Here is a 114,105-nt window from a genome sequence, read left to right on the forward strand (position 1 = left end):
GCCCCGATCCTGTGGCACGACAACGCCTTCGCGATCGACACGGACGCGATCGGCCAGGGCCCGTCCGCCGCGCATTGGCTGGGCACCGACGATCTCGGCCGCGACATCCTCTTCCGTGTCCTGGTGGCGACCCGGCTTTCGGTACTGCTGGCGCTGCTGGCGACGGTGATCGGGGTGGTGACCGGACTCGTCCTCGGCACCCTGCCTTCGCTGCTGCCCCGGCCGGCCGCCCGGCTGGTCACCTCGGCGGTGAACATCGCGGTCGCGTTCCCCGGGCTGCTGCTGGTGCTGTTCTTCTCGGTCATCTTCGGGGTCGGGACCCACGGCGCCGTGCTGGCGGTCGGTTTCGCGCTGGCCCCGGCGTTCGCGCGGTTGGCGCAGACGTTGTCGGCTTCCGTGGCGGGCCAGGACTTCGTGTCCGCCGCGCGGATCTCCGGCGTCGGGCGGATCCGGTTGCTGGTGCGGCACATCCTGCCCAACATCGGTGAACCGCTGGTGGTGAACGCGACCATCGGCGCGGGTGCCTGCCTGCTGGCGTTCTCCGGGCTGTCGTTCCTCGGCATCGGCGTGCAGGCACCGGATTACGACTGGGGACGGCTGCTCGGCGAAGGGCTCAACGGGATCTACGTCAACCCGGCGGCCGCGCTCGCGCCCGGCGTCGCGGTGGTGCTGGCCGGGCTCGCCTTCAACCTGGTCGGCGAGACCGTGGCAGGCGTGATCGGCGTCCGGACCGGGCTGCGCAAACTCGCGCCACGGCCGGTCTCCCCGGCACGGGAGTCCTTCGAGCGCGACGAAGACGCCGTGCTGGTCGTGGAAAACCTCCAAGTGGCGTTCCCACGTCCCTCGGGCTGGACCGTTCCGGTGCGCGGGGTGAGCTTCACCGTCCGCGCGGGCGAGGCGATCGGCGTCGTCGGTGAGTCGGGTTCCGGGAAGAGCCTGACCGGCCTGGCGGTGTCACGGCTGGTCGAAGCACCGGCCGTGGTCACCGCGGACCGGCTCGAATTCGCCGGGAAACCCCTGCTGACGACGCCGGAACGGGAGTTGCGCGGTCTGCTCGGCACGTCGCTGGCGATGGTGTTCCAGGATCCGATGACCTCCTTCAACCCGACCAGGCGGATCGGCCGCCAGCTGGCCGAGGTCGCCGAACAGCATCAGGGACTCCCACGGGCCAAGGCCTTCGAACGAGCCGTGGACCGGTTGCGCGCGGTGCGGATCCCGGCGGCCGAACGGCGTGCGCGGCAGTATCCGCACGAGTTCTCCGGCGGGATGCGGCAGCGCGCGATGATCGGCATGGGCCTGATGGGCGACCCGAAGCTGATCATCGCCGACGAACCGACCACGGCGCTGGACGTCACGGTGCAGCGGCAGCTGCTGCGGCTGCTGGCGCGCACCAGGACCGAACGGGACACGGCGATCATCCTGATCAGCCACGACATCGCGGTCGTTTCGCAGACGTGCGAGCGGATGCTGGTCATGTACGCGGGCCGGGTGGTCGAGGACCTGCCGTCGGCCGGGACGCCGCGGCATCCGTACACGCGGGCTCTGCTGGCCTCGACGGTCGACCTCGAGACCGATCGTGACACGCCGCTCGCGGTGATCCCCGGCCGACCGCCGGAACCGGATCGCGTGCCCACCGGCTGCGCCTTCGCCGACCGGTGTCCCGCGGTGACCGACCGGTGCCGTCTCGAAGACCCGGTGCTGGAGCGCGTGGAACCCGGGCACCGCGTCGCGTGCTGGCACCCGGCGCCGCTTTCCCGGCCCGCCAAGGAAACCGTGACCGCCGGAGGTGCGGAATGAGTGATCTCGTCTTCGACACGGTGAGCGTGCGATACGGCGGACGGCGTGGACTCACCGCTGTCGACCGGGTGGGGCTGACCGTCCCTTCCGGACAGGTCGTCGGACTCGTCGGCGAATCGGGCTCGGGGAAATCGACGCTGGCCCGTGCCGCCGTCGGGCTCTCGCCGATCAGCGAGGGACGGGTCCTGCTGGGCGGTGTCGACGTCCGGAAGCTGCCCCGGCGTCCTCCGCTGCAGATGGTGTTCCAGGATCCGTATTCCTCTTTGGACCCTCGGATGAGCATCGGGGAGTCGATCACCGAAGCGATTCCGCGTGGCGTGCTCCCCGGTCGCGCCGCGCGCCGGGAAGAGGTGGCCCGGCTGCTGGAGCTGGTGAACCTCGATCCCGAACGCGCGGGCCATTTGCCAGGGCAGCTTTCCGGCGGTCAGCGTCAGCGGGTGGCGCTGGCCCGTGCGCTGGCCGGGCGGCCCGACGTGCTGATCGCCGACGAGATCACCTCCGCGCTCGACGTCTCGGTGCAGGGCGCGGTGCTCAACCTCGTCCGGTCCGTGCAACGGCGGCTGGGCCTGTCGATGCTGTTCATCTCGCACAACCTCGCGGTGATCCGCTATCTCAGCGACATCGTCGCCGTGATGTACCTCGGCCGGATCGTCGAGGTGGGCCCGGCCGAGCAGGTGCTCGGCGATCCGCAGCATCCGTACACGCGCGACCTGCTCGCGGCGGCGCCTTCCGCGCACACGTCGCTGTTCGACACCGGCGCGGACGAGGCGACCGCCGACACCGAGCCCGCCGACCCGCACCACCCGCCGTCCGGATGCCGCTACCACACCCGGTGCCCGGTCGGCCCGCTCGTCCGCGCCGACCGAGAACTCTGTCTCCAGGCGGACCCTGCCGACGACGCGGCACATCGACGTCATTCGGCGGCCTGCCACTTCAGCGAAAACGAGAGCCGCCGGCTCACGATCCCCCGAGGAGCGACCGCATCATGACCCGACGTCTCGGTTTCGACGACCTGTACGGAATCGCCGTCCCCAGCCAGCCCGCGCTCTCACCGGACGGCGACCGGATCGTCTACGTCCTGCGTACCGCGAACCGCGACGAGGACCGGAACGAGCACACGCTCTGGGAGGTCGGCGCGACCGGCGGCGAAGCGCGGCAGCTCACGCGCGGAACCGCCGACCTGGCGCCGATGTGGGCGCCGGACGGCACGCGGATCGCGTTCCTCCGTGCCGAGGACGGTGCGCCGCAGGTGTGGTTCCTGCCGTCGTCGGGCGGGGAGGCCGAACGGATCACCGAACTCCCGCTCGGGGCGGGTGCCCCGGTCTGGAGCCCCGACGGAGCAAAGATCGCGTTCTCGGCCGCGACCGACCTGGCGGGCGGCGTGCCCGCGCCGAACGCCCCGGTGGTGGCGGACCGGCTGGACTTCAAGGCCGACGGCGCCGGGCTGATCAAGACCATCCGCAAGCATCTGCACATCCTCGATGTCGCCACGCGTGAGGTCCGGCAGGTGACCTTCGGCGATTGGCACGCGGGCGACCCCGCCTGGTCACCTGACGGGACGCGGCTGGCCTTCTCGGCCGGACGGGACGCCGACGCGGACCTGACCTTCCGTTCCGGCGCCTATGTTCTCGACGTGACCACGAAGGCCGCCGAACCGCGGCTGATCGGCTCCGGCGAGGGCATGGTGGGAACGGTCACCTGGACCGCGGACGGGAGCGAGCTCCTGGTGGCGGGCCGGGTCGACACCGAAGTCGGCCACATCGGGTTGCTGCGGGTCCCGCTCGACGGCGGCGACCCCGTCGACCTGGCGTCCACTTTGGACCGGAACGTGATGGTCGGCGGCGCCGGCTATCCGGGCGCGCTGCCGAAGCTGACCGCGGACGGCGGGTCCGTGCTGTTCGGTCTCCGCGACCGAGGCTGCACCCATCTGTACCAAGTGGACACCGATGGCGGAAATCCGCGCGCGGTGTTGGCGGGCGCGGATCGCGTCGTGTCCGGAATGGACACCGCGAACGGGAGGATCGTGGTGGCCCTCGCCACGGCCACCTCGTACGGCGAGATCGCCGTCGTCGATCAGGCCACCGGCGCCGTCGACGTGCGGACGAAGCACGGTGCCTCGGTCGCCGAGGTGGAACTGTTCCGCCACGAGGAGCGGGAATTCACCATCGCGGACGGCACCGTCGTCCACGGCTGGCTGCTGCGTGACCCCGCCAGGTCGGAGGCGGCGCCGCTGTTGCTCGACATCCACGGCGGCCCGCACAACGCCTGGAACGGCGCGGCCGACTGGATCCACCTCTACCACCAGGCGCTCGTCGCGCGAGGCTGGGCGGTGCTGCTACTCAACCCTCGCGGCAGCGACGGCTACGGCGAGGATTTCTACACGGGCGCCGTCGGCGGCTGGGGAGTCGCCGACGCCGCCGACTTCCTCGAACCGCTGGACCACCTGGTCGCCGAAGGGATCGCCGACGCCGACCGGCTCGCCGTGGCGGGATACAGCTACGGCGGTTTCATGACCTGCTATCTGACCAGCCGCGACAACCGCTTCGCCGCAGCCGTCTCCGGGGGCGTGGTCAGCGACCTGACCAGCATGGAAGGCACCTCCGACGCCGGGCACTACCTGGCCGTCCGCGAGATCGGCGACCAGCCCGGGGGCTACGCGGAGTTCTCACCGTTCGCCAAGGTCGATCAGGTGCGGACGCCGACCCTGGTCATCCAGGGCGCGGAAGACGAGCGCTGCCCGGTCGGCCAGGCCGAGCAGTGGTTCGGGGCGCTGCGTGCGCGTGGCGTCCCGACCCGGCTGGTGCTGTACCCGGGCGCTTCGCATCTGTTCGTCCTCGACGGCCCGCCCTCGCACCGCGTCGACTTCAACCGGCGCGTCCTCGAATGGGTCGAGCAGTACGCGGCTCCGGCGGACGGGGTGTCGCGCGTGCCGATCGAGGCGGCACACTGGCAGCGGCGGCTGGCCGAACTCGCGCGCAAGTACCGCGTTCCCGGTGCGGCGCTGGGCATCACGCGGATCGGGGACGACGCGGAGACCCATGTTTCCCACGGTGTGCTGAACACGGCGACCGGCGTCGAAGTCACCGAAGACTCGGTGTTCCAGATCGGCTCGGTCTCCAAGGTGTGGACCGCGACCGTGGTGATGCAACTGGTCGACGAAGGACTCCTCGACCTGGACGCGCCGATCGCCGACGTCGTCCCCGAACTGCGGCTGGCCGATCCGGACGTCGCCAAGCAGGTGACCATGCGGCATCTGCTGACGCACACCAGCGGGATCGACGGAGACGTCTTCACCGACACCGGGCGCGGCGACGACACCCTCGAGCGCTACGTCGAGATCCTCGACCAGGCCGCGCAGAACCATCCGCTCGGCGAGACTTTCTCTTACTGCAACTCGGGTTTCGTGCTCATGGGCCGGGTGATCGAGAAGCTCACCGGGCAGACCTGGGACGCGGCGATGCGGGAGAAATTGTTCACCCCGCTCGGCCTCACCCACACCGTGACGCTGCCCGAGGAAGCGCTGATGTTCCGCGCCGCCGTCGGTCACGTCGCCGGTGAGGACGAGGAACCGCGGCCCGCACCGATTTGGGGTCTCCCGAGGAACATGGGCCCGGCGGGTCTGATCACCGCCACCACCAAGGACGTGCTCGGCTTCGCCCGCCTGCACCTGACAGGCGGCCTGACTCCGTCTGGAGAGCGGATCCTGACCACGGCATCCGTCGCCGCGATGGCCGAAAAGCAGGCCGACATCCCCGACAAGCACTCGCTCGGCGACTCGTGGGGTCTCGGCTGGATCCGCGACGACTGGAGCGGACGGCGGGTCATCGGCCACGACGGCAACACGATCGGGCAATCCGCGTTCCTGCGGCTGCTGCCCGATCAAGGGCTCGCCGTCACCCTGCTCACCAACGGCGGCAACACCCGCGACCTGTTCCAGGAGTTGTACCGCGAGATCTTCGCCGAACTCGCCGACGTGGCGATGCCGCGGCCGCTGGAGCCACCCGCGACACCGGTCACCGTCGACGGTTCGCGGCACGTCGGTGTCTACGAACGGGCCGGCGTGGCGATGGAGGTACTGTCCGAAGGGGACGGACTCCGGCTCCGGCAGACCGTCACCGGACCGCTGGCCGAACTCGTGCCGGAGAAGACACAGGAGTTCGACCTCGTCCCGGTGACCGACTCGCTCTACGTCTGCCGTGAGCCGGGCGCGCGGACCTGGATGCCGGTCACCTTCTACACGTTGCCGACCGGGGAGCCGTACCTGCACCACGGAGTGCGTGCGACACCGAAGGTCTAGCTGCGACGCCGTGCCACGTAACGGATGACCAGAAGCACGATGCAGACGACCGAGACGCCTCCCGCGATCATGCGGAGGGTCCAGTCCATCCCCGCGAACTGTCCGATCGAGTTGGCGGCGGCGCTGACGAGGAGGACGAGCCAGAGGGAAGCGGTGACCATCGTGCCGCCGGCGTTTTTGGTGTCGTTCATGGGAAAGACGTTATGGAACGGCGCGGCGGGGGAACAGGGGAGTGACCCCCGTCGCGGGGTGGTGCTGGCGCTACCCCGCGACGCGTTCTGGGTTCCCGATCGCCCCTTACGGCCCCGTGTGGCGGCCAGTCACCTCAAGCCCTCAACGGTCATGTCGCGAAAGCCACTTTGGTGGACCTGTATTTGCCTGCCCACTGGATGCTGATGTGGGTGAGCGGGGAAGATTCCGGACGTTCAACGTCCGGAATCTTCCCCGCTCGGCGAACTCCCTTCGACGATGTAGGAATTGGGACACTCAACGTCCCGATTCCTACATCGTCAACACCCGGCAGACGCTCAGTCGTCACCCTCGCACAGGCCAGGTGGTCGTGTGATCCGAGCGTGGAGATTCGGGACGTTCAACGTCCCGAATCCTCCACACTCGAACGCGCCGCCGCTGACGCTTCACCTTCGCCCTGGTCAAGTGTGGGCAAGCAAATACCAGTCCGCGTACGGGACGCTGGATGTCCCGAAAGTGGCTTTCGCGACATCTTGGCCGGGCGGTCGTGAGTCACCCGGGCCGTCAGGGCCAAGAGGGCGGGCCCGGAACGCCACCTTGAGCCTCAGTGGCACCACCCACCGCGACGACAGCGCGTGAAGGCCCTTTTCCTCGGCTGAGCCGAGGAAACTCGACCTTCACGGAACGACCACCTGACACGAGAGCCTGACGGGCGCTTAGCCCTTCCCGCTCAAGTAGGCCAACACCGCCAGAACCCGCCGATGCCCGCTGTCCTCCGGCAACCCGAGTTTCGCGAAGATGTTCCGGATGTGCTTGTGCACGGCGCCATCGCTCACCACCAGCAGTTCGGCGATGGTCGTGTTGTTGTAGCCCTCCGCCATCAGCCCGAGCACCTCACGCTCGCGCGCGGTCAGCCCTTCGAGGGGATCGGTCGCCCGGCGGTGCGCCATCAGCTGGGTGATCACCTCGGGATCCATCGCCGTCCCGCCCTTGACGATCCGGTCCAGCGCGTCGAGGAACTTCTCGACCTTCCCGACCCGCTCCTTGAGCAGGTACCCGACTGCGCCTTTGCCGTCGGCCAGGAGTTCCGCCGCGTAGCCGGTTTCGACGTGTGCGGACAGCACGAGTACGGGCAGTCCGGGATGCATCTTCCGCGCCTTGACGGCGGCACGGAGACCTTCGTCGGTGTGGGTCGGCGGCAGCCGGACGTCGGTGATCACCGCGTCGGGACGGTCGTTGGTGACCAGTTCGAGGAACTCGTCCACATCGTCCACCGCCGCGGCGACGTCGATGCCGGACGTGTTCAGCAGCAGTACCAGGCCTTCGCGCAGCAGCGCGTCGTCCTCGACGATCACGACCCGCATGGCAACTCCACTTTCAGTACGGTCGGCCCACCGGCGGGGCTGGACAACTGCAAGGTCCCGTCGAACGCCTCGGCGCGTTTGCGGATCCCGGACAGGCCGGAGCCGCCGGATTCGTCGGCGCCGCCGTGGCCGTCGTCGCGGATTTCGATGAACAGGGTGTCGGCGGTGCCGTTGAGGGTGATCCAGGCGTGTTCGGCGCCGGAGTGCTTGGTGATGTTGGTCAGCATCTCGGCGACGACGAAGTAGGCGGCCGCCTCCACCGCGGCGGGGCGGCGGCTGCTGCTCAGAACGTCCACTGTGCACGGAACGGGGCAGCGATCGGCCAGCGCCGTGACGGCGCCGTCGAGACCGCGGTCGGTCAGCAGCGGCGGGTAGATGCTTCGTACGACGCTGCGAAGTTCGGCCAGCGCGCCGGTCGCGGTGTCCTGGGCCTTACCGAGCAACTCCCGTGCCTTCCGGGGATCCTTCTCGAAGATCGAGTCGGCGATCCCGAGCTGCAGCACCACCGCGGCGATTCGCGCCTGCGTCCCGTCGTGCAGATCCCGTTCCAGCCGCCGGAGTTCGGCGCCGTGCGCCTCCAGCGCGGCGGCACGCGACGCGGCCAGTTCGACGACGCGGTCGGTCAGCACGACACCGGGTGCGGGCGCGAGCAGCTTGCGCGCGATGGACGCCTGCCACCGGGCCAAGCGGGGGTACAGGAAGACGAGCGCGATCATGCCGACACCGGTGATCAGGCTGAGGGCGGCCATCGGCCACGACGTCACCATGAAGCCGAGCGAACTCTGCACCCCACCGGGTATCGCCGGCCAGATGAACGCGGTGACCACCTGGCGGACCCCGCCGAGCGGGAAGGCGATGGCGAAGATGCCGATGATGAAACCGGTCGCGGCGTGGAAGGCGAGCCACGCGAGGTCCCGTCGCGAGGCCGGATCGGTCACCGGGTTCTCGGATCGGTACGGCTCGGGGATCGGTTCGTCGAGCAGGCGCGCGGCGCGACGGCGTTCGAAGTTGACCGGGTACCTGATCAGCTTGAGCGCGTGCGGCACCGCCGGGATCCCGACGCCGAACGGGCACATCAGCAGCACGAACAGCATGCCGACGAGAACGAACCAATCGACCATCGAAGAAGCCGCGCCGACCGCCAGGTACCGGATCGCGGACCAGCAGGACCGGAGCCGGGTGATCACCCGGACAGTCTCCCATCCGGGCCCGGGGTTCAGAACGCGGCGTGCCCCAGTGTCAGCACGCCACCGGCCGCCGAGAGGACGAGGACCGACCAGCGGACGGACCGATCGCCGACGCGGCGGCTGAGCGCTCTGCCCAGCAGATCGCCCGCGAGAGCCGAGCCAGCGACCGCGAGGAGCACGCTCACGGGCACCTCCACCCAGCCGAGGCTGGGCAGCGCGACCAGGCCGAGCAGGAAGAAGTAGATCGACAGCGTCCCGCGCGTCTCGTCCGCGCCCCAGCCCGCGCTCGCCCCGTACACCGCCACGGCGGGGCCGGAGAGCCCGGCGACGGAGTTCATCGCCGCGCTCAGCACGCCGGCGCCGATCGCACCCGTCCTCCCTGCCAGCCGTCTGCTGGTGACTCCGCTCGCAAGCACACCGACGGCGAGGACACAGCAACCGCCCGCGGCGAGCAGCAGTGGACGTTCGGGAGCGTTGCGCACCAGGAGCGCGACGACCGGCGTGCACACCACCGCGGGCACGATCAGCCAGGCGACCTGCGCCCATCTGATCGACCGCCGATGCGTGATCGCGACCGCGAGATAGACCGGGAAACCGAGCAGCAGGGTGAGCCGGACGGCATCGAGCGGGCCGAGTGTCAGCGCCAGGAACGGCACGCACATCAGGGAAAGCCCCATCCCGGAGAGGCGCTGGGCGACGACCCCGGCCGCCGCCGCCAGCGAAGTGATGGCCAGGGTTCCCACCCCTCCATGGTGCGGCCCTCGCGGCCGCGCCGGTAGCCGGGGCCTGAAGAGGACCTCATAGTCCGCGGCTATGACCGCGAACTGGACCCGTCGATCGCGCGGATTCTGGCTCTTCTTGCCGTTCCAGTCGTGCCGCACGCTCAGCGTCACTGCCTTTGGAACAGACGGGAGCGTGAGATGAAGATCGGTGTCCCTCGTGAAGTCAAGAACCACGAGTACCGGGTCGCGGTGACGCCTGCGGGCGTACACGAGTTCACTTCGGCCGGGCACGAGGTGTTCGTCGAACGCGGCGCAGGGGAAGGGTCGTCTCTCCGCGACGAGGACTACGCCGCGGCCGGGGCGAAGGTGCTCGACAGCGCCGACGACGTCTGGGCGACCGGTGAGCTGGTGCTCAAGGTCAAGGAGCCGATCGCCGAGGAATACCACCGGCTGCGGCGCGACCAGCTGCTGTTCACCTACCTGCACCTCGCCGCGAGCGAGCCGTGCACGCGGGCGCTGCTGGACGCGGGCACGACGTCGGTGGCGTATGAGACCGTGCAGCTGCCGAACGGTTCGCTGCCCCTGCTGTTCCCGATGAGCGAGGTCGCCGGGCGGCTGGCCCCGCAGGTCGGCGCGCAGACGCTGATGCGCGCCAACGGCGGACGCGGGGTGCTCATCGGCGGCGTCTCCGGGGTGGCCCCGGCGCGGGTGGTCGTCCTTGGGGCCGGTGTCGCGGGGATGAACGCGGTCGCCGGCGCGGCCGGGACCTGGGCCGACGTCGTCCTGTTCGACAAGAACGTCGACAAGCTCCGTGCCGCGGACCGCATGTACCAGGGCCGGATCCGTACCGCCGCGGCCAACGCGTACTCGATCGAAAAGGCCGTGCTCGAAGCGGACCTCGTGGTCGGCGCGGTACTCGTGCCCGGTGCCAAGGCGCCGAGCCTGGTGTCGAACGAGCTGGTGTCCCGGATGAAGCCGGGCAGCGTGCTCGTCGACATCTCCGTCGACCAGGGCGGCTGCTTCGAGGACACACGGCCGACGACGCACGCGGAACCGACGTTCCCGGTGCACAACTCGGTGTTCTACTGCGTGGCCAACATGCCCGGCGCCGTCCCGCACACCTCGACGTACGCGCTGACCAACGTCACGCTGCCCTACGCGCTGGAGCTGGCGAACAACGGCCTCGCCGGGGCCGTCGCGCGGTGCCCGGAGCTGCGTGGCGGGGTCAGCACGGTGGACGGGCGGCTGACGTCCGCACCGGTCGGCGAGGCGCTCGGGATCGGATCGGTCGCGCTCGACGACGTGCTCGGTTAGGTGGTGTCGGCCGGGATCTGGAGCTAGGTTCAGATCCCGGCCGAGTCGCCGTGAGGAGGTGCCGTTGCCGCGAACGTTGATCGAAATCGACCGGACGTCCGCCGAGCCGCTCTACCGGCAGGTGCGACGCGCGATCGAGCACGGCATCGCGATCGGCACGTTCGACCCGGCCCACCGGCTGCCGAGCTCGCGTGAGCTGGCCGCCGAACTGAGCGTTTCCCGCAACACCATCAACCTCGCGTACCAGGAGCTGGTCGCCGAAGGGTTCGTGGAGAGCCGCGAGCGCAGCGGGCTGTTCATCAACGCGGAGATGCGGCCGCACTGCGCGGTACAGGAACGGGGCACCAGCCCGGCCATCGACTGGAGCGCGCGGGTGCGCCGGTATCCGGACGCCGGCGTGCCGCACGTCGAGAAACGCGTGGACTGGCACACCTATCCGTATCCGTTCCTCGCCGGGCAGGTGGACGTCACCGCCTTCCCCGCGCGGTCGTGGACCCGCTGCCTGCGTGACGCGCTGTACCGGCCGCACGTGTTCCCGAGCCTGCAGGACAGCGTCGGCTCCGACGACCCGATGCTGGTCGACCTGATCTGCCGTCAGCTGCTCACCGCGCGGGGGATCGAGGCCGATCCGTCCGAGGTGCTGATCACCGTCGGCTCGCAGCAGGGGCTCGACCTGCTCGGCCGCGCGCTGCTCGGCTCGGACAGCGTCGTGGCGATGGAGAACCCGGGCTACCTCGACGCCCGGCACATCTTCCTGCGCACCGGCGCCGGATTACGCGGCCTCGACGTCGATCAGAGCGGCCTCCGCCCGCCGGAGACGCTCGACGGCGTCGATCTGCTCTACCTCACCCCGAGCCATCACCATCCGACGAACGCGACGTTGAGCATCGGCCGCCGCCGACGGCTGCTCGATCTCGCCGCGAGCGCGGGCACCGTGCTCGTCGAGGACGATTACGACAGCGAATTCCGGTACCACGGCAGCCCCACGCCCGCGCTCAAGGCGCTCGACGGCACCGGGGACGCGATCTACCTCGGCACCTTCTCCAAGTTCCTGTCACCGGGTCTTCGGCTGGGATACCTGGTCGGACCGCGCGAGCTGGTGAAGGAGCTGCGCGAGATCCGGCGGTACGTGCTGCGGCATCCGCCAGGACACCTTCAGCGAGCGCTCGCGTTGCTCATCGACAGCGGCGAGTACCACCGTTCCCTGCGGCGCTACCGCACGAAGCTGATGCGGAAATGGGAGGCGACCGGGGCCGCGGTCGCCGAGCATCTGCCGTGGGCGCAGACGGCGTATCCGCCGGGCGGGGTCAGCCTCTGGATGACCGGACCGTCCGAACTGGACTGCCGGGCGCTGATGGACCGCGCCGAGCGCGACGGCGTCCTGATCGAACGCGGGGACATCTTCTTCGTCGGAGAAAGCCCGCCGCGGAACCACTTCCGGATCGGCTTCGCGGCCGTGCCGTTGCGCGACATCGATCCTGGCATCCGCCTGCTCGGCGAGGCCTGCCGTGATCTCCTCGGCGGCTGAGCGGTAACTGGTACCACCGCACCGGCGCGTTCTGGACCTGTTCAGGCGGCCAGACGTGCCGCACTGTCTGGGGATCCTTCGTGAGCCAGGACACGTCGCCAGGAGGTCCGTGTGGTGGAGTTCGTTCGAGAAGATCCCCGGGGTGCCGCCGATTTCGTCGCGCTCGGTGGCACCGTGCTCACCCTCGACCCGGCGGGGAGACGGGTCCGCGCGCTGGCCGCGAGCGGCGGGCGCGTCATCGCACTGGGGTCCGAACGCGAAGTATCGAAGCTGATCGGGCCGGGAACCACCGTGCTCGATTTGGCCGAGCGCACGGTGATCCCCGGTTTCGTGGAGTCCCACAACCATCCGGCGTTCTTCGGGATGACGCTGGCCGCGCCGGTCGACGCCGGGAGCCCGCCGAACGACACCATCGCCGACATCGTCGGCCGGGTCGCCCAGGCGGCCAAGGACCTCGGACCGGGGGAGTGGATCCGCGGTTTCCGGTACGACGACACGCTGCTCGCGGACGGCCGTCACCCGACGCGCGCGGACCTCGACCGTGTCTCCGGCCGCAATCCCGTGGTCCTGACCCACGTTTCGGGGCACTTCTGCACCGCGAACTCGCTCGCCCTGCGCGAAGTCGGGATCACCGCCGAGACACCGGATCCGCCCGGCGGGCTCATCGTGCGCGATGCCAGGGGCGAGCCGACCGGGGTGCTCGTCGAGACGGCGGCCTTCCTGGTCACGTCCCGGCTGCCCGGCCAGGGCGCCGGCGAACTCGCCGAAGCTCTGCTCCTGGCGGACGAGGAATACCTCGCCAACGGCGTGACCTCCGTGCACGACACCGGCATCGGGCTCATCGGCGGCGCCGCAGAGCTCGAGGCGTACGCGCTGCTGCGGCGGGCCGGGAAACTGCGTGTCCGGGTGCGCGGATACCTGTTCGACGGGCTCCTTCCCGGCCTGGACGAAGGCAGGCCGGAAGCGCCGGACGTCAGGGGCGCGGACGACAAGTTCGCGATGACGGGCGTGAAGATCGTCGCGGACGGGTCGATCCAGGGCAAGACCGGCTGTCTCGCGGAGGGTTACACCTGCGACCCGGACGAGCACGGCATGATGCTGCTCGAACCCGCCGACCTCGGCCGCCGGATCGCCGCGCTAGACGCGGCGGGCTGGCAGGTCGCCGTGCACGGCAACGGCGACGCGGCGATCGACGCGATCATCGACGGCTACTCGCGGCTGGGCTCGCCGCACGGCAGCGGCAGGCGGCATCGGATCGAACACTGCCAGACGGTGCGAGAAGACCAGCTGGACCGGATGGCCGCCCACGACGTCCTCGCGTCGTTCTTCGTCAAACACGTCTACTACTGGGGCGACCGGCATCGTGACGTCTTCCTCGGGCCCGAACGGGCGCGCCGGATCAGCCCGCTGGTTTCGGCCCGCTCGCGGGGAATCCACTTCGGACTGCATTCGGACACGCCGGTGACCCCGGTGCCGCCGCTGGAAGGGATCTGGTGCGCCGTCCGCCGGATCACCAGGCAGGGCAAGGTGCTCGGCCCCGAGCAGGCCGTCGACGTCGACGCCGCGTTGCGCGGCTACACGATCGACGCCGCGTACCTGGCGGGCGAGGAGGACATCAAGGGCAGCCTGGAGATCGGGAAGCTCGCCGATCTCGCGGTGCTGTCCGGCGACCCCACCACGATCGACCCGGACCGGATCCGCGAGCTGACCGTGGACGCCACCGTCAGCGGTGGCGAGGTCGTCTGGCGGCGCGAGACGACGGGAGCACGCCCATGATCCGGAGCTGGCCGAGTGTCCTTATAGGACTTTTCGTCCCCGCTTTCGCCCTGCTGGCCGGAATTCTCCTGCTGTCCGGATCGACGGCATCGGTGTTCGGTATCCCGGTGCTGTTCTTCTGGGTGTTCTGCTGCTGCCCGCTGACCACGCTGTGCCTGTGGATCAGCTGGCGTTTCTTCGACCGTGCCCACTACCCGGAGGACGACTGATGCTGATCGCGATCGTGGCGGTGGTGATGGCGGGTTCGATCGGGCTCGCGGTATGGGCCGGGCGGTCCACCCGTGGCGGCGGGATCTCCGAGTTCCTCGTCGGCGGCCGGTCGTTCCCGGCGTGGCTGGTGTACTTCCTCGCGGTCGGCGAGGTGTACAGCATCGGGACGATGATCGGCTTCCCGAGCGGGATCTACGCGCACGGCGCGAGCTACGGGATCTGGTTCCTCGGCTACATCCTGCTCGCGTACTCGCTGGGCTACTTCCTGGCCCCGCTGGTGTGGCGGGCGGCGAAACGGTACGACGCGATGACCGTGCCGGACGTGTTCGGTCGGCATTTCGGCAGCAGGCGACTCGAGCTGATCACCTGCGTCACGATGCTGATCGCGCTGATCCCGTGGGGGCAGTACCAGTTCATCGGTCTTCAGGTGGTGCTCAGCAATCTGGGACTGCGGCTGGATCCCCTGCAGTGCGTGGTGCTGGCGGGCATCGTGGCGTTCGTCTACATCGCCGTCTCCGGGGTGCGGTCGCCCGCGTTCGTGTCGATCCTCAAGGACGTGTTCATGCTGGTCGGCGTGGTGCTCGTCGGGGTGGCGGTCGTGCTGGCCGCCGGCGGCACCGCCAAGGTCAGCGGACCCGAGGTGCTCAGCGCGGCCCAGACCACCATGGGCGGTTCGGATCTGACGTTCGCGATGACGACGATCCTCTTCCAGAGCGTCGTGTTCTACCTCGGATTCGGTGGCGCGTACGTGTTCCCGGCCCGTTCCGAACGCGCGGTGAAGAGCTCGACCGTGTGGATGCCGATGTACATGCTGATCTACCCGTTCCTGGTGCTGGCCGCCTACTACGGCGTGCGCGCGCATCCGGATCTGGACAACCCGAACACGGTGTTCATGGTTACCGCCAAGGGTTTGCTGCCCGACTGGCTGCTGGGCCTCGTCGCCGCCGGCGCCGCACTGTCGGGCGTCCTCGTGCTCGCCGCGACCGCGCTCACCATCGGCGGGATGGTCTGCCGCAACCTCGCGCCGAACATCCCCGCCGCGGCGCAGCGCCGGTGGACCGTCCTCGCGGTGGCGAGTTTCCTGGTGCTGGCGGCGGTACTGACGCTCGTCGCCTCGACGTTGATGCTCACCATCCTGAACCTGACCTACAACCTGCTGGCCCAGGTCGTCCCCGGCTGGCTCGCGATCCTGTTCGTGCGCCGGGTGCGGACGGCGGCGGTCGCGGCGGGGATGGTCATCGGGGTGATCACCGCGATCGTCCTGTACGTCACCGGCGCGACGTTCGGCGGTGTCAACGCGGGTCTGGTGTCGCTCGGGGTGAACCTGGCCGTGGTGCTGATCTGGAGCCTGATGGCGCCGGACCAGGCTCGGACCCCGGTGGCGCGGTCTTCCGAAAGCGCCCCGGCCGCCGAGGAGGTGCCCTCGCTCAGCCGGTGATGCGGTGGTCCGTGAAGGCCTCCTTCCCTACTTTCAGGGTAGGGAAGGAGGCCCTCACGGACTTTGCTGACTCGCGGCGCCGATGAACGTGCCTACGGGGGTGGCCGCGAGTGGCGATTCGGGTTCCATTGAGGGGTAAGGCGAACGTGTCGTGTCTCGGGTGAGACGGTGGGCTGGGTGACGCGACACCGTACTCGCGTGTTCAGACACACGAGTCACGCCTTACCGAAGTACATGAAGGCCCCCTTCCTTGCGCTAGACGCAGGGAAGGGGGCCTTCATGTACTTCGCGACCGGCCGCCGAAGTCACAGCCGTCCCATTGTCACCAGGGATCACATCCGAAAGTAGCGAAAGCCTCCTTCACTACCGTCAGAGTAGGCAAGGAGGCCCTCACTACCAGGAGAACGCCTACGCAGAAGCGACACCGGCCCCACGCCACGACACGTTCGACATTTCCCTCACTAGAACCACCCTTGCCACTCGCGACCCCGGCAAGTGTCCACCGAGACCAGCGACTAGCTCGACCGGGTCCGCCACGAGCGCAGGGTGAGGCGTCGCGGCGCGGGCTGAGCGGGCTCGGCTGCCTGGCGTCCGTACACCGCCTCCGCGACCGACCGTTTCAGGTCGCGGCACCGCCTGAGGACGTGGGGCGGGAACCCGGTTCCGGCCGGCCGGTCCGGTGCCCCGCCCGCCTCTGCGTCGAACGACGTCCACCCGGAGCCGAGGTCGATCAGGCTGCGGTGCTTGGTCGTGTAGTACCCGCGCGACACGCTGACCGCGAGACCGGTCGCTCCGGCGGCCTGGGCGGCGAGGTGCAGGTGGTAGCGGCTGGAGATCCAGGTCTGGCCGGGCGCCGATGGCAGCCCGTTGCGCCAGATGTCGCGGAACGGGTGGAACTCCGCACCGGCGATCTCGTGTTCCAGCAGTGCCGGAACGGCACGGTCGATCCGGGGGATCCCTTCGACGATCGCGAGTTGTTCGGGATGGACCTCCCACGCCCGCAGCAGACCCAGCACCTGGGCTGCAAGCATCGACGGCTCGAAAGCGCCGATGTCGGATTGGATGCACAGCACGAATTCGCGCGTCTGCGCGGAGGGTGTCGGCTCGGGCGGATCGAGGAAGACGTCGTCGCACGTCCGGACGACTCCGGGGAGTAGTTCGGCCGAAGGGTCGTCGCGCACGTCGACGACGTCGAAGCGGTCGGTGAGGGAGCGGAGAAGGTCCACGGCACCGGGCGGGAACGGGGTCAGCCCCTGTCCGGTCATGGCCGTCCGGGTCCCCGAGCGCCGGGCGGCGGCCGCGGCGCCCGCGATCAGCCCGATATGCCGGGGCCACAGCGCGTTGAGGTAACCGCCGCCGATCAGGTGGATCACGTCGGTCCGGCCGAGCAGGTCGATGCCCGCGTCCCATCGCGGTGCGAGGCCGGGGTCGTTGACCGCCGACTGCACCCAGCCCGCGACCTCCCACGGATCGTCCGACGGCGCTTCACCGCACAGCCGCCACAGGGTGTCCGTGCAACGCAGGCGCGGGTGCAGATCGTTCAGCAGTAGTTGCGCGGGGCCAGGCGAGTGGGTGTCGAGCCAGACGTCGGCCTCCGGATCGGTGCGCGCCAAGTAGCGCAGCCACGTCGCCGCGATCAGCTCGTCGCCGTAGTTGGGAAAACCGCTCGGGCCGATCAGATAGTGACAAGCGCGGACGGGCGGATCGTTCCGCCCGTCCGCGCTTCCGCCGTTGGTCACTGTGCGACGGTGATCTGCGTGTTCAACGCCTGATCGCCCTGCGCCTTCTCGTTGCCGGTCGCTTCGGTCTTGACGCGATCCTTGGCCACGCCCGCTCCTTCGAGCGCGGCGGTGATCGCTTCCGCGCGCTTCTCGGAGAGAGCCTTGGACTTTTCCGCGTCGGGGTAACCCGCGTGGGTGGCGACGGTGATCTTGACGTCGTTGCCCTGCATGGCCTTGGCGATCTCGCCGAGTGCCGTTTTGCTCTTCTCGGACAGTTCGGCGCTTTCGGTGGTGAAGGTGATCGGTGACTGCTGCTGCGCCTGTTGGATCGCCGCCGTCACTTTCTGGGCCGCTTCCCCGCCCGCTTGCCCCGCGTCCCCGGTGCCCGCGCCCGAGGAAGCCGGGGCTCCGGCGCCGGGCGACGACGCGGCGGCCGCGCTTGAAGCGGTTCCATTCGCGCCAGATGCGCCATTCGCACCGTTCTCGCCCTCAGAGCCGCAAGCGGTCACCAGGCCGGCCACGATCGCCACACCCGTTACCGTCCGGACAATTGTCCTGCGCATGAAGTTCAAACTCCCTTTGGCCGTCTCCGCTTTGGCTGACGCCACGGATACGAACACGAAAGGGCTAAAAGCGCCAACCGTGATCGAGTGTGACTGACCTCTATCGTGCCGTGGTCACAGTGTAGTGAAATGACGTCGACCAGGAGACCCCTCGTCGTGACGGACCCGAGTGTCGCATCCGTATGACTGTGAAGGGACGGCAAGTCCACCCAAGTGAGCGACAACGGGTGCACCTCCGTGCCCTGGCCGAGGCTGTTTTCCCTGACTGGGAAGGGGAACTCGCCGACTCACCCAACCGTCGCGTTCAAGTTGCCGCACTCCGCGAATGGACTTTGATGGAGGTACGCGCCGGTCATCGGCGCATTCGAACCAGGTGAGGAGTTCTCGTGGGTATCGACTTCGAAGGAATGAAGGACAAGGTGAGCGGGGAGCACGTCGACAAGGCCGCCGATTTCGCGAAATCGCGATTCGGCGAACACTCCGACAAGATCGACTCGGCCGCCGACAAGGCGAAAGGCTTCCTCGGCGATTCCGGCGGCGAGCAGCAGAACGAAGAGCAGCAGCAGGGCGGCGGCTTCGGTAACGACGCCCCTGGCGCCCAGGCGGGCAGTCAATACGGCGGCGATGAAGGACAGCGCGCCGAGTTCGGCGGGAACAGCGGTGAAGAGGGTGGCTACGGCCGCTGAACCCACCCACGGATCAGGGACGGGAACCGGCGGCGTTCACCCTTGGGAAAACAGCTCGAGAACGTCCCGGAACGGCGCGTACCCGGACGTCACCGAGGTGTCGAGAACCCGGGACCGGCGATAGAACGGGCTGAGGTCGAGCCCGACGCCGACCCCGCGGATCTCGACGGTGTTTTCCTGTAGTAGCACCGTTTCCCGTAGATGCTCGTCCAGATAGTGCGGATCGTTCGCCAGGCTCGTCGCGCTGTCCATGGGGCTGCCGTCGGAGAGGACGAGCAGGATCCGGCGCTCCTCCGTCCGCGCGCGCATCCGGTCGCAGGCCCAGGCCACGGCCTCGCCGTCGATCCCTTCCCGGAACAGATCGGCTTTCAGCAGTGCCGCGAGATCGGGGCGCGCCCGGCGCCACGGGGTTTCGGCGTCCTTGAACACGACGTGAAGTCGTTCGTTGAGCCTGCCGGGATGCCGTGGCCGTCCCGCCCGGATCCACTCCCGCCTCGGCCTGCCGCCGTTCCAGGCGCCGGTGGTGAAGCCGAGGACTTCGCAGGCGGCACCGGCGAGTTCGAGCGAGCGCGCGAAGAGGTCGACCAGTGCGGCGACGGGTTCCGCGTGCGCGGTCATCGAACCCGAGCAGTCGATCAGGAACGTCACGAGCGTGTCCGCCACGGGTTCGATCCGCTCGGTGCGGAAGATGCGGCGTTCGGTGGGCGAACTGATCAGCTGCGCCAGGGTGCGGCCGTCCAGGTGACCTTCCTCCTGCCCGCCGTCCCAGCCGTCACGGGTGGGTACGGCGAGCACCGCCTTGAGGTCGCGCGCCAGCCGCCCCGGGCCGACGCCCTGCCTGCCGACGCGCCGGTCGAGCCGTTCCCGGAGTTCGGTGAGCAGTCCGGGGCGCACCAGGTCCGACGCGCGCCGTTCGCTGTCGTACGCGGTGGTGAAAACCCGGTACGCCGCACCGGATTCACCCAGCGTACGACTGGTTCCGGCGGTCACGGACGAGATCTGATCGCCTTGGCTCGCGTCGAAGTCGATCAGGAGGTTGAAGCGCGGGTCGGTGGGGTCGCCGTCGTCTTCGGCTTCCCGCTCGGTCGCGGTGAGCAGCCCGCCGGCTGTCCGGGCGATCGCCAGCGCGTGTTCGGCGAACGCCTTCTGATCGGTCCGGTGCCGTCGCAGCCCGGCGAGGTCGTGACCCAGCTTCGGCGCCAGCGCGAATCGGGTCGCCTCGATCAGGTCCTCGGTCTCCTCGACCACGGGTTCTCCGGTGATCCGCGACCGGCAGATCTGCGCGACCGTGTACAGCAACAGCCCGCGGGCGGTCTCGGTCAGCCCGGAGCGGTGGAATTCGAGGGACCAGCGGAGGTGGCGAAGGCGAAGGTTCCGCCGCATGCCCGGCAGCTCCGGGGGCGGGAGCGACTCGACGCGGAACTGTTCCAGCAGCTCGAAAATCCCGCGTTCGGCTGGATCGGGAGGGCACAGGCTCCGATGCAGGGCGGCGTCCGAGGCCCTCAGGCGCAACGCCATCCCGTCCGCGATCCCGCGTGAGGACACCAGATCGTCGTCGGTGGAGTGACGCAGATGCGGCGCGTGCAGCGGCAGCGGTTCGCGTCCCCGATGCAGGCGCCGCGCCCGGAAGTGCAGCGTCGGATCGCCGCTGAGCGCCCGGACCGCGGCCGCGCACAGCTCCTCGACCTGGTGGCGGCGCCGGGTTTCCGTCTGCCCGGCCGTCATGCCGAGAGCAGCTGGAGCTCGTCGTCGAAGCAGCGCTGGAAGTACTCCGCCACGAGAGCGCGCTCAGCTTCGTCGCATTTGTTCACGAAGGACAGCCGGAACGCCGTCGCCGGATCGCCGAAGATCTCGATGTTCTCCGCCCAGGTGATCACCGTGCGCGGGGACATCAGCGTGGACAGGTCGCCGGCCTGGAAACCCTTGCGGGTCAAGGCGGCCACCGTGACCAGCGACGCTGCCAGCGGTTCCGGTATGCCGGGAACCCTGGACCGCACGATCGCGATCTCCTCGGCGGCGGGCAGGTAGTTCAGTGACGCGACGATGTTCCAGCGGTCGATCTGCGCGTGGTTCAGCCGCTGCGCGCCGTGGTAGAGCCCGTTGAGGTTGCCGAGCCCGACCGTGTTGGCGGTGGCGAACAACCGGAAGGACGGATGTGGCCGCAGCACCCGGTTCTGGTCGGTGAGGGTGAACTTGCCGTCGCGTTCGAGGACCCGCTGGAGCACGAACATGACGTCCGGGCGGCCCGCGTCGTACTCGTCGAGCACGAGCGCGACCGGCCGCTGCAAAGCCCACGGGAGGATGCCCTCCTGGAATTCGGTGACCTGCTTGCCCTCGCGCAGCACGACGGCGTCGCGGCCGACGAGGTCGAGGCGGTTGAGGTGGCCGTCCAGGTTGACCCGCACACATGGCCAGTTGAGCCGGGCCGCGACCTGCTCGATATGAGTCGACTTCCCGGTGCCGTGCAATCCCTGCACCAGCACGCGGCGGTCGCGGGTGAACCCGGCGAGCAGGGCCAGCGTCACGTCCGGGTTGAAGCGGTACGCCTCGTCGATCTCGGGGACGTGCTCGCCGCGTTCGCGGAACGCGCCGACAACGAGATCCGAATCGATGCCGAAGAGGTCGCGCACCGGGAGCCGAAGCTCGGGGACCATGGAAACTCCTTACGACGTAACACTTTCCGGTTCGGACGCGCCCTCGGCGTCGACGCGGCTGATCGCCTCGGCCGCACGCTGCAACGCCGGGAGCGTCTGGAGCGCTTTGTCCGGTGTCAGCCGCATGACCGGCGCCTGCACCGCGACGCAGAGGTTGGCGCGGCCGGGGACGAGCACCGCGACGCACACCAGGCCGGGGAGGAATTCCTCGTCGTCGAGCGCGAAGCCGTCGCGGCGGATGCGGGTGAACTCGGCCTCGAGCGTGTCGAGGTCGGTGATGGTCTTGTTCGTGTACTGCTTGAGCGGCGCGTGCGCGAGCAGTTTCCGCCGCTGCGACGGGCTCATCTGCGCGAGGATCATCTTGCCGCTGGCCGAACAGTGGATCGGCACGCGTGAGCCGGGCCGGAGGTAGAACCGCAGTGGTTCCGGCGTCTCCACCCGGTCGAGGTACACGATCTCGTTGCCCGACAACGTGGTCACGTTGCAGCTCTCGCCGAGTTCGTCGACGAGGTGGCGCAGGACGGCGTGCCGGGCGCCGTGGTGGGTCGCGTTGAGGAGCAGGTTCTCCGCGAGCCGTCGCAGCCGGTGGCCGGTGCCGTAATGGCGACCGTCGGCCTGGCGGACCAGCAGGCCCGCCCCTTCGAGTTGCTGCAGCATGCGGTGCAGGGTCGGTTTCGGCAGGCCGGTCTCCTCGACGAGGCCCTGCAGGGAGACCAGCTGATCCTTGGCGGCGATCAGCTCGAGCAGGGAGAACAGCCGCATGGTCGGCGTGTCCCCGTTGATCGGATCGGGTTCGCGAAGCAGCTCCATGTTTCGAAAAGTAGCACAGGGCGTCTCGGTTTTCAGAATCTGGCGTTGACGCTCGGCGATCCGCGTCCTATCGTCGGTCGCATCCTGATTTCAGGAACGCCACGTATCGTTTTTTTGTAAATCTGCCTGTCGAAGGAGCGGAACATGACGGAACGGAAGACGGGTGACGGCCGCGTGGTCGTCAGCGGCCGGAAGAAGATGACCCCGTCCGAGGCCTTCGTCGAGACGCTCGTGGCCAACGGCGTCACCGACATCTTCGGCATCATGGGGTCGGCGTTCATGGACGCGATGGACATCTTCGCGCCGGCGGGCATCCGGCTGGTACCGGTCGTGCACGAACAGGGCGCCGGGCATATGGCCGACGGCTACGCCAGGGTGAGCGGCAGGCACGGCGTCGTCATCGGGCAGAACGGCCCCGGCATCAGCAACTGCGTCACCGCGATCGCGGCCGCGTACTGGGCGCACAGCCCGGTCGTCATCGTGACGCCGGAGGCGGGCACCATGGGCACCGGCCTCGGTGGCTTCCAGGAGGCCAACCAGCTGCCGATGTTCCAGGAGTTCACCAAGTACCAGGGGCACGTCAACAACCCGAAGCGGATGGCGGAGTACACCGGCCGCTGCTTCGACCGGGCCCACTCCGAACTCGGCCCGACGCAGCTCAACATCCCGCGCGACTTCTTCTACGGCGAGATCGAGGCCGAGATCCCGGAGCCCGCCAGGCTCGACCGCGGTCCCGGCGGCGAGCGGAGCCTCGACGAGGCTGCCGCGCTGCTGGCCACGGCGGAGTTCCCGGTGATCATCTCCGGCGGCGGCGTCGTGATGGCCGACGGCGTCGAGGAGTGCAAGGCCCTCGCCGAACGCCTCGGCGCGCCGGTGGTGAACAGCTACCTGCACAACGATTCGTTCCCGGCGAGCCACCCGCAATGGTGCGGACCGCTGGGCTACCAGGGTTCGAAGGCCGCGATGAAGCTGATCTCGCAGGCGGACGTCGTGATCGCGCTCGGCTCGCGGCTCGGCCCGTTCGGCACCCTGCCGCAACATGGCATGGACTACTGGCCCAAGGACGCGAAGATCATCCAGATCGACGCGGACCACAAGATGCTCGGCCTGGTCAAGAAGATCACCGTCGGCATCTGCGGCGACGCCAAGGACGCGGCGGTCGCGCTGACCCGGCGTCTTGCGGACCGGACGCTGGCCTGCGACTCCACAAAGGACGCCCGCGCGGCGAAGATCAAGGCGGAGAAGGACGCGTGGGAGGCCGAACTCGACGCATGGACCCACGAGACCGACCCGTTCAGCCTCGACATGATCGCGGAGCAGGAGTCCGAGGAGGGCAACTGGCTGCACCCGCGGGAAGTGTTGCGGGAACTGGAGAAGGCCATGCCGCCGCGGGTGATGGTGTCGACCGACATCGGCAACATCAACTCGGTCGCGAACAGCTACCTGCGCTTCGAGGAGCCGCGCAGCTTCTTCGCCCCGATGAGCTTCGGCAACTGCGGATACGCGCTGCCGACCATCATCGGCGCCAAGGCCGCCGCCCCCGACCGGCCCGCGATCTCCTACGCCGGTGACGGTGCCTGGGGGATGAGCATGGGCGAGATCATGACCGCGGTCCGCCATGACATCCCGGTCACCGCGGTGGTGTTCCACAACCGGCAATGGGGCGCGGAGAAGAAGAACCAGGTCGACTTCTACAACCGCCGGTTCGTCGCGGGCGAGCTGGAAAGCGAGAGCTTCGCGGGCATCGCGAAGGCGATGGGCGCGGAAGGCATCGTCGTGGAGAAGCTCGACGAGGTCGGCCCCGCCCTGCAGCGCGCCGTCGACGCGCAGATGAACGAGGGCAAGACCACCGTCATCGAGATCATGTGCACCCGCGAGCTCGGTGACCCGTTCCGCCGGGACGCGCTGTCCAAGCCCGTGCGCTTCCTGGAGAAGTACAAGGACTACGTGTAGGCCGCGGTTCGCGCGTGAAGGCCCCCTTCCCTCGGCTCAGCCGAGGGAAGGGGGCCTTCACGCGCATACGCGTTTAGTCGGCTGGATGCACGTCGTGTGTGGCGTTTCGGGTTAAGGCAAAGGTGGCGCTGGGTGAGGGGTGTGTGGTTTTTGGGTCATCTGACGTCCCAAAATCCACACGGTGAGGGACAAGGTCGGGCACCGGGACCGCGCTCGAACAGGCTCTCGCCTTCAGCAGGGCCGGAAAGAAACTGGACCCATCGAACGCCGCCGCTCTGGTGCTGGGCCGGTGCCAGCCGGGTTGCGAAAGTCAAGGCACAGACTCGTGTCTCGAAGGAGGTCTCCGGTGGACGTCACCCAGCTGCGAGCGCAGGCCCGCAGGCATCTCGGCCCGCACTTCACCCGCAAGGACACCTGGGCCTCGGATTTCCCGGTGTTCGTACGCGGCGAGGGAAGCTACCTGATCGACACCGAGGGACGCCGCCACCTCGACGGTCTCGCCGGGCTCTTCTGCGTCAACATGGGCCACGGGCGGGCCGACATCGCCAAGGCCGCCGCCGACCAGGTCGGCACGCTCGCCTACGCGAGCAACTGGGGTTCGGCGCACACCCCCGCGATCGAGGCGGCCACGTTGCTGGCCGAACTCGCGCCGGGCGACCTCGGGACGACGTTCTTCGTCAACTCCGGTTCGGAGGCGGTCGAAACCGCGTTGAAGTTCGCCCGTCAGTATCACCGCAGCCAGGGCCGGCCCGAGCGGACGAAGATCATCAGCCGCGACATGGCCTACCACGGCACGACCATCGGCGCGCTCTCGGTGACCGGGCTCGCGAAGATCAAAGAGCCGTTCGGCCCGCTCATGCCCGGCGTCCGGCACGTGCCGAACACGTTGGGGCTGCTGGGTGACTGCGGTCCGGCGGCCGAATTGGACTGTGTCAGGGCGATCGAGCAGGTCATCCTGGAGGAAGGGCCGGAGACCATCGCGGCGCTGTTCGCCGAGCCGGTGCAGAACGGCCGCGGCGCGCTCGTCCCGCCGAAGGGGTACTGGCCCGCTTTGCGTGCGCTGTGCGACAAGTACGGCATCCTGCTCGTGTCGGACGAGGTCATCTGCTCGTTCGGCAGGTTGGGGCACTGGTTCGGGCACGGTCTCACGGGGGTCGTTCCGGACCTGATCACCTTCGCCAAGGGTTCGACGTCGGGGTATGCGCCGCTCGGTGGCGTGATCGTGCGCGAGAAGCTGGTCACCGAGCTGTACGACTCGCCGAAGGGCGGCGTCTTCACCCACGGCGCCACCTGGGGCGGGCATCCGGTCGCGACCGCCGTCGCCGTCGCGAACCTCAGCGCGATGCGGGACGAGAAGGTGCTCGACAACGTGCTCACCGAGGGCCCGGAACTGTTCGGCGCGCTGAACTCGCTGAAGTCGGCGCACCGGTGCGTCAAGGATGTCCGCGGGACCGGGTTCTTCTACGCCATCGAGCTGATGGCCGATCGCGACAGCGGTCGTGAGCTCACCGAGGCCGAATCGCTGAAGGTGCTCCGCGAGGTGCTCCCGGAGGCGTTCCGCCGCACGGGCGTCATTCTCCGCGGCGACGATCGCGGCGCGACCATGCTGATGATCTCGCCGCCGCTCGTCGCCGATCGCGAGGTGCTGACCGAGCTGCTCCACGGCGTCGACGCGATGCTCAACGACGTCGAGAAGGCCGTCCAGCCCTGAACCAGCCCTTTCACCCGGTGGGGGTCGCCGTCTTCCGGCGGCCCCCGCTTCGTATGTGGAGGTACTTCGATGAGCCTGACCACCGAGGCCACGCCGGACGCGACGCTCGGCAGATGGCGGAAGGCGTTGCGTGGCAAGGATCTCCGTGTCGCCCTGCCGGACGGCGATGACGACCGCGCCGTCCGTGCCGCGTTGGCTCTCCGCGCGGAGGGAGTCGTGCGGCCTTTGCTGTTCGGCGACGGGCCGCGTCTCCGTGCCGCCGGCGTCCCGGACGACGTGATCATGGACGTCGCGGATGCCCTTGCCGACGGCCGGACCGCGGATGCGTTGACGTCGGGATTCGCCAGTCGCCCGGAAAAGCTCGTCGCAGCCCGGCGTGATCCGGTGTTCGTGGCGGCCGCCGCCTTGCGGGCGGGCCGGGTGGACGCCTGTGTCGCCGGGGCGACCCGGCCGACCGCCGACGTGTTGCGGGCGGGATTGCGGGTCGTGGGCCTGGCGCCGGGAGTGTCCACTTTGAGCAGTTGCTTCCTGTTGCTGCTGCCGGATGGGCGGCGGCTGACCTTTTCGGACTGTGCGGTGGTGCCTGAGCCGGGGGCGGCGCAGCTGGCGGACATCGCCCTCGCCGCCGCGGCCACCCACCGTGGTCTGACGGGCGAGGATCCCGCGGTCGCGATGCTGTCGTTCAGCACGCAGGGGAGTGCCGACCATCAGCGTGTCGAGGTTGTCCGCGAGGCGACTTCCCTGGTGCGGCAACGGGAACCCAGCCTCCCCGTGGACGGCGAGTTGCAGTTCGACGCCGCGCTGGTGGCCTCCATCGCGGCGGCGAAGGCGCCCGGATCCGCGGTCGCCGGTCGCGCGAACGTCCTGGTGTTCCCGAATCTGGACGCCGGCAACATCGGCTACAAGATCGCCGAACGGCTCGGGGGCGCCGTCGCGCTCGGCCCGATCCTCCAGGGTCTCGCGGCCCCGCTCAACGACCTTTCCCGCGGCTGCTCGGCGTCCGACATCGAGACGCTCGCGCTCCTGACCGCCGCTCAGGCCCTGGGCGTTCCGTGCTAGCCGAGCAGGGCCAGTGCGACGTAGGCGATGGTGCCGACCAGCAGCGTGGAGAGCAGGCCGAGCAGCAGCGCCCGGCCACCGGTGCGGACCAGGGTGCCGATCCGGACCGCGCAGCCCAGCCCGAACAGCGCTCCCGCGAGCAGCAGCGTGCAGATCACCTTGGCGACGTCGAGTGCCACGCCGGGCAGGATCCCGGTGCTCCGCACCACGACCATCGTCAGGAAACCGAGGACGAACAGCGGGACCAGCGGGGTGCGCTTCCCGGCCGCGGACGGGCGGCGGCGGCGTTCGTGCACGCTGACCGCGGCGACCATCGGTGCCAGCAGGACGACGCGGCTGAGCTTCACCACCACGGCGACCGCGACGGCGGCGGTCCCGGCGGGGGTGGCGGCCGCGACCACCTGGGCGACCTCGTGCACGCTCAGCCCGGCCCAGCCGCCGATGCGCAGCGCGTCCATTCCGAGCCAGCCGCCGAGGAGCGGGACGGCCGCGATCGCCAGTCCACCGTAGAAGGTGACCAGGGCGACGGCGGTGGCGACGTCGGAGTCCTCGCGTTCGACGACGCCTTCCATCGCGGCGATGGCCGACGCGCCGCAGATGGAGAACCCGGTCGCGACCAGCATCGCGAGCCCACGCGGAACACCGAGGAGCCTGCCGAGACCGATCGTGCCGAGGAAGGTGAGGCCGACCGTCAGCACGACCGCGAGCAGCGTGCCGGGGCCGAGGGAGAGCACCGCCGGGAGCGCGAGTTGAAGGCCGAGCAGGACGACACCGGCGCGCAGCAGCTTCTTGGTCACCTTCGCGATCGCCTGCCGCGTGCCGTCCGAGAGCACCGGAAGCGAGCCGGCGAGCACCCCGAGCACGACCGCGAGGGTGAGCGCGCTGAGCACGGGAACGGCGGTGCTCAGCAGATACGCGACAGCCACCCCGAGGGCGGTGACGGCCAGACCGGTCAGGTGCGGCTTCGTTCGCCGCGCAGACGTGGTGCTCATGGTGATGAGCGTCGTCCGGCGACGGCGACGCCGGTAGCCGGGAGAACACCGGGTAGGTCATGCAGTTTGGCTATGACAGCACCGGAACTGGACGCCTTGCGCCTGCTCGTACTCGTCGACGAACTGGGCAGCATCGGGCAGGCAGCCGCCACCCTCGGGATCGCGCAGCCGTCGGCGAGCAACCGACTGTCCTCAGTGGAACGACGGCTCGGGCTGGTGCTGGTCGACCGGACCCGCCGCGGTTCCGCGCTCACTCCGGACGGACGTGTGATCGCCGGCTGGGCGTACCGCGTGCTCGCCGAACTCGGCGGACTGCTCGACGGCGCCGAGGCCCTGCGGACCCGGCACGCGGGCGAACTCCGCGTCGCGGCCGGCATGACTCTGGCCGAGCACTTGGTCCCTGGCTGGATCGGCGAGCTCAACCGCGCGAATCCTCGCCTTCACCTCGGCCTCGAGGTCACGAATTCGGATCAGGTCGCCGAACTGGCGCGTGCGGGCAAGGTCGACATCGGCTTCGTCGAGTCACCAGGGACACCGGCCGGGCTCGCGTCACGGAAGGTCGCCGTGGACCACCTCGTGGTAGTCGTCCCCGGCGCGCATCCGTGGGCACGGAAAAGTCGCCCGCTGACCCCTGCGGAGCTGGCGATCACGCCGCTCGTGGTGCGGGAACACGGCTCCGGAACCAGGGAGACCGTCGACGCCGCGTTGCGCAAGGCCGGGGTGGGCCCGGTGAAACCGTTGCTGGAGCTGGGTTCCGCGTCCGCCGTCCGCAACGCCGTTGTCGCGGGCGCCGGGCCCGCGGTGATCAGCGCGCTGGACGTGACGGACCGCGAGCTGGTGCCCGTCGCGGTCGAGGGCGTCGACTTCTCCCGGGTGCTGCACGCGGTGTGGCCCGAAGGACGGCGCCTCACCGGACCGGCAGCGGAACTGCTGGCCTTGGCGGTGCGGCGACCGTCCTGAGTGGTATCTGGACCCCTTTCCCACATCGTAACTGGCACTCGCAAAGGGCCGGACTTGTTCCTACGGTGACCGGAACCACAATGGAGCTCCCAGCGCGACCGCTCCGGCGGTGCGTGCGAGAAGGAGGAGACGTGACTTCAGCGTCGGACCCGGCACAGACCAGCGGCCTGAAACCAGGGCTCAAGCAGCGACATATGAACTTGATCGCCCTCGGCGGCGTCATCGGAGCGGGGCTGTTCGTCGGCAGCGGCGTGGTCATCCAGTCGGCGGGACCGGCCGCGGTGGTCTCGTTCCTCATCGCGGGCCTGATCACCGTGCTCATCATGCGCATGCTCGCGGAGATGACGATCGCCAAACCCGCGCTCGGCTCGTTCTACGTCTACGCCAGAGAAGCGCTCGGCAACCGTGCCGGTTTCGCCGTCGGCTGGATGTACTGGTACTTCTTCGTCATCGTCGTGGCGGTCGAAGCCGTCGCGGGCGGCCGGATCCTGCAGCTGTGGGTACCGGATGTGCCACTGTGGGTGCTCAGTCTCGGCCTGCTCCTGATCCTGACCGGTACCAACATGGTCTCGGCGCGGTCCTACGGCGAGTTCGAGTACTGGTTCTCCTCGATCAAGGTCGTCGCGATCGTCGTGTTCCTGGTCGTCGGCGGCCTGTACCTGTTCGGCTTCTGGCCGGGCGCCCAAGGTGGCGTGACGAACCTGGTCTCCCATGGCGGATTCGCACCACTCGGTATCGGCGCCGTGCTCGCGGCGGTGGTCCCGTGCATCGGTTTCTACACCGGCGCGGAGATCGTCACCATCGCCGCCGCCGAATCCGCGGAGCCGAAGCGGGCGGTCGCGAAGGCCATGCGGTCGATCATCCTGCGGGTGGTGCTGTTCTACGTCGGTTCCGTGTTCATCGTCGTCGCGATCAAGTCCTGGGACGATCCGGCGACCGCGGTCAGCCCGTACGCGGCCGTACTGGAGGTGCTCGGGATCCCGGCGGTGGCGACGATCATGAACGCGATCGTCCTGACGGCGGTGCTGTCCTGCCTGAACTCGGCGCTGTACACCTCGTCGCGGATGCTGTTCGCGCTCACCAGCAAAGGCGACGCCCCGAAGGCGTTCACGCGGCTGTCCCGCAGCGGTGTGCCGAGGCGCGCGATCCTCGCCGGGACGGCCATCGGGTACGTGTCCGTCATCGCCGCCTACACGTCACCGGACCTGATCTTCCAGTTCCTGGTCAACTCCTACGGCGCCGTCGCGCTGTTCGTGTACCTCTCGATCGCGCTCGCGCAGGTGCGGCTCCGCCGGCGCCTGGAACGCGAGGATCCGGAGAAGCTCACGCTCAAGATGTGGCTGTTCCCTTGGCTGAGCTACGCGACCATCGCGCTGATGGGCGGGGTGATCCTGGCGATGGCGCTGCTGCCGTCGACCCGGTCGCAGTTCTGGCTCAGCGCGGTGACGCTCGTGCTGATCCTCCTCGGGTTCGAGATCCGCAGGCGGCGCGGCAAGCCGGTCGCCCAGGTTCCGGCGGCCCCTGTCGATCCGTTGCCCGATGAGTCCAAACGGGACGCTGCCTCGGCCGCCGTCCGGGATTGACAAGCCCCGCAACGGCTGAGTCGCGAAAGCCACTTTCGGGGGACGTCTGATGTCCCCAAAGTGGCTTTCGCGACACGGCGTGGTGGTGCCAGCGCTACCACGAGTCTTCCCTCACGCGGGATCGTTTCCACCCCTTGACGGCCGTAGGTTCAGCCGGGAGAGATCACCACGGTTAAGGGGAAACAATGATTGCAGGGGGCGCGTGCGCCTTGAAGCTGGAATCCGTGAGCAAGGTCTACGGATCCGGTGACGGCGCGGTCACGGCGTTGAACGGGGTGACCGTCGAGGTGCGCAGAGGCACGTTCACCGCGGTGATGGGGCCGTCGGGTTCGGGCAAGAGCACCTTCCTGCACTGCGCGGCAGGGCTGGACAAGCCGAGCTCGGGCCGGGTGCTGCTGGGGGACACGGAGCTGAGCCGGATGCGCGAGAAAGCGCTCACCGAGCTGCGGAGGACCCGCGTCGGGTTCATCTTCCAGGCCTACAACCTGTTGCCGTCGCTGAACGTGCTGCAGAACATCACCCTGCCGACCAGGCTGGCCGGGCAGAAGCCCGACCCGCAATGGCTGCGTCAGATCGTCGAGAGTGTCGGCATCGCGAAGAAGCTCGAACACCGCCCGTCGGAACTGTCCGGCGGCCAGCAGCAGCGGGTGGCGATCGCCCGCGCGCTGATCACCCGGCCCGAGGTCGTCCTCGCCGACGAACCGACCGGAGCGCTGGACACGCGTACCGCGCGCCAGGTGCTCGACCTGCTCCGGTCCATTGTGGACGAAATGGGGCAGACCGTGCTGATGGTCACCCACGACCCGGTGGCGGCGTCGGCCGCGCACGGTGTGCTGTTCCTCGCCGACGGCAAGCTGGCGGGCCACCTCTCGCAGCCGACGCCGGAGCGGGTCGCCGAGCGTATGACCCACCTCGGGGAGTGGTGACGTCATGTGGGATTTGGCATGGCAGACGACGAAGACCCGCCTGAGCGGTTTCATCGGCGCGTTCATCGCGATCCTCTGCGGGACGGCGCTGGTCGCCGGCTGCGGCATCCTGATGGAATCCGGTCTGCGGGCCGGTGTCCCGACCCAGCGGTACGCCGACGCGGCGGTCGTCGTCGGCGGTCAGCAGACGGTCGACCCGCCCGGGGCGGGCCCGCTCGAAAGGAACCAGGTCGCCGAGCAGGCTTCGGTGCCGGTGACGCTCACCGGGGCGATCACCGCGGTGCCAGGGGTCCGCGGTGTGGTGGCGGAGCAGAGCTTCCCGGCCAATGTGGTGACGGCCGACGGCCGGGCGCTGAACGGGCCCGAGGGTGGCCAGTCCTTGGGTCACAACTGGGACGCCGCCGCGCTGGCCCCGTTCTCGCTGCGTGACGGCCACGCGCCCGCCGGCGCCGGCGAAGTGGTCCTGGACGCGGAACTGGCGTCACGGAGCGGCGCGGCGGTCGGCCAGCGGGTGAAGATCGCCATCCGCTCGACCCCGGTGGAGTTCCGGGTCTCCGGTATCGCCGCCCCGAAGTCGGGCGACGGCCTCACCCGGCAGTCCGCGGTGTTCTTCTCGCCGGAGAAGGCCGCCGAACTCGCCGGGACACCCGGTCAGGCGCACGCGATCGGTGTGCTGGCGGATCCGGGCGTCACGCCGGGCGACCTCGCCGACCGGATCCGCGGCGGGGTCGGCACCGACAAGGTGACGGTGACGACCGGGGTCGAGCGCAGCACGGTCGAGTTCCTCGACGTCAGCCAGACCCGGATGCTGCTGATGGCGCTCGCGGGCTCCTTCGGCGGCTTCGCGCTCCTCATCGCGGTGTTCGTCGTGGCCAGCACCCTGGCGCTGGTCATCAACCAGCGGCGCAGGGAGTTCGCGTTGCTGCGGGCGATCGCGGCGACACCACAGCAGATCCGCAAGCTCATCGGCGCCGAGACGATGATCGTCGCGGTGGTCGCCGGGGTGCTGGGCAGCGGCCTCGGCGTGGCGGTCGGGTTCGGGCTGCGGAACGCGTTCGGGGCCGTCGGGGTGATCCCGCAGGACTTCGAGCTGGCGATCAGCCCGATCCCGCTCGTCGCCGCGCTGGCGCTCGGTCTCGGCACGGCGCGCCTGGCCGCATGGTCGGCCTCGCGGCGGCCGTCGTCGATCCGCCCGGTGGAGGCGCTCGGCGAGGCCGCGGTGGAGCGGCGTGAACTCGGGCGCGTGCGCGTCATCATCGGCTGCGCGCTGGTGGTGGCCGGTCTCGGCGGATCGATGGTCCCGATCTTCCTCCGCGGTGACGCGGGGCTCGCGGCTTCCGGGGGTTCGTCGCTGATCATCGTGATCGGGCTGGCCGTGGTCAGCCCGAAGGTGGTCGCCGTCATGACGCGGCTGATCGCGCCGGTGCTCAACCGGATGTCGCGGATCAGCGGCTACCTGGCCGCCGCGAACAGCCAGGCCAACTCGCGCCGCCTCGCCGCCGCGGTGACGCCGGTGATGCTGGCGGTCTCGTTCGCGCTGACGATGTTCTACAGCCAGACCTCCGCGGCCGCCGCGCGGCAGGAGGAGACCGTCGAGTCGACCACCGCGGACCACGTGCTCGCCAGTGGCACGGGCGGGCTCTCGCCGGAGGTCGCCGAGGCAGCGCAGCGGATCCCCGGTGTCGCCGCCGCGACCTCGGTCGTCCGCACCGAGGTGATCAACACGGTGCAGGAACAGGAAAGCGTGCGTGTCGAGCGGTACGCGGCGCAAGGACTGGACGGCGCGCAGATCCGCGGGAACCTCGAACTGGGCGTCGTGTCGGGCAAGATCACCGACCTGACCGGGAACACCGTGGCGATGAGCGAAGCGGAAGCCGGCTGGTACGAGAAGAAGATCGGCGACGAGGTCGAGTTCTACTTCGGTGACGGCGCTCCGGCGAAGCTGCGGCTGGTCGCCACCTACACCCGCGACCAGGCTTTCGGCCGCTACGTGCTGCCCGCGGAGCTGGCAAGGGCGCACACCGGCGACCGGATGGACGATTCGGTGCTGGTGCGGGAGCAGCCCGACGCGGATTCCGCGACCGTGACGGCCGCCCTGAACGACCTCGCGAGCCGCTATCCGGGGCTGGTCGTGACGCCGGGATCGGCGGTGGCCGCGCCCGCCGGCGGGCAGCAGCAGGCCCAGTTCTACGTGAACCTGGTCGCGGTCGGCGTGATCCTCGGCTACGTCGTGATCTCGGTGGCCAACACGCTGGTGATGAGCACGGCGCAGCGCTCGCGGGAGTTCGCGCTCCTGCGGCTGATCGGCACCACGAAGCGGCAGGTCATCCGGATGATGCGGTTCGAAGCACTGGCGACGGTGGGGGTCGCGACACTGCTGGGAACCGTGGTGGCGGGGATTCCCTTGGTCCTGTTGAACCTCGGCCTGCGCGGGACACCGCTGCCGTCCGGAACGGCGACCGTCTTCGGCGGGGTCGTCGCCGGGGCGATCCTGCTCGGCCTGGTCTCGCTCGGCCTCGCCACCCGCGTGACGCTGCGGTCGAAGCCGATCGAGGCGATCGGCCTCCGCGAATAACGGGCCCTCGTCGTCCGGTCAGCCCTCCGCGGCGGGCCGGACGGCGGGGATCTTCCCGCCGCGGAAGGCGTCCACGAACAACCGGTGGTCCTCCCGCGACTGCTCGGCGTAGGCCATCCCGAATTCGGTCAGCGCGCGGACGAACTCGTCCTCGCGGTCGCCGATGACCCCGGCGATGGCCTCTTCGCTCTGGAAGCCGACCAGTGTCTGCTCCGAGTCCGAATCGGACACACAGTGCATCTTCGCGGTGGCCCTGCCGAGATAGTCGAGCACCGGTCCCATCTCCGACGGCTCGGTCAGATCCGACCAGTCCAGGTCGTCGACGTAGGGCGACAATTCCGAGACGACGAATCCGAGCCCGTCGATCTCCGTGTACCCGAGCCAAGGATCGGCGTGCGCCTGCAACGCGCGCTGGGACACGGCGGTGCGGTGCCCCTCGTTGGAGAAGTAGCCGCGGATGCTCTCCTCGGCCACGATCCGGCTCGGCGCCGCCACGTTCCCTTGTTTCATCGACAGGACGACGTCGTTCTCGAGTGCCTGTGTCCGGCCCTCGACGAGGATGTTGTACGCGGGCAGCCCGGCCGAGCCGATGCCGAAACCGGTCCGGCCGACGATGTCCTTGACCCGGTAGGTGATGCTGCCGAACCGCTTGTTCTCCGGGATCGTGTCCAAGTAGGACTCGAAGGCCTTGGTCGCGATCTCGTGTTCGGCCTTCTCCAGCACCCGGACCCCGGGCCCGTGCCGGAACCTGCGGTCGAAGTCCTCCACCATGGTCAGCTCGTCGAGCAGGTCGATCCGCGTCTTGAGGCGCGCCCGGAGCAGGATGTCGTGGAGGACGCCCTCGGTGCTGTCCAGTTCGAGCCGGACGAGTTCGTCACCGGGACGCTCGGCGTACTCCCGGACCTGCTTGACGTAGGCGCGCAGATAGGTGCCGATCAGCATCTCGATGTCGTCGTCGGAGATCGCCTTGCTCCACGCCAGCAGCGCGACACTGGCGGCCAGCCGTTTGAGGTCCCAGGTGAAGCATCCGAGGTACGCCTCGTCGAAATCGTTGACGTCGAACACCAGCGTCCCGGACGAATCCATGTAGCTGCCGAAGTTCTCGGCGTGCAGGTCGCCCTGGATCCACACCCGGCTGGTCTTCTCGTTCGCCCACGGATCGTTCTCGTGCGCCATGTCCGCGTAGAACAGGCACGCCGAACCCCGGTAGAAGGCGAACGGAGCGGCCGCCATCTTGCGGAACTTGCGGCGGAACGCGTCGGCGTCCGCGCGCATGAGGTCTTCGAAGGCCTCCACCAGCACTTCGACGATCCGCGCCTGCCGATCGTCCTCGCCGCGCTCGCGGATCCACTCGACCACACCTGTCATCACGACCTCCAGACGTTTGTCACGGTGCCACAGGTCGGTTCGCCGGGCAGATCAGATCTTGCGGAAACGCGCGTCCAGCAGCGCGAAGGCGCCGAACGCGGCAATCCCGGCAGCGAGCACGAGGAGCATCGGGCCGCCGTACGGCTGGGCGGAGAGGGTCTTCAGCGCGGCGTCGAGGCCGCTCGCCTTGGCCGGGTCGAAGGTGACCGCGGCGACGACCGTCAGCACGCCGATGGTGCCGTACGCGGCGGAGAGCGCGATCCAGCCGATCTGCCCGAGCCGGATCGTCGTGGTCCGGGCGGGCCCGGAGGCGCCGCCGAAGTCGAGCTCCCGAACGAACGTCTTCCGGAATCCGCGCTGGGCGAGGAAAACCGCCACCGCGACGACGGCGACCCCGGCGCAGGCGATCAGAACCTGTCCGTACGACTCCGCGAGGATCCCGGCGACGAAAGACCCTTGCCCGTCGTCGGCGCCCGCGATGGCGATCTTCACCGCGCTGTAGGACACGAGCCCGTACAGCACGACTTCGATCCCGCTGACGATCCGGCGCACCGTCCGCCGCCGCGTCTTCACCTGCCGATGGCCCGTGATCGCCTCGCTGAGCTGCCACAACGCCAGTACGGCCAGCCCGGCCGCGATCAGCCAGAGCAGCCACGCGCCGCCCTCGGCGACCACCATCTGCAGAGCGCCCGCCTTGTCCGCCTTCGCCTTGTCGCCGAGCGCGACCTGTGCCGCGAGCCACGCGACGAGCAGGTGCACGACCGCGTAACAGACGAGCCCGCCTCGGGCGAGCAGGCCGAACGTCTTGCTGTCGCGCATCGGGCGATCCTTGCCGAGCCGTCCGCTTTCCACCAGGTCCGGCCGGAGCAATGTGTCGGGCAGGTCACTCTTGATCTCCACCGAGGTCGAGGGTGAATCCTGGGTTCCACCGACAGTTTCGAGGAGCGAACATGAACGAGGACAAGGGTTTCTACTCGATCATCGAGTACGCCGTGGACGGACCGGAGACCCAGGCGGCGCTGGTGGAGGCCTTCGCCGAGATCCAGGACCGCTGGGTCCGGTTCTACCCGGGTTACGTCTCGGCGCGGTTCCACGCGAGCGTGGACGGGACCCGGGTCGTCAACGTCGTCAGCTGGGCGAGCGAGGCGGACTACCGGCATTTCGAGGAGACCTCGGACACCGCGGGCAGACTCGCGGCCATCCAAGCGGCACTCGACGGCCTGCCCGGCGAGGTCGAGTCACTGGTGACCGCGAATCCGCGCTACCGCGTCGTCCGGGAGACCGGCCCCGGCCCGCGGCGGTAGAGGGCGCGGATCCCGAAGGCGGCGAGCAGCCCGAGGACGGCCAGCCCGATCGGCCGGAACGCGACCGTCCACGGCCAGGCCGGGCCACCGAGCGCGAGGTGTTCGGTCCGGTACTCCAGCGTCCTGGCCGTCCACCGCGTGGTGGCGGTGTCCGTGGTGCGCACCAGGTCTTCGAGCACGGCGTCGAACGGGAACCCGGGCCCGGCGTGCAGATACACCGGTGAGAGCCCGGCGTACCGATCGGCCGCGTGCGTCGCCGCCGCGTCGGCGCCGGGCACGATCAACCGGTCGAAGTCGCCCGCCACCGGCGTGTCGCGCGGGGCGAAGGTCAGTCCGTGCCGGGACCGGATCGGCGCGCCGTCGAGACCGACCGCCGTCGTCTCGACCGCAAGGGACTGGCCGTAGGTGTCGAACACGGCGGCGAGCTCCAGTTCCCGGATCCCGCTGGTCAGCAGGACACCCAGCGTCGGCTTGTCCCAGCGGAAGGCGGTGTTGAACCCGACGACGGTGTCCGCCGCTTCGAAGGTGTTCTGCGTCATCGGCGGGCTGGAGCCGGGGGAGTAATGGGACCAGCCGACGGCTTGGGCTGTCTGCCGCGCGGTTTCGGTGCCGGCGAAGCGCTCGGCGATCCGCAGCGCCCCGTCGATCCCGGAGAGGATCCCGGCCGTGGTCACGATGTTCCCGTCGTCGACGTAGCGGGTGCCGCGAATCCAGTCCACGGCGGGGAATTCGTCGTCGAAGCCGCCGATGCGGAGCCAATGCGCGGTGGCCTTCCGCCCGTCGAGCAGCCCGGCCGAGGCGAGGACGCCCGAACCGTTGCAGACGCTCATGAGCAGCGCGCCCCGCGACGACTGCCGCTTCAGCCAGTCGGTCACCGGTCGCGTGGTCGGCTCGCCGAGGTCCGGCAACGCGGGCACCACCACGACGTCCGGGGCGGCGGGGAGCAGCTTGTCGAGCTCGGCGAAACCGAGGTCGGGGATCAGGTCGAGGCCGCCGGTCAGGGTGACCGGCCTGGCCACCGGCGCGACGGTGTAGACGTTGAACGCGCCGGTCGCAGCCAGGATTTCGTACGGGACGAGCGTGTCGGAGACGACGGCGCCTTCGTTCCCCACGACGACCACCGCGGTGGGTTTGGCGGGATCGTGCGCCCGGCGTACCGGCTGCGGCGAGATCCCGTCGGTTCTCTGTGCGTAGCGGTTTTCGAAACTGGCGCTGAGTGTGACGGCGCCGAGGGTGAGCGGCAGGGCCAACGCGGCGACGGTGAACGCCAGCACGGTCAGCGTGACACGGACGACGGTGCGCATGGTCAGAATCCGTACTCGGCGCGACGGCGGACCATGGCGGCGAGCATCGCGGGCACCATCAGCACGTGCCCGGCCGTCATCAACGTCGACCCGGACACCAGGCCGGTCCAGTAGAACGGCATGAACAGCAGGTACGGCACGTACATCGCGGCCGACATCTCCGCGATCGACGCCCAGCCGTGGCGCCGGATCCGCATCCACAGCGCCATGCCGAGCGACATGTTCGTCGCCATCACCAGCGCACTCGCGGTCACGTTCCCGGCGAGGCCGGGCCACAGGAACGACCAGACCGGTTCGAGGACGATCATCCCCGCCACCATCGCGAGAAGCATCTCCACGGCGTGGCGGGTGAAGTGCAGGATGGCCTGCTTGCGGGTCTTGGGTTCTGTCGTGTGGTTCATTCCGGCTCCCTCGATCGGTGCGACGGGAGCAATGTTCGGCCGCGGCGGGGCACGAGGGCAGGTGCCGGAAGTCATGCGTGAGGTCATGTGACCGGGGTTCAGAACAGGCCGAGTTCCCTCGCGCGCAGGGCGGCCTGGGTCCGGTCCCGCACCTGGAGCTTGGACAGGACACTCGTCACGAGGTTCTTCACCGTTCCCTCGGCGAGGAACAGCGCCTTGGCGATCTCCCGGTTGCTGCGGCCGTCGGCGAGGAGCCGGACCACCTCCAGCTCCCGCTCGGAAAGCGGCGTCATCAATGGCTGGGCCCGCGGTGTCTCGGCGGGTAGCCGCGCCACCCTGGCGACGAGCTTCGCCGCGACCGACGGCTGCAGCACCGACTCGCCCCGTTCGGCCGCGACCAGCGCTTCGACCAGCTGCGTCGACGAGACGTCTTTGAGCAGATAGCCGACGGCGCCCGCTCGGAGCGCGGCGAACACGTCCTCGTCGTCGTCGAAGGTGGTCAGAGCGAGGACACGTACGCCGGGCTGCTCGGCCCGAAGCCGAGCGGTGGCCGCGATCCCGTCCAGCACCGGCATCCGCAGATCCATCAGCGCGACGTCGGGACGGAGTTCGGCGCACAGCCGGACAGCCTGCTCGCCGTCGGCCGCCTCGCCGACGACTTCGATCCCCGGCTGGACTTCCAGCAGGGTCGCCAACGCTTCGCGGAACAACGCCTGGTCGTCGACGATCAGCACGCGGACGCTCATCCCGGCACCTCCACGGTGAGCGTCAGGCCGTGGCCTTCCGCGGAGTCGATCGAAACCCGGCCGCCGAGCCCGGCGACCCGCTCGCGGAGCCCTACGAGCCCGAAACCCTTGTCCGGCGGGGGTTCCCCGGCGATTCCGAGACCGTCGTCGCGGATCTCGAGCCGGACTCGATCGGCCTCGGCGTAGTCGAGCACCACGGTCGCGGCCTTGGCACGCGCGTGCTTGTGCACGTTGGTCAATCCCTCCTGGGCCGCCCGGAACAGCGATTCCTCAACCTCGGCACGGGTTTCCCGCGCCGCGCCCTTGACCTCGAACCCAGTCGGCACGCCGGCCGCGGAAGCCTCGTCCGTCAGTGCCCGCAACACTTCCGCGAGCGGTTCGGAGCGCGGTTCCCGCAGTGCGGAGACCGACCGGCGGACCTCCGCCAGCGCCTCCCGCGACTGGTCCTGTGCTTTGGCGAGCATCCCGTCGACCCGTTCGGTGTCGCCGGTGCCGATCACCGCGCGGGCGGCCTGCAGCATCATCTGCACGACCGTGAGGTGATGACCGAGCCCGTCGTGGATATCGCGCGCGAGCCGGTTGCGTTCCTGGATCGTGGCGAGCTGTTCGGCCTGCGCGGCTTGGTCGCGAAGACGTTCGTGCACCTCGGCCAGCTCCTCCCGCGCCCGCTTCTCCCGAACGACGAGTTCGGTGACCACGGCCGCGAAGATCATGACCGCCAGCGTCCCGAGCCCTTCACGGAGCCCGTCCATCGGCGCCATCGGCAGATGGATCAGCGGGATCAGCACCGCCACCCCGAAAGCCACGGGCAGCGGCAGCAGCAACACGGTGTGGCTGACAAGGACCACGAGAAGCAGGACGGACCCGACGGCGGCGCCCGAAAGCGAGAACAGGGTGAAGCCGAGCGGTAACTGAACGCAGACATACGCGATCGCCCACGCACGTCCGTGCTTCTGGACCCAAGGGAAGCCGATGACCGCGATCGCCGCGTAGACCAGCCCGGCGACGAGCGTCGGGAGCACGAGCGTCTCGTACTTGGCCGAGCCGAGGGGCAACGTCACGTACGCGACGAGGGTCAGCACAGCCAAGGCCCGGTTCACGGACACACAATGCTCGACTGCGCGTAGTCGTCGCAAGCGACTCCCGCAATTAGTCCTCTGGATGCGGTGGTTGCGCGTGCAAGGACCGCATCCAGAGGACCCATTGCGGCAGGGCGGGGGCTGGCGACCTGGCGTGAGCGCCTGGTGAAGTACATGAAGGGGTCCTTCACGGAGCTAGACACCTCCTTGACTGTCCATTCGGGACATTTTCGAGATGGCAATGCCCGATTTAAGGCATTTGCACTGACCCCCACGTGGAACCGCCCACCTTGGCGCAAATCGGGCATTCAGCTGGAGGATAAAGTCCTCTGTGGACACTCGGGCCCCGTCGACCCAAAGCGCCGCGTGCTCAGGCGCCCCGCAATCAGTCACCTGCTTGCGGGGTCAGGTGATCGTGCTGTTCCGGATCTCCAGCGAGAACGGCGTCTGGACGTCTTCCGGTTCGAGGTCGCTCCCGCCCGCGATACGCCGCCGCAGCAGATCGACCGCCGCCCGCGCGATCGCCGCCTTGTCCGGCGCGATCGTCGTGAGCGAGGGCAGGCTGTACGCGCTTTCCTCGTTGTTGTCGAAGCCGACGATCGCCATGTCCGACGGCACCTGGACGCCGCGTTCGGCCGCGGCGCGAAGGGCGCCGATGGCGAGAAGGTCGTTGAAGCAGAAGACGGCGTCGGGCGGTTCCGGCAGCGCGAGGAGATGTGCCATCGCCTCGGCGCCGTTGGCGCGGTGGTAGCGCAGAGCGGGCAGGACGAGTTCCGGAATGGGCGTGAGCCCGGCCTCTTCGAGCGCGGAGTGGTAGCCCTCCAGCCGTTGCGCGGCCGTGTGGCGCTGCGGATGCGCGCCGATCGCGGCGATCCGGCGGCGGCCGAGTGAGATCAGGTGCCGCACGGCGATCCGGGCGGCCTGGACGTTGTCGATGCCGACGTGGTCTATCGGGACGTCGACGACGTGCTCGCCGAGCATCACCAGCGGGACGCCTGGCGCCAGGTCTTCGAAGTCGTTGGTGTGCAAAGCTTCCGGGCTGATGATCGCGCCGTCGATCAGATGCGGTCCCAGCGCGGACAGGGCGTTGCGCTCCCGCTCCCTGGTGCCGAGGGTCTGTTCGATGAGGACGTTCCACTCGTGTTCTTGCGCCGCCTGCAGCACCAGCCCCGCCAGTTCGCCGAAGTACGGGATGCTCAACTCGGGCAGCATCAGCCCGAGGAACCCGGTGCGGCCGCGACGGAGGTTGCGGGCACCGAGGTTGGGCCGGTAGCCGGTCGACGCCAGTGCCTCCTCGACCCGCTTGCGGTTCTCCGGTTTGACGAAGTCGTAGCCGTTGACCACGTTCGACACGGTCTTGACCGAGACGCCCGCCAGCTTGGCGACGTCCTTGAGCGTGGCCACCCTCGCTCCCCTCTGCAGTGCTCCGGCACAGATCCGGCACAGCCTAGCCGCGCGAACGGCGGATTTACAACGTTGTACCAACGATGTAAATCTGGCATCGTCCTAATGAGTGACATGGGTCACCGCAGACCCCTGTGCTCGACTTCCCCGAGGAGCGATCGATGTCCCTGCCCATCCGCCGCACCCTGCTCCTGGTGACCGGCCTCGCGCTCGCGCTGACGGCCTGCACCAGTCGCGAGACCCAGCAATCCGCCCCGTCGGGGGCGGGACCGGCCGCTTCGGCGGCGCCGAACCAGGCCGCGGGGCCGGGATGCGCCCGCGAGAAGGTCGGCTATCCGCAGGTGGACGTGAAGAACGCGGTCATCGGCTTCTCCCAGTCGGAGAAGGAGGCGAATCCGTTCCGCATCGCCGAAACGCAGTCCATCAAGGACGAAGCGACGAAACTCGGTGTCCCGGCCGACAAACTCCTGGTCACCAACGCGCAGAGCGATCTCAACAAACAGGTCAGCGACATCAAGTCGTTGCTGGACCGGGGCGCGCAGCTGCTCATCGTGGCCCCGCTGAACTCCGACGGCCTTCAGCCCGCCCTCGACGCGGCGAAGGCCAAGAAGGTCCCGGTCATCACGATCGACCGCAAGGTGACCTCGCAGCCGTGCTCCGACTACCTGACCTTCATCGGCTCCAACTTCGTCGAGCAGGGCAAGCGCGCGGCGCAGGAGATGGTGAAGGCGACCGGCGGCACCGGCAAGGTCGCGATCCTGCTCGGCGCGTCCGGCAACAACGTGACCACCGACCGCACCAAGGGTTTCAAGGACGAGATCGCCTCGACCACGGGCATCCAGATCGTCGCCGAGCAGACCGGTGAGTTCGACCGGTCCAAGGGGCAGGCCGTCATGGAGCAGCTGATCCAGAGCAACCCCGAGATCACCGCCGTCTACGCCGAGAACGACGAGATGGGCATCGGCGCGGTCACCGCGCTCAAAGCCGCCGGCAAGACGCCGGGCAAGGACGTCAAGATCGTCTCGATCGACGGCACCCGCAACGCGGTCCAGCTCCTCGCCGACGGCAGCTACAACGCGGTGATCGAGTCCAACCCGCGCTTCGGCCCGCTCGCCTTCTCGACGCTGCAGGATTTCGCCGCCGGCAAGGAGATCCCGCCGACCGTGGTGATCTCCGACGACCAGTACGACTCGGCGAACGCGGCGCAGAAGCTCGGGAACGCGTACTGACGATGGAACCGGTTCTCGAGGTCGAAGGCGTGACGAAGACGTTCGCCGGGGTGCGCGCGCTCGACGACGTGTCGTTCGCGCTGCGGCCGGGCGAGGTGCACGCGCTGGTGGGCGAGAACGGCGCCGGCAAATCGACGCTGATCAAGGTGCTCACCGGCGTGCACCGGCCGGACTCCGGCACGATCCACGCGCGGGGCGCGATCTCCACGATCTACCAGGAGGTCAACCTCATCCCGCTGATGAGCGTGGCGAGCAACGTGTTCCTCGGCCGCGAGCCGAGGAAGCGGTTCGGACTGGTGGACTGGGCGCGGATGAACGCCGGCGCGGCGGCGCTGCTGAAGGACTACGGCATCGACGCCGACGTCCGCCGTCCACTCGGGACACTCGGCGTCGGTGCCCAGCAGATGGTCGCGCTGGCCCGTGCGGTGTCGGTCGAGGCCGACGTCGTGATCATGGACGAGCCGACATCTTCGCTGGAACCGCGCGAGGTCGAGACGCTGTTCGAGGTCATCGGCAGACTGCACGAACGCGGGATCGCGATCGTGTACGTCAGTCACCGGATGGACGAGCTTTACCGGATCTGCGACCGCGTCACGGTGCTGCGGGACGGCAAGCGAGTCCACACCGGACCGCTCGCGGACCTGCCGCGGCTGGAATTGGTGTCGATGATGCTCGGCCGCAGTGCCGGTGACATCCGCTCGCACGGCGCGACGGCCTTCGAGGGCGACCACGAGGCGGGCCGGGAACCGGTGCTGCGGGCGGAGAACCTCACCAGCGGCAACCGTCTCGGCGGGGTCTCGGTGGAGATCAAACCCGGCGAGATCGTCGGCCTCGCCGGACTGCTCGGCTCCGGAAGGACCGAGACCGCGCGGGCGATCGTCGGCGATCTGCCGTTGTCCGGCGGCACCGTCCTCGTCGGGGGAAAGCAGGTGCCGCAAGGGAGTGTGGCCGCCGCGATGCGCGCGGGCGTCAGCATGCTCGCCGAGGACCGCAAGACCGAGGGGATCATCCCGCATCTTTCGGTGCGGGAGAACATCGTGCTCGCCGCGTTGCCGAAGCTGTCCCGCTTCGGCATGGTCAGCCGTGCCCGGCAGGACAGGATCGTCGACACGTTCGTGAAACGCCTGCGGATCAAGGTGTCCAGCCCCGAGCAGAAGGTCGCCGAACTCTCCGGCGGCAATCAGCAGAAGGTGCTGCTGGCCCGCTGGCTGTGCACCGAACCGAAAGTGCTGCTGCTCGACGAGCCGACCCGGGGCATCGACGTCGGCGCGAAGGCGGAGGTGCAGGCGCTGATCGACGAACTCGCGAAGGACGGGCTCGCCGTCCTGCTGATCTCGTCGGAGATGGAGGAGCTCCTCGACGGCGCCGACCGGCTGATCGTGCTGAAGGACGGCGCGGTGGTCGGGGAACTGGCGGGGGAGCAGCTGACCCAGGACCACGTGCTGGCCGCGATCGCTTCGGGCGGGGACGCGAATGACTAGTACCCAGCGAAGAACGGAGGAACCGGGGCCCACCATGACGGATACGGCGAAACCGGTGGACCGGACCCGGTTGGCGCGGTGGCTGCAGGAGTACGGCGTGTACGTCGCCGTCGTCGCGCTGGTGCTGTTCAACGTCGCGTTCACGGCGAACTTCCTGACCGTCGGAAACTTCCGCACCCAGCTCATCCAGGCCGCACCGGTGCTGGTGGTCGCGCTCGGGATGGCGCTGGTGATCGGCACCGAGGGCGTCGACCTGTCGGTGGGCGCGGTGATGGCGCTGTCGGCCGCGCTCGTCCCGCTGTACCTCGGCTACGGGACGCTGCCCGCGGTCGCCATCGCCCTTGCGGCCGGGTTGGCGGCGGGAGCGTTCAACGGTGTTCTCGTGGCCAGAGTCGGGATCCAGCCGATCGTGGCGACACTCGCCTTACTGGTCGGGGGACGCGGCCTCGCGCTGGTGCTCGCCGACGGTCAGCTCATCCAGTTGCACGACGAGACGTTCCTCGCGCTCGGCAACGGCGAGGTGCTAGGGATCCCGGTGAGCGTGCTCATCGCGGCTGTCCTGGCGGTGCTGGTGGCGGCGCTGGTCGGGAAGACGGCGTTCGGCAGGCGGCTGGTCGCGATCGGCGGCAACCGGCGGGCCAGTGTGCTCGCCGGGCTGCCGGTCAACCGCGTCCTCATCGGCGTGTACGCGATCTGCGGGCTGCTCGCGGCGCTGGCCGGGGTGCTTTCGACGGCGCGGCTCGGCGCCGGCGATCCCGCGGACGCCGGGTTGCTGATGGAACTGTCCGCGATCACCGCGGTCGTGGTCGGCGGTACCCCGCTGACCGGCGGCCGTGTCCGCATCCTCGGCACGGTGATGGGGGTGCTGCTCATGCAGCTCGTCCGCGCCACGCTCATCAAGCACAACCTGCCGGATTCGACCGCGCAGATGATCCAGGCCGCGATCATCGTCGTCGCGGTGTACGTCGCACGGGAACGGAGCAGCCGATGACCGCGGCGCCCACGATGGCCGCTCAGGACTCCACCCGGCGCGAGCTGATGACCGGAGTGCTGCAGAAACAAGGCGCGGCGATCGCGCTGGTGCTCATGGTCGCCGTCGCGTGGCTGCTGTTCCCGCGCTTCGGCAGCTTGGACAACCTGCGTGACATCGCGTTGCAGAGTTCGTTCCTCGCGATCATCGCGCTCGGCATGACTTTCGTGATCATCACCGGCGGGATCGACCTGTCGGTGGGCTCGGTCTACGCGCTCGGCGGGGTCCTCGCCGCCTACGGGTCGCAATGGGGTTTCCTCGTGGCACTGTTGCTGCCGCTGGCGGTGTGCGGGCTGATCGGGTTGATCAACGGGCTGCTCGTCGCGAAGACCGGGATGGCTCCGTTCATCGTCACACTGGCGTCACTGCTGTTCGCCCGCGGCCTGCTGCTCGCGATCACCAGCGAGGGCGCGACGACGTACAAGATCCCGGAGGGCGAGGCGTTCGTCGAGCTCGGCCGCGGCACGATGTTCGGCTTCGGCTACCCGGTGTTCATCGCGGCCGCGTTGTGCCTGATCGGCGGGCTCGTGCTGCGGCGGACCCGGTTCGGGCAGTCGGTGTTCGCCACCGGCGGCTCGGAGCAGTCCGCGAAGCTGATGGGACTGCCGGTGGCGCGCACCAAGGTCACCGTCTACGTGATGAGCGGCGTCCTTTCCGGGCTCGCGGGCGCGCTCACCGCGGCTTACCTGCAGTCCGGCGTCACGGTGATCGGGGTCGGCCTCGAACTGGACGCGATCTCCGTCGTCGTCATCGGGGGCACCCTCCTGACCGGCGGAATGGGCTCGATTCTCGGAACTGTCATCGGGGTAGGCATCCGAACGGTCATCCAGAACGTAATCAACCAGATAGGAACTCTCGACAGCAACTACCAGTCGGTGGTCAGCGGTGCGTTCCTGCTGGTGGTCGTTGTTCTGCAGCGGTCGCTCGCCCGCACGACCGCCCGGAGATAGGGAGATCGCATGCACCGAAGAACCGCGCGCGTCCTGAGCGTCGTGGCCGGTCTGCTGGCCGCCGCGACGACACTCGTGCCCGTCGCCCAAGCCGCCCCCGTCCCACTTCCCACCCCGTGGACGGATCAGGTCTCGCCGTCGAACGCGCTGCCCGAGTACCCGCGTCCGCAACTGGTGCGCTCCGAATGGCTCAACCTCAACGGGACCTGGGGCTTCACCGGCGCGCCGAATCTGAACTCGCCACCGATCGGCAGGCCGCTGAGCGAGAACGTCCTGGTGCCGTACCCGATCGAGTCGATGCTTTCGGGGATCAAACGGCATGAGGACAACATGTTCTACCGCCGTACGTTCTCCGTTCCGTCCACTTGGGACGGTCGACGGGTGAAGCTCAACTTCGGCGCGGTCACCTGGGAGACCAGGGTCTGGGTCAACGGGACTTCGATCGGAGGCCACACCGGCGGTTTCGACGCGTTCTCGTTCGACATCACCCCGGCGCTCAAGGCGGGGGAGAACGAGATCGTCGTCGGCGTCGCGTCGCCGGTCGACGGCAGCCGGTACCCGGTCGGGAAGCAGCGGAAGACCCCCGGCGGCATCTTCTACACGGCGGCGTCGGGCATCTGGCAGACCGTCTGGCTGGAACCGGTCCGAGCCGAGCACATCACCCGGCTCGACACCACTCCCGACGTGCCCGGTGGTGCGCTCGACCTCGTCGTCCAGGGCACTGCCGGGCAGCAGGCGACCGCGGAAGTCCTTTCGGGCGGTCAAGTGGTCGGTACCGCGAGCGGGGTGGTGGGCTCGCACATCCGGGTCCCCGTGCCGAACGCGCGGTTGTGGTCACCGGACGACCCGTTCCTCTACGACCTGCGCGTGCGGCTGCCGGGAGGCGACGCCGTCACCGGGTACTTCGGGATGCGGTCGCTGGGCAAGGCGATGGTCGGCGGCGTGATGCGGCCGCTGTTGAACGGCAAGTTCGTCTTCCAGCTCGGCACGCTCGACCAGGGATACTGGCCGGACGGCATCTACACCGCGCCGACCGACGAAGCACTGCGGTTCGACCTCGAACGCCAGAAGGCGCTGGGCTTCAACATGGTCCGCAAGCACATCAAGGTCGAACCCGCGCGGTGGTTCTACCACGCCGACCGGCTCGGGCTGATGGTCTGGCAGGACATGCCGTCGCTCGACTCGATCGACGAAGTCCCGAACGGGCACACGAACTTCGAGTCCGAACTACGGCGCATGATCGAGCAGCACAAGAGCATCACCTCGATCGTGCAGTGGGTCCCGTTCAACGAAGGCTGGGGAGAATACGACGCCGGTCGCATCGTGGACCTGGTCCGCTCGATCGACGACACCCGGCTGATCAACCACAACTCCGGATCGAACTGCTGCGTGTCCGATCCGGATCCGGGCAACGGTGACGTGATCGACGACCACGCGTACCAGATGTCGACCGGGACGAGACAGCCGGACGCGCGGCGGATCGCGGTGCTGGGGGAGTACGGCGGCCTCGGCAGACAGGTGGCAGGCCACGAATGGGAGCCGGGCAAGGGTTTCGCGTACGGTGCGCTGTACCCGGACGAGACGTCGCTGACGAACCGGTACGTGGAAATCACCAAGCAGGTCGGGCGGTTCGTGCACGGCCGCGGGCTTTCCGCGTCGGTCTACACCGAGCCGTACGACGTCGAGAACGAGGTCAACGGCTTCTACACCTACGACCGCCGCGTGCTGAAGATGACCGAGGCGCGGGTGCGCGAGATCAACCAGAAGGTGCTCGCCATCGCCAAGGGCACGGAGGTGGGCCGGGGCGAACTCGTGTCGTTGCGGGTCACCACGGCCGGGTACACGGATCGCTATCTGCGGCACCAGGACGATTTCGTCCGGACAGATGTCCTCGGTGAGGGCAGCGCGGACCTGGCCAAGAAGGACGCGACGTTCTGGACCCGGCAAGGGCTGGCCGACGCGTCATGCCTGTCGTTCGAGTCGCGGAACTACCCCGGGCACTTCCTGCGGCATTCGGCTTCGCGGATCCGCAAGGACGCGAACGACGGCTCGGCCCTGTTCGCCGGGGACGCGACCTTCTGCGCGCGGGAAGGCGTCGGCGGCACGGCATTGGAGTCGTTCAACCAGCGTGGCGCGTACCTCCGTCACTATGCCGCGACCGTCTATCTCGCGCGCAGCGGCGGGACGAACCCTTGGGACACGCCGTCGAGCTTCGCGGCGGACACGACGTGGGCCGCTTCGGTCCCACTCTGGCGCAGCGGTGCCGATCTGCCGCTGGACCAGGCGCGATCATTCAAGGTGACCACACCCGGCTACACCGACCGCTTCCTGCGGCACCGTGACGGTCTCGCGCGGACGGACGTGGTGAACGCGTCGAGTCCGGCACTGCTGAAGGCGGACGCGACGTTCGTCGTGCGGCGCGGGCTCGCCGATCCGTCGTGCTACTCGCTGGAGGCGCGCAACTATCCGGGCCAGTTCCTGCGGCACGCGGACTTCCGGGTGCGGCTGGCCGGAAACGACAACACCGACCTGTTCCGGAAGGACGCGACGTTCTGCGCCCAGCCCGGGACCGGTGGCGTCCGGCTGGCGTCGGTCAACGAACTCGGCACGAACATGCGGCACTACGCCGAGTACGTCTACGTCGCGGCCAGCGGCGGTGGGCACCCGTTCGACAACCCGGTGTCGTACGACCAGGACGTGACCTGGGCGGTCTCGGCGGCCTGGGCTCCGTAGCGGGTCTCGTGAGTACATGAAGGACCCCTTCCTTGCGCCTGGCGCAAGGAAGGGGTCCTTCATGTACCTCGGCAAGGTGTGAAGGTCGAGTTTCCTCGGCTGAGCCGAGGGAAGGGGGCCTTCACGCGCAGCCGCTGTGACTGCTGGTACTCGTGGGGCGAAGGTGGCGGTTATCGAGTCCGTGAAGGCCTCCTTGAGGGACCCAGGGTCCCTCAAGGAGGCCTTCACGGACCGAGCCTGGCACCGACCCGCAGCCGGAACCCGCGCAGATACCTAAGACACCCTTGGCTCTGACCGTCCTTGCCACTCACGAGCGCGATGACCACTCCCGGTAACCTTGCTTCCATGACCGGCCCGGAAACACCCGCCTCCTTCAAGCTCGCGTACGTCCCCGGCGTGACGCCCTCGAAGTGGGTCCGGATCTGGAACGAGCGGTCGCCCGGCGTCCCCCTCAAGCTCGTCCAGACGACCGCGGCCGAGGCCGCCGGGCTGGTCCGGGAGCGTGAGGTGGACGCCGTCCTGCTGAGGCTCCCGATCGATCGCGAGGGTCTGCACGCGATCCCGCTCTACACCGAGACGACCGTCGTGGTCGTCCCCAAGGACCACCTGATCGCCGCCGCGGACGAGGTCTCCGTCGACGACATCGCCGACGACGTCGTGCTGCACCCGCTCGACGACACGCTGGACTGGGAGCGGCCGCCGGGGAAACCCGCGCTGGAGCGCCCCGCCACCACGGCGGACGCGATCGAGCTGGTCGCCGCCGGTGTCGGGCTCCTGGTCGTCCCGCAGTCGCTCGCGCGGCTGCACCACCGGCGTGACCTGACCTATCGTCCGATCTCCGGCACGCCCGAATCCGGGATCGCGTTGTCCTGGCCGGACGAAGAGACCTCCGACCTGATGGAACAGTTCATCGGGATCGTGCGCGGCCGGACCGTCAACAGCACTCGGGGGCGGCAGCAGGCCCCGGAAAAGCAGACACCCGAGAAGAAGGCGCCGGCGAAGAGCAAGCGCCCCCAGACCGCCGGCCGGAAGCCGCAGCCTGGGCAGCGCGGGGCTCCCAAGGGCGGGAAGCGCCGCCGCCGGGGCTAGCTCTCGCTGCGGGCGGCCTTGACCCGCGCCTCTTCCTTGCGGACCTCGGCGTGGGTCTCGCGCTCCCGCGTCAGCCAATCCGGGGCGGCGTTCTTGATCTCATCGATCTGCTCGGTGGTGAGGGCCTCGGTGATCCCGCCGCGTGCCAGGCCACTGATGGAGATGCCCAGCTTCGCCGCGATGACCGGACGCGGGTGCGGCCCGTTGCGGCGAAGCTCCCGCAGCCACTCGGGCGGGTCGGCCTGCAGCGCGTTCAGCTCGTCGCGGGAGACGACACCCTCCTGGAACTCCGCCGGGGTGGCCTCCAGGTACACACCCAGCTTCTTCGCCGCTGTCGCGGGCTTCATCGTTTGAGGGGTTTTCTGCGACGTCATTGCCTCAGGGTAACGCCCTGTGATCAGGCGCCCTTCTCGGGCAGCGCGACGATGCCGAGCCCGGCGAGCACTCCGAGCACGGCGACCACGGCGAGGACGATCCAGGCGATCGGATGCCCGAGGTTGAGCGTCCAGTAGGTCCCGACCCGCCGATGCACCAACAGCGCGGGGTCGTTCCGGTTCAGGTAGACCATCCCGGCGGCGTGCCAGTAGCGGTCGTCGTCGCGTTGTTCGTACCGGGTCTCCGGTTCGTCGCCGGTGGGTGACAACCGGTGCCCGGCGTCGCCTGCCCGGACGGAGAAGACGACCCAGGCGATGAAGGCGGCGGCGAGCGGCAGGTAGCCCACGATCGTCGTCGGCACCGTCGTCTCGACGATCCCCCAGAGCTGGAGCGAGACAACGAGCATCGTCGCGTTGACACAGCCCGCGGAGATCAGCAGCAGGCTGAGCACCCCGTGCAGGTACTCCCGGTAGCGCGCCGCCGACGCCGACGGCTGTGCGGCGTCGATTTCGGGCCGGGCCCGTGAGATCGCGATGGTCAGGGGCGGGACCAGCACCACGACCAGGATCTGCGTGAGGACCGTCGAGAAGTTCGTCGTGCCCTCGAACAGGCCGATGACCGCCGTGACGACGGCCAGCACCAGCGCCGGCGCCAGCAGGATCCACTGTGGACGGACGGGATCAGAACGCAGCGAGGTGTCGGCGGTGACCGCCTGCCGTGTCCCGGCGTACCAGCCCTCCTCGCGTTTCGCGGCGACGATCGCACGACTGGCCAGGCCGCCGAGCAGCGAATAGGCCACGACGAGACCGACAAGGACGACCTCGGGTGCGAGCTCGTCGATGAGGACGACGGCGCAGGCGACGACCGCACCCGCGGCGATTCCCCGGTTGTAGCGGCGGCGCGCGAGGAGGATGACGGCCTCTCCGGTGCGCCGGGCCGGGACCCGGACGCCGAAGGGGAGGGTCGGCCGCGCCAGCGCGGGTGCCGAGGCGAAGGCGGCCGCGGTGAACGCGACGAGGGCCAGGTTCAGCCAGAGCGGTCCGGTCATCGCCGGGCGCCAACGGCGAACGAGTCCAGCACGGACCCGCACCGGCTGGTCACTTCGCGCGGGGCCAGGCCCAGAGCGACGGCTTCGGCGAGCAAGGTGCGCAAGCGTTCCTGCCATTCGTCCGCGTAGCCGTCGTCCGCCGGTCCGGAGGACGCGTCCCGCCGGACCACCGCGCCGGTCTTGCGGTTGATGCGGATGAAGCCCTGAGTCCGCAGCAGGTCATAGGCCTTGTTGACGGTGTGGAAGTTGATCCCGAGATCGGCGCCGAGCTGCCGGGTGGAGGGCAGGGCGCTGCCTTCGGCCAGCACGCCGCCGGCGACGGCTTCGACGATCCGGTCGCGGATCTGCTGGTAGATCGGAACCTCGCTGTCGAGGTCGAGAGTCAGCAACACCCCGCAAGGATATCTGCTATACACTTGCTATAACAACTACATCAGATGGCTATGGAGGGAAGGCGGTCACGATGGCGACGATGGACATCACCGAGGGTGGAGTACGGGTGAGGTTCTCGGGCTGGGAGCGGCTGGCCGTATGGCGCGACGAAGTGGTCGTTCCGCGGGCGGCGATCAAGGTCGTCGAGCACGTCGACGCGCCCCTGCGACGGACGCGCGGGGGACGGGTCGGGGCGCTGATCAGCGGCGTACTGAAGGTGGGTTACTGGGGGCTGGGCACAGGGATTCGTCAGCTGGTGTCGGTCCGCAGGGGTGTGCCGGGGCTGCGGATCGAGATCGATCGCGGGGTTGCCGGGCTCTCGTTCGACGAGGTGCTCGTCAGTGTGCCGAACGCGGCGGAGCTCGCCGACGCGCTCGCGCCGAGCAACGCCTAGAGGTAGTCGAAGAACCGGTCCCACCACGACGGCGGCCGGTCCGGGGGATAGAGGGCGTCGAATCCGCTGATCCCGGTGTACTTGGTCCATAACGGGTGTTCGGAGACGGGCAGGTAGCCGAGCGCTTCCAGCTCGTCTTCGACCCGTCTTCGGACCGGTGCCGGGAAGAACTCCCGTTCCTCGTCTTCGTCGTAACTGCCCGGATTCCCCAGTGTCACCGCGACGAGGCCGCCGAAATTGCTGACCGTGACGGTCACCTGGTCCCGCGCGGAGGTCGCGCTCGCCGGGATCGCGATCCTGCCGAGGTGGCTGGCGTCCTGGACGTGGCGATCGACATCGCAGGCGCAGCCGAAACGGTGGTCGAGCCGTTCGGCCAGTCGCTCGAATCGAGCCCGTTCGGCCGGTCCGTCGAAGTCGTGCGGCACCTCCCAGTGGCCGGGTTCGTCCAGCTCTCGCAGCATTGCCCAGGTCTGCTGTTCGTCGAGGGGCATCGTCGCCTCCCGGCCTCGGGTGGTCTAGTCCACTTACCGAACTGACCTTAGCCAGCTACATCACGCGCCGACAATGGTGGGACGAATTCTGGTCCGAAAAATATTCGCGGGAGACGATGGGTAGCGCCAGCGCTACCCGTGATTCGGCAGCCTGCACTCCTGATCTTCGCGTCCGATTCGACCAGGGTCGTAGGCAACGATCCGTTCGAGCAAGGAGTGCGAATGACAGTACGCAAGGGTGTCGTCGTCCTGACGGTGGCGGGGCTGATGGGCGCCGCGTGGACCACGACGGCGGACGCGGCCCCGGCCAAGGGGTCTGAGCTGCAGAAGGGCCTCGACTCGTTGGTGCGCCAGGAGAAATTCCCGGCCGCGCTCGCCTACGTGGCCGACGGAAGGCGTACGGCGTCGCTGGTCGCGGGGTCCTCGCGCATCGATCGCCAGGTCCCGGTGCCCCGCGACGGCATGGTCCGGGCGGGCAGCAACACCAAGACGTTCACGGCGGTCGTGGTCCTGCAACTGGTGGCCGAGGGCAAGGTGGAACTGGACGCGCCGATCGAGCAGTACCTTCCCGGGATCGTGCGCGGTGAGGGCATCGACGCCACCAAGATCACCATCCGGCACCTTCTGCAGCACACCAGCGGGCTACCGAACTACACCGAACACCTCGGGGTGCGGGACTTCGAGAAGATCCAGCACCGGTACTTCCCGAACCACGAACTGCTCGCCGCGGCCTTGAGCCATCCGGCGAAGTTCGCACCCGGCACCAAGTGGGAGTACAGCAACACCGGCTACCTGCTGGCGGGCATGGTGATCGAGAAGGTGACCGGACGTCCGATCCACGAGCAGATCACCGAACGGGTGATCAAGAAGGCGGGTTTGAAGCACACCTACTGGCCGCAGGTCGGCGACCAGACCATTCAGGGACGGCATCCGCAGGGTTACGCGATCGGCAACGCCGCCACCGGCAAGGTGATCGACGCGACCGAAATGGACCCGTCTTGGGGCGGTGCCGCCGGCCAGCTGATCTCGACGCCCAGTGACCTCGGCAAGTTTTTCCGGGTGCTGCTCGAAGGCAGGCTGCTGCCCGCCGCGCAGCTGGCCGAAATGCGGAAGACGGTCGACGCGCCCCTGTCCCCTGGAACGAAATACGGCCTCGGCCTGATGAGCAACCCGCTCAGCTGCGGCGGCGTGTACTGGGGACACGGCGGGGACATCCACGGATTCGAAACCCGCGGTGGGGCCACGGAAGACGGCCGCACCGTCGGGCTCGCGGTGACCGCGATGCCGGGCACCTTCGGCGACGCGGAGAAGGGCGGAAATGCGGTCATGGCCACTGTGGACACCGCGTTCTGCAAGTGACGGGTGCAGGTGGTCGTGAGTGGCGATTCGGGTTCTATTGAGGGGTAAGGCAAACGTGTCGTGTCTCGGGCGAGACGGCAGGCTGGGTGACGCGACACCGCACTCGCGTGCTCAGACCCGGATCTCGCGTGTTTACAGGCGTAACTCGCGTGTTTAGAGACGGAACTCGCGAGTGCGGCATCCAGACACGCGAGTCACGTCCCCAAGCACGCGAGTTACGCCTTGCCGAAGGACATGAAGGCCCCCTTCCTTGCGCCTAGCGCAAGGAAGGGGGCCTTCATGTCCTTCACGACCGGCCGCCGAGGTCACAACCGCCCCACTGTCACCAGGGACCACATCCGACGGTAGCGAAAGCCTCCTTCCCTACTGTCAGAGTAGGAAAGGAGGCCCTCGCTACCAGGAGAACGCCTACGCAGAAGCGACACCGGCCCCACGCCACGCCACCTTTGCCTTTCCCCTCAATAACCCGAATCGTCACTCACGACCATGGACGCGCGTTCCTCGTACGTGTCGATCCGCGCCACTCGGCCGGTAACGTCTCCTGCAGCTCACTGCGATACGGCGCGACGAGGTCTCGGAACGCCTCGCCGTCACCAGTCTTCGCCAAGCTCAGCAGCTCGTCCGCCCCCATGCCCGGTTCCTTTCTCCTGTGGTGTCCCTCGAAAGGATCGGCGGAAAACCGGTTCCCTGCCCGCGTCTCCGGTGGCTACACTCGCCGCGAATCATCCCGGCGAGGAAGGACAGGACCGTGCGTCATCATCACGCCGTCGTCGTCCCCTCGGCCCGCTACGAGGTGATCCTCGTGTCTCCGCGCACCCGGTGCCTGCCGCGCGGCTAGCACCGGCCCGTTGACGAACGCCTGACTTTTTCGCGCGCTCTTCCCGTCGCCCCGCGACGGCGAGGGCGCCAGCCCGCGTTCGCCCGAATCGCGCAGTCCGAGCTCCGGAGATCATTTCGAAAGGCCCGCGCCATGCGCACCGTCCCCCTGTCCGCCGTCCGCAATCTGGGCATCCTCGCCCATGTCGACGCGGGCAAGACCACCCTGACCGAACGGATCCTGTACGTCACCGGCACCACCTACAAACGCGGTGAGGTCCATGACGGCACGACCGTGACCGACTTCGATTCCCAGGAGCGAGACCGTGGCATCACCATTTTCGCCGCCGCCGTCAGCTGCTCGTGGGACGGCCATCTCGTCAACCTGATCGACACCCCCGGTCACGTCGACTTCTCCGACGAGGTCGAACGGTCGCTCCGGGTCCTCGACGGCGCCATCGCGGTGTTCGACGGCGTCGCGGGGGTCGAACCACAGAGCGAATCGGTGTGGCGCCAAGCGGACCGGCACGGCGTACCGCGGATCGCGTTCGTCAACAAACTCGACCGCGCGGGCGCCGACCTGGACGCGGCCGTGGAATCCATCCGGGAGCGGCTGCATCCGCGTCCGCTGGTGGTCCAGCTGCCGATCGGGGCGGAAGACGGTTTCGCGGGCGTCGTCGACCTGCTGCGGATGCGGTCGCTCATTTGGGCCGACGGCGGCGAGACGGCCGAGGAGGGACCGGTTCCGGAGTCCCTTGTGGACGAAGCGAACCGGCGTCGACGGCTGCTCGAAGAGGCCGTGGCGGAACTCCATCCGGCCGCGTTGGACGAGTTCTGCGAGTCGTCCGCGGTTTCGACGGAGACGCTGGTCTCGGCGCTGCGCGAGCTGACCCGCACCGGGGACGGCGTCGTGGTGCTGTGCGGCTCGGCGTACCGCAACCGCGGTGTCGAGCCGTTGCTGGAAGCCGTCGTGGCGTATCTGCCCTCGCCGTCGGATGTCCCGCCGGTCCGGGGTGAGTACGAAGGCACAGCCCACGAACGGCCCGCCGATCCGTCGGCGCCGTTCGCGGCACTGGTGTTCAAGGTGACGTCGACCGCCACCGGGCGGTTGACGTACCTGCGGGTGTATTCGGGCACGATCCGGACTTCGGAGGCGGTGATGGACGTGGGCAGCGGCCGGATCGAGCGTGTCGGCCGCATCCTGCGGGTCCAGGCGGACCGGCACACCAGGGTGGACAGTGCCGTCGCGGGCGACATCGTCGCGGTGGTCGGGCTGAAGACGGCGCGTGCCGGCGCGACATTGTGCACGACGTCGGCACCGCTCCTGCTCGAGCCGCCCGTCGTGGCCGATCCGGTCGTGTCGGTCGCCGTCGAGGCACGCACGGGAACGGACACGGAACGGCTGATGTCGGCGCTGGCGCGACTGGTCGAGGAGGACCCGTCGCTGGTCATCCGGACCGATCGCGAGACCGGCCAGACGCTGCTCTCGGGAATGGGCGAACTGCATTTGGAGGTGGCGGTGGAGAAAATCCGGCGCGACCACGGGCTCGACGTCGGCGTCGGGCGGCCTCGCGTCGCCTACCGCGAGACCGTCGCGCGCGGCGTGTCCGGTTTCGTCTACCGGCACGTCAAACAGGACGGTGGCGCCGGGCAGTTCGCCCACGTCGTCATCGACACGGAACCGTTGGCGGAAGGGGAATTCGAGTTCGAGTCCACTGTGGTCGGTGGCCGGGTGCCGCGGGAATACGTCCGCGCCGTCGAAGCGGGTTGCCGTGACGCGCTGGCGGAAGGCCCGCTCGGCGGGCATCCGGTGACGGGTGTCCGGGTCACGCTGACCGACGGGGCCACCCACTCGAAGGACTCGTCGGAGATGGCGTTCCGGACGGCCGGACGGTTCGCGCTCAGGGAAGCGTTGCGCGCCGGTGCGATGACGTTGCTGGAGCCGGTCGCCGAAGTGACGGTCACCGTGCCCGAAAGCGCCGTTGGTGTGGTGCTCGGCGACCTCGCCGCGCGGCGAGGCCGGGTGCTGGGGTCGGCGGTGCGCGCGGGAACGACCGTGGTCACCGCGACCGTGCCGCTGGCCGAACTGTTCGGCTACGCGACGCGGCTGCGCAGCCGGACCCAGGGCCGGGGCACGTTCACCGCCCGGCCGACCGGCCACGCCCCGGCACCGGAGGGGCAGCCGGTCCGGTAGATCGACGATGGCCCGCCCACGGCACTGTGGGCGGGCCATCGCCCGGACCGCTGTCACCCGGCGATCGGGCGCCGGGCGGCAGCCGTTTTCAGCCGGTCACGCCACCGGCCACGGCGGACGGCAGTTCTGCCGCGGCAACGCGTGCGAACCGTTGATGTACACGCCGTCCGCGATCGTGTCCTCCATGATCGACCGGTGATCGGCCGGCCGGGCCCACTGGTAACACAGGTGCTGGGCGAAATACCCGCCCGGCGCTTCGACGGTGTCGAAGTGGCAGACGCCGTCGGTCTCGATGCAGTAGCGGATGAACGGGATACCGCCGAAGTCGGTGCGGCCGGGCCCGAACGACACGTAGCCGCCGAACGGCGACGGGGCCCCGGTGCCCGGCGGGAGCACCGCGCTGATCCCGCGTCCCGGCGGACCGACGGGCTGCATCGGGTCGGCGAAGATCTTCGCCCTGAACCGCGACTTGTCCACGGCCAGTTTCCCGTCGGCGATGTCGTTCAGCACCAGGTTCGCGACCAGCGCGCCCTGCGAGTAGCCGACGACGGTGAATTCCGCGCCGGGGTTCTCGTCGAAGGAGCTCTGGACGACACGGCGGGCTTCTTCGTGCCCTCGCGCGACGCTCTGGTCCATCGGCGTCTGGTCGCAGTTCGGTGCTCCGGCGGCCCCTGCCGGGTAGTGGACCACCTTCCGGATCCCGCCTCGCAACCAGGCGTCGTTGTAGACGGTCGCGGCTCCATCGCAGGTGCCGCCGATGAGGATGTAGTACCGCGCCTGGTCGGCCTGAGCAACCGGCGCGGTGACGCCGATCAGCCCGGCGGCCAGCGCGGCCGCCGCCAGGACCCCCCTGAGTTTCTTCACATTCATCGTCCCTTCCGTTCGATTACGGTGCGTGTTCGAACGCTAGGGATGCGTCATGAAATTCTGATGAAACGGCCTTCAGCGATGCGACAGCACGTTGACCACGTGACCGCCGGGGTCACGCACGAAGAACCGCCGGACGCCCCACGGTTCGTCGGTCAGTTCGTGCACGATCTCGGCGCCGGACGCCTTCGCCTCCTCGTACGCCGCGTCGACGTCGTCCACCTGGATCGAGACGGCAGGGACGACGGGCGCCGTTTCGTCGTGGGTCATGAGACTCAGCTGCACCTCCGGACGATCCGGATCGGCCAGGGTCACGATCCAGCCGTGATCCATCACCACTTCGAAGCCGAGCACCCGCTCGTAGAAGGCTTTCGCCTGCTCAAGTGACTTGGTCTCGAGGTCGGCCACCACTCTCTTGATCGGCATGCGCCGATAGTGGCACAGCCCTCCGACGGTTTCGGGGGAGCAGGAGCGGCGTCGCGAGCATGAGCGCCCCGGCGATGCCGACCGCGGCACGCGGACCGGTGAACGCGGCGAGCAGCCCCCACAGCGCGGTCAGGGCCGCGGTGGTGAGTTTTCCGGCGATCGACCAGGCGGAAAGCGTGCGCGCCGCGCGGTCGAGGGGCACCATTTCGAGCCTGCTGGTGGCGAGCACGGGATTGAACACGCCGATACAGGTGATCAGGCAGAGTTCGACGACGATGACCAGGATCAACCCCGGAACACCGGGCTGGATGAAGACGAGCCCGACGGGCCAGCAGATCCGCAGCCAACCGGCGACGAAGAGAACCCTGTCCCGGCCATACCGGGTGACCATGGTCCGGGAGAGTCTCGAACCGATCAGCCCGCCGAGGCAGGGCACGGCGAAGGCCACCGCGTACTCCCAAGGCGCGAAACCGAGCTGCCCGAGCATCAGGACGGCCATCAGCGGCGCGGTCGCCATGATCAGGCCGTTGACCACGATCGTGTTGACGAACAAAGGTCGCAGCAACGGATGGGTGAGGATGAACCGCCATCCTTCCCACAGGTCGCGGCCGGTCAGCCGAGGACCCTCCGGGCGCGCTGGTGGCGGTTCCGAACCGCCGACCGCACGGATACCGAGTGCTGAGAGCAGATAGCTGACCGCGTCGGCGGCGATCGTGATCACCGGTCCGAACAGGCCGACGGCGAACCCGCCGAGCGGCGGGCCGAGCACGGTCGCCGTCCAGGTCGTCGATTCGAACCGGGCGTTCGCGACCAGCAGATCTTCCGGCGGCAGCAGGGTTTTCAGGAAAGCCCCACTGGCCGCCAGGAAGGTGATGTCCGCCGCGGCGACGACGACCGACACGGCGAGAAGCTGCCCGAAGCCGAGCAGCCCGAACGCGTACGCCACCGGGACGGTCAGCAACGCCGCGCAGCGGACGAGGTCCATCGCGATCATCACCGGCCGTTTCCGGCGGAACTCGACCCAAGGGCCAAGCGGCAGCGCGACCACGGCGCCGGCGACGAGCCCGGCCGCCGCGAGGAGCGAGACCTCGGTGGTGCCGGCGCCCAGCGCCACGATGGCGATCAGGCTGAACGCGTCGAACGCGAACCTGGTGCCGAAAGCGCTCGCCGCGTACGCCGCCCAAAGCCAGCCGAACCGTCGCCCCAGCGATCTCCCACCCACCGCGAGATCAAAGCAAGCCGGGGTCCCGAAGTCGAACAACGGGTCGTTGGCGGGTCACAACCGGCGGTTGTGCGACCCGCTCAGAGCTCCCCGAGCGCGGTGACCGGCGATTCGACGCAGTCGGCGACGAACCGGAGGAATCCGCCGGCGGTCCCGCCGTCGCACACCCGGTGGTCGAACGCCAGGGTCAGTTCGCAGATCTTCCTCGCCACCAGCGCGCCGTCGACGACCCAGGCACGGTCGATGATCCGGCCGATGCCGAGGATCGCCGCCTCCGGATGGTTGATGATCGCGGCGGAGCCGTCGACGCCGAACACGCCGTAGTTGTTCACTGTGAACGTGCCGCCCGCCGGGCCGGGTTTGCCTTCCCGGGCCTGTGTGGTCCGTTCGCGAATCGCCGCCGAAAGCTCCCTTGTGGACAGTGAACCCGCGTCGCGGACCACCGGGACGACGAGCCCGCGGTCGGTCTGCGCGGCGAAACCGAGGTTGATGTCCCGCAGCTGGACGATCTCGTCGCCTTCGACCCGCGAGTTCAACTCGGGATACTTCCGCAGGCCCGCGACGGCGAACCGGGCGACGAGACCGAGGAGGCTCACCGGGCGGTCCGGTGCCGAAGCGTTGAGCGACTTCCGCGCGGCGACGAGTTCGGTCGCGTCGACGTCGACCCAGACCGTCGCCTCGGGGATCTGGCGTCGCGAGGTCGTCAGCTTGTCGGCGACCGCCTTGCGGACCCCGGTCAGCGGAATCCGCTTCTCGCCGTCCTTCGATTCGGGGACGGTGAGCGCCGCTTCGACGTCGGCGCGCCGGATGATGCCGCCGGGGCCGCTGCCGGTCAGTTTCGTCAGGTCGATCTTGTTGTCGGCGGCCATCTTGCGGACGAACGGCGAGATCACGCCCGGCGTCTTTGAGGGCTTCGCGGGAGTGGTGACGACGGTGCGCGCCCGGCGGCGCCTCGTCGTGGTGGTCGTGCCGTAGCCGATGAGGACGTTGCCGCTGCCTTCGCTCGCCGTCGTCACGCCGGGTTCGGTGAAGCCGGAGCCGATGGTGAGCAGGGGAGCGCCGACCGGCAGCGACTGGCCGGGTTCGCCGTGGAGGCGGGTGACGACACCGGCGAACGGCACCGGCACCTCGACCGCGGCCTTCGCGGTCTCCACTTCGACGACGGGCTGGTCGACGCCGACGGTGTCGCCTTCCGCGACGAGCCAGTTCACGATCGACGCCTCGGTCAGCCCCTCGCCGAGGTCCGGGAGCAGGAAGTCAGGCACCGGCCACCACCGGTTCGTCGTGCCACTGCAACCGGGCGACGGTGTCCAGGATCCGGTCGACGTCCGGAAGCTGATGGCGCTCCAGCTTCGGTGGCGGATAAGGGATGTCGAGTCCGGTTACGCGCAGGACGGGAGCGTGCAGTTGATGGAAACACTGCTCGGTGACCCGGGCGACCACCTCGGCGCCGTAGCCGCCGAAGCCGGCCGCCTCGTGGACGACGACCGCGCGCCCGGTGCGGCGCACCGAAGCGGTGACGGTCTCGTCGTCGAACGGGCTCAGCGACCGGAGGTCGACCACCTCGACGTCCCAGCCCTCGGCGGTCGCCGCCTCCGCGGTCTCCAGTGCGGTGGCGACCATCGGGCCGTACGCGATCAGCGTGACGTCCTTGCCCTCGCGGCGGACGACCGCGCGGTCCATGGCCGCGCCGTCACGGGTGAAGGACACGGGCTCCTTCGACCAGTAGCGGCATTTGGGCTCGAGGAAGATCACCGGGTCCGGTGAGTCGATCGAATCGCGCAGGAGGTCGTAGGCGTCCTGGGGAGTGCCCGGCGTGACGACGCGCAGGCCCGGCGTGTGCGTGTAATAGGCCTCGCTCGAGTCGCAGTGGTGCTCGACGCCGCCGATCCCGCCCGCGTAAGGGATCCGGATGACCATCGGCAGCGACAGCGCGCCGCGGGTCCGGTTGCGCAGTTTCGCGACATGCGAGGTGATCTGCTCGAACGCGGGGTACGCGAAGGCGTCGAACTGCATTTCGACCACCGGACGGAACCCGCCCATCGCCATCCCGACCGCGAAGCCGACGATGCCGGATTCGGCCAGCGGCGTGTCGAAACAGCGTTCCTCGCCGAAGTCGGCGGTGATGCCGTCGGTCACCCTGAACACCCCGCCGAGCGGGCCGACGTCCTCGCCGAAGATCAGCACGCGGTCGTCGTCCTTGATCGCGTCACGCAAGGCGGCGTTGAGGGCTTGTGCCATCGAGATCTCGGTCATCAGGCCTCCAATTCGGCCGCGACCAGCGCGCGCTGGGCGGCCAGTTGGCGGGTCGGAACGGCGTACACGTGCTCGAACAGCGACATCGGATCCGGCTCGACGTCGGCGTTGAGGGTGTCGCGCACCCCGGCGGCGAACGTCTCCGCTTCGGCACGGAATCGGTTGATGTCGTTGTCGGACAACAGGTTCTCGTTGGTCAGATAGGTTTCGAGACGGCGGACCGGGTCGGCCGCACGCCACTTCTCGACCTCGGCCTGGTCGCGATAGCGGGTCGCGTCGTCGGCGTTGGTGTGCGCGTCGATCCGGTAGGTGTGTGCCTCGACCAGGACCGGCCCGAGACCGGACCGCGCGTGCGCGACGGCGTCGGGCAGCACCGAGAGGACCGCGACGGCGTCGTTGCCGTCGACCTGCTCGGAACGCACGCCGTAGCCGACACCCTTGTAGGCCAGCGCGGGGGCGGCGCTCTGCTTCTCGAACGGCACCGAAATCGCGAACCCGTTGTTCTGCACGAAGAACACCACGGGCGCCTTGAACACGGCAGCGAAGTTGAGCGCCTCGTGGAAGTCGCCTTCGCTGGTGGCGCCGTCCCCGATGAGCGCGAACGCGACGCTGTCCTCCCCTCGGCGCTGCATCGCGTGGGCGAGCCCGGCCGCGTGGAGGGTCTGGGTGGCCAGCGGGGTGCACTGCGGAGCGACACGGGTCTTGGCGGGGTCGTAGCCACAATGCGCATCGCCGCGAAGGAGCGTCAGGATCTCGCCCGGTTCGAGCCCGCGGGCGACGAGCGCGACGGAGTCGCGGTAGGTGGGGAAGAGCCAATCCGCGTCGGTGAGGGCCAGCGCGCTCGCGACCTGGCAGGCCTCCTGGCCGGCACTCGACGGGTAGACCGCGAGGCGGCCCTGTTTGGTCAGCGCGGTCGCCTGCGCGTCGAACCGGCGACCGAGCACCATCAGCCGATAGGCCTCGACGAGCCGCTCGGACGGCGGCTCGGAGTAGTGACCGTGCTCGTCGACGCGGGTGCCATCCTCGGCGAGGAACCGCACCGGGACTCCGGACGGCAGCAACGCGGCGGCGGGGGTCTCCCTCGACATGGCGCAGCACCACCTTTCACAGACATATGATGCTGAGATGGTGGATTCCGGAGTCCCAGTGTTCAAGGCCCAGGCGAAATGAGCGACAAACTGTCCTCAGAATCGGTTCAGCCGAGCCAACCGTCCGGTAGTGGCGTGGCTCACGGCCAGGATCCAGGACGTACGGTCCTTGCCCTCGACGACATCGATCGCGCGATCCTGGCCGAGCTGTCCGCCGATGGCAGACTCGCCGTCCGCGCGCTCGCGGAACGACTGCACATCTCGCGCACCAACGCCTACGCGAGGCTGGACCGCCTGATGTCCGAAGGCGTCATCACCGGCTTCGGCGCCCGGATCGACCCGCGGCGCGCCGGACTCGGAACGAGCGCGTACATCCTGATCACCGTCGAGCAGACCTCGTGGCGCACGATGTCGGCCGAAGTGCGGCAGATCCCGTTCGTCGAACATGTTTCGCTCGTCGGCGGCGACTTCGACATCCTGCTGCTGGTTCGGACGCCGGACAACGCGTCGCTGCGGGACGTCGTCCTGGAACGGCTGCAAGCACTGGACGGCGTGCGGTCCACGCGGACCTGGCTGATCTTCGAGGAGCAGTCGGGCGTCGCCCCTCGCGAGTGGTGATCGGCTGCTGTAACGCTCTCCGCCCGCCCGCCGAATACAGGCGGGTTCGACGGCGGAGGGTGGTGCCCCGCGGGCGAGACCGGAGCCGTTGCACCCTGTTGATCGAGGCGCACCGCCGGACAGGCCATTCGGGTGATAACGGTTCGGCATTCGATGTATCTGGTGTGCTCCCCATTGACACCTTCGTGCGATCGCGGCGACTGGGTGGAGGAATGCGGTGACGGTGGAGGACGCGGGTCAGGATTATCTGACGCGGCAGATCGGGGCTCTGCTCGAGGCGATTCGCGAGGAGGGCCCGGTCGGCGAGGGCAGACGCAGTTTCCGGCTCGCCGGACATCTCGCCGCGGAGGGCGGGTTCCACCTCGGCGACATCCTCGCGGCGACGGCGCACTTGCTGGCGGTCCACGCTTGGAACAACGGCTACCTCGGCGCGGCGGAACTGCTGACGCGCCGCATGCGGGACTTCGGTGCCGAGTCCGTGGAGCTGGTGCGGTACCTCGTGAGGCTGGAGACCGGGAGCGAGCAGGGCTGGCTTCCGCGAGACGACCGCGAAGCCCTCATCGACTACGCGCGGCGCGCCCAGCGGCCCGATATCGAGCGGCGGGCGCAGGCGATCGAGCCGTTGCTACCCGGGGTCAGCGGCCCCGAGCATCCTGATCGGATGGCCAGTGAGTCGTGAGATAGTGCTCCGGATCCGCGAGAACGCCTCGGATCACCGAGCCGGCGGCGCCGCGTACGGCGGCTCCCGTTCCGAGTGTCGATCGGATGACGCGCACCGGCGACCAGGCCGTGCTGGGCACGCGGCGCTCCAGTTCGGCGAGGAGTGGCTCACGCAGCCACGGTTCGAGCCGCGCGTAGGTCCCGCCTAGCACCACCGCCGGGACGTCCATCAGGTTGACCACAGTGGACAGTCCGATGCCGAGGTGGCCGGCGGCGGTGGTGACCGCGGAAAGGGCCGCACTGTCGCCGGATTCCAGCGCGGAGACCAGATCGTCGACCGTCTCCGCACCCGCGAGCCGCAGGATTTCCTCCTGGCCTGCCATCCGTTCCAGGCAGCCGTTCGCGCCGCAGGAACACGGCGGGCCGTCGGGTGCCACGGGCAGATGGCCGATCTCGCCGCCCGCGCCGCGCACGCCTTCGAACAGGGCGCGGTCCAGCACGATTCCCGCACCGATCCCGATCTCGCCGGACACGTGGACGAAATCCGGCAGCGCCGAGCCGTGCCAGAGTTCGGCGAGCGCCGCGAAGTTGGCTTCGTTGGCGACGGTGAACGTCTCCCCGAGCCGGTCCGCGAGGTCGACGTCGCGCCATCCCAGGTTGGGGGCCAGCCGCACGAGGCCGGATTCGACCAGGCCGGGAACCGCGATACCGACGCCGCCGATGGGCACCCCCAGCGCGTCCGCCTGCTTCCGTGCCTTGCGCAGGAACGCCGACACGCGCTGGAAAACGCGAGGGGTCCGGTTGTCCGCGTATCGGACCTCCTCCGCCCGGACGGTGCCGTTCAGGTCGACGAGGCAGGACGCCAGGTAGTCGACGCCGATCTCGATGCCGAGCCCGTGCGGGCCGGTGGGGGAGAGTGACACGACGGTGCCGCGCCTGCCGGGGCCCGCCCGGCGCTCCGGCTCGCCTTCGGCCACGAGATCCGCCGCGATCAAGCGGTCGACCACGATCGACACGGTGGCCTTCGTGAGCCCGGTGGCGGCGGCGAGGCCTGCCCGTGAGGTGCCGGGGCCGTCCGCGATCGCGCCGAGGACGAGGGCAGCGTTGTGCTGCCGCACGGTGTGCTGTCCTGCCGGACGCGTGCCGATCATCGCGCGAGTGTATTCGTTCGATGCCTGAACGAAAGCCTTGACCCGCCGGATCACCGTCGATAAGTTCAGGCATCAAACTAATTGGTGGAGGCGAAATGGCTCAGGCACCGACGCGTGAGGACAAGTTCAGCTTCGGGTTGTGGACCGTGGGCTGGCAGGCGAACGACATGTTCGGCCCGGCGAGCCGGGCCCCGCTCGACCCGGTCGAAGCCGTGCACCGTCTTTCGGACCTCGGCGCCTGGGGAATCACCTTCCACGACGACGACCTCATCCCGTTCGGCTCTGCCGACGCGGAGCGCGCGCGGCATCTGAAGCGCTTCCAGGGCGCGCTCGACGAGACCGGTCTCGTCGTCCCGATGGTGACCACGAACCTGTTCAGCCACCCGGTCTTCAAGGACGGCGGCCTGACCAGCAACGATCGCGACGTCCGTCGCTACGCCCTGCGCAAGGTGCTGCGGAACCTCGACCTCGCCGCCGAATTGGGCGCGTCGACGTTCGTGCTCTGGGGTGGTCGTGAAGGCAGCGAGACCGACGCGTCGAAGGACGTCCACGCGGCGTTGGACCGCTACCGCGAGGGCATCGACTTCCTCGCCCAGTACGTCATCGACCAGGGTTACGGCCTCCGGCTCGCGCTCGAACCGAAGCCGAACGAACCTCGCGGCGACATCCTGCTGCCGACCATCGGGCACGCGCTCGCGTTCATCTCCACGCTCGACAACCACGAGATCGTCGGCGTGAACCCCGAGGTCGGGCACGAGCAGATGGCCGGGCTCAACATCGTCCACGGCATCGGGCAGGCCCTGTGGCAGGGCAAGCTGTTCCACATCGACCTCAACGGCCAGCGTGGCCCGCGGTTCGACCAGGACCTCGTGTTCGGCCACGGCGACGTGTTGTCGTCGTTCTTCCTGGTCGACCTGCTGGAGCACGGCGGCTACGACGGGCCGCGCCACTTCGACTACAAGCCGCTGCGCACGGAGAACATGGACGGCGTCTGGGCCAGCGCCGAGGCCAACATGGCCAGCTACCTGCTGTTCGCCGAACGTGCCCGAGCGTTCCGTGCCGATCCCGAGGTGCAGGCCGCGCTCGACGCCGCGCTTGTCCCGGAGCTGGCGACGCCGACCCTCAACGAGGGCGAGACGGCGGCGGATCTGCTGGCGGACCGATCGGCGTTCGAGGATTTCGACCCGGACAAGGCGGCCGAGCGCGGTTACGGTTTTATCCGACTCTCCCAGCTGGCCCTCGAACATCTCACCGGGGCGCGCTAGAACCGGTCGACGTCACCTGGCTAAGCGACTTCCGGTTCGACGCCGAGGAAGGCGGCTCGCAGTCTGCGGATCCGGGCCCAGAACTCGGCCTCCCGGCCGGTCTCGAGAACACCGAGATACCCGCCCGGGACGACGCGGCCGACGAACGGACCGGAAGTCCATACCCGCCAGCCGCCCGTCGCGTCGTCACCCGAGGCGGACGCGGGATCGTCGGTCCCGCGTATCGCCGCGATCGGGCACGACAGCCGTGTCCTGGCCGGCCCGCGGTAGGTGTTCAGCAATTGGAGGTCGCCCAGCAGCAGATCCAGGGCGTACTCCCAGCTTTCGGGCGAATCGCGATAGCCCGCGACAGGGGTGAGCCCGGTGCGGCCGAACACCCGGCCGATGGCGGACGCGCCCGCCTTGGCGGTCTTCTCCGGCGAGCGCCGCTGCGGCGCACACGCGTCCACGACGATCAGCGCGCCCGGGGAGACGCCCAGCCGTTGAGCCGTTTCCAAGGCGACGAAGGCGCCCATTCCGAAACCGATGATCACAGAGCGGGAAAACCAGGCCTTCGGTGTCGCGCCTGCCACGAGAGTGGCGAGTTCGTCGAGGGAGGACGCAGGCGTGTCCGCGAGCCGATCCCCGTGGCCGGGATACTCGACGCCCCAGACGTCCGCGTCCGCCGCCCCGGCAAGCGGACCGAAGGTCTGAAGCGTGCCGCCGGCGGGCGGAAACAGCAGGTGGCCGGGACCGCGACTGTCTGATGTGGACAGTGGAATGAATGCGGCCTTCATGATCCGAAAGATACGCGCCGTTAACCCGAATGGGGTAACGGTTCGGCTTCGACCAAGATCAATTCACCCACCAGGGGGAGCTTTCTTCGAGAAGGCCGCCCGGCTGTGTCGTATCTGGCGCTCCCCGTTCGACGTCTTGTTAAGAGCCGGAAGGAGAAAGCGATGAACACCACGACACTGGCCTCGACCACGCGGCTGAACCCGGTGGGCCGCACCCTGCCGGTTCTGCTGGCGATGGAGGACGACGCGGAGGACGTCGGCCGCCTGGCCCCGGACGACCGCCTGACCTGTCACGTGCACGGCCGCTGGATCCACCAGTGCGTCGCTTCGCCGCTGCACGTCAACCCGATCACCCGGCACCGCTGGTGTCGTTCGTGCGCGACCGCGTTGACCGTTTCCGTCGACGAACTGTCCGGCGACGTCACGATGTCCTGTCCTCGCTGCGGCCACGGCGAAAGCGCCGCCTCGGCCAAGCTGATCGCCGCGTGCCGGGCCAGCCTGGCGGCCGCTCGCCGTCACTCCGGCGCACGGGCCGCCTGACCGGCCCAGTCGAGGACGCGCTCGATGATCCGGTCGCGGTCTTCGGGGCGGAGATAGAGGTAGTGCCCGGCGTCCGGCAGGATTTCGACGTCGGCATGGGGGAGCAGGCTTTCGAGTCTCGCGGCGGCAGCGGCCGAATCGTGTACGGCGCTGCGGCCGCCGAACAGGGCGAGGGTGGGAATTTCGATGGACCGCAGCGCCTCCGCACTGGGGAGGACTTGGAACGGCACCCGCGCGCGGTAGCATCTGATTCCCGCCAGTACCAGTTGGGCGGCGGGCTGGTCGAGGATGTCCTCTCCGGCGGACCACGTCACGAAACGCCGCCACAGGCGGTCGCTGTCGAGTAATGCCGCAGGCAAGCCGTAGCGGAACACTTTCCGGGCGAACGGTGCCGACACGGTGGTCGCGTCCAGCAACGCGATGGACGCGAGCCTGCCGGGTGCGTGGATCGCCTGGTTGGCCGCGTGCCAGCCGCCGGTCGAACCGCCGACGAGATGCACCGAGGACAGCTCCAGGCTCTCGAAAACGTCGTCGAGAGCGCTCGCGCGGTCACGGATGTCCTTGAACGGCGCCTTGTGCACGCTTCGGCCCGCCTCGCCGAGAGTGTCGATCGCGTAGACCGCGTGCCGGTCCGCCAAAGCGGGAAGCAGCTCCGCGAAACAGGCGGAAGTCGCCATTAACCCTGGCAGGAGGGCGATCGGCGAGCCCTCACCGCCGTAGCGGTAGACCCGCGTGCTGCCATGTCGTGTCTCGACGTCGAAGACGCGGGCCGGCTCCGGGCACTCGGCCATGGCACGGTCGTAGGCGGCGAAATAGCGCTGCTCGGCCGCCGGATTTCTGAAACCTCCGATTTTCGTCATGCTCCGGACGTTAGGCAGAGCCGCGTTCCCGGTCTTGAACGAAAGTAAGCTGGCGGAATGGGCGGATGGGGTCTCGTGATACCGCGGCAGGACCTCCTTCGCGCGCCCGGCGAGCGGATCCTCCGGTGGCCGCATCCCAGCCTCGGCGCTCACGTGTCGAGCTACGTCGCGCACGACCTTCCCGACGCGGGCGCGAACTCCTGGCAGGTCACCCCGCTGTCCGTGCTCACCTGGATGATCGACTTCGAAGCCCCGGATCGCGGCCCGGGGATCCCGGATTCGCCCGTACTGGGGCTGCGGGACCGGCCGCTGCGTCTGGAGCAGTCCGGCTCTTCGCGCGGGATCCTCGTCACGCTGACCCCGCTCGGTTCGTACGCGTTGTTCGGGATCCCGTTGCGAGAGTTGACGAACGCGGCGATCGCGGCGTCCGACCTGCTGCCGGCCGAGCTGTTGACCGAACAGCTGGCCGAGGCCCCGGACTGGCCGGAACGCTTCCGGCTGCTGGACGAGTACCTGGCGGCGAGGCTCGCCCACGGTCCCGGACTGGCGGCCCCGGTCCGGTACGCGTGGGACCGGCTGTCCGCCGGGCCGGTCCGCGTCGACGCCCTCGCCGGCGAGATCGGCTGGAGCAGACAGCATCTCAACGCCCGGTTCCGCGAACAGATCGGGCTGAATCCCCGCACCGTCGGGCGGATCGCCCGGCTCAATCGCGTGCTGGCGCTGATGAACCGGGAGTCATCTCTTTCCTGGGCGGAGGTCGCGTATTCGGGCGGCTACAGTGATCAGGCGCATCTCATCCGCGAGTTCCGGGCACTGACCGGATGCAGCCCGACGGAGGCCGGGAAACCAGGGCTGTTCGTGTCGTCAGGACCGCTCTTCCCTCGAAAAGAATGAAAGCACGTGGATTTCCCCGAAACGGCAATCCATACAACGAGCGTTCACCCGATCGGCGGAGGTAGGTTGCGGGCATGACCCTGGTTTCGACGCCCGCCGAGGCTGCCACGCGGATCACCGGACGAGCCGTCGCCGAGCAGAGGAGTCTCTCCAGTGGAGTGACCGAAGTGGTGCTGGACAGCGGCGACACGGTGGTCGTCAAACGGGGTCATGCCCGGACCGCGACGGCCGCGGAGGCGGCGGGGCTGCGTTGGCTGGGTGCGCCCGGCGCCGTGCGCGTGCCCGAGGTCCGCGGTCACGACGGCGAATGGCTGGTCACGGAACTGGTCGGCGGTGGACGGCCGACACATCACGCGGCGGAGCGCCTGGGAAGGGGGCTCGCGGCGTTGCACGCGGCCGGAGCGCCCGCGTTCGGTGCCGCGCCGCCGGACGGGCCGGTCGACGCGTGGATCGGCTTGGCCCCGATGGTGAACACGCCGGGGGAGGACTGGCCGCGGTGGTACGCCGAGCACCGGGTCCTGCCCTATGTCCGCCGTGCGGTCGACGAAGGCACTTTGAACGCTGACGAAACCGCTGTCATCGAGCAAGCCTGCGCCCGGCTCCCGGAGGTCGCCGGTCCGGCCGAACCCCCGGCCCGCCTGCACGGCGATCTGTGGAACGGCAACGTGCTGTGGGGACCCGTCGAGGCCTCGCTCATCGACCCGGCCGCGCACGGCGGCCATCGCGAGACCGATCTGGCCATGCTGCAGTTGTTCGGCTGCCCACTGCTCGACCGGGTGCTGGCCGCCTACCAGGAAATCGCCCCGCTCGCCGACGGCTGGACCGACCGGATCGGCGCGCACCAGCTGTTCCCGCTCCTCGTCCACACCGTCCTTTTCGGACGGTCTTATGCCGGGCAGGCGGTCGCGGCGGCGAAGGCTGTCGGCCGGTAGTGACAGCCGGTCGGCACGTCTCACCTCATTTGTTCGATCGCGCGAGCCGGTCGAGCCATTCGGCGAGCATCGCGTGTTCGGCCGGGGTCAGGACGTCTCCATTTTCCTTCTCCAGCGCGGCTTTGAGCGCGATCGCACGGCTCGGGATGGCTGAATCCTCTTTCGCGCTGTCGGTGGTGATCGCCGCGATCACGTGTTCGCGCGCGGCGATGATCAGGTCCGGATCGCGGTGTCCCGGAGGGCTCGCGAGGAAGGAGAGGATCACGCCCATCCCGGTCGCGTGCACCAGTTGCGCGGCTTGTTCGACCGGGACGCGCAGCCTGCCCGCCTCGGCGATGCGTTCGACGATGCGGCGGAGCATCGCGTCCGCCTCATGGCGTGCTTCGCGGACACGGGGCTCGCCGTACATGAGCAGGTAGAAAGCGGGCTGGTGCAGGCCGAACTCGACGTGCAGGTCCCAGCCTCGCCGGAGGTCGCGGACCGGGTCGTCGGTTTCGCCGAGGGCGTGTTTCCCCTCCAGGTAGCTCTTGAAGCCATACGTCGCGACCGCGTCGAGAAGGCCGTCCTTGTCGCCGAAGGTCCGGTAGAGCGTCGGCGCCTGAACTCCGGCGGCGGCGCTGACCGCACGCGTCGACAACGCGTCCCGCCCGCCTTCCTGCAGGAGTTCCGCCGCCGCGCGGACCAACCGGTCTTTCGTCGTCAACGTCATGTATCGACGATAACACTCATCGAGTAGCAGTGGTTCGGTATCGATGATACGGTGATCTGGTTAGCAACGGAAACACTTGATGGGAGCACGTCATGACACGGGTAGCGATCGTCACCGGCGGGTCGCGGGGCATCGGCAGGCAGAGCGCCGAGCGGCTGGCGTCCGACGGATTCGCGGTCGTCGTCGTATACGGCGGCAACAAGGACGAAGCGCAGGCCGCGGTTGAGGCGATCACCGACCGTGGAGGCCAGGCGATCGCGGCACAGGCCGACGTCGCCGACGAGAAGGCCGTCGCGGCCGTGTTCGACACCGCAGAGAAGGCCTTCGGCGGTGTCGACGTCGTGGTCCACGCCGCGGGCACCATGTACCTCGCGCCGGTGGCGGAACTGGATCTCGACCGCCTGGACAGCTTGCACCGCACCAACATCCGCGGCACCTTCGTGGTCGACCAGCAGGCAGCCCGCCGCGTTCGCGACGGCGGCGCGATCATCAACTTCTCCACGTCGGTGCTCGGTCTCGCCCTCCCGGGGTACGCCGCCTACGCCGCCACGAAGGGCGCGGTCGAGGCGATCACCCTCGTCCTCGCCCGTGAACTGCGCGGCCGCGACATCACCGTGAACGCGGTCGCCCCCGGCCCGACCGCCACGGCACTGTTCCTCGACGGCAAGGACGAGGAGACCATCGCGAGGATGGCGGCGCAGCCCCCACTCGAACGCCTCGGCACCCCTTCCGACATCGCCGAGGTCGTCTCGTTCCTCGCCGGCCCGGCCCGCTGGGTCAACGGCCAGGTGCTCCGTGCCAACGGCGGCATCGTGTGAGCTTCGTGGTTCAGACTACGTCCAGGCGAGGCGCGGCGGCAGCAGACTGAGCCGCGTAGGCGATGGAGTTGGCGTCGTTGAGGTTGTTGACCCGCACGGTTAACGCCGGAACGGCCCGCTTCGTGTACTTGGTGGTGTAGACCGAGAACGTCTTCGTGGCCCGGGAGTAGAAGATGTGCTTGGTCTGGTTCCAGTCGACTTCGAGGAACTGACGACGCACGACTCCGACGAACAGGAAGAGCAATCGGCGGTTCGTGCAGGCGAGCACACCCTGGCCTTCGCCTTGCGCCGCGGTGAGCGCGAGTACCTGTTCTTCGGGCCGGAGGTAACCGGGGAGGAGATTGACCTCCTTCATCGAGCCCACCAGGACTCCGCGAACATTCTGCAACGCGGCCACGATGTCGGGGCGCATCGCCGGGACGGGAGAGGGCTGAACGGCCTGCCGCGGCGGTTCCGCCACTGAAGGTGCTGGAGCGTGGCGCACGGCGGTGTGGAAGGTCCAGCGATATCCGTCCCAGTACCGCAGCAGCGAGTCGTCCAAGGGGTCGGGAAACCATGACGGAGGACGAGGAGGTGCTTGCGGGGGAGCGGGCGGCAGAGGGGGATGACTCATGTGAGGTCGCCGTCCGAGGACAGATCGCCGTCGTCACCTGCGTCGGTGTTCGACGAGACGGCCGACAGAGCGAGCGAGCGTTCGGCGTGCGAAGGGTCGGCTTCGCGGCGGGATGCCCGCCATTCGACGGCGTCCGCGGTGTCCTTGTATTCGAGGATGTGGTCGTCGCCGAGCCCGGTGAGAAGCTCCTTCACCCGCGCCGGCGTGGCGTAGAAGAACTCCCGGCGTGGATTCACCATGTTGACGCGGTCGGTGGCCAGCCGCTGATGCAGGGCGGTTTCGAGGGCGACGGCGTCTTCGGAGAAGAAGAGCCCGTGGACGTCGAACCGGAACGGGACGGAAGCGTCGCCGAGCTCACGGACCCGGTCCATCGGTTCGAGCCGGCGCGTCATGCCGATCTTCACCACGTCGGGCCCGAACGCCCCCACGTTCGAGATGACGTAGACGTAGCCCGCGCGGACGTTGGCGGCCCGCTGCTCGACGCCGGCGATGGCGTCGTCGACGGCGGCCAGCTGCTCCTTCGCACGAGCCCAGCCTTCGGTGTCCCCCTTCGCCTCAAGCCGGGCGAGCACGGTGGCGTAGTGAGTCCGCTCCTTTGCGAGACGCGCTCGCTCCCGCTCGACCTCCTTCATGACCTTGGCCTCTTCGCGGAGCCTGGCACGTTCTTCCCGCGCCGCCTCGCGTTCGACCTCGACCTTCATCAGGTGGTCGGCGGTCAGATCGATCTCCTTGAGCCTGAGCCGGTGGTAGTCGCTGGAGATGGCGATGCGCATCAGGATGCCGAGCTTGCCGATCGTGTCCCGCGTGGTCGTCAGCCGGTTCTTGACGGACTCCACTGTATGCGGCTTGACCACTCGGACCGCGTTGTCGGCTTCGGCGTTGTACGCGCGGAGCATCAACTTGGCCATGTCGCGGCCCAGTTTCTGCCCCTCCTTGACCGATCCGTTGACCGCCCAGTCGACCTGGCAGGTCACGGCGTCGGTCTTCGCGGCGGTTTTGATCTGTGCCCGCAGTTCGGTGAGCGCGTCCTTGTAGGCCAGCGCGTCCTCGAGCGGATGCGCGTACTCGTAGATACCCACCTGCTGCAGCAGCGCCAGTTCACGAGTCTCGACCAGCTGAGCGCGCGAAGAATGCAGCTCGGCCATCACTTGGTGCCGGGTGGCGGACTGCGCGGCGTGCTCCGCCTTGGCTTGCTCGACCGCAGCTTTCAACCGGCGGAGGTCACCCTCCAGTACGGCGGTCTCGGCTCCGCGAAGATGCCCGACCCAACCCCTCAACTCCGCGATCGTCGCGTTGGCCGCCGCGAGCTGCTGGTGAAGAGCGGCGACCTCCGCGCTCTGATTGCTGCCGAACAACGCCACGCTGTTTCCTCCTCGTGTGGCACTGGGCGAACCGCCGGTCAAGATCGCCGGTTCCAGTGCTACTTCCGAATCTTGGCGAGGGCACGCAGCGTTACGTGGTTCGGCGCGAAAGCCGCCGGTTCACTGAACCGGACTAACAGCTTCGAGATACGGCCGACGACCGCTCACGACTCCCGTGGTTCCGTGTCGTCCACCCCGATCCCGCGAAGGTCGTCCGAGGTGAACACCGCGTCCGACCGCTCTCCGAGCAGGATGCCGAGCACCAGGTCCATCGTGTCGACGTAGGACTCCCACAGCTTGTCGCGCAGGTCGAGGCTCCGGCCCATCGACGCGAGTACAGGGCCGTCCTGCCCGGCTCGCTCCAGGACTTTGATGAGCAATCCGCCTTCGAGGAAGCCTGACGACTTGATCTCGAGGTGGTTCCGGGCCGCGCTTGAGAACAGCATGAACAGGGCGGAGCCGTCGGTCCTGCCGGAGATGCCGTCCCAGGTCAGTTCGAGACCGAAGAGCGATTCCAGCCCTTTGAGCAGCCGTTTCCGGTAGGTACCGAGGGCGTCGTTGTAGTCGGATTCGTCATCGCTGAACCCATGCGAGTACTCGGCCTGAGCCGCGAGGTAGGCGAGGACGAACGCGCGGCGGTCGTAGCGTTTGGTCACCGGCGAACCGTAGTGACGAAGCGGGCGGGCCCGCCAACGAAATACGGGCCCGCCCGGTCCTTTATGGACAGAAGGTCAGACGACGGTGCCTTCGGAGTCGTCGTCGGAGTCGGTTTCTTCGATCTTCCACTTCAGCTGGAACTCGACCTCTTCCTCGCCGTCACCGCGTTCGTGCTCGATCGAGAACTGCGCGCGGGCGGGGACGCGGAACCGTTCCCCGGCGATCTGGATGCGGAACGAGGTTTCGGACTCGAGAGCGTCGGCGAGGCGGCGCAGTTTCGCGACGACGTCGGCGGTGGAGTAGACGCGTTCGACGTCTCGGGGAGCGGTTCCGGTCACGGTTTCCTCCAGGGTCCGACACCCTGGCCGGGTGTCCGTGGCGTCATTCAATCGTGTGATCATCGCGTCCGGTCGGCGGGGTCACAGTGACCGGGCGAGGCGGAAGCCGACGTCGTCGACACGGAAGCTCGGGTGACTACGGCGCCGCACCGAAGCCCGGCAGCTCCAGTGCTCGTCGAACCAGCCGCCGCCCCGCAGGACCCGGTATTCGCCGTACACCTCGGCGTCGTAGACGTCCCAGCACCATTCCCAGACATTGCCCAGCATGTCGTGCAGTCCCCACGCGTTGGGTGCCTTCCCGCCGACCTCGTGCACGGACTCCGCCGAATTCTCGCGGTACCAGGCGATCTCGTCGAGTGTTCCGTAGCGAGGGCCGGTCGTGCCCGCGCGGCAGGCGTGTTCCCATTCCGCTTCGGTGGGCAGGCGGTAGCCGTTCGCGGATCGATCCCAGGTCGACGAGTCCAGCTCATAAGCGGGAGTGAGGCCTTCGCGTTCGGACAGGGTGTTGCAGAAACGGAGGGTGTCCGGCCACGAGACCTCGACGAGGGGAAGCCGGCCGGGCTCGCGGGTGACCGGAACCGGCGCGAGCAGGAACGACGCGACATCGACAGCCCAGCTCCGCTGCGTGCGCCGGTCCGAAAGGGTTACCTCGCCTGCCGGCACAGTGATCATCTCCATGGTCCGGCCGATGCTACCCAGGCCGAGGCCGCCGGTACGCCATGATGGGCGGGTGCCCCTGCTCATCGAGCCCGCCCTGCCCGCCGGAACGTTCCGATCGATGCGGCAACCGTGCCTGATCGTCGACGACAGGCTGGTGCTGCGACCTTGGTGCGCTGACGACACGGAGGACGTCGAAGCCGCCTTCGCATGTCCGGCCATCCAGCGCTGGCACGTCCGCCGTGTCGACGGAGCGGACGAGGCCCGCGAGTGGATCGCGGGCTGGGAACAGCGCTGGACGGCCGAGACGGACGCGAGCTGGGCGGTGGTCGACGCGCGCGAAGACCGGCCGGTCGGGCAGGTCGGTCTCCGCGCGCTCTCGCTTTTCGAGGCCTCCGCACAGTTGTCCTACTGGGTTCTCCCTGCCGCCCGCGGCGCGGGGATCGCGGGCCGCGCGGTCGCGGCGTTGACGCGGTGGGCGTTCGAAACCGTCCGGCTGCACCGGTTGTTCCTTCTGCATTCCACCGCGAACGCCGCCTCCTGCCGCGTCGCGGACAAGGCCGGATACCGCCTCGAAGGCACCTTGCGTTCTTCGATGCTGCACGCGGACGGGTGGCACGACGTCCACCTGCACGCGCGGCTCAGGAGCGGATCAGCACCTTCCTTCGCAGGACGAGCGGAAGCGGAACAAGGGCGATCGCCGCGCTGATCCAGATGGCGTGCCGATAGTCCCCGGTCGACTCCGTGACGAGGCCGGCGAGCACCGGTCCCAGGAAAGCGCCGGCGTTGAGCGCGACCGTCGCGAACGAACCACCGAGCGTCGGAGCCTCGGGAGCCACGTGCATCACCCGCGCCACGAGCGCGGAACCACAACCGAACGACAGTCCACCTTGGACGATCGTCACGACGAACAAGGCGACGGGCTGCGCGCCGGTCAGCGCCAGCACCGCCCAGCCCACCGGCAGGACGCACAACGCGAGTACCAGGCCGCGCCGGAGTTCACCGTCGCCCGTGCGGCCCGCCACCGTGACGCCGAGGAACGCGCCGACACCGAAGGCCGCCAGCAACCCGGAAACCGCCCCGGCCGGAAGGCGGGCGACATCCGTCGCGATGACCGCGAGGAACGCGAACGTCGCGAAGGTCGCGCCGTTGACCAGGGCGGCAAGGATCATCGCCTGGCGGACCGGAGGCGTTTTCAGCTCGCGCGCTTCGCGCTTGATCGAGATTTCCCGCGGGCCTGCCGCGTCGGCGGGTGCGGAACGGAACACCAGAACCAGCGCGGGAAGGCATAACGCGGCGACCGCCCAGAACGCGGAACGCCAGCCTGCGAGCTCACCCAGCACGGCTCCGGCAGGTACCCCGGCGACGCACGACAGCGTGATCCCCGCCAACAGGACCGCGGTCGCCCGCGTCTGCTTTCCCTTTGGTGCCAAAGCGATCGCGACAGGCATCGCCACGGCGAGGAATCCCGCGTTGACGACCGCCGCGACGACCCGGGTGCCGAACAGCAGCGGGAAACTCGTCGTCACGGCGCCGACGACGTGCACCACGACGAAGGCGGACAGAAACCCGGCCAAGGCCCGGCGGCGAGGCCAGCGCGCGCTGAGCACGGCCATGGCCGGGGCGCCGACGATCATTCCGACGGCGTAGGCCGAGGTCAGCGCGGCGGCCGCGCCCACCGGGACGGACAGTTCAGCGGCGATTCCCGGCACGAGACCGGAAGCCATGAATTCGGAGGTGCCTTGCGCGAAGACGGCAAGGCCGAGGACATAGACGAACAGGGGCAACGGACGACTCCCAGGAGAAAGTGAGCAGGAGGAAGCCGTGCGCGAGACAGGGAGAAACCCGGCCGGACGCACGGAACAGCGCTCCGGTCACCGGGAAGCGAGAAGGCCGACGCCTAACGGCCGGACACGACGACTCGCCGCCGGTTGACCGGCGGCGAGGTTCTGTCCGACTCAGGGCTCGTCACGGAAGCGCACATTACACACGGTCGCCGGCGGGTCTCAACCCCGTTTACCGGTCACCGCAGAAAACGAGGCCCGTTCCGCGCACCGGAACGCTTTCGTTGCCCACTCGAATGAACCCGAGTAATGCGTTCTGACCTGCGGTTTTCGTGATTGTTTCGGTACTGGGAACCGACCTTCGATTCGGTTAACCTCGACTTCATGATTCCCACAGTTGTCTGGGGTACAGGCAACATCGGCCGCGCCTCCATCCGGGCCGTCGACGCGCATCCGGCGCTGGAACTCACCGGTGTGCTCGTGCACGATCCCGCGAAGGTCGGTCGCGACGCGGCCGCGCTCGCGGGAGTCGACGGCGATTTGGGTGTGGCGGCGACTGATGACGTCGAAGCGGTTCTGGCGGCCGGGCCGCGCGCGGTGGTGTACGCGGCGTCCGGCGACATCCGGCCCGCCGACGCGCTGGCCGACATCGTCCGCGCGATCCGGGCGGGCGCGGTGGTGGTGACTCCCGCGCTCTACGCGCTGTACGACCAGCGCAACGCGCCGGAGGAGCTGCGAGAGCCGATCCTCGCGGCGATCGCGGAAGGCGGCGGTTCGCTGTTCGTCTCCGGCGTGGATCCGGGATGGGGCAACGACATCCTGCCGTTGCTGATCAGCGGGCTCGGCACCACCGTGGACGCGGTCCGCTGCCAGGAGATCTTCGACTACTCCACCTACGACCAGCCGGATTCCGTCCGCTACCTGGTCGGGATGGGGCAGCCGATGGACTATCAGCCGCCGATGCTGGCCCCTTCGGTGCCCACGATGGTGTGGGGCGGGCAGGTGCGGCTGATCGCCCGCGGTCTCGGGGTCGACCTGGACGAGATCCGCGAGACGCTCGACCGCCGTCCGCTCGAGGAAACCGTGACCACGCGGGCGATGGGCGAGTTCGAAGCGGGCACGCAAGGCGCGGTCCGGTTCGAGGTACAGGGGATCGTGGACGGTGAACCCCGCATCGTCATCGAGCACGTCACCCGCATCCACGCGTCATGCGCGCCGGACTGGCCGATGCCGCCCAGCGGCGACGGGGCGCACCGGGTGATCATCGAAGGCCGCCCCAGGATCGAAGTCTCGGTCGAGGCCACCGACGAGGGCGAGAACCGGTCCGCCGGCGGCAACGCGACCGCGGTCGGCAGGCTGGTCGGCGCCATCGACTGGCTCGTGGACGCCAAACCGGGCCTTTACGACGCATTGGACGTCCCCTTGCGACCGGCGACCGGCAAGCTCGGAAGGAGCGCGCGATGATCATCGACATTCCCGAGGGCAAGGACCCGATCGGCTACGTATGGGGCGAGATGGTGCCCGGTATCGGCGTCGCGGCCTCGAATCTGTCCCTGGCGGTCTATTCGCACACCACGCTGGGGCTCCGCGAGTTCGAGGCGGCTCGGCTGCGGATCGCGCAGATCAACGGCTGCGTCTTCTGCCTGGACTGGCGGACCGAACGCGACGGTGTGAAGGTCGAGGAGGAGTTCGCCGACGCGGTGACCGAGTGGCGCACCACCGACGCGTTCGACGAGCGGACCCGGCTGGCCGCCGAATACGCCGAACGCTACGCGCTCGATCATCACGGCATCGACGACGAATTCTGGAAGCGAATGGGCGAGCACTACAGCCAGCAGGAAATCGTCGAACTGAGCATGAGCATCGGTTCCTGGCTCGCATTCGGACGGCTGAATCGCGTTTTGGGAATCGACACCGTCTGCGTTCTGCCGAAGTTCTAGGTCGTTAGTGATTCGGGTCGTTCTTGGGCCGCGTGAAGTATTTGAGGGACCCTTTCCTGTACCTAGGCGCAAGGATGGGGTCCTTCATGTACTGGGGAAGGCCTCGGCGCGGGACTGTGGTGCGGATGGTCGTGAGTGGCGATTCGGGTTAGAGCCAAGGGTGTCTTAGGTACCTACGTGGTTGAGGCTGCGGTTGATGCCAGGTCGCGGTCGTGGGGATGTCGTGAAGGGCCCCTTTGAGACGTTGATCGTCTCAAAGGGGCCCTTCACGACATGAGAGTTCGACGCCGGGGCGTTGGAAGCACTGAAGGAGCCGCCCGCTCATCCTCGCGTCTCGTGAGTGGCGATTCGGGTTAGGCCGACCGTGTTCTAGGTGCCTACGGCGGGTCGATCGGGATCGCAGGTCCGTGAAGGACCCCTTCATGTACTTCAAACCTGGCATCAGGCAAGAAGCGCCACAGGTCACGCAGTAGGTACCTAAGGGGAAGCTCGCCAGAACCCGAATCGCCACTCACGACCGGCCGGGGGTCACAGATCGGTGGCCACGATCTTTTCGATGTTCCGTTCCGCCAGCGCGGTGATGGTGACGAACGGGTTCACCGAGGTGTTGCCTGGGATCAACGCGCCGTCGATCACGTACAGGCCCGGATATCCGTGGAGCCTGCCGTAGTTGTCGGTCGCCTTGCCGAGCACCGCGCCGCCGAGCGGGTGGTAGGTGAGGTGGTCGCCCCAGATCTTGTACAGGCCGAAGAGGTCGGTCCGGTAGATCGTGCCTTCCTTGGAATTGATCTTGTCGAAGATCGTCTTCGCCATGTCGATCGACGGTTGTTTCCAGGCGGTCTGCCAGTTGAGATCGACCTTGTTCGCGCTCGGGTTCCACGAGAACGTGGCCCGGTTGGGGTTCTTCGTGATCGACAGATAGAAAGACGCGTAGGTCTCGATGCCGGTCGGCAGGGGAGCGACCTCGGCGAAGGCGCCGCCCGCGGCCCAGTTGTCGATACCGGCGGTGGGGATGGACGACTGCAGTGCCCCGGTGGCGTCCCACATGTGGTTGGCCCGGCCGCACATGACGTTCCCGTTGTCGCCCCAGCCCTTTCCGACCTCGTTGTGGAGGTTGGGCAGTGCGCCGGTGGCCTTGAGTTTGACCAGGAGTTTGCTCGTGCCGACACTGCCGGCGGCGAAGAACACCTTGTCCGTTGTCACGGACTTGGTCGCGGTCACCGTGCCGCCGGTGTTCAGCTGCTCCATCACCACGGTGTATCCGCCGCCGGACGCGGGCATGACCGAGGTGACGCGGTGCAGTGCCGAGATCGTCACCCGCCCGGTGGCCTTGATCCGCGGGAGATAGGTCTGCTGCAACGATTTCTTGCCCGCGTTGTTGCCGTAGAGGATCTCCCCGGCCAACGCGGATCTCGGAACCGTGCCCGCCTGCTCCTTCTTCATGTAGTCCCAGTCGTAGACGTCCGGGACGAACAGGAACGGGAACCCGGAACGCTGCGCGTGTTTCCGGCCGACCCGCGCGTACTGGTAGCACTCGGCCGTCTCGAACCAATTCGGGTCGATGGTGGCGACGCCGAGGCCCGCGTTGGCGCGTGGGTAGTAGACGCCGTACATCTCGTCGGCGTTGACCGTGGGCAGGACCGCGCCGAAGTTCTCGCGTTTCGGCGTGACGGCCATCCCGCCGTTGACCAGCGAGCCCCCGCCGACGCCGCGGCCCTGGTAGACGGTGATACCGCTGAACTCCTCGGCGTCGAGAATGCCGGTGTGGCGCGGGACGTCCTTGTCCAGCGGGAAGCCGAGGAAGTTGCTCAGCGGCTGCTTCGTCCGCGTGCGCAGCCAGAAGGACCGGTAGTCCGGGGTGGTGGTGTTGGCGAAGATCTTGCCGTCCGTGCCCGGGGTGTCCCATGCCATGCCGAGTTCGACGAGGTGGACGTCGACGCCGGCTTCGGCCAGCCGGAGCGCGGCGACGCAGCCGCCGTAGCCGGACCCGATGACGAGCGCCGGGATGCGAGCGGCGTCGGCGATCGAACTTTTCGCGTAAGCGGTCCCGCCGAGGGCCGCGGCTCCTAAGATAGAACCAGTTCCAGTAATAAAGAGGCGGCGGGATAACTGTCCGGAAGCGCTTCTCCACATGGTTTCGTCGCTCACGTGATCTTCCTCACCGTTGAGGGATTTAGAACAAGTTATACCTGCGGCCATGTCGGGTGGCAATAAAGGTGGGACTTCTTTCCCTGTGCTTGGGCCAGGCAGGCGGGCATCACGACGGCGGATGGGCCACTATGTACTGCTGTGGAGTCCACTCGAGTTGATCGCTGGCTGTGGGCCGTCCGGCTGACCAAGACGCGCCCGGACGCCGCCGCGGCGTGCCGTGGCGGCCATGTCCGCGTGAACGGCAAACCGGCCAAACCCGCGACCACGGTCGTGGCCGGTGACGAGGTCCGCGCGCGGGTCAACGACACGACGCGGATCTTGGAAGTGACCCGGGTGATCCAGAAACGGGTCGGTGCCGCCGACGCCGCGACCTGTTTCCTCGACCGGACGCCCCCGCCGCCACCCGACGCCGCCGTGCCGGTCGCGCGACGGGAGCGGGGTGCGGGACGTCCGACGAAACGGGAACGCCGGGTGCTCGATCGCTTCCGTTCAGGAGACTAGGCACCGCGTTCACATATATGGACGTTATTCACATCCGTTGACGGGTGACAGGGACGTGAACTATAAAGACGGGGTCCGGGTGTACACGCCGCAACACCTTCCGTCAGTCCGTCACGGAGGTTTCGGGTGTCCCGAAAAAGTCCTCTTCGTCGTGCCGTCCTCCCGGCGGTCGCCGCCGTGGTCGCCGTCGCCGCAATCCTGCAGGTACCGCCCGAAGTAGCTGACGCGGCGCCGGGGCCCGGCGCGCTGATCGGCCTCGACCTCGGCGCCGCCAATCGCCGCGCGCCGGTCGCGGGGCTCTACGACTGGTCCAAGGCCGGGTACCGGGGTGGCGCCGCGCTGCCCGGCTCCGGTGAAGTGAACCCGAACGCCACCTGCCAGGTCACCGCGGCGGAACTGGCGAGCCAGTACAACGTCAAGCCCGACGACGGCGCCGACGACACGAACGGGATCCAGGCGGCGATCGACGGGATCAAGAGCGCGTGCTCGCCGTCGGGGAGTTACGCCAAGCTGAGCACGATCACTTTCCCGGCGGGCCGGTTCGATGTCACGCACGAGATCCACGTCGACGCCGACTACCTGATCCTGCGTGGCGCGGGCAAGGACGCCACCAAGTTCGTCTACAAACCCGACGCGAACACCCTCTACGACTCCCTCACCCCGGACGGTTCCGATTGGGACGAGGACGGGATGACCTCCGGCGCGGGCAAGGGCGGCTGGTTGTGGCCGGGCCGCGGGCTGTTCCGCGTCCAGTCCAGGGGAGTGCACACGTCTTACGCGAGCGACCACGCCTCGGCGCCCGCCAACCGCAAGGACATCTTCGAGGGCACGATCAACGTCCATTGGAAGGCCGGGGTGAAGCTGCGGGGCAAGCCGGGTGACACCGCGTTCGCCGCGCGGATGGGGGACAAGGTCGTCCACCTGGCGAGCAGCGGCGCCCTGACCTCGCTCGCCGCCGGGAACCTGGTCAACATCCGGGCGGCCAACTCGCAGAAGTTCTACGAGCAGCAGCAGGCCACCCCGACCACGTTCCCGCTGCTGAACATGCACATGCGCCAGCAGATCTTCACGATCGCGGTGCTCGACACCACGGCACGCACCATCACCCTGGACAAACCGCTCGAGTACGACGTGCCGGTGAACTCCACTTCGGACGGTTCGGCCCCGATCGACGGCGCCACGTACGACTCGAAGGCGGCGCCGCTGGTCGACCCGGTGATCGGCGTCGGTTTCGAGAACCTCGGGTTCACCCAAGAGATGCCTGGCCTGAACCCCGCCGAGGCGAACAACAACTACGGCAACATGGCGCCCGCCGCGGAGATGCACGGGATCGTGTTCAAGTGGGCGGCGAATTCCTGGGTCCGCGGCATCCGCGCGGAGATGACCGGTTCGCATCCGATCGTCACCGAGGAGGCCAAGAACCTCCAGATCGTGGACAACGAACTCAACGGCTCATGGAACAAGGGCAAGGGTGGCAACGGCTACTTCCGCGGCTCGCGGGTCTGGGATTCGCTGTATGCCGGGAACACTTCGACCCTGTTGCGGCACTTCACCTTCCAGTGGTCCGCCTCGGGCAACGTCGTGATCGGCAACTCCTTCGACTCCGACCTGAACCTCCACGGCGGCTGGGAGCGCAACAACCTCTTCGAACTGAACACGGTCAAGGTCCCGTACGCGCACCGTTCGGGGAACTGCCGGGCCAACTGCGGTGAAGAGGGCGGAGGCGGTCCCGACGACTCGAACTGGTTCCCGATCTGGTGGGGCGCGGGCAAGAAGGCCGTCAAATGGTCGGGTGCCACCGGCTACCGCAACGTGTTCTTCAACAACGCCATGACCAAGCAGCTCGCGGACAACGGCCCGTATAACGACTTCTACGCCGACCGGCACCGCATCCATGTCTTCGGCTGGGACGGCACCGCGTACAAGCACCTCGACGTAGGCGGCGCCCCGATCGCCGACTGGGCGAAGAACGAGCAGCGGGACTACACCGGAGGACACGGGGTCGACGCGACCAAGACCGACGCCGCGTCGTCGCTGTTCCTGAAGTCTGTCGACGGGACTCCGCCGTCCTCGACGACGGGTCAGACCTCCACCACGACCACAACCACAACCACGACCAGTCAGACTCCCGGTGCTTGCCTGAACGCGACCTTCACCCGTAAGTCGGTGTGGGACAGCGGGTACGGCGGCGGCTTCACCGTCACCAACAGCTGCTCGGCCGCGGTGGGTTCGTGGGCGGTCGAGTTCGACCTGCCCGCCGGGACGGCGATCACCGGTTCCTGGAGTTCGGTGCTGACCAAGACCGGGCAGCGCTACCGGTTCGGGAACGCGACCCACAACGGAAGCGTCAAACCGGGTGGCACGGCGACGTTCGGCTTCAACGCCGCCGGTCAGGGGCTCCCGGTCGCGTGCACGATCGCCGGAACGAAATGCGGAGGCACGGAATGACGAGGAAACGACTGCTCGCCGCGATCGCGGTCGCGGCGTCGGCGGCGGGCCTGCTCGGCGCCGTCGTCACCGCCGAGGCCGCCGCGCCCAGCCTGTCCGCCGCGTTCACCCAGAGCTCGGTCTGGGACAGCGGATACGGCGGCAAGTACACGCTGACCAACTTGGGGGACGCGAACAGTACACAGTGGACGGTCGAATTCGATCTTCCCGCCGGCACCGCGGTCACCACGTCGTGGAGTTCGGTGCTCACCCGCGCTGGGCAGCACTACAAGGTCACCAACGCCGGCTTCAACGGCACCGTCAAACCCGGCGGGTCGGCGAGCTTCGGCTTCAACACCTCAGGACCGGGCCTCCCGACCGGGTGCACGATCAACGGCAGCCCGTGCGGGGGAGGGGCGCCGACCACCACCACGGCGCCGACCACCACGACCACGAGCAAACCGCCGGCGACCACCACCACGGTGCCGTCGGGTGACGTCGTCGACGTGGGCACCGCGGCCGAGTTGCAGGCCGCGCTGGCCGCCGTGACCCCCGGACAGACCATCCGGCTGGCGGCCGGAACCTACCGGGGTTCGTTCGTCGCCACGAAGCCGGGGACGGCGGCCGCGCCGATCACGGTGACCGGACCGTCGACCGCGGTCCTGATCAACGACGGCCCGTCGGGGGAGGCGCCCTCCTGTCCGGCTCCGACCGCGGGCTGGGACTCCGGGTACGGGTTCTGGCTCTACGGCGCGCCGTACTGGCAGCTCAAGGGCTTCACCGTGCAGGAGTCGAAGAAAGGCATCGTCGCCGACAACTCGCACCACACGGTGATCGAGGGGGTGCGGGTGCACAAGATCGACGAGGAGGCCGTGCACTTCCGTCGTTCCTCGGCCGACAGCGTCATCCGCGACTCGACGATCAGCCACACCGGTCTCGTCCAGGCCGGCTACGGCGAGGGCGTCTACCTCGGCTCGGCGAACTCGAACTGGGCGTGCCACGGGAACTCCGGCGGAGTCGACCGTAGCGACCGGATCCAGGTTCTGAACAATCACATCGGACCGTACGTCGCCGCGGAGGCCATCGATGTCAAGGAGGGCACCGTGGACGGCGTCATCCGGGGCAACACCTTCGACGGCCAAGGGGTTTCCGGGCAGAACTCGGCCGATTCCTGGGTCGACGTCAAGGGATCCGGGTATGTGATCGAGGGCAACACCGGCACCTTCGCCTCGCCGGGGACGTTCGCGAACGGCTACGAGACGCACAACCCCGGCACCACCCCATCGTTCCCGAACGGCTGCGGGAACGTGTGGCGGGACAACAAGTCCGACCTCGGCGGCGTCGGCCAGTACGCCATCAAGATCACCTCGACGTCGAAGTGCTCGGAACGGCCCAACGTCGTCTACGCGTCCAACACCGTGTCGAGGGCGGTCAACGGGCTGACCAACATCCCCGTCACACCCTGACGGACGCCGGTGGCGGGAGCGGCGCGGTTCCCGTCACCGGCCGGTCAGTCCCGGACCGCGGTGATCGCGACGGTGGCGTAGCGCACGGTGAACCGGCCGCCCAGCCCGTCGATCGCCGCTCCGACTTCGGCGAGGATCTCCTGCCGCACAACGGGTTCGACCCAGGTGAGCGAGCCGAACGTCGGGAGCTGGTCGAGCCATTCGTCACGGGTGTATATCCGTTCCCAGTCGTGACGAGTTCGCGTCGGCTCGCCGAATCCGCTTGCTTCGCGCAGGCCGTCGGCGACCTTCGCGATGAGCGGTCCGTACGGGTCCGAAGGCTGCTTCGGCACGGTCTTGAGGTCGATCGGCGAATCCGGCACGAGCCGCCGGTACGCGTCCGCCAAGGCGTCCGCGACCTCGTCCGGCGGTTCGGGCACGTGCCAGAACGCGGCAAAGAGCCCGCCGGGCCGCAGTACTTCGGCGGCCTTGACCGCGCCCGCGACCGGGGCGACCCAGTGCCAGGCCTGCCCGGAGACGAGCAGGTCGAACCGGCGTCCGGCGGGCTCCCATGCCTCGAACGTCGAGACCTCGACGTCGATCCCGCTCCGGCGGGCGAATTCGGCCATCCGCGGGTCCGGTTCGATGGCCAGCACGTGACAGCCCGCCGCCTGGAACTGGCGCGCTTCGATTCCGGTGCCCGCTCCGACGTCGAGGACCTCGCGGCCGGGAGCGGCGCCGACGAAGTGGTCGATGAGTTCCGGGGGATAGGCGGGCCGGGTCCGGTCGTAGCGGTCGACGTCGACCCCGAAGGATTCCGCGGCCCGGCGATAGTGGTGGGGCTCCTGCCCCGAAGGTAGAGTGGGCATGCGCCCACCTTAAGTGGGCACTTGCCCACTCGTCAACGCAAGGAGTCGTATGCCTACCGGGGTAGCCCTGCGCGCCGTCCGCGCGCAGTTGTTCGACGCCGCCGAGCGCGTCCTGCTGCGGGACGGGCCGAGCGGGCTCACCAGCCGGGCCGTCACCACGGAGGCGGACTGTGCGAAAGGCGTGCTGCACCGGCATTTCGACGACTTCGACGCGTTCCTCGCCGAGTTCGTGCTGGACCGGATCGAGAAGCTGGACGAGAAGGGACTCCGAGAGGCCGTCGGTACCGGAACGGTCGTGGACAACCTCACCGCGGCGCTCACGGCGGTGTTCGAGTCGGTCGCGGTCGCGATCGTCCCGCTCGTGATCTTCCGCGACGAGCTTCGCGCCCGATTGCGCCGCGAGTGGCCGGCCGGGGTCCCCGTGCTGACACAGGCCGCCGAGATGATCGCCGGCTACCTCGAGGCGGAGCGCGCGCAGGGCAGGGTCGCCGAGGGCGCCGACGTCGAGACGCTCGCGGCCACGCTCATCGGTGCCGCACATCTGCTCTTCGCCGATCGAACGGGTGCCGCGCCGGAGACGGCGCAGGTGCGGAAGACCGTGGAAGCCGTGATCGGGACTTGACGAAGGCTGAGCCTGGGATGGCCGGTGACATGCGCGCCGGTCCGTGAAGGCCTCCTTGCCTACCCTGAAGGTAGTGAAGGAGCCCCTCGCTACCTTCGGCTCAATAACGAGGGCTAGGCCGGTGTCGCGAAAGCCTTACCGCGCCAAAAGGCGGCGAGTCCTCAATGGACTCGCCGCCTTGCTCAGCGGATCAGGACTGCGCGGCGGTGACGGTGTGCCGCAGCAGCAGCGACGTCGTGACCGGGCCGACGCCGCCGGGGACCGGCGTGATCGAACCCGCGATCCCCTCGACGGCCGCCTGGTCGACGTCGCCGACGAGCCCGCCTTCGGGAGTCGGGTTCGTGCCGACGTCGATCACCACGGCACCGGGCTTGACGTGGTCCGCGCCGACGAAGTGCGCGCGGCCGACGGCCACGACCAGGACGTCCGCGGTCTTGGTGACCGCCGCGAGGTCCTTGGTGCGGGAGTGGCAGACGGTGACCGTCGCGTTCTCGGCGAGCAGCAGGAGCGCGGCGGGCTTGCCGACGACGGTGGAGCGGCCCACGACGGCGACCTGGGCACCGGACAGGGCGACCTGCTCGCGCTTCAGGATCTCCAGCACCGCCGCGGCGGTGGCGGGGGCGTACGTCGCGAGGCCCGCGGTGAGCCTGCCGAGGCTGACCGGGTTGGCGCCGTCGACGTCCTTGCGCGGGTCGATGTGCGCGCCGACGTCGTCGAGCGTCACGCCTTCGGGCAGCGGGGTCTGGCAGATGATGCCGTGGACCGACGGGTCCGCGGACAGCTTGTCGAGTTCGCGGGTGACGTCCTCGCCGGTCGGCTTTTCGAGCTGGACCACCCGGCAGTCGACGCCGACCTTCTTCGCGGCCCGCTCGATCGAGCGCACGTACCAGGCGGTGGCGTCGTCGTCGGTCGGCACGAGCACGGCCAGCGTCGGGGCGGTGCCCGATTCGCGCAGCTTGGCGGCGGTCTCGGTGACCTCGGCGGTGATGGCGGCGGCGATCGCGCGCCCGTCGATCAGCGTCATCGGGCGATCCTCTCGCGAACCTCGGCGACGAGCGCGTCGGCGCGCCCGGCGGCGGGGACGTGCTCGGCGAGCCGGGCTTCGGTCTCCTTGCGCAGCTGCTCGTCCGACATCGACGCGAGGTTGACCTCGACGTTGACCACGGCCGATTCGAGCGCGGATTTGGCGGACGAGGCGGCGACCGCGATGTCGGAGATGACGTTGGTGTTGGCGCCTTCGAGGATCGAGGCGGCGACGTCGACGACCTCGGCGGCGAGGGCGGCGGTGCGCAGCGGGACGTCGGCGGCGCCGACCAGCGCGGCCTGGATCGCGGCCGAGCGGGCCTGCTTCTCCTCGTCGGTGGCCTTCGGGAGCTTGTAGGCCGAGACGACCGCGTCGAAGGCGGCGGCGTCGTCGGCGGCGAGGCCGAGCGCGCGACGGCGGAGGTCTTCGGCCTTGCCCAGCGCCTCGGTCATGGTGGCCTCGTGCTCGGCGTATTTCGGCTTGCCGATGGTCAGGTTGCACACCATGGAGACCAGGGCGGCACCGACCGCGGCGTTCATCGCGGCACCCGCGCCACCACCGGGCGTCGAGGCCTTCGAAGCCAGCTCGTCGAGCCACTGACCGACCGGTTGAGCCTCCACGCGATGTTCCCTTCCCGCTGGTTTTGCCGTCGCGGGGAAGCCTACCCGGGGGTTCCCGGACAGCCCGAAGGCCACCTTCGCGGCGATCGACAGCGGCGAAGGTGGCCTTCGGCCGGCGGGATCAGGACCGCTGGTACTCCTCCCAAGTGAGCTTCGGCGTGACGGCGGGGCCGTCGTCGGAACCGCGGCCGGCGAGGCCGTTGTAGCCGAGGTAGTAGTCACCGGCCTGGTGCTGCGCACCGGAGGACAGGTCCGGATCGGACAGTGCGATGGCGTGGATGTGGTAGGCGAAGCCCTGGGCCGGGGTCCGGACCCAAGCCGCGAAGCCCACCTGACGCAGCTTCCGCGCGACGTCGGTCCGCGTGGCCGAGGACATGCCCTCGACACCGATGTCGAGCGCGCCGCCACCGTCGTGCGTCCCGGCCGAAGCGCCGACGCCGCCGGGGTTGTACGAGCCCTGCGTGATGGTGAGCTGCCTGCCGAGCAGTGCCTCGGCCTTCACCAGCATCGCCTTGGTCCGGGTGTTCATCGTCTTGCCGTGGTAGGTCAGGCGGCTACCCGCCGAGACCACCGCGGTGACGGTGTACCGGCCCTCGCCCAGCTTCTCGAGCGAGGTCTTGCCCGGCAGGCCGGAGGCGTCGATCCCGGTGTAGCCCAGCGACTTCTGGTAGCTGGAGTACCCGTTGATCGTCGAGGTGCCGAAGTGGCCGTCGACGTACTGCTGATCGAGCAATCCCTTGGCGGCCAGCGCCTGCTCCACCAGCAGCACACTGTCCTTGGCGCCAGGGGTCAATGCGCTGTCGGCGCGGCGCGGGTCGATCTGCGCGGCCTTGAGCACCGCTTCCATGCTGGCCGCGGGCAACGCGGTCACGGCCACTTCGGCGCCGGCCGGTGCGGCCACGCCGAAGGAGAGCGCGGTCGCTGTCGCGAGCACGGCTACCTTGGTCAACAATTCCTGCCTCCTGAACGGACTCGGTTGTCCGGCCAGCATGGGCAGCGCGAATACAAGGGCCGTACAAACGCCCTTTGCCTTGTCGCCCGGTCGGGTGTCGCTTCGGCGAAATCGGGGAACGACCTGATAAGACTTCCGGTGGACGCCGAAAGGTCGAGACCCACATGGTGCTACGTACCCCGCCACCCTCAAGGGCTCATCTCAGACTGCTCGCGGCGGCGGACGCGTCCCCGCCGGGCCGTCGGCGGGACCGGTACGGCGAGATCGCCGACCGGCGGCTGGCCGCGATCCTCGCCGCGGAAGACGTGGCGGAGGAACACGGGCTGAGCGCGCACGTCCGGACGACCTGTTACGTCCATCGCGGCTGGGTGCACCAGTGCATCTCCGATCCGATGCACATCCTGGTGGTCACCGGTCATCGATGGTGCCGCCGCTGCGATCGCACGGTGGACGTCGAGGTCGACGAAACCTTTCCGGGCTCGGTCGAACTCTTCTGCGACGGCTGCGGTGTCCCGCCGGACACGGCCGCGAATCGCGAGGTACTCCTGGCCTGCCGGACCAGTCTGGCTGCCATGCACGGCGGGGAAGCCTCGACGCTCTACGTCGTTCCGGACCGCTGAACGGCACCCGATCGCCTCGTCCGATGACGCCGAACGGCCGTGTCCCCGGCGGCCGCGCGGAGCAGTCAGTGGTTTGGACCACCACTGTTACCGAAGCGTGATCTGGACATATCGCACGGACAGCTACTTTGTTGTGGCGCGCAACGAATTGCTTCGCCCGTGGATTTCCAACGCCGGAGGTGTCACGACGTGGATCGGATCTTTGTGCAGCCCCAACGGCGGAAAAGGGTTCGTGGCGCGCTCGCCGCGGCCCTTTCCGCCCTCCTGATCGCCGCCGGTCTCGGCGGTGCCACCGCCGCGGCCGCCGACTACAGCCAGAGTGCCGCGTCCCTGAACGCGAGCCAGGCGCAGTTCTCCTTTACGCCGGCGACGCCCGCGCGCTACGTCGACATCCACTACACCGGCGTTCCCGGCCTGGGCCAGCAGAACGTCCGCATGACCGACAACGGGGGCACGTGGCGGCACACCGTCGGCTCGCTGACTGCGGGCACGGTGCTCGACTACTGGTTCACCTACGAGAAGAACGGGCCGCAGTACGACACCCCGCATTTCGGTTACACCCATGGCGGAAGCGGCACGACCGTCGCTTCGCCGACGTTCGACCCGCCGGGTGGCAGTTACCCGAGCGCCCGCTCGGTGACGTTGTCGTCCGCGACGCCGGGCGCGACCATCCGGTACACAGTGGACGGTTCCACACCGACCGCTTCGTCCACTCCGTACACCGGACCGATCACGGTTTCCGCGTCCTCGACGATCTCCGCGATCGCGGTCAAGCCGGGCTCGGCGAATTCGCCGGTGACGTCGGCGAGCTACACGATCGGATCGACACAGGCGACTTGTCCGACGCAGGCCGAGGTTCCGGATTTCGGCCCGAACGTGCGGATCTTCGACCCCGGCATGTCGGCGGCGTCGATCCAGAGCAGGCTGGACGCGGACTTCACCGCGCAGAAGGACACGCTGACCGCGCAGTTCACCGAGCGCCGGTACGCGCACCTGTTCAAGCCCGGTGTGTACAACGGCATCCACGACAACGTCGGCTACTACACCTCCGTCGCGGGACTCGGGCAGAACCCGGGCGACGTCGTGATCAACGGAGACGTGACCGTCGACGCCTTCAACGAGTCGGACAAGGGGGTGGCGCTGCAGAACTTCTGGCGCTCGGCGGAAAACCTCGCCGTGGTCCCGAGCAGCGGCTCCACTCGCTGGGCCGTCGCGCAGGCCGCGCCGTTCCGCCGCATGGACATCCGCGGCGGGCTCCAGCTCTACCCGGCCAGCTACGGGTTCGCCAGCGGTGGCTACACCGCCGACACCAAGGTCTCCGGGCAGACCGCTTCGATCTCGCAACAGCAGTGGTACACCCGCGACAGCAGCTACGGCAGCTGGGACGGCGGGGTCTGGAACATGGTCTTCTCCGGGACGAACGGTGCTCCCGCCAACACCTTCCCGAATCCGCCGGAGACGACGCTCGCCACCACGCCGGTGTCCCGTGATGTCCCGTATCTCTACTTCGACGGCTCCGGCAAGTACCGGGTCTTCCTGCCTTCGTTGCGCACCAACGCTTCCGGGCCGAGCTGGGCCAACGGCGGCACGCAGGGCAGTTCGCTGCCGATGAGCCAGTTCTACGTCGTGAAGGCGGGGGACACGGCGTCGTCGATCAACACGGCGCTCTCCCAGGGCTGCAACCTGTTCTTCACACCGGGCGTCTACCACCTCAATCAGACGCTCAACGTGACGAAGGCGAACACCGTCGTCCTCGGTGTCGGCTACTCGACGCTGGTGCCCGACAACGGCGTCGAAGCGATGCGGGTCGCCGACGTGGACGGGGTCCGGATCAAGGGGCTGCTGTTCGACGCCGGAACGACCAACTCGCAGTCACTGCTCACGGTCGGCCAGGCGGGCTCGACGGCGAACCACTCGGCCAACCCGACGACGCTGCAGGACGTGTTCTTCCGGATCGGCGGTCAGATCGCGGGGAAGGCGACGAACAGCCTGATCGTCAACAGCCGCGACACCATCATCGACCACATCTGGGCCTGGCGGGCCGACCACGGCAACGCGGGCACCTACGGCTGGACGGTCAACACCGGTGACACCGGGGTGGTCGTCAACGGCGACAACGTGCTCGCGACCGGTCTGTTCGTCGAGCACTACCAGAAGTACCAGGTGATCTGGAACGGCCAGAACGGCAGGACGATCTTCTTCCAGAACGAGATCCCTTACGACGTCCCGGATCAGGCGGGCTGGAAGAGTCCCAACGGGCTCAACGGATACGCCGCCTACAAGGTGGGGGACAACGTGACCACGCACGAGGCGTGGGGCCTTGGCAGCTACTGCTTCTTCAACGACAACCCGTCGGTGAACCTGTATCACGCGTTCGAGGTGCCGAACCGCTCCGGCGTCCGGTTCCACAACATGGTGACGGTCTCACTGAACTACAAGGGGACCATCACCCACGTCATCAACGACACCGGTGCGGTGACACCACCGGGTACGACGCCGAGCAATCTGGTGAGCTACCCGTAACGCTCACCGAGGGCTGAAGGGCGCTTTCCCCGCATGACACGCGGGGAAAGCGCCCTTCACACTTGTGTATAACGCCCTATACCGCTCGGCGATGGGCACCTGCCTCACCTCGCCGCTAGGCTCGAATCCATGACCAGCAGTGATGCCTCCGCCGTCGTCAAAGAACTGCGTGACCTCTTCCGTACCGGAGTAACGAAACCGGTGGACTGGCGCCGAACGCAGCTCATGGGCCTGCGGAAGCTCCTGTCCGAGCGGGCCGACGTCTTCCTCGACGCGCTCTATGCCGATCTGCGCAAGAACACCGCCGAAGCCAAGCGCACGGAGATCGCGCTCGTGCGCAACGAGATCGACCACACGCTGGAGAACCTCGACTCCTGGCTGGCTCCGGAGCCGGCCGAGCTCCCGTATCCGCTGCGGCCGGGGAACGGCCGCGTCGTGCGCGAGCCGCTCGGGGTCGCGTTGATCATCGGGCCGTGGAACTATCCGCTGCAGCTGGTGCTCGCGCCGCTGGTCGGAGCGCTGGCGGCGGGGAACTGCGCGGTCGTGAAGCCGAGCGAGCTGTCCCCGAACACGTCGGCCGCGATCGCCGAGCATCTGCCGGACTACGTCGAAGGCGTCCGCGTCGTCGAGGGCGCGATCCCGGAGACGACGGCGCTGCTGGAGCAGAAGTTCGACACGATCTTCTACACCGGGAACGGGACCGTCGGCCGGATCGTCATGGCCGCGGCGGCGAAGCATCTCACGCCGGTCACGCTGGAGCTGGGCGGGAAGAGCCCGGCGATCGTCGAGCCGGGCGCGGATCTCGCCGTGACCGCGCAGCGGCTGGCGTACGGCAAGTTCGCCAACGCGGGCCAGACCTGCGTCGCGCCCGACTACGTCCTCGCGATCGGCGACACCGGACCGAAGCTGGCCGAGCAGCTGGCGGAGACCGTCGAAGCGATGTTCGGCAAGGACCCCGCCAGCAGCGATTCCTACGGTCGCATCATCTCGACGCGGCATCACGACCGGCTCGCCGCGTTGCTCGACGACGGAACCGCGGTCGTCGGCGGCCAGGCCGACCGCGACGAGAAGTACATCGCGCCCACCGTGCTCACCGGCGTTTCCCCGGACGCCCCGGTGATGCGGGACGAGATCTTCGGCCCGATCCTGCCGATCATCGAGGTGCCCGACGTCGACGCTGCGCTGGCGTTCGTCAACGAACGCGACAAGCCGCTGGCGTTGTACGCCTTCACCGAATCGGATGAGACGAAGCGCAGGATCGAGGCGGAGACGTCGTCGGGTGGCTTGGTCTTCGGCGCGGCGATCATCCATCTCGCGGCGCCGGAGTTGCCCTTCGGCGGGGTGGGGGAGAGCGGGATGGGCCGCTATCACGGCCGCTATTCGATCGACAACTTCAGCCACGTTAAGGCCGTGCTGGACAAGCCCCTCGCGAGCTGATCAGCGGCCCTCGCGGCTGCCTTCGTAGGCCCGTTCGCGGAGCCCGGCGAGCCAGCCGGGCCGCGGCTCCCACCCTCGCGGGGGATGCAGCATCGGATCGAAGGCGGGGCGGGAGGAGTCTGCGTCCACCTCGTGCAGGGTCAGCGTCGCGCAGGGCTTCCGATGCCCGTTCGCGCGGACGGTCTCGACGAGGTAGGTCACCGGCCCTTCCGCCACCAGGCGCCTCAAGGCGTCCAATGACGCTTCGGCGTGCCGCGGCGTCTCCGCGCGGGCCGAAAGCCAGACCAGTTCGCCTTTCGTGCGATAGGGCAGCAAGGTGCTGTAGCGCCCGGTAGTCCAGGCCCGCGACGGCCGCGGCAGTACCCGGCCGACCAGACCGGCACCCGAAGTGGTCAGCGTGAGATCCCCGGGATCACCGTCGGCGGAAGGGATCCGGACCGCCAGCCCCAGCGCGTCGGGCACCCGTCCCGGGAGGCCTGCCCCCTTGGACATGCGCACGGTGACGGCCACCGGCTCGTCCGGCAGGGCGAGGTCATCGCACCTCAGACCGTGAAATTCGCCTTTGAGCAGTAGCCCATCCGGGTGGAAGGCTCTCGCGCCACGCAGGGCCGCGAGGGCGCGGAAGCCTGCCCGGAAAAGCTTGCCGCCCGGCCCGGCCTGCGTTGAGGCGTCCTCAGCCACGATTCCGACCTCCTTGTGACGTGCGTGCTTCGCCGTGACTACCCCGGCCAGGCCGGGTTACACGGGAATTCCCACGAATTCATGAGCTCCGATTCCCCGGTGTGAACGGCTTTCGCCCGGGTACTCGACGCGATGTTCGCACAGTTCCCCAGTCACCTGGATCGGAGGAAATCATGACTGCATCGCCGGCCACGGTTCGGCGGGCTCCGCGCCAGCTCATCGCTCTCGGCGTGGGCGCGGTCTTCCTGCTCGTCGGCATCCTCGGTTTCATCCCCGGCATCACGACGAACTACGAACAGCTGAGCGGCGCCGGCCACGAGTCCGGTGCGTTGCTGCTGGGCGTGTTCCAGGTGTCGATCCTGCACAACATCGTCCACCTGGCGTTCGGCGTCGCGGGCATCGTGCTGGCCCGGACGGTGAGCGGCGCGAAGGCGTTCCTCGTCGGCGGCGGGGTGATCTACCTCGTGCTCTGGCTGTACGGGCTGCTGATCGACCACGGCTCGGCGGCCAATTTCGTGCCGGTCAACAGCGCCGACAACTGGCTGCACCTCGGGCTCGCCGTCGGGATGATCGCACTCGGGCTCATTCCGCTTTCCGGTTCGAAGGCGCCGATCGCCGACTCGCGCTAGCTCTGTTTCTTCCCTGAATTCTTCGGAGGTTGTCAGTGTTCCGTCATACCAAATCGCTCCAATTCGAGGCCAAGCCGGAAAAGCCCGACGCCTTGTACGCCCGCAAGCTGCAGGAACTCATCGGTGGCGCCTACGGTGAAATGACCGTCACCATGCAGTACCTGTTCCAGGGCTGGAATTGCCGCATCGAGGGCAAGTACAAGGATTTGATCATGGATACGGCGACCGAGGAGATCGGTCACGTCGAAATGCTCGCGACGATGGTCGCCCGGCTGCTCGAAGGGGCACCCGCTACGACGGTGGCCGAGGCCGCGAAGGATCCGGCCACCGCGGCGATCCTCGGCGGGATGGATCCCCAGCAGGCGATCATCTCCGGTGGCGGCGCCACGCCGAGCGACAGCCAGGGCTACCCCTGGAACGGCCGCTACGTCGTGGCGTCGGGCAACCTGCTGGCCGATTTCCGGGCGAACGTCGCGGCCGAGGCACAGGGCCGGTTGCAGACGGCCAGGTTGTACAACATGACCGACGACCCGGGTGTGAAGGCGATGCTGCAGTTCAACCTCGCGCGAGACACGGTGCACCAGAAGCAGTGGCTCGCCGCGATCGAGGAACTCAAGGCCGACGGCCTGGAAAGCGACATCGCGCCGACCGCGTTGTTCGACGAGGAGAACCAGGAGCACAACAACACCATTTGGCACCTGTCCGACGGCCCGGACGGTGCGAAGGGTGGCTGGAGCTTCGGCGAGGGCGGGATCGAGTACCTGATGGAGCCCGAGGCCCTCGGCGGACCTGGCACCGCTCCAAAGCCCGACCCGGCGCTCTACGGCACCTACGCGCCGGTCCAGGACGCGATCGGGACGGTCAAGGGCAAGGCCAAGGACGCGAAGAAGAAGGCCACCAAGTCGAGCAAGAGCTAGGAGAATCGATGGAGCCCTTCCCCGGCACTGCCGGGGAAGGGCTCCTCTCTGTGCGGGAGTCAATGGTGGCGTGGTTCCGAACGCCAGACGGGTGCCGTCCGTGTCACGGGTCGTGAGTGGCAAGGACGGTTTCTATTGAGGGGTGAGGTGCTGTGTTCGTGGGTGGGGCTGATGGTGGGGTGAAGGTGCCGAGAGGGGCCGTGAGTGGCGATTCGGGTTAGAACCCAGGGTGTCTTAGGTACCTACGTGGTTGAGGTTGCGGTTGATGCCAGGTCCGGACTCGATCATCGCCACATTCGCCCACAGGCACCAGCAGTCACAGCGGCTGCGCGTGAAGGCCCCCTTCCCTCGGCTCAGCCGAGGAAACTCGACCTTCACACTTCCCCAGTACCTGAAACTCCAGTCGAGTGCTCGCGTGAGTGGTCGCCGTGGTGGGGATGTCGTGAAGGGTCCCTTCTGTAATGGCCGGTTTCTGACCTGCGCAAACGCGCCGGGTGGGTCGGTGACCAGCGAAAACCGTTCCTGTTAGTACCGGTCGCTACTGGCCCTTATCGGTGCTCGTGTGTACCCAGCGCGTACCGGTACACAAGCCGTTGGCCCCCTCCTTTGACCAGGTGGGGGCCTTCTGCTTTGTCGGTCAGGACTTCGCCGTATCCCTTGGCGTACAATGCTCCAGCGGCGGCACCGTAGGTCTTGGCCTGTGCTCCGGTCGCTCCAAGTTGGGCGTTGAGCTTGTTCGTCAACGACTCTTGCGCGATAGCGTCTGAGATGGCGGTACCGATGCCTGCGACCGCGCCGGACACGAGTGCGAATTTCGCGGCCATGCCAGCGACTTTCCCCGCGACATTGCCGAGGGAGACGCCGAAGCCGGACACGGTCTGTTCGCCGTCGTCAAGTTTCTTGGTGAGGTCGGAGACGTCACCCAGGATGGTTACCTTGATCGGCTTAGCCATCGGCGCCCCCCTCACGTCATGACCGGGGTGCGTCGCGTCCCCGGCTCGTGTCCTCCGCCGTGTCGGCGGTTGCGGTCCTTCAGGTCTTTGTCCATTGCGGACACCAGCGCGTTGAACTCCACGAGCCGCAGCGTGTGTAGGTCCGCCTACGTGACGCCGAAGTGCGCCACAAGCCGCGCTTTCGTTACTGCGCGGCGGGCACGGTAGGGTCCGGCTTCCCCGCCGGGCGCTCGACGCGGATCTTCAGGCTTCCGGCCTGCTCGATGGTGAATGCGGGGTCTTCACGACGCTTCACCACGAACGCGAGGGCGTGGAGGAACTTGCCCTTGCAGGAACCGGGCTTGGCCACCGACTCAATGGACGCGTCGATGATCTCTTCGACCGCCTCGATTTCGTCAATGGTCAGTTCGTCGATGTCAATCGAAATGAAGTCGGACAACGATTCTCCAGTCTGTTAAGAGCCGAGAGCCCGCCGGACGAGCCGCGTGATTCGCTCGCGGAAAACTGCGGTGTACTCGGCCTGTTTCTTCCCGGCGGTGCGGAAAAGGAAGGGCTGCGGGCGGATGTGCCGTTTGCGCCATCCGAAGTGAATCGGTCCGGCGTACGGGACCGACGAGCCGCGTCCAGCGCGGACGATGGCCCCCTTGACCCTCGCGGATGGCTTGACTGTGCGAGCCAGCCGGCCCGAACGATGCGGAGCCGCGCGGCTCGCGGGCTGCGCCACCACGTCGGCGGTGTCCTTGTGCGCCTGCGCTAGCTCCTTGCGCAGGTCGGCGTCCTTCGTGCGGCGTATCGCGCTGCGCAGCTCGCGCAGCCCGTCTACCCGGACCTCGAAGTCACGAGCCACGGGAAGATCTCCTTGTGGTGCACACGCCAGGCCGCGAGTGACGTGCCCCACACGGGGTTTGGTATGCTCTGGAACGCGGCGAGTTTGCTGTGGTTGCAAACCTGAAGATGGAATAAGGGCGCGCGGCGGCAGTAGACGTTTCAAGTCGTGCTAAGGATCGAGGGAGAAGTACGCCTTAGCTTGCCCAATGGAAACATTGGTCAGGCTTTGACATGCCCTTGTCTGCCTGACCAGGCAGGCAAGGAGTGCGACGATGGCGATTGGTCCCACCGAGATTGTGGCGATTCTGGCCACCTCCGGTGCAGTAATCGGGGGAATTACCCGGCCCCTCTGCAAGTGGCTGACCGTGCGAACGCTCGCTGCCAAGGCCCGACCGGAAGACCTTCCAAAGATCGCGGAGGCCCTTAACCCCCCAATTCGGTTCAACGATCGGTTGAGTCGTGGGCGTCAGCCCGATGGTTCGGACGACCCGAGTGACGGCGAGTCGGGTGATTAGACCTTCCCCTCGTGGTGTACACACCAAGCCCCTTCGTCGGCCGCGGGGCCTTCAGGTTGTGGTGTGCACACCAAGCAGGGGCGGACTCAGCCGCTGGTCGGAGGGGTCGGAGTCGGCTCTGTGTAGACGAGCTTCAGCGCGTCGGAGGTACCGGGGTCGAGAATCCGGAACGGCAATTCCATGACTGTGACTTCGTCAATGGATGCTTCCGGGGAATCTCCGGTGAACTGAATCGCCGGAGCTTCGATAACGAGAGACGACGGCTTTCCGTCACTCGCCTTCGTCGCACCCGTGTAGGTGATTGGTCGGGAACTCCACGACCGGCAAGCACTCTTCGGCTAACTCCTGCATCGCGACTTCCCACCGGTACGGGTCGCCGGGGACCTCCGCAACGCGGTAAATCCCGCATATATTCCGGATTCTCTGCTTTACCTCACCCAGCGGTGTACGCCAGTGCGGGTCATCCGCCGGGGCTTCCCAGTGCCCGAGTACCTCCGCGTGCAAGTCCGACAGGCGGACACCGACGATGCCGGTTGAATCGCCTTTCCACGCTGCATCAACGAAAGCAACGATTTCGTCGCCGGGCTCAAGCCGCTTATCCGGCCGCGCGAGCGCTTCCCACGCGCCGTGAGGAAGCCACATCGAGCCACCCCGGAGGAACTGATTCAGCCGGTACATGCGGAAATTAGCTTCGGGAGTGCGCTTGCAGCTCGCAGCGAAGTCCGCGTGATTCATGATCTCCCACGACGGATTGCAGCGGCGCCACACGTCGGGGTCGCGGTGGTCGACCGTTTCGCCGGGGTGGACCCCGTACCAGCGGGACCAGAAAGAGGGGTCGTCCTCTTCGCCGGACTCGACCCGGCGGCCGTGCTCGACCATGTCCGCGAACGGCCCGTCAGGCAACGGCCCGGCGGTAGAGATCACCAAGAACAAGGGCTCGTTCCGTTGGGCAGAGCCAAGAGTGAGCGCGTCGAACAAGTCACTGTTCTTCGCCTGCGCGTACTCGTCCATCACGATCATGGACGGGTTCAAACCTTGCTGAAGCCCGGCGTCGGCGGACACGGCCTTGAACCGGCCGCCCGTCGCGTGACAGATGATCTGATCACGTTGGACAGTGCAGATGTCCGACAGAAGCGGGGACATTCGGACCATGCGCGAGGCTTCGGCGAACAGTACCCGGGCCTGGTCGCGGGTGTTGGCGGCGCAGATGACTTCCGGCGCTGCGTCGCGAGTGTCCGCGCATAGGTGGTACAGCGCGAGCGCTGCGGCAAGCTGCGTCTTGCCGTTCTTGCGCGCCACGCCGAGAACCGCCGTCCGGTATCGGCGTCGGCCGTCCGGGGTGAGCCGGTAAATCTCATCGATGACGTCGCGTTGCCACGCGAGCAGACGGAATGGCTGCCCGAGATACGAGCCGCCTAGAGTGAGGTGCTGGACGAATCGGCGTACCCGTCGTGCCTCTGTTTTGGGGGACAACGGTTTCGCCTCCTAATCGTCGTCAGGGCCACCCAAGATGTCGTCCAAAGTCGTCCGGCGCGCAGCGTTCGCGGCGATGCCCAGACGAAGGCGGGCTTCCAGATTCAGCCCGAGAGTTGTTTCTATGGCGCGCATTTCCTTCTCGGTGGACTCGGCGTACCGCAGCGCCGGATGAATCACGGTCTGCCCGGTACTGCCCACTGTCGTAAGCCTGTCGATTTCCACTTCGCGCAGCAGCGCGGCCCGCCGGTCGTGAAGCTCGCAGTAGCGTTCGATCACGAACCGGTCAGTTGCAGGGAGGTAGGCGCCTTCGCCCGCAGCCCACACGGCCCGCCAGATCTCGCGACCGACGTCGCCCAGCTTCGACGGTACGCGCGGCGCACGTCCGACGTGGACAGTTGGCGCGGACGGGGAACCGTTGGCACTGCGCGGGTTTCCGGAGCGATCCTCCGGCCGCTTCGCGTGCGACATGCCGAGTACCTCCGTCCCGTCTTGTGGTGTGCACCTCAACCGGGCACCTCGCCGGCCGCGGGGCCTTCCTTGTGGTGTGCACGCCACGCTGTATGTCGCCGCTAAGATTGATCGGACGAGCAAGCGGATGGGGAGTTATGGACTTGAAAGCACTCTGGCGGGATCTACCGAGTTGGGTTCATGATCTCGATTGGGGAAATGTGCCGTCATGGCTGTCCGCCTTATCGATTGTCGTCGCGGTTGCCGCATTCATGCGCGACAAGCGCAGACACCAACGGCGGCAGGTTGACGAAGTCACAGCCGCAGGTCACGTTCTCTTTGATGCGCCGCGCATTCGCAATAGAGATGACCCCGAGGATTCCGAGTACGATCCGCTGTATGTCTCGCTCTACGTGCAGAATGCCAGCAAGCTTCCTGTGCGCGATGTTGTAGTTAACTACACTGTCCGAGTGCACTGGCGAGACAGGCGCACGCGAAAGTTCTACCGTACACGCTTTACGAGGGTGGCTTGGTATGCGCAGAACGTTGACCCCGATACTACGGTGAAGCCACAAATGTCTGAAATTGAGATAGCGGCACCGCCGAACGAACGCCATAAATTGACACGTGATGCCTCACTGACTATCACACATGTGTACATACGGGACAGTGTTGGCAAAATGTGGGTGTGGTTTCCCGGCTCAGGCCGGTCGGCTATCCCCATGGGAGTCAGAAGCGCTTTTCGGAACCTCGGATCGGGCATCCGTCGGCAAAGTCAGTACTAGGTCAGTAACCGCTGTACCGGGCGCCCGTGCGCCTGCCGACGACTCCGGGCACGTTGCTTCCCGAGCCGTAGCGGCCACGGGCGTAGCGAACTCCCGCAATGATGTTGTCGACGGGGTGGCGGATGTCGCCATAGCCGGGCAACGCCCATCGGTCGAACGTCGGCCGGATCGTTTGGACTAGGCCCACACTCGGCGTTCCGCGTCGGGCGTTGATGTCCCAGGTGTTCACGGCGCACGGGTCGCCGGAGGACTCGGCCGCGATGATGAGCCGCAGCGCATCCCTGTCAGTGATTGGCGGTTCGCCGACGTGCTCCAGCGCGGCGGAAGCTTGCGCAATCCATCGGTCGGGCGCGTCCCTCTTTGCGGGGCCACACGGCGGGTTCGAGTCCTTCGCCGGGGGTTCGGGGTCCGGGCCTGCCCCGGCGGGCTGCGGGCTCGCGGGCACCGAAGGCAAGGCGGGCCGGGCCGGTTCGGCAGGCTGCGACCACACCAGGGCCGGGCGCAGCCGGGGGTTCACGGCGTACACCGTGGAGAACAGGAGAACGGCGACGAGTGCCCCGGCGATCACGCGGTCGGTCGCCGACACGGAGCCGGGCAAGGTGCCTCCGTTCAGAGGTCGGCCGGGGACCGCCGTTGCGGACCGGCGTGTAAGTCCGTCCTTGGCGTCGCCCGGCGGGCGCGGAAGAGTGGGACCGCCCCGAACGGGGAGCACCAGGCCGCGAGAGGGGGCGCGGCCGGGCTCAACCCGCACAGGGCGGTGGTCTACGCAGGCTGCGCGGAAGCGAGCTGCGGGAGGGCTACTCCGACGTTCAGACCCGCCGAACGGTCGCGTCCCGGTTCAAGAACCACATCTTGCCGACGTTCGGTCACCTGCGGGTCTGTGACATCACCCTGTCGCGGGTCATGGAGTGGTGGGCGGAGATGTGCGAGAAGACCAAGCCCAACGGCGAGCGGTACGCGACGAGCACCCTTGAGCTTGCCTACGTCCACTTCGGCTCGTTCCTGCGGACGGCGGTAAAGGGCGCTACCAAGCTGCTCCCCGTGCACCCCTTCGACGGGTGGGACGTGGAGGTGCCCCGGCGTGACAGGCGTGTCCGGAACATCTGGGAGCAAGAGCGGGTGAACACCGTGCTTGCCGCCATGCCGGAGCGGGAACGGCCCATCGGGCTCGTGTCGGCGACGTGCGGGCATCGGCAGGACGAAGCGTTCGCCGTCGCGCTCGAAGACGTGAACCGCTTCCGGAAGGAGATCACCATCCGCCACCAGGTGAAGCGCGTCGGCGGGAAGCTTGTCCTAGCCAAGCCCAAGGGCGGCAAGGTCCGCACGGTCCGCTCGCCGACGTCACCGCGACCGCCATTGCCCAGCACGCGGAGAAGCACGGGACCACGGTTGTCCGGTGCACGTGCTGTAACAAGGACTGGCACGTGGTGTTCACCAACGACAAGGGCGGCCTGATCGACCGCGCCAAGTGGAACCCGGACGTCTGGCACCCCGCGATCCAGGCGGCCGAACTCGCCAAGGGCGGCGCCCACGGGATTCACAACCTGCGCCACTACTACGCGTCCCGGCTCATCGAAGGCGGCCCCGGTCACCGGGGAGCGTCCATGGAACAGGTCCGCGACTACATGGGGCACGCTTCCATCGTCACCACCAGCGAGACGTACGGGCACCTGTTCGAGCAGGCTCACGAGCGCGCTCGCTCATGGATGACCTGTTCTCGGCTGTTGTGTACCCGCTGTGTACCGCCGAAGACCGGTAGCCGTGTTAGCGCAGGTCAGACGGCTACCGGTCTCCGGGGCAACTGAAGGGTCCCTTCACGACATAAGACTTCGACGCCAGGCCGTCTGAAGCACTGAAGCAGCCGGCGGCTCATCCTCACGTCTCGTGAGTGGCGATTCGGGTTAGAGCGAACTGTGCTTTAGGTACCTACGGCGGGAAGCGGGTCGGATCGCAGGTCCGTGAAGGGCTAAGAGAGGCCTCGCCAGAACCCGAATCGCCACACACGACCCCCCGGCACCCACCGCGCCACCTTTGCCCTACCCCCTCAATATGTGCGGGAGTCACTCGGTGGCTTCGGCGACCGCGGCCGCCTCGTCGTCGTCCATCGCCTTGGTGTCGCGCGGTGGGAGGAACGGCTCGTCGTCGGCGGGGCGTCCGGAGGCACGCTCCTTGCCACGGGTGAGTTCCGCGTCCAGCTCGGCGCCGAGGAGGACGGCGATGTTCGAGATCCACAGCCAGATCAGGAACACGATGACCCCGGCGAGCGAACCGTAGACCTTGTTGTACGAGCCGAAATTGCTCACGTAGAAGGCGAATCCCGCGGTGGCGGCTGCCCAGAGCACCACGGCCACGAGCCCGCCGGGCGTGAGCCAGCGGAACTTCGGCTGCCGCACGTTGGGGCTCACCCAGTAGAGCATCGCGAACGCCAGCCCCGCCAGCAGCGCGATCACCGGCCATTTCGCGATGTCCCACACGAGGACACCCGTCGAACCGAGGCCGATCAGGTCACCGAGGTAGCGCGCGACCCCGCCGGTCGCCACCACGCCGGCGGCGCACAAGGCGAGGACGATCAGCACGGCGACGGTGAGCCCGACCCGCAACGGCACGGTCTTCCAGATCGGGCGGCCTTCGGGCATCGAATAGATGACGTTGGACGCACGCATGAACGCGCCGATGTAGCCGGATGCCGACCACAACGCGCCCACGAAGCCGATGATCGCCGCCGTTCCGGCCAGTCCGCCGGATTTGGACAGCTCCTCGATCGCGCCGACCAGGATCTCCCGGCCCTGACCCGGCGCGATCCGGCCGACGTTGTCGACCAGGGTCTGGGTCGCGGACGGCCCGAGCAGGCCGAGGATCGCGGTCAGGACCAGCAACCCGGGGAAGAGCGAGAGGACGCCGTAGTAGGTGAGGGCGGCCGCCCAGTCCAGCATGTTGTCGTGGTTGAACTGGGCGAACGTCCGTTTGAGCACCGCGAACCACGATCGGCGGGACAACTCCGTCGGACCGTCCGGGTTTTCCGTTGTGGCAGCCAAGGGAACCTCCTGAAGGGGATTCCCTCGCTTACCCGGGAGCGCCGGGGCGAAACAGCGATCAGGCCGGCCGAGGCCGCGGCTGTGGTGGAGGCGGGACGGTCTTCGCGAGGACGATGTCCGCCAGCCGGATCGTCACCAGCCCGCGTTTGGTCTCCACCGCGCATTCCGCGTCGTCACGGGAGCGCAGGTAGCCGAGGGCGTCGGTGAACCCGCCTTCGATCCGGTACCGCACGACGATCCTCGTGCCGACCGGGACGTCCGGGAGGGTCACCGGTCCAGGTGCGCGGTGAGCTCGTCGTCGCTCGGCTCGACCAGGTGGGTGCCGTCCGGCCAGACGATGGTGGGGATCCGGCGCTCACCGTTCTGCAGCGCCCGCACGGTTTCCTCGGCGACAGTGTCCGCTTCGACGTCGATGTAGTCGTACTCGACGCCCTTCGCGTCCAGCAGGGCACGGCTGCGTTTGACGTCGGGGCACCAGTCGGCGCCGTACACGGTGAGGTCGCTCATGGCTCACAGCATGCCAGGTCGCGGTCCGGCGGCGTGTTCGGCGAGGGCCGAACGGTCGGCGAGTCCGGTCTTGGCGAGCAGGCTCGCGACGTGCTTCTCGACCGTGCGGGGCGAGATGTGCAGCCGGGCGCCGATGTCCTTGTTACCCATGCGCTCGGCGAGCAGTAGCAGCACCTCGTATTCGCGGACGGTGACGCCGGCCGCGCGCAGCTCACCGGGGACCCGGTCGACACCGGACCGGCGCTGCCGCACGGGTGCGCCGAGCTTGCGGAGCAGGCTCCGGCAGGCGGCCGCGACCGCCTGGATGTCCCTGCCGTGGAAGTACTCCTCGGCCTCGTTGAGCCAGCCCGCCGGATCTCCCCAGCCGTCGGCGGCGGCCGGTTCGGCGATCAGCCGGAGCCCGAGGTGCCGGGCGAGGGGATAGGGCGCCGATGTTTCGAGTGCGGAGGCCACCGACCGTTCGGCCTCCGCCGTGTCACCGCGCCTGCCGTGCTCGACGGCGTGCGCGAATTCGACGAACTGCCGATTCCACCGCATCCCGCTCACGGCGGAGCCCGCCTCCGGGCAGGAAGCACCGCCGAGGGTGTCGACGAGCGTCCTGAGTCCGTGCTGTCCGGCGAGGTGGAACCGGCTCGGCCGCCGGTCCTCCAGCTCGATGACCTGGTCGAGTTCGCGGCGCGCCCGCTCGAAGTCCTCCTCGAGCAGTGAACAGAAGACGCGTGCCAGCCCGATGCTCAGCACCATCTCCTGCGCGTTCTCGCCGCCGCTTTGCCGGAAGTCGTCGAGCGCCCGCTCCATCGCCGGGCGGTCGGCGCGGTGCCCGGCCGACATCGCCCTGGTCATATGCGCGTACTGCAGCAACGCGGTCAACCGGAGCCTGCCGAGTACGGCGAGGTTCTCTTCCAGCAGCGCGTGCGCGGTGTCGAACTCGCAGCGCAGGATCGCGTGCATGGTGCGCACGGAATCGACCGCGCAGTGCAGTGTGATCGACCCGGTCCGCTGGGCGTCCGCGCGGGCGAGCAGCAGGGTCTGCTCGTCGCCGTTCATCAGCACGCGATGCCCGCCGAGCCGGACCAGCGCCTGGGTGCGGAGGTGGTGCAGGTGGTTGTCCTCGGCGGTTCTCCGCGCGAGCTGCATGTACTGCTCGGATTCGGTGAGGTCCCGCGACAGCGCGAGCATGCCGAGCACCTGCAGTGCCTGGCAGACGACGAACGGCTGCTCGGTCTCCTCGGCCACTTTCCACGCCTGACGCGCGAGCCGTTCCGCCGTGCCGGTCCGGCCGGGGACGTCGAGCCAGAGGTTCGCTTCGACGGCGTCGAGCGCGGCCTGCTGAGCGGGCGAGATCGCCGAACCGAGGGGAGCTCGGGCGCGTTCGATCTGGCCGAGGCATTCGTCGTGCCGTCCGGCGATGTAGGCGGCCCAGGCGAGCTGGGTGTGCAGTTTGGCGGCCCGTTCGAGCGTGCCGATCTCGACGAAGCCCGCCGACAGCTCGACGGCGCGGTCGAATTGGCCGGTCTGCCCGAGCGCGTACAGCAGTGTCTCCAGCACCTCGGCCCGATCACCCGCGTCGGCTCCGGCGAGCAGGTCGACGGCTTTGGTGAGCATCGTGACCGCGGAATCCGCGGCGCCGGCGTCGAGGGCGCGGCGACCGGTCTGCGCGAACAGGCGGCCCGCGGCCCGTTCGTCCATCGCGGTCAGCCGGAGCGACGCGACGAGCGCGCACAGATCGCCCGGCAGACCCGGGTACAGCTTCTCGACGGCGTCTGCGGCTTGCCGGGCGAGTGCCGCCTTGCGGGCCGGTGACTGGCGTGCCAGCAACGCTTCCGCGGTCAGCGGATGACGGAAGGCGTACCAGCCCGGCGTCGTCTCGTCGGTGGTCACGAGGTTCGCCGAGACCGCGGCGCTCAGGTGGTTGTGCAGGGTCCGGTCGTTCGTGCCGATCACCGTCTGCACCACCGTCAGCGGGAAGCGGCGGCCGATGATCGCGGCGACCGACAGCAGTTCGCCCGCCTGCTCGCCGAGTTGCTCCATCCGGACGCCGATACTGGTGACCAGGGCGGCGGGTACGCGGGCGCGGAGTTCGCCGATCACCCGCCAGCCGTCCCGTCCCTCGACCAGCAGTCCCTCGTTCACCATGCCGTGGAGCAGTTCCTCGACGATGAACGGCAGGCCGGCGCTGTTGCGCCACAACAGTTCCGTCGCGGGCGACGGCAGTTTGCCCGGCTCGGTCTCCAGGCAGGACGCCGCGAGTGCGCGGGTGTCGGCGAGACCGAGCCTGCCGAGTTCGACGACGGCGCAGCTCATCCGCTGGGCACCGGAGGTCGCGAGGCGGAGGGCGTCGGAGGGCTCGTTGCGGAGCGTGCCGACGAACAGGGTCTGTGCCGCGGGCAGGTTGTCGACGAGGTATTCGAGGATGAACAGCGTTTCGGCGTCGGCGTCCTGGAGGTCGTCGAGGACCAGGAGCGCGCCGCGGTCGCGGCTGGTCACGGCCAGCAGCCGGAACACCGCTTCGGCGAGCACCAGCAGGGAGCCCGATTCCCGCGGCCGGTCACCTTGGCCCCAGTCGGGAACGAGCTGGGCGAGCACCGGGACGAACGGGTCGAGTTCGGCCGCCTCCGGCGGTCCGCCGCCGCGGAAATGCGACAACAGCGCCTGGGTCAGCGGCCGGAACGGGACGAGCGGACCGATCGAACCGGCCCTGCCCTGCAGAACCGGGATGTCGGCGGCGACCGCTCGCGACGTGGCTTCGGTGGCGAGGCGGGACTTGCCGATGCCGCCTTCGCCGACGAGAAAGATCGCGCCGCCGCGGCCCGCGATGGCGCGATCGAGAGCTTCGGAAAGCTCGGTCAGCTCGGCGTCGCGGCCGATCACCCGCGACGAACGGATCCCCACGATCGCGACTATAGCGAGCGGAATCCGCGGTCACGGGGAAAAGCGATCACGAAGGCGGGCGGCGCGAGCCCGCCTTCGTGAGCTTTTGACGGACCTCAGATCCAGCCGCCGGCGAAGACGCTGACGACGGACGGTGAACCGGGGTCCGTGGAAAGGGTGGCGAGCGGGTTGGCGCTCAGCCGCGGCTTGCTGCCCGCCAGCGCGTGGTTGCGCGAGCCGACCTCGAGTGCGCGCGGCAGGTTCACGGCGCCGAGGGCGTCTTCGGTGGCGGGCAGATCTCTTTCGTACATTCGGTTCTTCTCCTCATACTCGGTTTACCGGCGGAACAACGGTGGCCGCGGGATGCGGCCGGTCGGGGCGGAGCAGGAGCGCGGACGGGACCCGGTCGCCGAATCCCAGCCGCAGCAGGCCGTAGCCGATCCCCGCCAGGCCGCTCAGCAGTCCTGGCGAGGGGACCGCGCCGGGGGTCCCGCAGCGGGTACCGCGCTGATCGATGGCGGCGAGCAGATGACCGGTCCGGCGGCGCACCGCGGCGGCGGCGCCAGTGTGCCCGTTCTCCGCAAGCACGCACAACACGTCCAGTACTCCGGACTCGCCGTGGCAGAGGCTGAGATCCTTCAGCGGTGCCCCGTCGGCCAGCCGTTTGATCGTCCGGTCCAGGCCACGGGCGGATCCGGGATCCGGCAGGTGCGCGGCCTGGCCGAGTGCCTCGCCCGCGAGACCTTCGCACCAGCCGCCGGTGCTTTCCGCCCGATCGTCCGCCTTTCCGGGTGGTTCTTCGCCGGAACGGTCGTGTGCCCGGAGGACCCAGTCGATCCCGGCCGGACCGCGGGCGAAACCGGTCTCCTGTGGACGTTCGCGCTCGAGCAGCTGTCCGGTGTAGCGGTCCGCCCGCTTCAGCGCCGTCTCCAGTCCTGTTTGGACATACACCGAGCGCATCGACGCGACCCCGCCCGCCAGGCCCGTCGTGAATCCGGACGGCGTTTCGGGGGTGGCCTCGGGCATCAGATCGACGGCCTGCTCGATGAGGTCGCCCGCGGGAAGGCCGACCAGGGTGCTGAGCCGCGCGATCGTGTACGCGACGCCGCCGAGTCCGAGAAGCCCGCCGCAGCCGGCGGTGGCGGCCAGTCCGGGATCGGCGCGGAGCGCGGCGAAGAGACCGGGGAGCGGGCTGATCGCATACGCGGCCAGATCGCGGTACCGCGCGATCCCGGTCAGCTCGGCGAGCTGGGCGAGGAACAACGCGACCCCGCAATAACCTTCGCCGAGTCCCGCCCCCATCGGCAGGACCGTCCAATAGCGGTCGTCGACGAGTTCGATCCCGAGCCAGTTCGATCGGTGCTCGTCGGAGAAGGCGTTGGCGACGATGTGGTCGGCGATCCCGCACGCGGTGAGCAGCAGGCGTTCCGGGTCGGGCGCCTGGTTCGGCACCGCCGTTTCCGCGGTCTCGCCGCCGCCATGGTGATCGCCGGTCGCCGTGCTGATCGCGAGGGTGGCCGAGATCAGCCATTCCTGGTCGCGCTGATCGAGCGGATCCATGTCGGCGACCTTGGCCAGCACGGTGTCCAGCGACGCCCGGTCGACCACTCCGTCGACGCTGTCACCACGCGAATCCAGCAGTGACGTCGAGCCGGGGTTCGAGGTGAACATCGGCACGTCGCCCGCCCACAGGTCGGCCCGCTCGTGCGGGACCAGCCGGAGCAGTTTCTCCTCGTCCGCCGAGTCCTCTTCGAGCAGGTCGAACGCGTGGTCGCGGTCGGCGGCGTCACGCAGGAGGTCGGGATGGGTGGTCTCGTCGAGCAGGCGGAAGTAGAAGTTCGTCGGCCGGATGAGCACCCGGATGGGATCCTCGGCGCAGCGCCGCAGAAGCTCGGCGAGTTCGTCCCGTCCGGTGGAGATCGCGTCGTAGCCGAGCCGGAACCCGGCCAGCAGTGCCGCGCTGTGCTCGGCGGGGCTGACGTCACGGCCGTCGAGGCGCGGGAGGTTGTTCCCGCCCGCGAGTTCGCCGGGGACCCGGATCAGCCGCATGCGGTCGGTGCCCGGATCGGCCCAATCGATCCGGTCGGTGGGCAGCTTGCCGCCGCGGCCCGCCAGGCCGGAGATGTCGACGGCGCCGTGCTCGCCCGCGAAGAGCTGGGGGAGCAGCAGCGTGCGCTGGACCGACCGTGCCAGCATCGCCGCGGCCGGGTCGCCCTCCGGCGGATCGGGTGGCGACGGCTGCAACAGCGTCTCGATGTCGATCAGCACCGGCTGGTCGCCGCAGGCGATGATGTTCTCGTAGTGGACGTCGGTCGCGTCGAGTGCGTGCAGGAGCGCCAGGAGGATGCCCTGACGGCGGTAGAACCGGTCGACGTCGGCGATGTCGGCGCACGGCCGGTGCTCGACGAACCGGAGCCAGCCGTACCCGGCACGCTGGAGTGCGTCGGCGGTCCGCAGGTGGAGGCCGGGCAGTCGTTTGTTGAGCTGTTCGACGACGTCGGTGAACCGTGCGTGGAGGATCAGCGGGCGGGGTTTGTAGATCACCTTGGCGCCGCTGGAGAAGCGGAGCAGTTTGACCGAACGCCCGCGTGCGTGCGAGTCCCCGATCCCACCCGCGACCTCGACGAGCGTGCCGAGTTCGCCGTCCACGACCGAGCAGGGCAACGCGGCGGCATCGGCCGAGAAGCGGGCCAGTGTTTCGGCGTGGGCTTCGGCGGCGTGGAGGCAGGCCTGGGCGAGGAGCCGGGCCAGTACCGGGTATTCGCTGAACAGCCGGACGAGGCCGGCCGGGGTGGACTGCTGGCGCACGAAGTCCGAGAAGCGCTCTTCGGGTGTCTCGCCCTGAAGGATCCCGGCCTTGCGAGCGCGGTGGAGTTCCAGCACGAGCGTGCGGACCGAGAGCTTGAGCAGATGCTGGTCGAGTTGGGCCGCGAAATCCCGGCGGAGTGCTTCGACGTCGGTGTCCGCGAGATCGTCCGGGATCGCGTCACGAGTGGCGGCGTCGACGAACGACCTGAAGACCCCGGCGAACGCGGCACGCCAGTCACCGACTGGGGGACGCTCCGGCAGAAGCGCGGTGACGGCGTGTTCGGCGAAGTGCGCCCATGCGGGCTTGGTCGTCGCCGCGCGTTCGCGCGGGGTCTGGCCGTGCACCCACCACGTCAGCGGCAGGGACGTCGCCGTGGGCTGGGGCGTCACGGCAGTCATGCTTTCAGTTCGGCGCGGACCGCACATGGGGGCGGCGCACCCACATTCAGCGCACGCACGAAGATGCCCGGAGAGTGACGGCCGGCAGTCACCCGTCGCGCCGGAATATGGGGGCCCTGCACCCATGCGCTGGCCCGGTCCCGGCCGCACGATGGTCGGGTGGAACGGGTCTCGCGGTGGCCGAGGAGAGTGCCGTGAGTGTCCGGGCGCGGGCCGGTTGCTGGGGGTCCGGCCCGCGTCACCCCGAACCTGCGCTCAGTTCCGGCGGAGGATCTTCTTGGCTTCCTTGGCCTTGCGGATGACCGTGTCGAGCACACGGCGCGGCCGGAACCGGTTCGTGGTTTCCTCGGGTTCCGCCGCTTTCGGCTCCTCCGAGGCATCCTCGGGAGCGGGCCGATCCGGAGTGAGCTCCCCGGTGATCGTGCCCTCCTCCGACGGACGCGGCTCCGGCACCGCGGCGACCGGCTGGGTCTCCGGCTCCGGCGGGCTCGCCTGGGCCGGGACAGTGCCGGCATCGGTGAGCGGCTCCGCGACGGCCTGCGTTCCGGCGAGCCCCTGTTGGGATTCCCGAGCGCGAACCCCGCTCGGCCGGGAAGCTCGCCAACGGCGCGGGCCGCGGATCATCTCCGGGGTGACCGCCGGGATCATGAGCGGAGTGTGCGCGGTATCGGCGTTCGGCACCGCCGGCCCTTGGGCGGCGGGATACCGCGCGAAGACGTCCGCGGCCGGAGCTTCGGCCTGGGCACCGGCTCGGTGCCGGATCCGGACGAGTCCGTAAGCCCCCAGCAGGCCGAGCAGGCCGGTCAAACCCCACCACGCCGTCATCGTCGTCCTCGCTTCCCTGGTAGCCGGTCACCGCTGGATGACCGGTGGCCGGTCGTCTAATCCGGAAGACAACCTTGTGGGTGACCTTCGAGGAGACCCGAGTGTGGACGCCCTCGGTGCGGGTACGCAGACGCCGATGATCGTTTGCCACCGAAGGGAAGGATGATCAAATGCGGCACAGGGGAGCGAAAGTCGTCTCCGCGTTCGTGGCCTCCGGCGCCATCGCCCTGACCGGAGCGATTCCGGCGTCCGCGATGCCCGAGCCCGCCGTCGCGACGCAGGCAGGGCAGCAGGCCGACACCGACCCGAACGACGGGAATGACAGGAATGACTCCGACGGGAACAGCGGTCTGTGGGGCCTTCTGGGCTTGGTCGGACTTTTGGGCTTGGCAGGCCTGGCCCGTCGTGGGCCGAAACCGGGCGCGATGAACGGCTACCCGGCCGCGGGTTCCGGGGCACCGCCGGCGAACACCTATCCGCCCGCCGAACCGCGACGGAACCCGCCGGGCGCCTGAGCACTATCGGAGGTCGCTCCTCGGCCCCTTTACCTGGTCGGGTGGGCGCCGCCGTTGACCCCGAAGGTCTGCCCGGTGATGTGCCGGGCACCGGCGGAAGCAAGGAAGTGCACCGTTTCGGCGATGTCGTCGGGAATACCGGCACGTCCGGTACTGGTCGCCTCGATCAACTGCTCGGCCCGCTCGGCGGGGAGCTTGTCCCGGAAGAACTCGGTCTCGCGGATGTAGCCCGGCGCGACCACGTTCGCGGTGATCCCGCGGGCGCCGAGCCGCCGCGCCAGGTCGATGTTCCACGACGCCAGCCCGGCCTTGGCCGCGCCGTACGATCCGGCGCCCTGGTCGGCGGCGATGGACCCGATGTGGATCACCGATCCGCCTTCGGCCAGCCTGCTCTCGACCGCGGTGGTGGTCAGCACCGCGCTGATCAGGTTGGCGTCCAGGTTGGCCCGCCAGCGCGCGAGGACCCCGGCGAGCCCGTCCTGGTCGGGGAGATCGAAGTCGGTGTTGCCGCCGGCGTTGTTGACCAGCACGTCGATCGGCCCGTCCAGTTCGGCCAGCGCTGAGGTCACCTGGTCGGGATCAGTGCTGTCGCAGACGACTGGCCGGACCGACGCGCCCAGTTCGGCCGCGGCCGAGACCAGCGCTTCCTTGCGCCGTCCGGTGATGTGCACGACGGCGTCCGACGCCGCGAACCTCGCCGCCACCGCCTTGCCGATGCCGGTGCCCCCACCTGTGACCAGGATCGTCCGAGTCATTCAGCCTCCTTCGAGGTCGCCGTTCCCACTCACGTTTAGGTCTAAATGATAGGCTGTGAGTCGTGCGGCCGACAACCGCGATGGAGGTCTGGGATGAGTGCAGCGGCCGGAAACGTCCCCACCCCGGACGCCGCGGACGAGATCGAGGCGGCATGGCGGCGCGAGCGGCCCGGTACGTCGACGGAGTCCATCGGCATCGTGACCCGGGTGTGGCAGCTGGCCAAGTTGTTCGGTGAGGACCGCCGCCGCGTCCTCTCCGACTCCGACGTCGATCCGGCCACCTTGGACCTGCTC

105 protein-coding genes and 1 pseudogene (2 of these 106 only partly in view) are annotated in these 114,105 nt (G+C 68.6%); 49 read left to right on the forward strand and 57 right to left on the reverse strand.

Annotated features, from left to right (window positions below; all coding sequences use genetic code 11):
• The 3 genes in view from DMH03_RS31125 to DMH03_RS31135 are tightly spaced (each overlapping or abutting the next) and all read left to right on the forward strand, a layout consistent with a single transcriptional unit that may run on beyond the window.
• A protein-coding gene (locus tag DMH03_RS31125; RefSeq protein ID WP_125795965.1) for a dipeptide/oligopeptide/nickel ABC transporter permease/ATP-binding protein crosses the window boundary here: on the forward strand, positions 1-1,797 show its 3' portion. It extends 102 nt beyond the left edge of the window; only the last 1,797 of its 1,899 coding nucleotides appear in the window; its start codon lies off the left edge, out of view; its stop codon occupies positions 1,795-1,797.
• Positions 1,794-2,786, forward strand: coding sequence for an ABC transporter ATP-binding protein (locus tag DMH03_RS31130; protein WP_125795572.1), 993 nt, complete (start codon positions 1,794-1,796; stop codon positions 2,784-2,786). The genes DMH03_RS31125 and DMH03_RS31130 overlap by 4 nt, the downstream gene beginning before the upstream one ends.
• Entirely contained in the window at positions 2,783-6,094 is a 3,312-nt protein-coding gene (locus tag DMH03_RS31135; RefSeq protein WP_125795573.1) for a serine hydrolase, read from the forward strand. Before DMH03_RS31130 ends, DMH03_RS31135 begins: the two co-directional genes overlap by 4 nt.
• Here the strand turns inward: DMH03_RS31135 and DMH03_RS31140 are convergent.
• The 4 genes from DMH03_RS31140 to DMH03_RS31155 all read right to left on the reverse strand — a co-directional run bounded on the left by DMH03_RS31140 (position 6,091) and on the right by DMH03_RS31155 (position 9,577).
• Positions 6,091-6,285: a hypothetical protein gene (locus tag DMH03_RS31140; protein WP_125782913.1), complete on the reverse strand. Its 195-nt coding sequence runs from the start codon at positions 6,283-6,285 to the stop codon at positions 6,091-6,093. The genes DMH03_RS31135 and DMH03_RS31140 overlap by 4 nt on opposite strands.
• A gap of 714 nt (positions 6,286-6,999) precedes the next feature.
• Positions 7,000-7,647, reverse strand: coding sequence for a response regulator transcription factor (locus DMH03_RS31145; RefSeq protein ID WP_125795574.1), 648 nt, complete (start codon positions 7,645-7,647; stop codon positions 7,000-7,002).
• Positions 7,635-8,834 (reverse strand): sensor histidine kinase, encoded by a 1,200-nt coding sequence (locus DMH03_RS31150; RefSeq protein WP_125795575.1) that lies wholly within the window; start codon positions 8,832-8,834, stop codon positions 7,635-7,637. Before DMH03_RS31150 ends, DMH03_RS31145 begins: the two co-directional genes overlap by 13 nt.
• A gap of 29 nt (positions 8,835-8,863) precedes the next feature.
• A complete protein-coding gene (locus DMH03_RS31155) occupies positions 8,864-9,577 on the reverse strand; it encodes a sulfite exporter TauE/SafE family protein (protein ID WP_233611735.1) in 714 nt (237 codons plus the stop codon).
• A 177-nt stretch (positions 9,578-9,754) separates the two neighbouring features.
• On the opposite strand from DMH03_RS31155, the gene ald reads away from it, so the two are divergent.
• The 5 genes from ald to DMH03_RS31180 all read left to right on the forward strand — a co-directional run bounded on the left by ald (position 9,755) and on the right by DMH03_RS31180 (position 15,822).
• Positions 9,755-10,870 (forward strand): alanine dehydrogenase, encoded by a 1,116-nt coding sequence (gene ald, locus DMH03_RS31160; protein ID WP_125795576.1) that lies wholly within the window; start codon positions 9,755-9,757, stop codon positions 10,868-10,870.
• 64 nt (positions 10,871-10,934) lie between these two features.
• Positions 10,935-12,398 carry a PLP-dependent aminotransferase family protein gene (locus DMH03_RS31165; RefSeq protein WP_125795577.1) on the forward strand — a complete coding sequence of 488 codons (1,464 nt, stop codon included), beginning with the start codon at positions 10,935-10,937 and terminating at the stop codon, positions 12,396-12,398.
• A 111-nt stretch (positions 12,399-12,509) separates the two neighbouring features.
• Positions 12,510-14,174: an amidohydrolase gene (locus tag DMH03_RS31170; protein ID WP_125795578.1), complete on the forward strand. Its 1,665-nt coding sequence runs from the start codon at positions 12,510-12,512 to the stop codon at positions 14,172-14,174.
• Positions 14,171-14,383: a DUF3311 domain-containing protein gene (locus DMH03_RS31175; RefSeq protein ID WP_125795579.1), complete on the forward strand. Its 213-nt coding sequence runs from the start codon at positions 14,171-14,173 to the stop codon at positions 14,381-14,383. The genes DMH03_RS31170 and DMH03_RS31175 overlap by 4 nt, the downstream gene beginning before the upstream one ends.
• The gene (locus DMH03_RS31180) at positions 14,383-15,822 is read left to right on the forward strand and encodes a sodium:solute symporter (RefSeq protein WP_125795580.1); all 1,440 of its coding nucleotides are present in this window, start codon (positions 14,383-14,385) and stop codon (positions 15,820-15,822) included. The genes DMH03_RS31175 and DMH03_RS31180 overlap by 1 nt, the downstream gene beginning before the upstream one ends.
• Positions 15,823-16,337: 515 nt before the next feature.
• Here DMH03_RS31180 and DMH03_RS31185 read toward each other — a convergent pair.
• The gene (locus DMH03_RS31185; RefSeq protein WP_125795581.1) at positions 16,338-17,561 is read right to left on the reverse strand and encodes a polysaccharide pyruvyl transferase family protein; all 1,224 of its coding nucleotides are present in this window, start codon (positions 17,559-17,561) and stop codon (positions 16,338-16,340) included.
• On the reverse strand, positions 17,558-18,151 hold the full coding sequence (locus DMH03_RS31190) for an OmpA family protein (RefSeq protein ID WP_233611736.1): 594 nt from the start codon (positions 18,149-18,151) through the stop codon (positions 17,558-17,560). Before DMH03_RS31190 ends, DMH03_RS31185 begins: the two co-directional genes overlap by 4 nt.
• 341 nt (positions 18,152-18,492) lie before the next feature.
• On the opposite strand from DMH03_RS31190, the gene DMH03_RS42695 reads away from it, so the two are divergent.
• Complete coding sequence (locus tag DMH03_RS42695) at positions 18,493-18,792, forward strand: antitoxin (RefSeq protein ID WP_233611737.1); 300 nt, start codon at positions 18,493-18,495, stop codon at positions 18,790-18,792.
• A gap of 36 nt (positions 18,793-18,828) precedes the next feature.
• On the opposite strand, the gene DMH03_RS31200 is transcribed toward DMH03_RS42695, so the two are convergent.
• The 3 genes from DMH03_RS31200 to DMH03_RS31210 are packed head-to-tail and all read right to left on the reverse strand — an operon-like array spanning position 18,829 to position 22,256.
• On the reverse strand, positions 18,829-20,517 hold the full coding sequence (locus tag DMH03_RS31200; RefSeq protein WP_125795582.1) for a cobalt chelatase: 1,689 nt from the start codon (positions 20,515-20,517) through the stop codon (positions 18,829-18,831).
• Positions 20,514-21,446 carry an AAA family ATPase gene (locus DMH03_RS31205; RefSeq protein ID WP_125795583.1) on the reverse strand — a complete coding sequence of 311 codons (933 nt, stop codon included), beginning with the start codon at positions 21,444-21,446 and terminating at the stop codon, positions 20,514-20,516. The genes DMH03_RS31200 and DMH03_RS31205 overlap by 4 nt, the downstream gene beginning before the upstream one ends.
• A 9-nt stretch (positions 21,447-21,455) precedes the next feature.
• Positions 21,456-22,256, reverse strand: coding sequence for an IclR family transcriptional regulator (locus DMH03_RS31210; protein WP_125795584.1), 801 nt, complete (start codon positions 22,254-22,256; stop codon positions 21,456-21,458).
• 144 nt (positions 22,257-22,400) lie between these two features.
• Here DMH03_RS31210 and xsc point away from each other — a divergent pair, with 144 nt between their 5' ends.
• From xsc to DMH03_RS31225, 3 genes are all read left to right on the forward strand, one after another.
• Positions 22,401-24,209, forward strand: a complete 1,809-nt coding sequence (xsc, locus tag DMH03_RS31215; RefSeq protein ID WP_125795585.1) for a sulfoacetaldehyde acetyltransferase — start codon at positions 22,401-22,403, stop codon at positions 24,207-24,209.
• Between the two features lie 346 nt (positions 24,210-24,555).
• Positions 24,556-25,920: an aspartate aminotransferase family protein gene (locus tag DMH03_RS31220; protein WP_125795586.1), complete on the forward strand. Its 1,365-nt coding sequence runs from the start codon at positions 24,556-24,558 to the stop codon at positions 25,918-25,920.
• A gap of 69 nt (positions 25,921-25,989) precedes the next feature.
• Positions 25,990-26,979, forward strand: coding sequence for a phosphotransacetylase (locus DMH03_RS31225; RefSeq protein ID WP_125795587.1), 990 nt, complete (start codon positions 25,990-25,992; stop codon positions 26,977-26,979).
• Here DMH03_RS31225 and DMH03_RS31230 read toward each other — a convergent pair.
• Complete coding sequence (locus DMH03_RS31230) at positions 26,976-27,971, reverse strand: YeiH family protein (protein WP_125795588.1); 996 nt, start codon at positions 27,969-27,971, stop codon at positions 26,976-26,978. The genes DMH03_RS31225 and DMH03_RS31230 overlap by 4 nt on opposite strands.
• Before the next feature lie 72 nt (positions 27,972-28,043).
• On the opposite strand from DMH03_RS31230, the gene DMH03_RS31235 reads away from it, so the two are divergent.
• From DMH03_RS31235 to DMH03_RS31250, 4 genes are all read left to right on the forward strand, one after another.
• Positions 28,044-28,931 carry a LysR family transcriptional regulator gene (locus tag DMH03_RS31235; protein WP_125795589.1) on the forward strand — a complete coding sequence of 296 codons (888 nt, stop codon included), beginning with the start codon at positions 28,044-28,046 and terminating at the stop codon, positions 28,929-28,931.
• Between the two features lie 194 nt (positions 28,932-29,125).
• Positions 29,126-30,514, forward strand: coding sequence for an amino acid permease (locus DMH03_RS31240; RefSeq protein ID WP_125795967.1), 1,389 nt, complete (start codon positions 29,126-29,128; stop codon positions 30,512-30,514).
• 185 nt (positions 30,515-30,699) lie between these two features.
• Positions 30,700-31,440 (forward strand): ABC transporter ATP-binding protein, encoded by a 741-nt coding sequence (locus DMH03_RS31245; protein ID WP_125795590.1) that lies wholly within the window; start codon positions 30,700-30,702, stop codon positions 31,438-31,440.
• Between the two features lie 4 nt (positions 31,441-31,444).
• Positions 31,445-34,015, forward strand: coding sequence for an FtsX-like permease family protein (locus tag DMH03_RS31250; protein WP_125795591.1), 2,571 nt, complete (start codon positions 31,445-31,447; stop codon positions 34,013-34,015).
• 18 nt (positions 34,016-34,033) lie between these two features.
• Here the strand turns inward: DMH03_RS31250 and DMH03_RS31255 are convergent, their stop codons facing one another.
• Positions 34,034-35,383: a DUF2252 domain-containing protein gene (locus DMH03_RS31255; RefSeq protein WP_125795592.1), complete on the reverse strand. Its 1,350-nt coding sequence runs from the start codon at positions 35,381-35,383 to the stop codon at positions 34,034-34,036.
• 51 nt (positions 35,384-35,434) lie between these two features.
• The gene (locus tag DMH03_RS31260; RefSeq protein WP_125795593.1) at positions 35,435-36,283 is read right to left on the reverse strand and encodes a DUF1206 domain-containing protein; all 849 of its coding nucleotides are present in this window, start codon (positions 36,281-36,283) and stop codon (positions 35,435-35,437) included.
• A gap of 50 nt (positions 36,284-36,333) precedes the next feature.
• On the opposite strand from DMH03_RS31260, the gene DMH03_RS31265 reads away from it, so the two are divergent.
• Complete coding sequence (locus DMH03_RS31265; RefSeq protein ID WP_125795594.1) at positions 36,334-36,687, forward strand: antibiotic biosynthesis monooxygenase; 354 nt, start codon at positions 36,334-36,336, stop codon at positions 36,685-36,687.
• Here DMH03_RS31265 and DMH03_RS31270 read toward each other — a convergent pair.
• The 5 genes from DMH03_RS31270 to DMH03_RS31290 all read right to left on the reverse strand — a co-directional run bounded on the left by DMH03_RS31270 (position 36,645) and on the right by DMH03_RS31290 (position 41,621).
• Positions 36,645-37,991, reverse strand: coding sequence for a DJ-1/PfpI family protein (locus DMH03_RS31270; protein ID WP_125795595.1), 1,347 nt, complete (start codon positions 37,989-37,991; stop codon positions 36,645-36,647). The genes DMH03_RS31265 and DMH03_RS31270 overlap by 43 nt on opposite strands.
• Before the next feature lie 2 nt (positions 37,992-37,993).
• Positions 37,994-38,392 carry a hypothetical protein gene (locus tag DMH03_RS31275; protein ID WP_125795596.1) on the reverse strand — a complete coding sequence of 133 codons (399 nt, stop codon included), beginning with the start codon at positions 38,390-38,392 and terminating at the stop codon, positions 37,994-37,996.
• A gap of 98 nt (positions 38,393-38,490) precedes the next feature.
• Positions 38,491-39,138 (reverse strand): response regulator transcription factor, encoded by a 648-nt coding sequence (locus DMH03_RS31280; protein WP_125795597.1) that lies wholly within the window; start codon positions 39,136-39,138, stop codon positions 38,491-38,493.
• Positions 39,135-40,238 carry a sensor histidine kinase gene (locus tag DMH03_RS31285; protein WP_233611738.1) on the reverse strand — a complete coding sequence of 368 codons (1,104 nt, stop codon included), beginning with the start codon at positions 40,236-40,238 and terminating at the stop codon, positions 39,135-39,137. Before DMH03_RS31285 ends, DMH03_RS31280 begins: the two co-directional genes overlap by 4 nt.
• A gap of 384 nt (positions 40,239-40,622) precedes the next feature.
• Positions 40,623-41,621 (reverse strand): LacI family DNA-binding transcriptional regulator, encoded by a 999-nt coding sequence (locus DMH03_RS31290; RefSeq protein WP_125795599.1) that lies wholly within the window; start codon positions 41,619-41,621, stop codon positions 40,623-40,625.
• 161 nt (positions 41,622-41,782) lie between these two features.
• Here DMH03_RS31290 and DMH03_RS31295 point away from each other — a divergent pair, with 161 nt between their 5' ends.
• The 6 genes from DMH03_RS31295 to DMH03_RS31320 all read left to right on the forward strand — a co-directional run bounded on the left by DMH03_RS31295 (position 41,783) and on the right by DMH03_RS31320 (position 50,133).
• Positions 41,783-42,850, forward strand: a complete 1,068-nt coding sequence (locus tag DMH03_RS31295; protein WP_125795600.1) for an ABC transporter substrate-binding protein — start codon at positions 41,783-41,785, stop codon at positions 42,848-42,850.
• A 2-nt stretch (positions 42,851-42,852) separates the two neighbouring features.
• Positions 42,853-44,331 carry a sugar ABC transporter ATP-binding protein gene (locus tag DMH03_RS31300; protein WP_125795601.1) on the forward strand — a complete coding sequence of 493 codons (1,479 nt, stop codon included), beginning with the start codon at positions 42,853-42,855 and terminating at the stop codon, positions 44,329-44,331.
• A 34-nt stretch (positions 44,332-44,365) separates the two neighbouring features.
• Positions 44,366-45,322, forward strand: coding sequence for an ABC transporter permease (locus tag DMH03_RS31305; protein ID WP_125795602.1), 957 nt, complete (start codon positions 44,366-44,368; stop codon positions 45,320-45,322).
• The gene (locus DMH03_RS31310) at positions 45,319-46,311 is read left to right on the forward strand and encodes an ABC transporter permease (RefSeq protein ID WP_199749094.1); all 993 of its coding nucleotides are present in this window, start codon (positions 45,319-45,321) and stop codon (positions 46,309-46,311) included. Before DMH03_RS31305 ends, DMH03_RS31310 begins: the two co-directional genes overlap by 4 nt.
• Before the next feature lie 9 nt (positions 46,312-46,320).
• Positions 46,321-49,044 (forward strand): AbfB domain-containing protein, encoded by a 2,724-nt coding sequence (locus DMH03_RS31315; RefSeq protein ID WP_125795603.1) that lies wholly within the window; start codon positions 46,321-46,323, stop codon positions 49,042-49,044.
• A 345-nt stretch (positions 49,045-49,389) separates the two neighbouring features.
• Positions 49,390-50,133 carry a LysR family transcriptional regulator substrate-binding protein gene (locus DMH03_RS31320; protein ID WP_125795604.1) on the forward strand — a complete coding sequence of 248 codons (744 nt, stop codon included), beginning with the start codon at positions 49,390-49,392 and terminating at the stop codon, positions 50,131-50,133.
• Here the strand turns inward: DMH03_RS31320 and DMH03_RS31325 are convergent.
• From DMH03_RS31325 to DMH03_RS31335, 3 genes are read right to left on the reverse strand one after another with little or no spacing between them, the layout of a single operon-like run.
• Complete coding sequence (locus tag DMH03_RS31325; protein WP_233611739.1) at positions 50,130-50,507, reverse strand: DUF5997 family protein; 378 nt, start codon at positions 50,505-50,507, stop codon at positions 50,130-50,132. The genes DMH03_RS31320 and DMH03_RS31325 overlap by 4 nt on opposite strands.
• A 23-nt stretch (positions 50,508-50,530) precedes the next feature.
• Positions 50,531-51,556 carry a DUF1648 domain-containing protein gene (locus tag DMH03_RS31330; protein WP_125795605.1) on the reverse strand — a complete coding sequence of 342 codons (1,026 nt, stop codon included), beginning with the start codon at positions 51,554-51,556 and terminating at the stop codon, positions 50,531-50,533.
• The gene (locus DMH03_RS31335; protein WP_125795606.1) at positions 51,553-51,948 is read right to left on the reverse strand and encodes a GntR family transcriptional regulator; all 396 of its coding nucleotides are present in this window, start codon (positions 51,946-51,948) and stop codon (positions 51,553-51,555) included. Before DMH03_RS31335 ends, DMH03_RS31330 begins: the two co-directional genes overlap by 4 nt.
• 71 nt (positions 51,949-52,019) lie before the next feature.
• On the opposite strand from DMH03_RS31335, the gene DMH03_RS31340 reads away from it, so the two are divergent.
• Positions 52,020-52,382 (forward strand): hypothetical protein, encoded by a 363-nt coding sequence (locus DMH03_RS31340; protein ID WP_125782983.1) that lies wholly within the window; start codon positions 52,020-52,022, stop codon positions 52,380-52,382.
• Here the strand turns inward: DMH03_RS31340 and DMH03_RS31345 are convergent.
• Positions 52,379-52,873 carry a hypothetical protein gene (locus DMH03_RS31345; protein ID WP_125795607.1) on the reverse strand — a complete coding sequence of 165 codons (495 nt, stop codon included), beginning with the start codon at positions 52,871-52,873 and terminating at the stop codon, positions 52,379-52,381. The genes DMH03_RS31340 and DMH03_RS31345 overlap by 4 nt on opposite strands.
• Positions 52,874-53,095: 222 nt before the next feature.
• On the opposite strand from DMH03_RS31345, the gene DMH03_RS31350 reads away from it, so the two are divergent.
• Together DMH03_RS31350 and fusA are read left to right on the forward strand one after the other, a co-directional pair.
• Complete coding sequence (locus tag DMH03_RS31350) at positions 53,096-54,232, forward strand: serine hydrolase (RefSeq protein WP_125795608.1); 1,137 nt, start codon at positions 53,096-53,098, stop codon at positions 54,230-54,232.
• Between the two features lie 970 nt (positions 54,233-55,202).
• The gene (fusA, locus tag DMH03_RS31355; RefSeq protein ID WP_125795609.1) at positions 55,203-57,242 is read left to right on the forward strand and encodes an elongation factor G; all 2,040 of its coding nucleotides are present in this window, start codon (positions 55,203-55,205) and stop codon (positions 57,240-57,242) included.
• 96 nt (positions 57,243-57,338) lie between these two features.
• On the opposite strand, the gene DMH03_RS31360 is transcribed toward fusA, so the two are convergent.
• The 6 genes and pseudogenes from DMH03_RS31360 to pdhA form a co-directional block, all read right to left on the reverse strand.
• A complete protein-coding gene (locus DMH03_RS31360; protein ID WP_125795610.1) occupies positions 57,339-58,112 on the reverse strand; it encodes a PE-PPE domain-containing protein in 774 nt (257 codons plus the stop codon).
• Positions 58,113-58,184: 72 nt separating this feature from the next.
• Entirely contained in the window at positions 58,185-58,463 is a 279-nt protein-coding gene (locus DMH03_RS31365) for a VOC family protein (protein WP_370305939.1), read from the reverse strand.
• Positions 58,372-59,757: pseudogene (locus DMH03_RS31370) on the reverse strand (MFS transporter); the annotation flags it as partial. The gene DMH03_RS31365 and the pseudogene DMH03_RS31370, both read right to left, overlap by 92 nt.
• Positions 59,758-59,837: 80 nt before the next feature.
• Complete coding sequence (locus tag DMH03_RS31375; protein ID WP_125795611.1) at positions 59,838-61,022, reverse strand: dihydrolipoamide acetyltransferase family protein; 1,185 nt, start codon at positions 61,020-61,022, stop codon at positions 59,838-59,840.
• Positions 61,015-62,013, reverse strand: a complete 999-nt coding sequence (locus DMH03_RS31380; RefSeq protein WP_125783001.1) for an alpha-ketoacid dehydrogenase subunit beta — start codon at positions 62,011-62,013, stop codon at positions 61,015-61,017. Before DMH03_RS31380 ends, DMH03_RS31375 begins: the two co-directional genes overlap by 8 nt.
• Positions 62,013-63,101, reverse strand: coding sequence for a pyruvate dehydrogenase (acetyl-transferring) E1 component subunit alpha (pdhA, locus tag DMH03_RS31385; RefSeq protein ID WP_125795612.1), 1,089 nt, complete (start codon positions 63,099-63,101; stop codon positions 62,013-62,015). The genes DMH03_RS31380 and pdhA overlap by 1 nt, the downstream gene beginning before the upstream one ends.
• 135 nt (positions 63,102-63,236) lie before the next feature.
• Between pdhA and DMH03_RS31390 the strand changes: the two genes are divergently transcribed.
• Positions 63,237-63,719 carry an Lrp/AsnC family transcriptional regulator gene (locus DMH03_RS31390; RefSeq protein WP_125795613.1) on the forward strand — a complete coding sequence of 161 codons (483 nt, stop codon included), beginning with the start codon at positions 63,237-63,239 and terminating at the stop codon, positions 63,717-63,719.
• Positions 63,720-63,936: 217 nt separating this feature from the next.
• The gene (locus tag DMH03_RS31395; RefSeq protein WP_125795614.1) at positions 63,937-64,398 is read left to right on the forward strand and encodes a hypothetical protein; all 462 of its coding nucleotides are present in this window, start codon (positions 63,937-63,939) and stop codon (positions 64,396-64,398) included.
• Here DMH03_RS31395 and DMH03_RS31400 read toward each other — a convergent pair.
• A complete protein-coding gene (locus tag DMH03_RS31400) occupies positions 64,355-65,530 on the reverse strand; it encodes an ROK family transcriptional regulator (RefSeq protein WP_125795615.1) in 1,176 nt (391 codons plus the stop codon). The genes DMH03_RS31395 and DMH03_RS31400 overlap by 44 nt on opposite strands.
• 95 nt (positions 65,531-65,625) lie before the next feature.
• Between DMH03_RS31400 and xylA the strand changes: the two genes are divergently transcribed.
• Positions 65,626-66,795, forward strand: coding sequence for a xylose isomerase (gene xylA / locus DMH03_RS31405; RefSeq protein WP_125795616.1), 1,170 nt, complete (start codon positions 65,626-65,628; stop codon positions 66,793-66,795).
• Positions 66,796-66,815: 20 nt separating this feature from the next.
• Here xylA and DMH03_RS31410 read toward each other — a convergent pair whose 3' ends face one another.
• Positions 66,816-67,571 (reverse strand): thioesterase II family protein, encoded by a 756-nt coding sequence (locus DMH03_RS31410; protein ID WP_125795617.1) that lies wholly within the window; start codon positions 67,569-67,571, stop codon positions 66,816-66,818.
• Positions 67,572-67,733: 162 nt separating this feature from the next.
• On the opposite strand from DMH03_RS31410, the gene DMH03_RS31415 reads away from it, so the two are divergent.
• On the forward strand, positions 67,734-68,111 hold the full coding sequence (locus DMH03_RS31415) for a hypothetical protein (protein WP_125783015.1): 378 nt from the start codon (positions 67,734-67,736) through the stop codon (positions 68,109-68,111).
• Here DMH03_RS31415 and DMH03_RS31420 read toward each other — a convergent pair.
• Positions 68,087-68,971: an alpha/beta fold hydrolase gene (locus DMH03_RS31420; RefSeq protein WP_125795618.1), complete on the reverse strand. Its 885-nt coding sequence runs from the start codon at positions 68,969-68,971 to the stop codon at positions 68,087-68,089. The genes DMH03_RS31415 and DMH03_RS31420 overlap by 25 nt on opposite strands.
• Positions 68,972-69,028: 57 nt before the next feature.
• Here DMH03_RS31420 and DMH03_RS31425 point away from each other — a divergent pair, with 57 nt between their 5' ends.
• On the forward strand, positions 69,029-69,865 hold the full coding sequence (locus DMH03_RS31425; RefSeq protein ID WP_125795619.1) for an AraC family transcriptional regulator: 837 nt from the start codon (positions 69,029-69,031) through the stop codon (positions 69,863-69,865).
• 74 nt (positions 69,866-69,939) lie between these two features.
• Positions 69,940-70,797: a fructosamine kinase family protein gene (locus DMH03_RS31430; protein ID WP_125795620.1), complete on the forward strand. Its 858-nt coding sequence runs from the start codon at positions 69,940-69,942 to the stop codon at positions 70,795-70,797.
• Positions 70,798-70,822: 25 nt separating this feature from the next.
• Here the strand turns inward: DMH03_RS31430 and DMH03_RS31435 are convergent, their stop codons facing one another.
• Positions 70,823-71,506 carry a TetR/AcrR family transcriptional regulator gene (locus DMH03_RS31435; protein WP_125795621.1) on the reverse strand — a complete coding sequence of 228 codons (684 nt, stop codon included), beginning with the start codon at positions 71,504-71,506 and terminating at the stop codon, positions 70,823-70,825.
• A gap of 92 nt (positions 71,507-71,598) precedes the next feature.
• On the opposite strand from DMH03_RS31435, the gene DMH03_RS31440 reads away from it, so the two are divergent.
• Entirely contained in the window at positions 71,599-72,324 is a 726-nt protein-coding gene (locus DMH03_RS31440) for an SDR family oxidoreductase (RefSeq protein ID WP_125795622.1), read from the forward strand.
• Positions 72,325-72,334: 10 nt separating this feature from the next.
• On the opposite strand, the gene DMH03_RS31445 is transcribed toward DMH03_RS31440, so the two are convergent.
• The 5 genes from DMH03_RS31445 to DMH03_RS31465 all read right to left on the reverse strand — a co-directional run bounded on the left by DMH03_RS31445 (position 72,335) and on the right by DMH03_RS31465 (position 75,971).
• Positions 72,335-72,937 carry a DUF2510 domain-containing protein gene (locus tag DMH03_RS31445; RefSeq protein WP_255431263.1) on the reverse strand — a complete coding sequence of 201 codons (603 nt, stop codon included), beginning with the start codon at positions 72,935-72,937 and terminating at the stop codon, positions 72,335-72,337.
• On the reverse strand, positions 72,934-74,298 hold the full coding sequence (locus tag DMH03_RS31450; protein WP_125795623.1) for a DUF4041 domain-containing protein: 1,365 nt from the start codon (positions 74,296-74,298) through the stop codon (positions 72,934-72,936). The genes DMH03_RS31445 and DMH03_RS31450 overlap by 4 nt, the downstream gene beginning before the upstream one ends.
• 164 nt (positions 74,299-74,462) lie before the next feature.
• Entirely contained in the window at positions 74,463-74,954 is a 492-nt protein-coding gene (locus DMH03_RS31455; protein ID WP_125795624.1) for a hypothetical protein, read from the reverse strand.
• Between the two features lie 75 nt (positions 74,955-75,029).
• Positions 75,030-75,293 (reverse strand): amphi-Trp domain-containing protein, encoded by a 264-nt coding sequence (locus DMH03_RS31460; RefSeq protein ID WP_125677397.1) that lies wholly within the window; start codon positions 75,291-75,293, stop codon positions 75,030-75,032.
• A gap of 81 nt (positions 75,294-75,374) precedes the next feature.
• Positions 75,375-75,971 carry an SUMF1/EgtB/PvdO family nonheme iron enzyme gene (locus DMH03_RS31465; RefSeq protein ID WP_125795625.1) on the reverse strand — a complete coding sequence of 199 codons (597 nt, stop codon included), beginning with the start codon at positions 75,969-75,971 and terminating at the stop codon, positions 75,375-75,377.
• A gap of 52 nt (positions 75,972-76,023) precedes the next feature.
• On the opposite strand from DMH03_RS31465, the gene DMH03_RS31470 reads away from it, so the two are divergent.
• Complete coding sequence (locus tag DMH03_RS31470) at positions 76,024-76,659, forward strand: GNAT family N-acetyltransferase (RefSeq protein ID WP_125795626.1); 636 nt, start codon at positions 76,024-76,026, stop codon at positions 76,657-76,659.
• Here DMH03_RS31470 and DMH03_RS31475 read toward each other — a convergent pair.
• Positions 76,592-77,737, reverse strand: coding sequence for a Cmx/CmrA family chloramphenicol efflux MFS transporter (locus tag DMH03_RS31475; protein ID WP_125795627.1), 1,146 nt, complete (start codon positions 77,735-77,737; stop codon positions 76,592-76,594). The genes DMH03_RS31470 and DMH03_RS31475 overlap by 68 nt on opposite strands.
• A 381-nt stretch (positions 77,738-78,118) precedes the next feature.
• Here DMH03_RS31475 and DMH03_RS31480 point away from each other — a divergent pair, with 381 nt between their 5' ends.
• On the forward strand, positions 78,119-79,198 hold the full coding sequence (locus tag DMH03_RS31480) for a dihydrodipicolinate reductase (RefSeq protein ID WP_125795628.1): 1,080 nt from the start codon (positions 78,119-78,121) through the stop codon (positions 79,196-79,198).
• Positions 79,195-79,674 (forward strand): carboxymuconolactone decarboxylase family protein, encoded by a 480-nt coding sequence (locus DMH03_RS31485; protein ID WP_125795629.1) that lies wholly within the window; start codon positions 79,195-79,197, stop codon positions 79,672-79,674. The genes DMH03_RS31480 and DMH03_RS31485 overlap by 4 nt, the downstream gene beginning before the upstream one ends.
• A gap of 528 nt (positions 79,675-80,202) precedes the next feature.
• Here the strand turns inward: DMH03_RS31485 and DMH03_RS31490 are convergent.
• Positions 80,203-81,807 (reverse strand): GMC oxidoreductase, encoded by a 1,605-nt coding sequence (locus tag DMH03_RS31490; protein WP_233611772.1) that lies wholly within the window; start codon positions 81,805-81,807, stop codon positions 80,203-80,205.
• A 156-nt stretch (positions 81,808-81,963) separates the two neighbouring features.
• Here DMH03_RS31490 and DMH03_RS31495 point away from each other — a divergent pair, with 156 nt between their 5' ends.
• From DMH03_RS31495 to DMH03_RS31505, 3 genes are all read left to right on the forward strand, one after another.
• Entirely contained in the window at positions 81,964-82,326 is a 363-nt protein-coding gene (locus DMH03_RS31495; RefSeq protein WP_125795630.1) for an RNA-binding S4 domain-containing protein, read from the forward strand.
• A 126-nt stretch (positions 82,327-82,452) separates the two neighbouring features.
• Positions 82,453-84,774: a cellulose binding domain-containing protein gene (locus tag DMH03_RS31500; protein ID WP_233611741.1), complete on the forward strand. Its 2,322-nt coding sequence runs from the start codon at positions 82,453-82,455 to the stop codon at positions 84,772-84,774.
• Positions 84,771-86,219: a cellulose binding domain-containing protein gene (locus DMH03_RS31505; protein ID WP_125795631.1), complete on the forward strand. Its 1,449-nt coding sequence runs from the start codon at positions 84,771-84,773 to the stop codon at positions 86,217-86,219. Before DMH03_RS31500 ends, DMH03_RS31505 begins: the two co-directional genes overlap by 4 nt.
• 44 nt (positions 86,220-86,263) lie before the next feature.
• On the opposite strand, the gene DMH03_RS31510 is transcribed toward DMH03_RS31505, so the two are convergent.
• The gene (locus tag DMH03_RS31510; protein WP_125795632.1) at positions 86,264-87,067 is read right to left on the reverse strand and encodes a class I SAM-dependent methyltransferase; all 804 of its coding nucleotides are present in this window, start codon (positions 87,065-87,067) and stop codon (positions 86,264-86,266) included.
• 49 nt (positions 87,068-87,116) lie between these two features.
• Between DMH03_RS31510 and DMH03_RS31515 the strand changes: the two genes are divergently transcribed.
• On the forward strand, positions 87,117-87,689 hold the full coding sequence (locus DMH03_RS31515) for a TetR/AcrR family transcriptional regulator (RefSeq protein ID WP_125795633.1): 573 nt from the start codon (positions 87,117-87,119) through the stop codon (positions 87,687-87,689).
• Positions 87,690-87,879: 190 nt separating this feature from the next.
• On the opposite strand, the gene DMH03_RS31520 is transcribed toward DMH03_RS31515, so the two are convergent.
• From DMH03_RS31520 to DMH03_RS31530, 3 genes are all read right to left on the reverse strand, one after another.
• On the reverse strand, positions 87,880-88,713 hold the full coding sequence (locus DMH03_RS31520) for a bifunctional 5,10-methylenetetrahydrofolate dehydrogenase/5,10-methenyltetrahydrofolate cyclohydrolase (protein WP_125795634.1): 834 nt from the start codon (positions 88,711-88,713) through the stop codon (positions 87,880-87,882).
• A complete protein-coding gene (locus tag DMH03_RS31525) occupies positions 88,710-89,333 on the reverse strand; it encodes a cyclodeaminase/cyclohydrolase family protein (protein ID WP_125795635.1) in 624 nt (207 codons plus the stop codon). The genes DMH03_RS31520 and DMH03_RS31525 overlap by 4 nt, the downstream gene beginning before the upstream one ends.
• A 121-nt stretch (positions 89,334-89,454) precedes the next feature.
• On the reverse strand, positions 89,455-90,285 hold the full coding sequence (locus tag DMH03_RS31530; protein ID WP_125795636.1) for a peptidoglycan-binding protein: 831 nt from the start codon (positions 90,283-90,285) through the stop codon (positions 89,455-89,457).
• A 164-nt stretch (positions 90,286-90,449) separates the two neighbouring features.
• Here DMH03_RS31530 and DMH03_RS31535 point away from each other — a divergent pair, with 164 nt between their 5' ends.
• The 3 genes from DMH03_RS31535 (at position 90,450) to DMH03_RS31545 (ending at position 94,865) form a co-directional block, all read left to right on the forward strand.
• Entirely contained in the window at positions 90,450-90,905 is a 456-nt protein-coding gene (locus tag DMH03_RS31535; RefSeq protein WP_125795637.1) for a hypothetical protein, read from the forward strand.
• 189 nt (positions 90,906-91,094) lie between these two features.
• Positions 91,095-93,428 carry a chitobiase/beta-hexosaminidase C-terminal domain-containing protein gene (locus DMH03_RS31540; RefSeq protein WP_199749095.1) on the forward strand — a complete coding sequence of 778 codons (2,334 nt, stop codon included), beginning with the start codon at positions 91,095-91,097 and terminating at the stop codon, positions 93,426-93,428.
• Between the two features lie 99 nt (positions 93,429-93,527).
• Entirely contained in the window at positions 93,528-94,865 is a 1,338-nt protein-coding gene (locus DMH03_RS31545) for an aldehyde dehydrogenase family protein (protein WP_255431268.1), read from the forward strand.
• Here the strand turns inward: DMH03_RS31545 and DMH03_RS31550 are convergent, their stop codons facing one another.
• Entirely contained in the window at positions 94,866-95,546 is a 681-nt protein-coding gene (locus DMH03_RS31550; protein WP_125795639.1) for a hypothetical protein, read from the reverse strand. It abuts the gene before it with no gap.
• A gap of 173 nt (positions 95,547-95,719) precedes the next feature.
• On the opposite strand from DMH03_RS31550, the gene DMH03_RS31555 reads away from it, so the two are divergent.
• Together DMH03_RS31555 and DMH03_RS31560 are read left to right on the forward strand one after the other, a co-directional pair.
• Positions 95,720-96,175: a DUF4383 domain-containing protein gene (locus tag DMH03_RS31555; RefSeq protein WP_125795640.1), complete on the forward strand. Its 456-nt coding sequence runs from the start codon at positions 95,720-95,722 to the stop codon at positions 96,173-96,175.
• Between the two features lie 35 nt (positions 96,176-96,210).
• Entirely contained in the window at positions 96,211-97,092 is an 882-nt protein-coding gene (locus DMH03_RS31560) for a manganese catalase family protein (protein WP_125795641.1), read from the forward strand.
• 548 nt (positions 97,093-97,640) lie between these two features.
• Here the strand turns inward: DMH03_RS31560 and DMH03_RS31565 are convergent.
• From DMH03_RS31565 to DMH03_RS31590, 6 genes are all read right to left on the reverse strand, one after another.
• Positions 97,641-98,045, reverse strand: coding sequence for a hypothetical protein (locus DMH03_RS31565; protein WP_125795642.1), 405 nt, complete (start codon positions 98,043-98,045; stop codon positions 97,641-97,643).
• A 184-nt stretch (positions 98,046-98,229) separates the two neighbouring features.
• On the reverse strand, positions 98,230-98,484 hold the full coding sequence (locus DMH03_RS31570) for a hypothetical protein (protein ID WP_125795643.1): 255 nt from the start codon (positions 98,482-98,484) through the stop codon (positions 98,230-98,232).
• A 15-nt stretch (positions 98,485-98,499) separates the two neighbouring features.
• A complete protein-coding gene (locus DMH03_RS31575; RefSeq protein ID WP_125795644.1) occupies positions 98,500-98,892 on the reverse strand; it encodes a hypothetical protein in 393 nt (130 codons plus the stop codon).
• A 766-nt stretch (positions 98,893-99,658) separates the two neighbouring features.
• On the reverse strand, positions 99,659-100,861 hold the full coding sequence (locus DMH03_RS31580; RefSeq protein WP_125795645.1) for a terminase large subunit domain-containing protein: 1,203 nt from the start codon (positions 100,859-100,861) through the stop codon (positions 99,659-99,661).
• 12 nt (positions 100,862-100,873) lie between these two features.
• Positions 100,874-101,332, reverse strand: a complete 459-nt coding sequence (locus DMH03_RS31585) for a phage terminase small subunit P27 family (protein WP_125795646.1) — start codon at positions 101,330-101,332, stop codon at positions 100,874-100,876.
• A gap of 765 nt (positions 101,333-102,097) precedes the next feature.
• On the reverse strand, positions 102,098-102,694 hold the full coding sequence (locus tag DMH03_RS31590) for a transglycosylase SLT domain-containing protein (protein WP_233611742.1): 597 nt from the start codon (positions 102,692-102,694) through the stop codon (positions 102,098-102,100).
• Positions 102,695-102,882: 188 nt separating this feature from the next.
• Between DMH03_RS31590 and DMH03_RS31595 the strand changes: the two genes are divergently transcribed.
• The gene (locus tag DMH03_RS31595; RefSeq protein ID WP_255431269.1) at positions 102,883-103,551 is read left to right on the forward strand and encodes an N-terminal phage integrase SAM-like domain-containing protein; all 669 of its coding nucleotides are present in this window, start codon (positions 102,883-102,885) and stop codon (positions 103,549-103,551) included.
• A complete protein-coding gene (locus DMH03_RS42165; protein WP_158633139.1) occupies positions 103,521-103,901 on the forward strand; it encodes a site-specific integrase in 381 nt (126 codons plus the stop codon). The genes DMH03_RS31595 and DMH03_RS42165 overlap by 31 nt, the downstream gene beginning before the upstream one ends.
• A gap of 255 nt (positions 103,902-104,156) precedes the next feature.
• Here DMH03_RS42165 and DMH03_RS31605 read toward each other — a convergent pair whose 3' ends face one another.
• The 7 genes from DMH03_RS31605 to DMH03_RS31635 all read right to left on the reverse strand — a co-directional run bounded on the left by DMH03_RS31605 (position 104,157) and on the right by DMH03_RS31635 (position 112,541).
• The gene (locus DMH03_RS31605; RefSeq protein WP_125795649.1) at positions 104,157-105,131 is read right to left on the reverse strand and encodes a YihY/virulence factor BrkB family protein; all 975 of its coding nucleotides are present in this window, start codon (positions 105,129-105,131) and stop codon (positions 104,157-104,159) included.
• 58 nt (positions 105,132-105,189) lie between these two features.
• Positions 105,190-105,402 (reverse strand): ferrous iron transport protein A, encoded by a 213-nt coding sequence (locus DMH03_RS31610; RefSeq protein ID WP_125795650.1) that lies wholly within the window; start codon positions 105,400-105,402, stop codon positions 105,190-105,192.
• The gene (locus DMH03_RS31615; RefSeq protein ID WP_125783065.1) at positions 105,399-105,638 is read right to left on the reverse strand and encodes a glutaredoxin domain-containing protein; all 240 of its coding nucleotides are present in this window, start codon (positions 105,636-105,638) and stop codon (positions 105,399-105,401) included. Before DMH03_RS31615 ends, DMH03_RS31610 begins: the two co-directional genes overlap by 4 nt.
• 3 nt (positions 105,639-105,641) lie before the next feature.
• Positions 105,642-108,530: a helix-turn-helix transcriptional regulator gene (locus tag DMH03_RS31620; RefSeq protein WP_125795651.1), complete on the reverse strand. Its 2,889-nt coding sequence runs from the start codon at positions 108,528-108,530 to the stop codon at positions 105,642-105,644.
• Positions 108,531-108,625: 95 nt separating this feature from the next.
• Entirely contained in the window at positions 108,626-108,820 is a 195-nt protein-coding gene (locus DMH03_RS31625; RefSeq protein WP_125795652.1) for a hypothetical protein, read from the reverse strand.
• 13 nt (positions 108,821-108,833) lie between these two features.
• Positions 108,834-111,716, reverse strand: a complete 2,883-nt coding sequence (locus DMH03_RS31630; protein ID WP_233611744.1) for a type 2 lanthipeptide synthetase LanM family protein — start codon at positions 111,714-111,716, stop codon at positions 108,834-108,836.
• 255 nt (positions 111,717-111,971) lie between these two features.
• Entirely contained in the window at positions 111,972-112,541 is a 570-nt protein-coding gene (locus DMH03_RS31635) for a hypothetical protein (RefSeq protein ID WP_125795654.1), read from the reverse strand.
• Positions 112,542-112,711: 170 nt separating this feature from the next.
• Here DMH03_RS31635 and DMH03_RS31640 point away from each other — a divergent pair, with 170 nt between their 5' ends.
• Positions 112,712-113,056, forward strand: coding sequence for a WGxxGxxG family protein (locus tag DMH03_RS31640; protein WP_125795655.1), 345 nt, complete (start codon positions 112,712-112,714; stop codon positions 113,054-113,056).
• Positions 113,057-113,085: 29 nt separating this feature from the next.
• On the opposite strand, the gene DMH03_RS31645 is transcribed toward DMH03_RS31640, so the two are convergent.
• Positions 113,086-113,811 (reverse strand): SDR family NAD(P)-dependent oxidoreductase, encoded by a 726-nt coding sequence (locus tag DMH03_RS31645; protein WP_125795656.1) that lies wholly within the window; start codon positions 113,809-113,811, stop codon positions 113,086-113,088.
• Positions 113,812-113,904: 93 nt separating this feature from the next.
• Between DMH03_RS31645 and DMH03_RS31650 the strand changes: the two genes are divergently transcribed.
• A protein-coding gene (locus tag DMH03_RS31650; protein WP_125795657.1) for a MarR family winged helix-turn-helix transcriptional regulator crosses the window boundary here: on the forward strand, positions 113,905-114,105 show its 5' portion. The gene runs 363 nt beyond the window's last position; 201 of the gene's 564 nt are visible here — the first part of the coding sequence; it begins with the start codon at positions 113,905-113,907; the stop codon falls past the right edge of the window.

Source organism: Amycolatopsis sp. WAC 01376 (assembly GCF_003947415.1).
GTDB lineage: Bacteria > Actinomycetota > Actinomycetes > Mycobacteriales > Pseudonocardiaceae > Amycolatopsis.

What these genes read in the sequence shown, in the direction of transcription:
- DMH03_RS31130 (WP_125795572.1), top strand. Translation starts at nt 1,794, where the DNA reads ATGAGTGATCTCGTCTTCGACACGGTGAGCGTGCGATACGGCGGACGG.
- DMH03_RS31135 (WP_125795573.1), top strand. Translation starts at nt 2,783, where the DNA reads ATGACCCGACGTCTCGGTTTCGACGACCTGTACGGAATCGCCGTCCCC.
- DMH03_RS31140 (WP_125782913.1), bottom strand. Translation starts at nt 6,285, where the DNA reads ATGAACGACACCAAAAACGCCGGCGGCACGATGGTCACCGCTTCCCTC.
- DMH03_RS31145 (WP_125795574.1), bottom strand. Translation starts at nt 7,647, where the DNA reads ATGCGGGTCGTGATCGTCGAGGACGACGCGCTGCTGCGCGAAGGCCTG.
- ald (WP_125795576.1), top strand. Translation starts at nt 9,755, where the DNA reads ATGAAGATCGGTGTCCCTCGTGAAGTCAAGAACCACGAGTACCGGGTC.
- DMH03_RS31175 (WP_125795579.1), top strand. Translation starts at nt 14,171, where the DNA reads ATGATCCGGAGCTGGCCGAGTGTCCTTATAGGACTTTTCGTCCCCGCT.
- DMH03_RS31180 (WP_125795580.1), top strand. Translation starts at nt 14,383, where the DNA reads ATGCTGATCGCGATCGTGGCGGTGGTGATGGCGGGTTCGATCGGGCTC.
- DMH03_RS31200 (WP_125795582.1), bottom strand. Translation starts at nt 20,517, where the DNA reads ATGACGGCCGGGCAGACGGAAACCCGGCGCCGCCACCAGGTCGAGGAG.
- DMH03_RS31205 (WP_125795583.1), bottom strand. Translation starts at nt 21,446, where the DNA reads ATGGTCCCCGAGCTTCGGCTCCCGGTGCGCGACCTCTTCGGCATCGAT.
- DMH03_RS31210 (WP_125795584.1), bottom strand. Translation starts at nt 22,256, where the DNA reads ATGGAGCTGCTTCGCGAACCCGATCCGATCAACGGGGACACGCCGACC.
- xsc (WP_125795585.1), top strand. Translation starts at nt 22,401, where the DNA reads ATGACGGAACGGAAGACGGGTGACGGCCGCGTGGTCGTCAGCGGCCGG.
- DMH03_RS31225 (WP_125795587.1), top strand. Translation starts at nt 25,990, where the DNA reads ATGAGCCTGACCACCGAGGCCACGCCGGACGCGACGCTCGGCAGATGG.
- DMH03_RS31230 (WP_125795588.1), bottom strand. Translation starts at nt 27,971, where the DNA reads ATGAGCACCACGTCTGCGCGGCGAACGAAGCCGCACCTGACCGGTCTG.
- DMH03_RS31235 (WP_125795589.1), top strand. Translation starts at nt 28,044, where the DNA reads ATGACAGCACCGGAACTGGACGCCTTGCGCCTGCTCGTACTCGTCGAC.
- DMH03_RS31240 (WP_125795967.1), top strand. Translation starts at nt 29,126, where the DNA reads ATGAACTTGATCGCCCTCGGCGGCGTCATCGGAGCGGGGCTGTTCGTC.
- DMH03_RS31245 (WP_125795590.1), top strand. Translation starts at nt 30,700, where the DNA reads ATGATTGCAGGGGGCGCGTGCGCCTTGAAGCTGGAATCCGTGAGCAAG.
- DMH03_RS31250 (WP_125795591.1), top strand. Translation starts at nt 31,445, where the DNA reads ATGTGGGATTTGGCATGGCAGACGACGAAGACCCGCCTGAGCGGTTTC.
- DMH03_RS31255 (WP_125795592.1), bottom strand. Translation starts at nt 35,383, where the DNA reads ATGACAGGTGTGGTCGAGTGGATCCGCGAGCGCGGCGAGGACGATCGG.
- DMH03_RS31265 (WP_125795594.1), top strand. Translation starts at nt 36,334, where the DNA reads ATGAACGAGGACAAGGGTTTCTACTCGATCATCGAGTACGCCGTGGAC.
- DMH03_RS31270 (WP_125795595.1), bottom strand. Translation starts at nt 37,991, where the DNA reads ATGCGCACCGTCGTCCGTGTCACGCTGACCGTGCTGGCGTTCACCGTC.
- DMH03_RS31275 (WP_125795596.1), bottom strand. Translation starts at nt 38,392, where the DNA reads ATGAACCACACGACAGAACCCAAGACCCGCAAGCAGGCCATCCTGCAC.
- DMH03_RS31280 (WP_125795597.1), bottom strand. Translation starts at nt 39,138, where the DNA reads ATGAGCGTCCGCGTGCTGATCGTCGACGACCAGGCGTTGTTCCGCGAA.
- DMH03_RS31295 (WP_125795600.1), top strand. Translation starts at nt 41,783, where the DNA reads ATGTCCCTGCCCATCCGCCGCACCCTGCTCCTGGTGACCGGCCTCGCG.
- DMH03_RS31300 (WP_125795601.1), top strand. Translation starts at nt 42,853, where the DNA reads ATGGAACCGGTTCTCGAGGTCGAAGGCGTGACGAAGACGTTCGCCGGG.
- DMH03_RS31305 (WP_125795602.1), top strand. Translation starts at nt 44,366, where the DNA reads ATGACGGATACGGCGAAACCGGTGGACCGGACCCGGTTGGCGCGGTGG.
- DMH03_RS31310 (WP_199749094.1), top strand. Translation starts at nt 45,319, where the DNA reads ATGACCGCGGCGCCCACGATGGCCGCTCAGGACTCCACCCGGCGCGAG.
- DMH03_RS31315 (WP_125795603.1), top strand. Translation starts at nt 46,321, where the DNA reads ATGCACCGAAGAACCGCGCGCGTCCTGAGCGTCGTGGCCGGTCTGCTG.
- DMH03_RS31320 (WP_125795604.1), top strand. Translation starts at nt 49,390, where the DNA reads ATGACCGGCCCGGAAACACCCGCCTCCTTCAAGCTCGCGTACGTCCCC.
- DMH03_RS31325 (WP_233611739.1), bottom strand. Translation starts at nt 50,507, where the DNA reads ATGACGTCGCAGAAAACCCCTCAAACGATGAAGCCCGCGACAGCGGCG.
- DMH03_RS31330 (WP_125795605.1), bottom strand. Translation starts at nt 51,556, where the DNA reads ATGACCGGACCGCTCTGGCTGAACCTGGCCCTCGTCGCGTTCACCGCG.
- DMH03_RS31340 (WP_125782983.1), top strand. Translation starts at nt 52,020, where the DNA reads ATGGCGACGATGGACATCACCGAGGGTGGAGTACGGGTGAGGTTCTCG.
- DMH03_RS31345 (WP_125795607.1), bottom strand. Translation starts at nt 52,873, where the DNA reads ATGCCCCTCGACGAACAGCAGACCTGGGCAATGCTGCGAGAGCTGGAC.
- DMH03_RS31350 (WP_125795608.1), top strand. Translation starts at nt 53,096, where the DNA reads ATGACAGTACGCAAGGGTGTCGTCGTCCTGACGGTGGCGGGGCTGATG.
- fusA (WP_125795609.1), top strand. Translation starts at nt 55,203, where the DNA reads ATGCGCACCGTCCCCCTGTCCGCCGTCCGCAATCTGGGCATCCTCGCC.
- DMH03_RS31360 (WP_125795610.1), bottom strand. Translation starts at nt 58,112, where the DNA reads ATGAATGTGAAGAAACTCAGGGGGGTCCTGGCGGCGGCCGCGCTGGCC.
- DMH03_RS31380 (WP_125783001.1), bottom strand. Translation starts at nt 62,013, where the DNA reads ATGACCGAGATCTCGATGGCACAAGCCCTCAACGCCGCCTTGCGTGAC.
- pdhA (WP_125795612.1), bottom strand. Translation starts at nt 63,101, where the DNA reads ATGTCGAGGGAGACCCCCGCCGCCGCGTTGCTGCCGTCCGGAGTCCCG.
- DMH03_RS31400 (WP_125795615.1), bottom strand. Translation starts at nt 65,530, where the DNA reads ATGATCGGCACGCGTCCGGCAGGACAGCACACCGTGCGGCAGCACAAC.
- xylA (WP_125795616.1), top strand. Translation starts at nt 65,626, where the DNA reads ATGGCTCAGGCACCGACGCGTGAGGACAAGTTCAGCTTCGGGTTGTGG.
- DMH03_RS31410 (WP_125795617.1), bottom strand. Translation starts at nt 67,571, where the DNA reads ATGAAGGCCGCATTCATTCCACTGTCCACATCAGACAGTCGCGGTCCC.
- DMH03_RS31415 (WP_125783015.1), top strand. Translation starts at nt 67,734, where the DNA reads ATGAACACCACGACACTGGCCTCGACCACGCGGCTGAACCCGGTGGGC.
- DMH03_RS31420 (WP_125795618.1), bottom strand. Translation starts at nt 68,971, where the DNA reads ATGACGAAAATCGGAGGTTTCAGAAATCCGGCGGCCGAGCAGCGCTAT.
- DMH03_RS31425 (WP_125795619.1), top strand. Translation starts at nt 69,029, where the DNA reads ATGGGCGGATGGGGTCTCGTGATACCGCGGCAGGACCTCCTTCGCGCG.
- DMH03_RS31430 (WP_125795620.1), top strand. Translation starts at nt 69,940, where the DNA reads ATGACCCTGGTTTCGACGCCCGCCGAGGCTGCCACGCGGATCACCGGA.
- DMH03_RS31435 (WP_125795621.1), bottom strand. Translation starts at nt 71,506, where the DNA reads ATGACGTTGACGACGAAAGACCGGTTGGTCCGCGCGGCGGCGGAACTC.
- DMH03_RS31440 (WP_125795622.1), top strand. Translation starts at nt 71,599, where the DNA reads ATGACACGGGTAGCGATCGTCACCGGCGGGTCGCGGGGCATCGGCAGG.
- DMH03_RS31445 (WP_255431263.1), bottom strand. Translation starts at nt 72,937, where the DNA reads ATGAGTCATCCCCCTCTGCCGCCCGCTCCCCCGCAAGCACCTCCTCGT.
- DMH03_RS31465 (WP_125795625.1), bottom strand. Translation starts at nt 75,971, where the DNA reads ATGGAGATGATCACTGTGCCGGCAGGCGAGGTAACCCTTTCGGACCGG.
- DMH03_RS31480 (WP_125795628.1), top strand. Translation starts at nt 78,119, where the DNA reads ATGATTCCCACAGTTGTCTGGGGTACAGGCAACATCGGCCGCGCCTCC.
- DMH03_RS31485 (WP_125795629.1), top strand. Translation starts at nt 79,195, where the DNA reads ATGATCATCGACATTCCCGAGGGCAAGGACCCGATCGGCTACGTATGG.
- DMH03_RS31490 (WP_233611772.1), bottom strand. Translation starts at nt 81,807, where the DNA reads ATGTGGAGAAGCGCTTCCGGACAGTTATCCCGCCGCCTCTTTATTACT.
- DMH03_RS31505 (WP_125795631.1), top strand. Translation starts at nt 84,771, where the DNA reads ATGACGAGGAAACGACTGCTCGCCGCGATCGCGGTCGCGGCGTCGGCG.
- DMH03_RS31510 (WP_125795632.1), bottom strand. Translation starts at nt 87,067, where the DNA reads ATGCCCACTCTACCTTCGGGGCAGGAGCCCCACCACTATCGCCGGGCC.
- DMH03_RS31515 (WP_125795633.1), top strand. Translation starts at nt 87,117, where the DNA reads ATGCCTACCGGGGTAGCCCTGCGCGCCGTCCGCGCGCAGTTGTTCGAC.
- DMH03_RS31520 (WP_125795634.1), bottom strand. Translation starts at nt 88,713, where the DNA reads ATGACGCTGATCGACGGGCGCGCGATCGCCGCCGCCATCACCGCCGAG.
- DMH03_RS31535 (WP_125795637.1), top strand. Translation starts at nt 90,450, where the DNA reads ATGGTGCTACGTACCCCGCCACCCTCAAGGGCTCATCTCAGACTGCTC.
- DMH03_RS31555 (WP_125795640.1), top strand. Translation starts at nt 95,720, where the DNA reads ATGACTGCATCGCCGGCCACGGTTCGGCGGGCTCCGCGCCAGCTCATC.
- DMH03_RS31565 (WP_125795642.1), bottom strand. Translation starts at nt 98,045, where the DNA reads ATGGCTAAGCCGATCAAGGTAACCATCCTGGGTGACGTCTCCGACCTC.
- DMH03_RS31585 (WP_125795646.1), bottom strand. Translation starts at nt 101,332, where the DNA reads ATGTCGCACGCGAAGCGGCCGGAGGATCGCTCCGGAAACCCGCGCAGT.
- DMH03_RS31615 (WP_125783065.1), bottom strand. Translation starts at nt 105,638, where the DNA reads ATGAGCGACCTCACCGTGTACGGCGCCGACTGGTGCCCCGACGTCAAA.
- DMH03_RS31625 (WP_125795652.1), bottom strand. Translation starts at nt 108,820, where the DNA reads ATGTACGAAAGAGATCTGCCCGCCACCGAAGACGCCCTCGGCGCCGTG.
- DMH03_RS31630 (WP_233611744.1), bottom strand. Translation starts at nt 111,716, where the DNA reads ATGACTGCCGTGACGCCCCAGCCCACGGCGACGTCCCTGCCGCTGACG.
- DMH03_RS31635 (WP_125795654.1), bottom strand. Translation starts at nt 112,541, where the DNA reads ATGACGGCGTGGTGGGGTTTGACCGGCCTGCTCGGCCTGCTGGGGGCT.
- DMH03_RS31640 (WP_125795655.1), top strand. Translation starts at nt 112,712, where the DNA reads ATGCGGCACAGGGGAGCGAAAGTCGTCTCCGCGTTCGTGGCCTCCGGC.
- DMH03_RS31645 (WP_125795656.1), bottom strand. Translation starts at nt 113,811, where the DNA reads ATGACTCGGACGATCCTGGTCACAGGTGGGGGCACCGGCATCGGCAAG.